This is a genomic window from Salipiger mangrovisoli, from assembly GCF_015223355.1.
Lineage (GTDB): Bacteria > Pseudomonadota > Alphaproteobacteria > Rhodobacterales > Rhodobacteraceae > Salipiger > Salipiger mangrovisoli.
In genome coordinates, this window is sequence record NZ_JADFFK010000014.1 from 1 (window position 1) to 115,343 (window position 115,343).

A 115,343-nucleotide genomic window follows, 5' to 3' on the forward strand; every position below is an offset into this window, starting at 1 on the left:
GCCCGCCGTGGCATCCTGATCAGACCCGGACCTCTCCGAAGGTCGACGCTCCTACACCACGCGCGGGGGCACTATCGACCCTCGGCGCCCACGGCCCTCAGGGGCGATCGGCCTGATCATGTGTTGCTACCCTGCCGCCGCGCAAGGCGGCCGTTTGTCATGTTTGCGGCATTCAGATGAAGGCCAACATCGGCGGGGTGGACGCAGGAGACATGGTTTGGATCACGCGATAGACTTCCCGGGAGGTGGAGACTCGCGGAAATGACCGTCAAACGCATCGTATCGAATATCGCAGCCTCTTCACTCGAGGAGGTCAGCACGTTCTATTCGGAATTGTTCGGGCTGCGGGCTGTGATGGATCACGGCTGGATCGTGACCATGGCGTCAGACGAACTTTCCTTGACGCAACTCAGCATCGCCACGGCAGGTGGCTCGGGAACCGCGGTTCCAGATCTCTCGATCGAAGTTGAGGACGTAGATGCCGTCTATCGGCGTGCCAAGGCCCTTGGTCATACAATCGAATACGAACTGACTGATGAGCCATGGGGCGTCCGTCGCTTTTATCTGTTCGATCCCACCGGAAAGCTCCTCAACGTCTTGTCTCACCTCGGCTGAGCGACGCCCAGATGGGCTCGGCGCCGACTTAGGGCGGAGCAGAGAGCAGTTGCTCATGGAGGACCCAAGCGTTCGGCACTGAGGGAGCATTTGGGACGTTCGCCGTTTCGCCATCCGTTGCGGCGCACCTTGCCTCAACCGATCGTTCGCCGCGTCTGCAAAGCCGAGGCCGTCAGCTCAATGGGGCACAGGATAGGTCTTGGAAAGGCGCCGAGCATGCTTTCAGGGTCCAATGGGACGTCGTGCTGCGGTAGCCTTGCCGCTCTGCGAAGCGGCCGTCGGGTTTGGGCCGCTCGGGTAATGCCCTCAGTCGGCAAGGGGGCCGACGCGGGATGTTCGCGCATGGTCGCAACCATCGCGCAGCTGTTCGCCTTCCTGTCACCCTACCGCCGGGCATGCGCGCTCTTTCTGGCGGCCCGTGCGCCGGGTCTCCGCCCTTTAGCGACAGCCTACGAGGTTCTTTTGCCGATGAGAGCGAGCACCGCGCCCTGCGGGTCGCGGGCGTTGAGGATGAACTCGCCGCCCGGGATGACCTGAGGACCCATCAGCATCTCGCCGCCATTCGCCACGATGTATGCAGCTGCCTTGTCGATGTCGGCGACGCGGAAATAGAACAGCCACTGCGACGGCATGTCGCCGGAGGACATCATCGCGCCGAGGAACGAGGCGTGGGGCGGGTTGCGGAGCATGTCGTAGGAGCCGGCCGGGCCCATGTCCATACTGTCGGCCTTCTCCCAGCCGAAGCAGTCCGCGTAGACCTCGAGCGCCGCGCCGGGGTCCGTGGTGCGCAGCTCGTTCCAGGCGCAATGGCCCTCGCGCGGGGCATCCTGCGCGAAGGCCTGGCTTGCCTCGTCCGAGGCACCGTGCATGAGGTAGATCGGCGCGCCCTGCGGGTCGTGCAGCAGCGCCATGCGTCCGACCCCCTCCATGGTCACCGGCTCCATGATCACGCGGCCGCCGTGCCGAACCATGTCCCGCGTCGATGCATCGACGTCGTCGACCCCGATATAGCCGGCCCACATGGTCTGCGCCCCGGCCTCGCAGGCCTCGGCGGGCAGTCCGAACAGCCCGCCGGCCTGCGGCCCGACCCTGGAGAAGATACGGTAATCCATCCCGCCGCCGGACCCCGCGGGCTCGAAGGACCAGCCGAGCAGCCCTGCGTAGAAGGCCTGCGACGCGTCCGGCTCGCGGCTCATCAGCTCGTACCAGATGAAATCGCCATGATGGTTGGGCATCTTTGCGTTCCTTTCGGTCAAGGTGGGTCGTGCGGTGGCACGGGCAGGGCCGGATGGCCCGCCCTGCGCCCCGGCGGTCAGTCCGCCTCGGACATGGCGGCCGGGCCCTCAGCCGCGGCTTCGGCGCTCATCCACATCGGCTCCCAGATGTGCCCGTCGGGGTCGGCGAAGCTGCGCCCGTACATAAAGCCGTGATCCTGCTTCGGCGTGGGGTCGAGCGTGCCGCCCGCCTCGCCCGCGGCCTCGGTGATGGCATCGACCGCCGCGGCACTGTCGCGGCTGATGCAGAGCAGCACCTGCGCCTCGGTCCGGGCATCGACGCGCCGCCTGTCGGTGAAGGTTGCCCAGAACTCGTGGGTGAGCAGCATCACGTGGATCGTCTCGGACAGGGTCATCGCCGCGGCCTTGTCGTTGGTGAATCGCGGTTCGTTGCGGAACCCGATCGCCTCGTAAAACCGCTTGGCGCGGTCAAGGTCGGCAACCGGCAGGTTGATGAAGATCATCTGTGACATCTGGCTTCCTCCTGAGCTGAGTCTGATGTGGACAGGCTAGGGGTGATGAGTTACAAATAGCAACCATGAAGTTACAAAAAGAAACTGATGAGCGGAAAAGCCCCCACGGTCGCTGGTACGCCGATGCCTGCGGCACCGCCTTCGGGCTCGAGATCCTGGGCGAACGCTGGGCGCTGCTCATCGTGCGCGAGCTCATGTTCGGGCCGCGCCGCTTCTCGGACCTGCGCGCAAGCCTGCCGGGGATCAGCGCCAAGGTGCTGACCGAGCGGCTCGCGGGGCTCGAGGCCAGCGGCGTGCTGCGGCGCGAGACGGCCCCCGAGCCCGCGCCAGCGCAACTCTACGGGTTGACGCGCTGGGGGTACGCGGCCGAGCCGATCCTCCAGGAACTCGGCCGCTGGGCCGCCGCCTCGCCGCTGCATGATCCGACCCTTCCGCTGTCACCGGTTTCCTTCATGCTCTCGCTGCGCACCATGTTCGACGCCGGGGCCGCAGGGGGACTTGCGGCAACCGCGGTGTTCGCGATCGGCTCCGCGCGCTTCACCGCGCGGCTCGGGGATGGGGTGCTGCCCGTCGCGCGCGGCGAGACCGAGGATCCGGACCTGCGCTTCGAAGCGGGCAGCGGAGCCGCGCTGGCCGCCGTGTTCTACGGCGGCGCGCCGCCCGATGCGGTAGGCGTCGTGATCCACGGCGACCCCAAGCTGGCAGCGCGTTTCGTCGGCCTGTTCACGCTGCCGGAGCCGATCCCGGACTAGGCGCCGGGACGGGCCGTCTCTGGCTAGTTGCCAAGGGCTAGCCGTGGTCGTGGATCACGCTTTCAAGCGCCAGCCTCCGGCGCCAGCCACGGGCCTCGAGCTCCGGCTTCAAGTAGAGCTCATCGACGTAGCCCGCGCAGAGATAGGCAACGATTTCAACGTGGTCCGGGATGCCAAGCAGCCTGCGCAGGTCATCAGGCCGAAAGATCGAGACCCAGCCGATCCCGACACCTTCCGCGCGGGCGGCCAGCCAGAGGTTCTGAACCGCGCAGACCGTCGAATAGAGATCCATGTTGCTGTCGTGGGTCCGGCCGAGAACGACCTTCCCGCCCCGGTTGCGGTCGCAGGTCACGCAGATGTTCAGCGGAGCGGTCAGGATCCCCTCGAGTTTCAGGGACCTGTAGAGCGCCTTTCGATCTTCCTCGAACATTTCCGCGGCCTCGGCATTGGCGCTGAGAAAGGCCGCATGGACGGCGGCGCGGCGGCCCGGATCGCGGATCAGGTGGAAATCCCACGGTTGCATGAACCCGACGGAGGGCGCCGCATGCGCGGCCGCGAGAATGCGCCGGAGGGCGGCGGGATCGATCGGGTCGGGCCGGAACTCGTTCCGGACATCCCGGCGGGCGTTGATGATATCGTAGAGTGCCTGACGTTCGCCTGCGTCGAAGCGGCGGGCAGGCTGCGGAACCGCGGCCTTGGCAGAAGTGTAGGGGGTCATCTCGAGCCTCGCATCGTTCAAGGCGCCGCGGGCTCCACCCCGGGGCGCAATGACGCCAGGCCGGTCTTCTGGCTCCGGATCACCTCGTGCTGGCGCCTTCCCGGGACCTGCCCAGTGGCCTGTGCCAAACGATCACCGATACAGCGGCGGGCCCGCGCCGGATTTGCACCGGCTTCCCGATTCTCCCCCGGAGGGGCACCTGACGATGCCCTTATCCCGCGACCGGTGCCAACACGCAAACGGGCATTCGATCGCGACGCCCGCCGGAAGTCCGTCGAAGGGCCGGACGGCGGCCCCGCACCTGCAATCGCCTCGCGGCCGTCGTGTCAGTCGAGCATCACCGCGTAGCCCGCGATCACCGCCAGAAACGAGGCCAGCAGGTACCCGGCGACGATCACGGTCGTGGTCGGATACTGCGGAGTGAGTGGCGCTGCCGGGGCGGAAAGGCTGCCGGCCAGAACACCGGTGCCGGCGTCGTCGTCTTGGGGATCAATGGCCATATCGGGGTCTGCTGAAGCAAGGAAGGTAGACTTTCCGAACAACCGGCGTCCGAGGACGGTTCCGCGCGGGAGCGGTTCTATCCGCGTGACTGCGGGTCAACCCCAGCGGCAGCCGGTGAGGGGCGATTTTCCGATGTACGCGGGACCTGAACCAGCCTGACGCGGTTCAGCCAGAGGACATCCCCATGTCCACCCGCCCAGCGAGATTTCGGAAGGCGTTCGAGCAGCCCATGACGGCAGCGCACCAGGTCCTTCGAGAGAGAGCACCCATGCCAGGTACCGTGTTGCGAGATTTAACGCATGGTGGCTGAACCACCTCAATGAGGCTGGCTCACGACCGGATGGTGGCGGCGGGGTTGCCCGGAGATGTGACATATGTTGGCGCGCCGCATTCGGGGCAGAAGGCGCGACGCTTTTCATTGCCGAAGTCGCCGACCGCGGACCATATCCAAGGTGTGCCCTCCACCGTCACCGGGTCTGGGTCCGCAAAAACCCCGTAGGAACAGCGCCGGTGCCGGACCGTGTCTGGCACTGCTTGCACTGACAATGCAGTTCGGCCACCGGATCGCCTTTCGTTTCGTAGCGGACAGCGCCGCCGGTGCATCCTCCTGCATGGTTCGGAGTCATGGGCTCTCCGGTTTCGTTTGGCGCGTGTGTTTCAAAGGTCGAGGCCTTGGCCGGTCTCAAGGAAGGACTTCATGCTCGACAGGACGAGGGGCCAGCCCTTGCCGATGCCCTTTTCCATGCCACTGCCGGGCTGCAGTTGGTCGTGGGTGACGGTGAGCTTGACCATCCCGCCGTCGGCCTCTTCAATTTCAAAGGTTACACGGCTTTCCTCGTCGGGATCGCCGTCCTTGGAGGCGGCTGACCAAGTGATAACCAACCGGTGCGGCGGGGCGGTCTCGACAACCTTGCCGACGATCTCGACAGGGCGGTCCTCGTTCGTGCGGATGTGTTCCCACCTTGCGCCCGGCGTCCATTCCGACACGTTTTCGTGGCCCCAATAGCGGCGGGCGATATCGGGAGTCGTGATCGCCTCGTAGATCTTGTCCGGCGTGGTGCGGATATAGGTCACGTAGACGAAGCTTGCTGACTTATCGGTCATGTCTGTTCCTCTCGGGTTTTCGAGTTCTTGCTTCAGGTCGTACAGGAGCGTGAGCCGATCCTGTTCGAACTTCCGGACCCACCGCTCGTAGACGTCGTGCAAAGGAACCGGGTTGATGAAGTGGAGCTTCTCGCGTCCGCGCCGGACCGTGCTGATCAGGTTCGCCTCCTCGAGCAGTCCCAGATGTTGGGCCACCGATTGACGCGCCATGTCCAAGTCTTCGCAAAGCTCGCCCAAGGATTGGCCGTTCTTCCCATAGAGGCGGTCGAGCAACCTCCGACGGCTCGGGTCACCAAGCGCCTTGAACACCTTGTCGTCTTCCACTGGCCTCTCCATCACACTCACCTCATCATGCAGGTAAATGCCTGCATGTCAAGTACAGGTATTTACCTGCATGACGGAACCAGGTGGTCCAAGTGTTTTGGGTCGCCGCGCTTCGACGCGAGCTGGACTCCTTCAGTGCACAATGGGCTGTGCACTTGTGGGAGCTGCCAGGCGAGCTGACGCGCGAGTTTGTGTTGGCGGGCGTCGAGGGCCCGCCAGGTTCGTTTCATACGGGCTGCGGCGAGAGTGCGGTCTCAGCAGATCTCTTGGGCGAACTTTTCGGCGTGATCTTGGCAATGCGCATGCCGAGACGCGCGAGCAGCGCGGCGTCTTCGCTCGCGGACGGATTTCCGGTAGTCAGCAACTGCTCCCCCACGAAGATCGAGTTTGCGCCCGCCAAGAGGCACAGCGCCTGCAATTCGTCGCTCATCCCGGTGCGCCCGGCCGAGAGCCGCACAACTGAGCGGGGCATGAGTATCCGTGCAAGCGCCACCGCGCGGACCAAGGCGAAGGGATCGACCTTCTTGGCGCGCTCTTGGACCGGCACGCCGTCGACGGCATTCCATAGGTTCACCGGCACGCTCTGGGGGTGTTCGGGCAGAGTGGCAAGCGTAACCAGCATGGCGATCCGATCCTCTTCGGCCTCGCCCATCCCGAGGATCCCACCGCAGCAGACCCGGATCCCGCCCTTGCGGACACGGGCGAGAGTCTCCAGTCGGTCCTCCATCGTCCTGGTCGTGGCGATCTGCGAGTAATAGGCGGGAGAGGTGTCGATGTTGTGGTTGTAGAAATCGAGTCCGGCTTCCTTCAACCGCGTTACCTGCTCCGGGCTCAGCATACCCAGCGTCATGCAGGTCTCGAGGCCGAGCTCGGCCACTCCCTGAACCATCTCGCAAAGATGATCCATGTCGCGGTCCTTGGGGCCGCGCCATGCTGCCCCCATGCAGAAGCGCTGCGCCCCGGCCTCCTTGGCCCGCTTCGCGGCGGCAAGGACCGCCTCTGTGCCCATCAGTTTGCTTGCCTTCACGCCTGTGTCGTAGTGCGCCGACTGCGAGCAATAGCCGCAATCCTCCGGGCAGCCGCCGGTCTTGATCGACAGCAGGCTGGCGGTCTCGATCTCGGTGGGGTCGAAATGGGCACGGTGCGCGGCCTGCGCCTGAGCGATGATCTCGGGGAAAGGGAGGGCATGGATCGCACGCGCCTCTTCCATCGTCCAGTCCGTGCGGATCATGCGAAGCGCCCTTTCAGGCGGTCCGCCGCTGAGACGAGTGTCGCGGCCAGCGCGACTTTCAGCAAATCAGCAAGAACAAATGGCGTGAGGCCGGTTCCGAGAAGCTTCGGGGCCGAGACAAAGAGTGCGAGCCAGGCGAGGCCGACCGCATAGACCAGGGCAAGGCCCGCGATCATCGCCGAGGCCATGCCGAGCCAGCCACGGCCCTGTGCAAGTGTACCGATGAGCGGCGTCGCGAGCAGGTATCCGGCGAGGTAGCCGCCGGTTGGGCCCGCCATGTAGGCGAGACCGATGCCGCGTTCCGGTGTGCCCGAAAAGACCGGCAGCCCGAGCGCGCCCGCGCCGAGATAGGTCATCATGGCAGCAAGGCCGAGCCGCGGCCCCAGTCCCGCCGCGACGAGGAAGATCGCCAGCGTATGCAGGGTCATCGGAACCGGCCAGAAGGGGATCTGGACCTTGGCCCCGATCGTGATCAGCGCGGCACCGGCAAGGGCAAGCACGAGGCTGCGCCATAGCGGCAGGCCATGCGCGTGCGTGGGTGTCAGGGGTGTCATCGAAAGGCTCTCCTCGGGTGGTTGGATGATGAACATCAAACTCGAGCAGAGAGCGGTTTCGAAACAACTCAGATTATAGATAATTATCCCAAAATATCGTAGGTATCTGTGAGAGTTGCATTTTTTCTTGCCGGCTTGCGCTTGCCGATCCAGCCGACGTGCCGTGCCAGGACGGTGCAGGCCAAGTCGACCTGCCCCTTCCGCAACGCCTCGAGGATGGCCCGATGGTCATGATCGGTGCGCGCCTCCCAGTCCCGTCGCCAGGCGGCGAAGAGGAAGCGTGCGCTGGCAGCATGTAGATCATCGATGCTGCGCAGAAGACGGGGCATCTGACAGGGCGACAGGATGAGCCTGTGGAAATGCCGGTTCGCGGCCTCCCAGTCTCGGACATTGCAGGCGCGGTCGCCCTGCCGTGTGACCGCATCAGCCTCGGCCAGGATCGCGCGGGTCATTTTGGGCGCGGCATTGCGCAGCGCCAACACTTCGAGACTGGCCCGCATCTCCGCGACCTCTCTCAGCTCGGCAACATCGAAATCTGTTACGCGGTATCCCCGGCGCAGTTCGCTCTCAGCAAGTCCCTGCGCCTCCAGCGAACGGAAGGCCTCTCGGACGGGCACATGGCTGGCCTGAAATTCGACGGCGATATGGTCCTGCCGAAGCCGGGCGCCGGGCGGAATGGCCCCGGAGATGATCCGATCCGCGAGCACCCGCGCAATGCGCGCGGACTGGGTTTCTTTGCGTGTCATGCCAGACCCATAGCGCGGCGGCGAACGCTGTGCCATGCGCTGCATGGCGCAGCCCCGCTGCCGTGCCGCGACGCTCCCGGCCCTCGGCTGCCCTTGGCCAGCTCGCCTGTCGCTACGGGGCACTTTCCCGAGCCGGACATGCATGGAGGCGCGCAACGGAGTCAGAAGGTCCAAGGTCGGAAGAGCGCAGTAAGCGAGCTCTAGCTGCGGTCTCGGCTGATCTCCGGCCAACTTGCCCAGCCCCCGTTGGTATCTTGAAAATCTTGGCAGAATCCTCCTGACCGGTGAGGGGACTGCGGTTTTCGTGCGCTGCTGATTGGCGAAAGAAGCGCAACCTGAAGTGCGTCTTGAGTGCATCTGCAAGTTGCGGGATCCCGGAGTCAGCTATCGCGGAGGCATGGCGCGACACGCGAATGTCAGGGCGTCCTGTGCTGCGCCGGACAGGGTTTCCCGGCGGTAGACTGCGGAGACCTCGAGAGGGGGCGCCGACCCAAATCATGGGGAACTGCCCCAGTGGAGCCAGCTTCAGGTCGGGGTGTGCCGTGTCGGTCGAGAGGAAGGCAAGATCGAGCTGACCCGTCGCCAGATTCTTGAGCAAAGTCGCGCTCTGTGGGCGAGATGCTCGGCCTTCTCGACGAGCTGGGCGTGGCCTATAATACGATGCTGATGTTCGCGACCGGCAACGGCGCCTACTCCGTCGCATGGCCGGATGGTGGCAGCCACCCGTTCCGAGGCGAGAAGGGCGTGGGGGGCTACAAGGGTGCCTTCAAGGTTCCGGTCATGGTCAAGTGGCCCGGGGTCATCCCGGCAGGCATCACCACCGGCGAGTTCATGACCATGGAGGACTGGATCCCGATGATCATGACGCAGCTGGGTCAACCCGATCTGAAGGAGCAGCTGCTGACCAGCTAAACCGCCGGGGAAAGGAGCTTCGAGAAAATTCATCTCGACGGCTATGACCAGACCGCACTGATCAAGGGTGAAGGTCCGACCCAGCGGAAGGAATTCTTCCGCTTCACCGAAGCGACGCTGAACGGTGCCCGCTATGGGGGCTACAAGCTCCTGTTCAAAAAGCAGGACCGCTGGTTCAATGGCGTGCGCGAGGACTTTGTCCTTCCGCAGCTGATCAACCTCAAGCTCGATCCTTTCGAGCGCTTCACGGAATCCCGTGGCTAAAAGACATGGCTCGAGGATCGCTCCTGGATGTTTGCCCCCGCTGCGCAGATCGTGGGAGGCCTCGAGCAATCGCTGCAGGAATACCCGCTACGGATGGTGAGCTTCGACATCAACGTCGACAATATGCTCAAGGCTATTGCTCCCGCACCGCACTGATCGTCGCATGTGCCAATGATGCCCTCGGTCAGCCTTGGCCGTGGGTATCTTGTTGTTCGGCTGGACGGAGCCTACTCGCGACCGAAGCAACCGTCGGCTCTGTCCGCACCACTGCCAGCCAATGCTCTCGGAGCGAAAGTCCGCCTTGCCGCATGGGCAACTCGAGGCCAAGGGCAGTTTAGGGCTGCCTTCAGCCATCCCTTCAATGTGGGAACCGCGCCTACCTCTGAGGTCACGAGCAACGACGACAAGCCGCGAAAGCGCCCTACCTTCTGTGCGCACGGTCACAGACCAGCATCAGGAGGAAGAACCATGGCACAACCCAAGATCGCAGTGATCTTCTACTCGACCTACGGCACCAACCATCAAGTCGCTCTTACGGCCGCTGATGCCGCCAAGGACGCTGGAGCGGATGTTAAGCTTCTTCGTGTCGCTGAGACGGCGCCAGACTCTGTCGTGAACGGGCAGGAGGCGTGGAAAGAGCAAGCTCGGAAAATGGCGGACATTCCCGTCGTCACCCCTGACGACATGGTCTGGGCTGATGGCTACTTCATCAGTGCCCCGACGCGTTATGGCCAGTCTGCCTCTCAACTTCGCGCCTTCATCGATACGCTCGGTGGCGTCTGGTCCGAGGGAAAACTCGCAGGCAAGACGATCACAGCAACCACCAGCGCCCAGAACCCACATGGTGGTCAGGAGGCCACCACCTTGGGTCTCTACACTTCCGCGATGCACTGGGGCGCCATCATCGTGCCGCCGGGCTACACCAGCGATGCCATCTACGCATCGGGAGGAAATCCCTACGGCTACTCTGCGCAAGCCGGTCAGTTTGATGACGCCGGCAAGGCATCGGTCGCCCATCAGGCCCGGCGTTTGGTTGAAGTGACCTCAAAGCTCGTTGCTTGAAGGACGATCCCACACGCCGGCAGCGGAAGAACCGGCGTGTGGGATTTCGGGCTATTCGGTCCTCGGCCTCAGTAAGACCAAGTCGGCGAGACCGCCGTTCTTGAAAGTTTCCCGAGCGACATCCTCCGATTACCGAAGTTTTTGCGGTCTTCGGCGTAGCAATCTAGGGCGGATGCGATCCTGTGCTCTCCGCCCAAGGGCGCTGCGACCTCATCGATCACAGCGGCCAACTGCCCCGGATAAAACGCGCGTTTCTAGTATCATGGACCTTCGGCACCAATTGCGGTGATCGCCTCTGGGGGGCGTATGCAACTCAATGGCGCGAGGGCGAGCCGATCTCGGGAAATTGCCGGGGCGCTGCTCATGTGCTCTGGCGCTCGGCCTGTGGCAGCCTCGAATCCGGCCGGGCCGCGTTCCGAGCTTTCGCTTCCGGACTGGTCAATCGACGTGACTGGCCTAGGTACAAGGAAAACTCGCGATGGAAAGTCGCGCCAGATCACAGGGGGGAGAGCGTTGACACGCAGGTTGGTCAACCTCGGGAGCGGTTTCTGGAATATCCGCTGCACCATGAAAGTAGCCGGGCTCGTCAACATCGGGACGCAGGTCTCAATCGTTCGGCTGCGGAGCGGGCGTTTCGTATTCCTCGACAGCTACACGCTCAATGGCGAAATCCGCGAGCTCGTCATGCGGCTCACTCAGGACGGCAGTCTGGTGGAGGCGGTTCTCAACCTTCATCCGTTCCACACGCTGCACTGCGCCGCCATGGTGCGGGATTTTCCGGCTGCGAAGTTCTATGGCTCCGAGCGACACCATCGTGTCTGTACCTCGGTGCCTTGGGAAACCGAGCGCGTGGAAAGCGTTGCGGTTGCAGAGAGGTATTCTCGAGACCTTCAATTTTCCCTGCCGGCGGGCATCCAGTATTTCTCTGAAAATGAGAAGGTACACGCGGGTTCGCTTCTGGCATTTCATCCGGCCAGTGGATCGCTCCACATTGACGACACTCTGAATGTTCTTCCTGTGCCAGCGGCTCTGCGCGGGTACGTGCCGCGGCTCGTCCTGCATCCCACGCTAGAGGCGGCGATGAATGCCGAGGACGGCGCGGGTGAGAAGTTCTGCCAATGGCTCGAGAATATCGGGTCGCGATGGAGCGGCACGAAGTCTGTGTGCGCGGCCCACAATGGTGTGGCGCGCTTTGCGGAGGGCGGTTTTGAGCAGGTTATGCGCGGCCTTGCAGCGCGGGCTCGGAAAAGACGGCTGCCTAGCTTGGGTCAAGGTCCGCGCTGCAGAGCTTGCCAAAGTCCCATGACGCGCAATTCCGTGGCGGACTCTGGGATGAGGAACGTGCCGTCGGCGTTCGCCTCGACTTTGCGCCCATTGCCGAGCACATAGCGTTGGCGGGTTCCGTCAGATTGCCTGAACACGGTGACGGCGCGGCCGATCACGTCTTCGCACTCCATGATCTGAATGTTGGTCCATTCGGCTGACATGTCTTCCTCCAGCGCAGTGATGTCGCCGCTCGATGTCCAGCCTGTTGCAGTGCTCTGTTTTCTCTCAACGTCGGCGATAGGGCCCGGTCTCGGCAAGGGGAGATTTCAACTTCAGGCAGATTGCGCTGGCTTTCGCTCTAGTTTTGCAAGGTGTGATCATTGCCGGGTGTGTAGGAAAACCGCACTCCGCTGCTGCAATTCGGAGGGGTGTGGCGCTTGGCACGTGATTGTCACGGTCAAGCGGTCGCGCCGGCGGAGCAACCACCCGGCGTGCCCCTGTGGTTTCAGAGTGCGTAAGGCTTCTCGGACGATCACCTATGGTTAGCCCAAATTTCGGCGGCGATATGGTCCTGTCGGATGCGCGTGTCGGGCGGGCTCGCACCCGAGGTGATCCGGTCCGAGAGCACCCGCGCGATGCAGGCGGAGTGAGTTTCTGTGCGGGACATGCCAGATCAACGGCCCGGCGGTTGCTGGCGTGCCGCACGGAATGCCGACCCTTCGATTTTGGCGGGCTGGTAGTGCTTCGTCTGGCCCGGCTGCGGAGCATCGTCCAAGACAGTTGTTCTGTCTCTGCCGGAATAAAGGACGCGCGCCGACCGGCGCGCGTCCCGATCAGAAGCGTGAAAGGGGGCTCACCCCTCGGGGCAGGCCGAGCCGGTCTCGATCCACGCTTTTGTCAGCTGTCCGAAGATTTCCTGCGTGCCGGGGGCGGGCTCGCGGCCCTTGCCCGGCTCCCAGCCCCAGCCCACCAGCCCGTCCGTCGCATTGTGCTCGTGCAGCGCGTCCATGTCCTTGCCGCCATTGCGCGCGGGGTCCTTGAGCTGAGCGCAGATCTCGGACGCGCTCTTGCCCACCCAGCCCATCTCGATCGGGGCAAGCTGCCAGGGCGAGTGTCCGGGGATCGACCCCTCGCCGGTGCTGAAGGCGAAGTTCTCTTCGCCGTGGCAGGTGTTGCAGCGCATCCCCGGGGCGCCGAAATCGGCGTCGCCGCGCACCACCGGCGGCACGTGCGGATGCATGTCCATGCCCTGTCGGGGCGTGTCCCCCACCGGATGGCAGTTCAGGCAGCGGGGGTGTTCGATGACCGCCATCATCTCGGAGAACAGCGCCACCGAGCGTTCGGTCTGGTCCTCGATCCCGTCGAATTCGTCGACGGTCCGCAGCCCATTGACGGTCTCGGCGAGGGTCGGCAGGGCGAAGAAGGCGGGCGCGGCGCAGAGCAGCGCCGCCGTCAGGATCGTCTTGCGCATGGCTCAGGCCTCCATGGTCTTGAGGAAGGGCAGTTCGGTGACCGATTTGCCGGTCAGCGCCCGCCAGGCATTGGAGACGGCGGGACCGATGGGAGGCACTCCGGGCTCGCCGACACCCGTGGGATCAGCATCAGAGGCGATGATCTCGACCGTCACCTCGGGCATCTCGTGGATGCGCAGCATGCGGTAGTTGTCGAAGTTCGACTGCAGTACCGCACCGCCGTCCGCCAGCGTGATCTCGTCGAAGAGCACGCTGCCGAGGCCATAGCCGATGCCGCCCTCCATCTGCGCGCGGATCACGTTGGGGTTCACCGCGACACCGCAATCCACCGCGCACCAGACCCGGTGAACCCTCGGGTATCCACCCGCGTCCGAGACCTCGGCGATCTGCGCCACGTAGGTCTCGAAGCTTTCGTGCACAGCAACGCCATAGGCCTTGTCGCCCTTGACCTTGGTGCCGTCCCAGCCGGCCATCTCGGCGACCTTCTCGAGCACGCCGCGGTCGCGCGCCGCATCCTCGCGGATGAGATCGAGCCGCCCCTGCACCGGATCCTTGCCCTGCGCCTCGAGCACCATGTCGAGGAACACCTCGGTCGCATAGCCGGTGTGGGTGTGGCCCACCGAACGCCACCAGAGCACCGAAACGGGGCTTTCCTGCTGCGCCCAGCCGACGCGAACATTGCCGAGGTCATAGGGCATCTTGGTCGAGCCCTCGTAGGAGGTCGGGTCCATCCCATCCTGCATCATCTGCGCCATCGGCCCGCCGGCCATGATCGACTGGTTGACCACCACGTCTTCCCAGCCGGTCAGCTTGCCGTCGCCGTCGAGACCGGCGCGCATCTTATGGACGGTGAGCGGGCGGTAGTAGCCGCCGTGCAGATCGTCCTCGCGGGTCCAGACCAGCTTGAAGCTGCCCGGCCCCCCGGCGGCCTTGGCCACCTCGGCCAGTTCGCCCGCAAAATGCGCGGTGTCCTGCGCGCGACGGCCGAAGCTGCCGCCCGCCAGCATCACGTTGAGCTGCGCGCTCTCGGGCGAGAGGCCAAGCGTCTGCACGATGGTCGGCTTGTCGAGCGCGGGGAACTGCGAGCCCATCCAGACCTCGGCACCTTCCTCGCGGACCTCGATGACCCCATCGAGCGGCTCCATCGGCGCGTGGGCGAGATAGGGAAAGCGGAATTCGGCCTCGATGACCTGCGCCGCCCCATCGATGCCCGCCGCCCCGTCGCCGAGCATCTCGGCGTCCTTGCCGCCCTCGGATGCGGCCTTCGAGAAGGCCTCGAAGATCGCGGCGGAACTGCGCGTCTCGGCAGCGCTGTCGTCCCACTCGACGCTCAGCGCCTCGCGGCCCCTCAGCGCGGCATGTGTCGAGGTGGCATAGACCGCGACCCCCTGCGGGATCTGCCGGACCGCCTGCACGCCGGGCACCTCGAGCGCTGCGCTGTCGTCGTAGGACGCGACGGTCGCTCCGAACTTCGGCGGGTGCGCCACGACCACGGTCACCATGCCCTCGCGGTAGACATCCATCGTGAAGATCGCCGTTCCCGTGGACTTCGCCCTGGTGTCGAGCTTGGGCAAGTCGGTGCCGATCAGGACAAACTGGTCGGCCGATTTCACCGGCGGATCCTCCGGTGGGGTCAGCCCTGCTGCCTTCTCGGCCAGCGCGCCGAAGCCCGAGCTCTTGCCCGAGCCGTGGCTTATCTGCCCCTTGGAAATGGTGATTTCACTTTCGGGCACGCCCCAGTCCTCGGCGGCGGCGGCGACCAGCATGGCGCGGGCGGCGGCGCCGGCCTTGCGCATCTGCATGTAGGAATTGGCCATGGCGGTCGACCCGCCGGTGCCCTGCATGCCGAAGGCGAGGTTCTTGTAGAGCTCGTCGTTGGCCGGGGCGTTCTCGGCGCGCATCTGGCTCCAGTCGGCGTCCATCTCCTCGGCGACGAGCGTGGCAAGGCCGGTGAACGGGCCCTGACCGAACTCGATGTGCTTGATGATCACCGTCACGGTGTCGTCGGGGGCCACGCGGACGAAGGCATTGGGGGCGAAGCTCGCCTCGTCGGTCGCCCCGGACTGGAAGGCTGCGGCGGCCCCGGACTGGGCACGGGCCGCGAGGGGCAGGGTCATGCTGATCACCAGACCCGCGGAGGAGGCCAGGAAATTGCGGCGGGAAAGCACCTGTGTCATCGCATCAGCCCTCCAGCTTGTCTGCGGCGTCGTGGATCGCCTTGCGGATCCGGACGTAGGTGGCGCAGCGGCAGATGTTGCCGGCCATGGCGTTGTCGATGTCCTCGTCGCTGGGCTTGGGGATTTCCATCAGCAAAGCGGTGGCGCTCATCACCTGTCCCGACTGGCACCAGCCGCACTGCGGCACGTCGAGCCCTTCCCAGGCAGCCTGAACCGCCTCGGCCTCGGGGCCGTCGATGCCCTCGATCGTGGTGACGGAACTGCCGTCGACCATCGAGACCGGGGTGACGCAGGATCGCCGGGTCATGCCGTTCAGCATGACCGTGCAGGCGCCGCATTGCGCGATGCCGCAGCCGAACTTGGTGCCCGTCATCTGCAGCTCGTCGCGCAGCACCCAGAGGAGCGGCGTCTCCTCGGGCACGTCTACGGACACGTCTTTTCCGTTGAGTTCGAACGAAACCATGGCTTCCCTCCCTGGCTGCGCATGCGTAGCTTGGCGCTTGGTTTGTGCAACCGAGGTAGCGCTCTCGGCCGCAAAGTCCACGCCGGAACGTTGGCATTTTAACGTTGCATGTTTCCCGGGGCAGGGGTTCACTTGAACGCCACCGCCGAGAGTCCTGTGCCCGCGGTGTCCAAGGCGCCGCCGACCAGTTCGCCGAGATCCACCGCGCGCCGCATTGTCATGGAGCGCTGCGCCGCGAGCGCCATGGGCTATGTGCCATCTTTCAATGACATCTCGGGCTAGTCCCGCTGTTGTGCCCAATAATTGTCCAGAGAGCCAGGTCTTGAAACCGCGCGGAAAGCCATCCCGGTAACGCATTGGCGCCTATGCGATTATGGAGCAAGAAAGGGGCGCAGCAGGAATTAATTTGCGAAAATGCGTATCTTTCTGAAACGCAAGAGAAAGGGGTGATCATTCAAAACGAACTCTATCCGCATAGTCGGTGCGCGCGCTCCCATTGCCATCGCTGTGGTGGGACCAATGGGCGGCATCGTCTGCGAGCGGCGCCGGGCATCGATTGGTTGCGTCCTTCGACGTGAGAGCAGTTCGTTTGTCTGGTTGGTCGCTGGCTGCGCCTTCTGTTCTCATAAATCGCAGAAGATGTCCGACCTTAGCTGGCGGGCAAGCAAATGGAGCACTTGCCCGTCGCCTCGAGCATCCACAAACACTGGGCAATATCGAATGTCGGCGGCAGACCCAGAAAATCCGCATCCCGCTGGAAAACAACCATCCCCCGCGCACTCTAGGCAGCTGTCAACGCCTTGGCCGATCAATGTAGACATTGCCGGGTCGATGACAGTTTCAGCAATGGCACCCCGGCCGATGGCGTCTTAGGTCGTCCCGAAGCCATCTTCGCCCTGAACTCTGCGCCGTGGTTTTTTCGCTGACCAGCAACGTTGTCCGCTCTCGTCATCTTTTGCGGCAAGCCTAGGCGGATGCCCGGTTTAACGAAGGTATCTCAATTTTAGCATGCCGAGCATTGTTCGAGTGTTTGTCCCGTAGGGTCAAACGGCTCCAACCATCGCGCGTTGCGGTTTCTGAAAGGGTGGCGAGAGCGTCGCGCTCGGCAGAGGTTTGGCCGCTGCTCGTCGTGACGAGCAGCGCTTCTGCAAGTTCGTCCACGGCGCCCGGCCGAACCAACGTGACCCCGGGGCCAGCGTGGTCGCGCAATCCATCGACGCTCGTGGCGACCAGAGGGCGTCCTGCAACACGCGCTTCGAGCGCGGCGATGCCATAGGCTTCCCAGCGGGACGGCATCGCCACAATGTCGACCTCGGACATGGCGCGTGACGGATCCGCGACATGGCCATGGAATTGGATACGCGCGTCTCCGGCCGCCAGAGATTTCAACATGGCAAGATCGGCGCCCGCGCCATGGAGGCGCAGGACCCTGTCATTCCCAGGGATTCTGCGAAACGCCAAGATCAGCGTGTCGAAGCCCTTCTGGCGGTCGAGGCGTCCGAATGCACCGATCACTCGCGGCTGCGCGCGGGGTGCGGGCAGAGAGGCAAAGTCCGAGAGATCGACAGCGGGGCGTATGATCTCGAGCCGGTCCCATGGCACGAGGGCACGTGTGCGAAGCCATTCGCCCTGCGCGGCACTGACCGCCACCACTGTATCGAAAAGAGCGTAGGCGCTTCGCAGAAGCGTGAAGAACCGCGTCCGGCTGGGCACATTCAACGCGGTGAAGCCAGCGGTGTAGCTGTGTTCGACATGGATCAGTCGCGCCGCGGTGTTGCGGGCGCGCAGCGCAATGAGGCTGGGCAAAGCTCGCCAGTTGACCGAAAGGTGCGAGACGATGACCTCGCAATCCAGCGACAGCCGACCGACCTCGCCGCGGCTGACCGGGCGCAGGATATGTTCCGCCGCTTTGGCGAGCGTAGCGTCGGCTCGAAGGAAATCGAGATACCGCATGACGCCGCCGGGCGTGGTGTCGTCCACAAGGTGTACCACGCGCGTCAGATCTCTGGATGCGCACAGGGCAGGGTCTTTGAGAAAGGTCATTGTTCTGGCTCCTTAGAATGTTTCGCGGTGGTGCCGACTGCCGAAGGTGTCAGGCCGACGCGGGCCGCGTGGCCACTCGGTGCAGGGCACGCCCCAGGGGGCGATCGACCAAAGTCGCCGCGGCGAGGGTGACACCCGAGCGGATCGGTTCCTCGATCAATGGCCAGGGCGAACTTGCAAAGGCACGGCGGAGCAGCCTGCGCGCCTCAACACCGCGACCATCGCTGACCGCACGCCGCGCGAGGTAGCGCAGCTGGTAGGCCCGTGCTGTAGGCGCATAGCGGTCAAAGAACTGCGGATCGAGCGGTGTCAGCTTCTCGACCATCCGCTCCCAGGCGGCAAACTGGCGGTCGGTCGCGGCGCTCAGACCGCCCGAGGTGATCCGGTAGCGTGTCAGAAGGCCGCGGATGCCCTCGATTTCCCAGTCGGTGCTCAGCGCCAGGCGGAGCCAACATTCGATGTCTTCGGACTGCCGGAAGGTTTCGTCGAAGACCCAGTCGCGTTCGCGCTCACAGGACGGGCGCCAGGCGATGGACTCGAGCGCGGCACGGCGCAGGACGGGCACCGAGCCGTTGCCCACCGGATTGCGCTTGAAGATGTGCGCTGCGCCGATCCCCGTGAGCCGAGGTTTCTGGGCACGTCGCATGAGCGCACCGTTTTCGTCCATCAGCTGCGAGCCACTGAACGAGAGGCCGACCAGCGGGTTCGCATCAAGATGCGCGATATGCGCTGCGAGCTTGCCGGGAGCCCACTGGTCGTCGGCGTCGCAGAAGCCGATGTATCCGGCGCGGGCGGCCGCGATGCCGCTGTTGCGCGCGCCGGCGAGGCCGCGGTTTGCCTGACGCACGACGCGCAGGCGCGGGTCCTGACGCGCGATCGCCTGGGCGATCTGCGGCGTGTCGTCGGTCGAGCCGTCGTCCACCACGATGATCTCGAGGTCCTGATAGGTCTGAAGGCGCAGGCTGGTGAGCGTGTGCTCCAGCGTGGCCGCGGCATTGAACGCCGGCACGACAACCGAGGCGGTGGGGGCGGAAGTCCGGGGCAGAACGTGGGTCATCGGTGCGGCTCCTTCGATATGGTCAGCGGGAGAACAGGGCGCGGCGCATCGGCGCGGGCAGGGCGGGTGCGATCAGGGCTCCGGCGAGCGTGCCCCAGCCGCGATGGATCGGTCTCAGGAAACGCACCGGGGCAAGCGCGAGCCCCCGCAGCGCGAGATCCAGCGCGGTTGTGCCTCCGAGACCGACGCGCAGCGCGCGGCGCGCCAGATAGCGCAGGTACACCGCTTCGGCATCTGCGTCGGCATGGAAGCCGAAGCGCGCTGCGCTCTCCAGCGCCATGGCACGGCCCGCGTGCATCGCCTCGAGGTCGGCCGAGAGGCCGGAGGTCGAAACGCGGTAGTGCACCAGCGTCTGATCCACGGGATGGATGCGCGCTCCCAGACCGACGAGGCGGATCAGCCAGTCAAGGTCCTCGTTGTGCACCATGTCGCGGCGCAGCCCTCCGCTGCGGGCAAAGACCGGTGCGCGAAGCGCGATGTTGGACATGGTGCAGACCGGGTTCTCGCCCAGCAGCGCCGGGATGCTCAGCGGGCCGGCGGGCACGCTCGAGACCGAGCGCGCATCCTCGGCACGGCGCTCGAAGAAGGAGACCCGCCCGAACGCACCGTCGCAGGCCGGGTCGGCAAAGGCTGTCTCCAGCGCGGCAAGCTTGTTCGGCGCCCACAGGTCGTCGGCGTCGCAGAAGGCCAGGATTTCCCCGGTTGCTTGCGCGGCGCCGTGGTTGCGGGCATCCGACGGGCCCTTGCCCGGGTTCTCCAGCACGCGGATGCGGGGGTCGGTTGCGGCGGCGGTGCGCAGCAGGGCGTATGTGGCATCTGTCGAGCCGTCGTCGACACAGAGCGCCTCCCAGTCGGTTACCGTCTGTGCGCTCAGGCTGGCGAGCGTGTCGGCGATGGTCGCGGCGGCCTGGTAGCACGGCACGATGATCGAGAAGCGGGGCATGGGTCAGCTCCTTTGGGGGCGCGGGCCGAAGCCGGCGGCGAGGGCGGGAAGAGAGGCTGCGCCCATGGTGACGCAGGCGGTGGCGAGATAGCCCCAGGCCAGTGCGGTGAGGCCGAAGGGGGAGATCAAGACGGTGTTCAGAAGCATTGCGCCGGTGAGCAGCATGGTCGCGCGAAGCTCTTCGCCGGTGCGCCCCTCTGCGCGCAGCCAGCCGGCGGCGCCCGACCAAAGGCTCATCGGGATGGCCGCGAGACACAGGATGCTCACGACCTCGGAGATGCCCTCCCAGCCGGAGCCGAAGAGCAGCGGCACGTAGACCGGGGCGAGCGCGGCTTGCAGCGCCACGGCGGGGGCGACCACGGCAAGGCTCAGCAGGAGGCCTTGTCGCAGCGCCTCGGTCCGGTCCGGGGCGCGGCAGAGATGCGGAAAGATCACCAGCGAGATCGCCACCGAAAAGGACGCGGCAAGCCCGAGCCCTGCGTTGAAGGCGAGGAAGTAGAGACCGAGCATCTCGGGTCCCATCAGCAGCCCGATGAGCAGCTTGTCGGCCTGCAGGCGCAGAGCCTTGACGATCTCGATTCCCAGGACCGTGGCGCCGAAGCGGCTGAAATCAGACAGCGGCGTGCCCAGGGTGCCTCGCGCCGGTGTCCAGGGCCGAAGGCGGCGCATGCAGACAAGCCAGATTGGGGCCGCAAAAACGCGGGGCAGCACCAGCGCCAGCGCGCCGGGCCAGAGCAACGCGAGGAGCGCGGCCATGATGTTCGCGCCCACGACCTGGCCGCCGGCGATGGCGGCGGTCTGTCGCATCTTGCCCTCGCGCATCGCCAGCGCCGCCTGCACCAGCCCGGCGGGCATGAAGAGGTACTCTAGCGCCAGCAGCGCGACCAGGCCGCCGATGAGAGCGCTGCCGCCGAAGGCAACGAGCAGAACCGCGACCAGCACCTGCAGTCCGAAGAGCCCGGCGCACCAGAGCGTGAAGATCCGGCGCGCAGTGACGCAAGTGGCCTCGAGCCGGTGGTCGGGGGCGGCGATGATGCGCTGGCCGACGCCATTCTCGGTCAGCGCCTTCAGGATGTCCGCCGCCGCGAGCGCGGCCGCGGCGAGGCCGATGGCTTCGGCCTCCATGCTTCGGGACACGGCTATGACGACCAGCAGGCGAGACGCCTTCGCCGCCACTTCCGAGGCGCCGTATGCCAGCAGGTTCCGCACAAGCGGAACTTCGGTCAGCGCGAGGAGGATGGAGGGCAAGGGCATCGGTGGAACCTCTGGTTTTTGGTTCCCCGACCTTGCCGCATGCCCTGCCGTCACGTCGCCTGCGCGGGCGGACAGTTGCACGCTGCCCACGGACATAGAGCAATCCGAAGGGATATTGCGTCAACCCTGGCGGGAACGTGGATCCCTCCGATCAGATTGCCTAACACTGGATCAGGGCCTGACCGGTCCCCAGTTCAGACGGAGAGTTCGCGTGTTCCAGCCCAGTCTCAAGGCAGCCTCTATTTTCGCGCTGATGGCGGCCACGGGCTGTGCCAGCTACGACCGGCCTGACAATCTTGCCCCCGTGGAAAGGGGGCTCGACTACCAGGCACAGTGGCGTGAACCCGAGGTCAGCCGCGGCAACGCCCAGTTCCTGCGCTCGGCGATGATCAACGCTCAGGCCTGCCGGGCCCCGCTCGGGGGCGGCGACGGCAAGGGCAGCGGGCTCGCCGCGGCCTCGCTGCGCGGCGAGCGGCTCACGCGGGGCGATCTTCTCGACATCCGGGTCGAGCAGGATGAGACCTTCAACGGCTCCTACGAGGTGTCGCGCGACGGAACCATCCGCCTGCCGTTCCTCGATGTGATCCCGGCACAGGGCCGCACCGTCGACGAGATCGAGGACCGACTCGCCGCAGCGCTGCGCGCCGAGGAATTCTATGACGACAGGCCGCGCATCTCGGTGCGGGTTCTCGATCTTGCGCCCGTCAGCGTCGGGGTCTCTGGCGCGGTGTTCGAGCCGCACCAGGTCGAGATCGGAGCCCTCGGGGCAGATCAGCGCGACGGCGTGCGGATCAACGCCATGGGCGCGTCGACCGAGGCGCGCAACCTGTCCGCGGCGCTGCGGGCGGCGGGTGGCGTGCGCCCCGATGCCGACATCTCGGCGGTGGAATTGCGCCGGGCCGGGCAGCTCTACAAGCTCGACATGCGCGGCGTCTTCGAGGGCGAGAACGTGGTGGACGTCATGCTGGTCGGCGGTGACGAGATCCGCGTGCCGAGCCGCCAGTGCTTCCAGGAGGACCTGATGCGGCCGTCGCCGATCAGCCCGCCGGGCGTATCGCTCTTCTTGTCGAACCTGACGCAGCCGGCAAGCGGCAATGCCGAATCCGCCGTCGGGCGCGAGGTCCGCGAGGTGCCCTGGGGCACGCGCTATCTTCAGGCCGTGGTCGACACCAACTGCGTCGGCGGCCCGCGGGCGACGAGCGCGGACCGCTCGGCGGTCTTGTTCAGCCGCAACCCGGTGACGGGCGTCTCGGCGGTGATCGAGCGCAACATCGAGGACCTTCTGCGGCGGGCGGACCGCGATGATTACGATCCCTACCTGCTGCCCGGCGACTCCATCGCCTGCTACGACAGCACGGTCACGAACATCACCGAAGTGGCGCGGCTGCTGGGCATCATCGGCGTCGTGTCCTTCCTGCGCTGACGCTCTACGAAAGGGCGGACAAGGCGAGGCCCGGCGCGGGGGGACTGCGCCGGGCCTCTCTTCGCACCGGTGTCCGTCGGGACCCGGCGGGGCAAGATCCTTGCGGATCAGTAGGCCCCGCGGCCGGACAGCACAGTGCGGAAGGTCAAGAAGATGATCATCAGGTCAAGCAGGGTCGAGCGGCTTGCGCCGTAGGCCAGATCCATGTCGATCATCTTGTCGAAGGAAATGTCTGCCCGGCCGGAGACCTGCCAGAGCCCGGTTATGCCGGGCTTCACCCGGAGCCGTCCGAGCGCCTGCGCGGGGTAGGCGGCGACCTCCTGCGGAAGGGCGGGGCGGGGGCCGACGAGGGACATCTCGCCACGCAGGACGTTGAAGATCTGCGGCAACTCGTCGAGCGAGCTGCGTCGCAGGAAGCGCCCGATGCGGGTCACACGGGGGTCGTTCCGGGACTTGAAGCAGATGCCTGCACGGTCCGATTGCGCCAGAAGCGCGGCGCGGCGCTCCTCGGCATCGGTGTACATGGAGCGGAACTTCAGCACCGGAAAGGGCGTGCCGTCCTTGCCGACGCGGGTCTGCCGGTAGAATGCGGGGCCGGGGCTGTCGAGGCGGATCGCCAGTATGACCAGCAACAGCAGCGGCGAGAGAGCCACTGCCGCAAGTCCTGCGAGCGTCAGGTCGAGCAGGCGCTTGCGCAGGCCGATCGGGTCGACCGAGCGCAGCGCGTGCAGCGCGGCGCGCGCCATGAAGGTGGCGTTGCCGACGAGGTAACGGCGGGCCATGCGGCGGGGCTCGATCGCCAGTCGCCAGACCCATTCGCAGCGCGCCTTGCGGACCGCGTGCGGGGCGCGCCGGACGTTTCCGGCAAGGAAGTCGAACAGAGCGCCAACGCCGAGCCGCACACGCGGCGCCAGCCGCTCCGCGTTCCGGGCAAGCCAGACATCCTGAAGCGGCACGCCCATGGCGACGATGAGTATGTCGGCGCCGGACGCGTTGATGGCGTCGATCGCGGCCGCCTCGTCGGCGGCGCCTGCGTAGCCGTCTCTCGTGCCCACCACCCGCAGGCCGGGCATGTCGCGGCAGAGCCGATCCGCCGCACGGTCGGCCGTGCCAGGGGTGCCTCCGAAGAGGAAAACCGAAAGCCCGCGCTGGCGTGCCTCGCGCAGCAGCGCCGGAACGAAATCGGTGCCGTTGAGGTTCGCCGCAAGCCGCTGGCCTGTCATCCGTGCCGCCAGCTCGACGCCGATGCCATCCGGCAGGATCATGTCCGCGCGGCGCAGGGCGTCGGCATAGGAGGGATCGCGCGCCATGACGTTCGCGCAATGTGCGTTGAGAAAGGCGACGGTCCTGCGTCCCGGAGCCAGAACGCTTTCGATCGTTGCCCGTGCGGTTGCATCGACGAGCGGCAGGCCAATCACCTCGCGCCTTGGCAGGTCTGCATCAGACCTTTGGATATGCTGCGTATTCTGCCCGCTGAATTCGGTATCGGCCGCGTGCTTCATGTGATCCTCCCTGGGTTCGTGTGAATTTAACCCATAGGTTCACTACTCAGCGGCGCGCTTCAACGGAGCGTCAGGAGAACCGATCGAGCCTGACAGGTGGGCGTCCGGCTGCGGGTATGGAAAATCTGTCCCACCGGATAGGTCGCCTGTTCTGGCGGATTGGCAGACTCGGTTTTTCACAACTTTGGCGAGCTTGCGCGCTATCTTGTTGCGCGAGGGGAAACCACCGCCGAGGTTAGGAGAACATCATGCGCCTGTTGATTGCCGACGATCATGACCTTCTGAGAGATACGCTCGTCATGTTTTTCGAAAGCGCGAGCGACATTTCCGTCGTCACTGCCGCGAGCTTCGGCGAGGCGGAACGAATGATCGAAAAGGACGGCCCGTTCGATCTGGTGGTGCTGGATTTCAACATGCCCCAGATGGGCGGCCTGTCCGGGCTGGAGCGTCTGCTCGCCCGCCCGGAGCAGCCTCGGGTGGCGCTGATCTCAGGCGAGGCCCGCCGCGAGGTCGCGGAGAAGGCGCTGGCCATGGGTGCCTGCGGGTTCATCCCGAAGACGGTGACCGCGCGGAGGCTGGTGAATGCGGTGCGGTTCATGGCGATGGGCGAAGTCTACGCGCCCATCGATTTCATGAGCGGGCCCGAAACGCGCGAGATCCATCCGGTGGCCCAACAGCTGTCACGCCGCGAGAAGCAGGTCGCCAAGGGGCTGACCGAGGGCAAGTCGAACAAGGAGATTGCCCGCGACCTTGACCTACAAGAACCAACCATCAAGTTGCACGTGAAGACGCTCTATCGCAAGATCGGCGCGTCGAACCGCACGCAGGCCGCGCTGATTGCGCGCGAGGTCGGTCTCGCCTGAGCGCGATCCCTTCGGATAGCGCGGCGATGCTATCAGCCAGCCTGCATCGCCCTCACGCCGCCTCGCTATCCGGCGGCGCAGGGGACCCCGGGGGCGACGCCGGGATAGACTGTCGGACGAAGGAGAGCTTTCATGTCCGACATCACTGCCCGCGGTCCTTCTGTCCGCCGATACGCTCCGATACCCGGTCTGCTGCGTACGCCCCCGCGCGAGCTTTCGCTGGGAAGGATATTTGGCGGCGGGCGGCCGAGCGACCTTGTCCGCCTACCGCGCTACCTGATCCTCGTGTCACTGGGCGCAGTTGCGATCTGGGCGCCAATCACCACGTACCTCAGGAAGGCGCCGCTCAGCTTCAGCTCCGAGATGTCGTTGATCCTGCCCGGCTCCGGCGCGGCGGCCTCGCTCAACCTCGCCGATATCGGGCAGGCCTCGTCTTTCGCCAACTCTGCCTTCTCCTCGAACGCGATCAGCCCGACCGAGACCTACAAGCGCCTGCTAGGCGCCGACCGCATTGTCGATGCCGCCGCCACCGCGCTGGGAGAAGAGCTTCGGGACATCGGGCGGCCCAAGGTCCAACTCGTGGACCAGACCGGGCTCATTCGGGTGCAGATGAAAGGTCCCACACCCGAAGCCGCCCGTGACCGCACAGAGGCGCTGCGCCAAGCCTTCTTCACCGAGGTTGACGCGCTGCGCCATGACGAGCTGTCGGTGCGCGAAGCCGGGGCGCTGTCCGCCATCGAGGACTATCGCGGCTCGGTCGCCGACACGCGCGAGACCATCGCCGCGCTCCAAAGGGAAACCGGCCTGGTCTCGTCGGCCCAGTACGACCGGCTCGTCGCCGCGGCGGACGAACTGCGCGCGGAACTGGCTGGGCTCGCCTCTGAACTTGCACAGAAAACCGAGGCAGTTGCCGCGCTGTCGCGCAGCCTGGGCATCTCGCCGGGACAGGCTGCTGTCAGCATCAAGCTCTACGCCGATGCCGACTACACGGCTTTGCTAGAGGAAATTGCGCTGCACACCGCGGCATTGGCCCAGGCGGGCTCGCGCTATGGAGCGCGCCACCCCGAGGTCACCGCGGCGCGCGCGGCGCTCGAGGCAGCACGTTCCATGGCCCGCGCGCGCGCCATGGCCCTGACCGGCCTCTCGGCCGATGCGGTGGCGGGGCTCGACCTCGCCCAGCCCGGTGTGCGGGCCGATCTGCTTGCGGAGCTCGTCCGCGAAGAAGCCGCACGCCGAGGTCTGAGCTCCGAGCACGACTCGGTGGCACGCCGCCTCGACGCTGAAACCGCACGTCTGGACGAACTGGCTCCCTTCGCGGCGCGGCTCGAGGACATGCAGCGCGACTTTTCGGTTGCGGAAGCGGTCTTCGCTTCGGCCATCGCGCGCAGCCAGTCCAGCAAGGCTGACATCTACGCCTCCTACCCGCTGGTGCAGCTCTTGGAGAACCCCTCGTTGCCGGACCGGCCGACCTCGCCCAACCGCAAGCTGGCGCTCGCGGCCGGGGGTGCGGCAACCATGATGCTTGTCTTCGGCCTGCTTCTCGCCTGGATCCGCCGTCCGCTGATCGGGCGCATCCTCGCCCGCCCCATGGGCGCGCCATGACCGGGCGCGGCCGACCCGATGCCATGACCCCACCCGAGGCGCTGGCATGGCGCGCGATGGTGATGACTTGGGTGTTTTACGGGATGGGCGCGCTCTATGTGGTCGGCCCGATGCTTGGCTGGACCTTCGCGGGCATGGCGGTGTTGGCACTCTACCTGGGACCGGCAATCCGCGCCGATCTGCGCGCGACCGGTCCGGTCCCCGCCGTGGTCTGGCTCTGGTTCGCCGGCATGCTGGTCATGCTGATCGCGCTTTGGGGCGGGCATCTGGGCTGGGGGCTGGGCGCCAAGCAGACCATCAAGTCCTCGATCGGCTGGGCGAAGGGCTGGGCGCTGGTCGCGCTCTTCATCTTTGCGGGTGCCGTTCTCCCGATCCGCCGCGAAGTCCTGATCCGCGGTCAGTGTGCCATCGGCTTCTGGACCCTGGTGCTCGCGCCGTTGCTTCTGGCCGCGCCTTACCTAGGCTTGCCGGAGCGCATCTTCACCTCGCCGCTGAAAGCTATCGGGGGTCCGGGCCCCGAGTATTTCTCAGTCTATTTCTTCACCTACGATCCCGCCACCTGGACTCCGCGCTGGCAGTTCTATCTGCCCTGGTCGCCCTTCGCAGCATTGCTCGGCGTGGTCATGGTGCTCTTCGCGCTCGAGGAAAGGCACCGTGGCTGGATGGCGGCGGGGATCGGGGCCGGGCTGCTGATGATCCTTGCCTCGAAATCGCGGATGGGCCTCGTCGGATTGGTGGCCTGTACGATCGGCCCCCGCATGCTGCCCCTGGTGCTGCGCAGTTCTGCCTGGCTGGCACTCGCTGGCGTCACTGCATCTCTTGCGGTGCTGGGCACATGGCTCCTCGCGAGCGCCGAGGCCGGTGTCGCGGCGTTCAAGGGTGCTCGCGCCGACAGCACGCGGGTGCGCGAGACCCTGCAGCGCATCGCCTTCGAGCGGTGGCGGGAAGAGGCGCCATGGTTTGGCCACGGGACCGTGCAGCCAGGTCCGCACCTCGTCGAATACATGCCCATTGGAAGCCATCACACCTGGTACGGCTTGCTCTTCGTGAAGGGGCTGGTCGGGTGCGGAGCGCTGTTCGTGCCGCTCGTGGCGCATCTCGTTGTGGTGCTGGTCGATGCCGCCCGCCATCCGCGCGGACGGCTGCCGCTCGGCATCCTGATGACGCTCGTGCTGCTGTCCTTCGGCGAGAACCTCGAGATCGAAGCCTACATGTTCTGGCCCGCGCTCTTGCTCCTTGGGGTGCATCTTCGCGAAGTCGCGGAAGAAAAGAGTCGCCAGAGCAGCCCTGTCGCGCAAACCCAGAGCGGGGATCATCTGGTGAATCCGTCCTGACAGGTGAGCGACATGAGCGAACGGATATGACCGGGAGCTGACGGAGCCACAATGGACCGTGGGGATGGTCGCAAGCCTCCTGCGCTTGGCCGGCCTGCACCGGCCCGTTCCGGACCACTCGACGCTGTGCCGCAGACAAGAGACGCTCAAGGTGCAGGTCCCCGGTCGCCGTGCCGACGGACACTCGTGGCCCCCCCCACGCCCTTTTCGCCTCGGAACGGGTGGTTGCCACCATCCGGCCATGCGACGGAGTAGGCGCCGTTGTCGGTCGCGAACATCACCATCGTATTGTCGGCCACGCCCAGCTCGCCGATCAGGCCGAGCAGCTCGCCCACGATGTCGTCCATCTCCATCATGCCGTCGGCATAGAGGCCGTATCCGCTCTTGCCCGCGTATTTCTCGGAAAGGTGGGTGCTCAGGTGCATCCGCGTCCTATTGTGCCAGAGGAAAAACGGCTCGTCCGCCTGTATCGCGTCGGTGATGAAGCGCTTCGATTCTTCGAGGATTTCCCGTCGAGGTTTTTTGCCGTTCAGCGCCGAAGCCGCCGAGGTCCTCGATCCGCTGTGAGCCGTCTTCCCCGGCCGAGGAATGAATGATCCCACGCTGCTGGGCGTCGCCGAGAATGGGGGGGTCCTTGGGGTAGTCGTGGTGTTCCGTGTCTTCCCCGGCGTTCAGGTGATAGAGAATTCCGAAGAACTCATCGAAACCGTGCGCCGTCGGCAAATGTGCGTCGTGACCTGCCCCCTGCCGGTCCCTCATTCATAACGAGAGTCTGCAGGTTTGATTTGGGTATTCGGCTTCCTGAGCAAGGAGTGGGGCTGCGAGCAAGATGACGGACGCGACCGAGATCAACCCAATCGTTGAAAAATCTTCGGCTGATAAGCTTGAAGTTGAATTGTCGTAACCTTTCCACACGTCCTGCAAAATGCAACACCCTTTCAAACAATGGGAATTTCGCTGCAAGACTGCGCCTGCGCGTGGTGTCGGGTTCGCCTGAAATGCAATGACGAAGAGGCTGCTCGCGTCGTGACTTGCCCAGCCCCCTGGCTGCACCAACGCAATCTCTGGTGCAATTTGCGAGCAATCTAATTTGGCGAAGCGAGCTCTAGTGCTTAAAGCTGCGCGCCCGAAGGACCTTTCCCCGCGGAACCGCAAATGTCGCAAAAGGGCTCGGACCGGTCATGCGGCGCCGCGGCGTCGGGCCACCAGTGTGCCGACACACCAGGTTTCAACTGGGGAGGCACGAACGCCCGAGTTACGAGCCGGGCTCTGCCTAGCCTCCCCAAGAAATCAATTCATAGAAGGCGCGAGAACGCCGCATTCAGGTTGGCATCGTGAGCCTTGGCGGATGCGGCGCCGGGCACCATGTCGAACCCATGCGGCGCACCTGCGTAGATGTGCAGTTCGCAGGGCACACGTTCACGGACCATGCGCAGGACATATGCGGTATCTTCTTCAAGAAAGAGATCCAGATCACCGACGGCCACGAAGGCTGCAGGAAGACCAGCCGTCGAAGGAACATGGGAAGGCGAGAACTGGCCGATGCGACCGTCGTCCAATTGGTAGTCGCCACGCAGCGCGTCCCAGCCAAATCGCGTGTTGGCTCGGGTCCAGACAAATTCTCCAGTGGTCAGGTTATTGACCGGTGCGGCCGTCGTTCCCGTGCGGTAGTCGAGCATCGGGTAAATGAGGAACTGCGCCCTCACAGGCACGTCACCGCGGTCACGGGCGAGGATCGCCAATGCAGCAGCCAGGCCCCCGCCGGCAGACTGGCCCATCACCGAAATGCGTAACGGGTCGATGCCGAGCGAGGCCGCATTATCATGGAGGTAGCTCAAAACGGCGTAGCAATCCTCCACCGGGCCGGGGAATGGAGCTTCCGGGGCCAGGCGGTATTCTGCATTGGCCACAAGCGCGCCGGTCCGCTGCGCGAAGTCATGGCACAGCGCGTCGAAGCTTTGCGCCTGGTTGAGTATCATGCCGCCGCCGTGAATGAAGAGAATGCAGGGCACCGGGCCCTCCGGGGTCAATTCGGGCCGAAACAGTCGAAAGCTCGCGGGGCTGCCGGGCACATCCACGATCTCGGCCTTGTCCGGCATGGCTCTCGCGGCACCATTGGCATCCACCGCCGCGCGCAGTTGCGGCAGTGTTTCGGCAGTGATGTCGAACGGGCTGACATCGGCCAGCAAGCGCAAATCCGGACTGACCAGATCATAGGTGGATTGAACGACGTCCACTGCAGGGCCCGCAGGGCTGAACTCTGCATAGGCGCGAGGAGGGACTGCCGCTCCGAGCGCCGCGACCGCAGAGCCTGCCAGAAAGCTGCGTCTCGTGGTCATGGCGAGCCTCCCTTCGTGGTGGTCCCTCGACAATCGAGGCCGCCCTGCGGCTATACGGTGAGCCCGCGAATTCATTCGGGCATTGATTCAGATCAATCCGCGCGACGGGCAAAGATCGAAGGGAATTCCGGGTGTGACGGCGGCCATGCCCGGCAGCGGATGGTCTTCGAGTTCCATCCGTGGAGGGTTCGGTGGAGTCGGTCAGCGCATGGTGCACGACCCGCAGCTTTCGGGTTGCGAGCCAAGGGGAACAAAGTCGATACCCGCGCTTACCGCCGGTCGAACGACCTCTGGCATCGGCGAGCGCCGCAACAGCTTCGTGAGCGTCCGCTTTTGCGAACCTTTCCGCGGAATTTCGCAGTTGCAGGAGAGCTGTCGCTGCGCATAGCACGAATGTCGTGGAAGGGCTGGACCCGGTCATGCTCCGCGCCTGGTCCGACCGACGGCTGTGCAGGGAGCGCCAATAGGCGACCCAAGCTGCCCTATTCCCCCGTGCTCCTCCTCGAGCGGACTCAGGCGCCGGATCTCAGCCACCCCATGCAGGCGGTGAGTTTCTTCCAACGATATAACCTCGCTTCTGCCGCGCCCACCTTCCTGTTTTTCTCACCAATCGCCGTGCCGACTTTCGCCTGCCTGAGCGGAAACGCGATCTGCTCGTCGGTGCATTTGTCCTTCGGCATCCGAGCGCTCCCCTGCCGCCAGGGTCATGCTTGAAATTTCGCACTCACTTGTATCAGGTCTCGGGGGCAGGACCCCGGCTGCATCGTTCCCGGACGGTACCCCGGCTTGCGTGATTGCGTGCATTGTGGGATCGAGAAGAGAGAAGTTGATCCAGTGGACAATTGCAGCGTCCCCTGCCTTCCTTTCTTGGAATGAGGTTCATCGCGGCATGCAAGTCGCCGAACATCGCATCCATCAGGTGTTCCGGGTGAGCGTGATCCTCAAGGGATTGCACGCTCTGATAGAGATTGCTGGCGGGCTCGTGTTCTACTTCGTTTCCGCACCTGCGATACTCGGCTGGGTCAATCTGCTGACGCGGGAGGAACTGACAGAAGATCCGCGGGACTTTATCGCAACGCACCTCTTGAACGCCACGCAGAACCTTAACGGTGCTACGGAGTCCTTCTACGCCTTCTACCTGATCAGCCACGGCCTGATCAAAGTCGTCCTGGTGGCCGGACTGTTGCGCGAGAAGCTGATTGCCTATCCCCTGTCGCTGATCGCTCTTGGCGCATTTATTGTCTATCAACTCTACCGCTACAGCTACACGCACGCGTTCGGGCTGATCCTGCTGACGGCGTTCGACCTCATCGTGATCTTTCTCGTCTGGCATGAGTGGCGCCTGCTGAGAAAACACATACCAGTCGGTTGACGATGGGGTCGGCTCAAGCCGCGGTCGCTGTGATGCACCAGCCCCATGGCCTTTGTCGGCCTTCAGTCATGGACCGCCTGCTCCAGTGCATCCAAGACGAAACCTGTCTGCCGTGACGTGCTGGCGCGCCAGCCGACGATCTTGCGTGCATAGGCATCGATGACGAAAGCGACATGGACGAACCCCTTCCAGGTCGCGCCTTAGGTGAAATCGTCGTCCATTGGCTCGGACCAATGGCGCCTGCATGGACGACCCCACAGCATGTTGGGCGCCGGAACCCGGTTCTCCCGCTCGAGCGACTTCATCCTCTCGGCCATGTCGCTGGGAATGCCTGCGCGGCGGCCACTGTCGACCTCTGCCTTCTTGACCCAGTCGTTCAGCGTGTCCGCGAAACAGCCGATCCTCGCCGCGATAGACGTGACCTCCCGCCATCGAGAACCGAGCGGACCCGCGCCATCGAGAACCACCCGCCCGGCACGCTCGCCCTCGTCTGGGGAAAACTTGTTCGGGGTCTTGCTCATGATGCTCCAACCTACTCAAGAGTTGGAGCCTCCGGCAAACGCGGGGCGGATCAGCAAGGCTTTGAGAAGATATCATGGACGGGTTGAATGATAGCGGGGCCGTACCGGACGCCCCGCAAATCATCGATAGCACCGTCATCCGCGCCCATCATCAGGCGGCGGGTGCTGAAGGGGGCTCCGCGACAGAGAATTTGCCGCTCAAGGGGTAGCTTCACGGCCAAGATCCACCTGCTTGCCAGCGCCGCAGGGTTGCCTGTGAGGAGCGACATCACTGCGAGGCAAACCTACGACACTCCCGGTGTCGGTCCGGTCATGGCCGGTAACCCGCCCGCACCAAGTGTCATGCTGCCTGACCGTGGCCATGATGCTGGCAGCATTCGTGAAACCATGGACAAGCGCGGTGTCCTTCCCGTCATCCCAAGGCGTACGTCACGCAAGAAGCGTGTCGCCGTCGAACGGCCATTGCATTGTCTGCGGAACCTCGTGGAACGCTGCGTCAACAAGTTGAAGAACGCACGCCGCGTCGCCACCCGCCACGACAAGACAAGACAAGACAAGACAAGACAAGACAAGACAGCAGAAGGCTTCCTCGACTTTGTCTACATCGCCTTGATCCGACTTTGGGTGCGTCCTTTTTCAACATGACTTAAGAACGCAGGATCATATCAGCTGCTTTCTCGGCGATCATCACGGTCGGGGAGGCCGTGTTGCCGGACACGATCCGCGGCATGATCGAGGCATCGACCACCCGCAGGCCATTCACACCCCTGACGCGCAGCGAGGGGTCGACCACCGCCGCCGCGTCGCTGCCCATCCGGCAGGTGCCGACCGGGTGGAAGATGGTTGTCGCGATATTGCCCGCCGCCTCTAGCAGGTCGGGATCGCTCACGACGGCCGGACCAGGCAGAATCTCCTGCGGTGCATAGGGGGCCAGGGCACGAGCCGTCATGATCTTCCGCGCCTGACGGATGGATGCCAACGCGATGCGCCGGTCCGCTTCAGCACTGAGATAGTTGAGGCGAATGTCCGGCTGCCGATCAGTTTCGGCGCTGGTGATATGGCTCGAGCCGACGCTCTCGGGTCGCAGGTTGCAGACCGAGACGGTGATGGCCGGGAAGTCGTGCAGCGGGTCGCCCAGCTTGTCGGTGGAGAGAGGTTGGACGTGATATTCGAGGTCGGGCATGTCGAGCGAGTGGTCGGAGCGGGTGAACATGCCGAACTGGCTTGGCGCCATGGACATCGGCCCGCTGCGCCTGAGCGCGTATTCGGCAGCGATGCGCAGCTTGCCGCGCAGAGAATTCGCCACCTCGTTCAGCGTCACCGTGTTGCTGACGCGGAAGACGGTGCGGATCTGCAAATGGTCCTGCAGGTTCGCGCCGACCCCTGGCTGCGCATGGCGCACCTCGATCCCGTGATCCCCCAGGAGACCCGGATCGCCTATGCCCGAAAGCTCCAACAGCTTGGGTGAATTGATCGCCCCCGCCGCCAAGAGGACTTCGGCCTTCGCGCATGCTTCATGCACGCGCCCCTTGTGGCGGAAACGGACGCCGGTCACCTGCCGTCCCTCGATCACCACCTGCTGCGTTTCCGCATGGGTCATCACGCGAAGGTTCGGACGGCTCATCGCGGGCCGAAGGAACCCCTTGGCGGTGTTCCAGCGCACGCCATTGCGCTGGTTCACCTCGAAGAAGCCCGAGCCTTCGTTGCTGCCATCGTTGAAGTCGGCGCGGGGCTCGATGCCGAATTCCTTCGCGCCTTCCTGCACGGCGCGCAGGATTTCCCACTCCAGCTTCTGCCGCGACACCTTCCATTCCCCGCCCGCCCCGTGCAGGGGGCTCGCCCCGGCGTGGTGGTCCTGGGACTTGATGAAATAGGGCAGCACGTCATCCCATGCCCAGCCAGGATTGCCGAGCTGACGCCAGCGATCGTAGTCGGCGGCGTGGCCGCGCATGTAGATCATGCCGTTGACCGAACTGCATCCGCCCAGAAGCTTGCCGCGCGGGTAGGCGAGGCGGCGACCGTTGAGCCCGGGCTCGGCGGCGGTGGTCATCATCCAGTCGGTGCGTGGATTGCCGATGCAATAGAGATACCCGACGGGAATGTGCACCCAGTGATAATTGTCCGACCCGCCCGCCTCGAGCAGGAGCACACGGCACTTCGGGTTCGCGCTCAGCCGGTTGGCAAGAACACAGCCCGCGGTTCCTGCCCCGACGATGATGTAGTCGTATTCGCCTTCGAGAGGCTGTGGCCTTGTCATGATGTCAGCCTCCACTCCCTCGGCCGCGGGCCCAGAACGGACGCATGGCATCGCGCAGGTCGAGGTAGCGGCGGTAGCGGGCATCGTAATGCGCCGCCATGGCGGGGTCCGGCTCGTAGCTTGCACTGACCCGGGTCATGGCCGCGATGCCGCTTTCGTAGGTCTCGAAAAGCCCCGCCCCGAGGCCCGCCCCGATCGCGGCACCAAGCGCACCGGTCTCTTGAGCTTCGGCGACGCGCACCGGGACCTGGATGCCGTCCGCGAACATCTGCGGCCAGACCGGGCTGCGCGAGCCGCCACCGGAAAGCGCCGCGTGATCAAAACACACGCCTGCGCTTTTCAGGGTCTCGATGTGACGCCGATGCTCGAACATGACACCCTCCATCAGCGCGCGCAGCAGATGCCCTTCCGTGTGCCATCCGGCGATCCCGTAGAAGCCGGCGCGGAACTCCGCGCCCTCGCCCGATCCGTAGAGGAAGGGGTGAAACAGCGGATCATCCTCGGCCGGCACCACCTCGGCGACCTTGGCATTGCAGTGGCCGAACGGATCGGGGTGATGCCCGCCCCGTTCAACGAATTCCCGCACGTACCATTCGAGGTTGGCGGCGGAGGTGGCGCTGGAGTCGATGTTCACGAAGCGCTTGGGGCCGAAGCCGGCAGCCATGAAGACGCTGTCGTTCACCACCGGGGCCGAAGAGAACACCTGATTGATGCTCCAGGTCCCGATAATGATCGAGGCCTCGCCGGGGGCGACCACCCCGGACCCCATGGCGCTGGAGACAACGTCGAAGAACCCGCCGACGACGGGTGTGCCCTCGGCTAGGCCCGTCCGCTCGGCAGCCTCGGCGCTCACGCGGCCCGCGATCGCGCTGGGATCGACGAGGCGCGGCAGCAGCCGCCGCGCGTCCGAGAGTCCGTAGAGGTCCAGAAGCGTGTCGTCATAGGTGCAGTCCGGCATCCGCAGCAGCCCGCAGCCCGACATGTCCGAGCTGTCGCTGGTCAGCTCGCCCGTCAGCCGGAAGTTGATGAAGTCCTTGCACAAGAGCAGCGTTCCGGCCTTGGCGTAAAGTTCGGGCAGGTTCTGCTTGACCCAGGCCAGGAGAGTGGGGGTCTGCGCGGACCATGGTTTCTGCAGGCAGATCGCATGCAGGGCATCGCCCGACGCGTCGCCGAGCTGCGCCGCCACGCGCTGCCCACGGGTGTCCAGAGACTGGATCCCGATGAGCGGCGCGCCCGAGCCGTCCAGAAGATAGAGCCCGTTGCCATGGCCCGCGCAGCCGATTGCCGCGATCTGCGACGGATCTATGCCAGCGCTCTCGATGCAGGTGCGGATCGCCACACAGGCATTCGCCCAGAGTTCATTGAGGTCGCGTTCGACATGGCCAGGCTGCGGCGTCGAGGACCGCCCGTCCAGCGCATGCATCGCGATCTGCCGGCCCTCTAGGTCGAAGAGCACGGCCTTGATCACGGTGTTGCCGGCGTCGAGTCCCAGCAGATATGTCCTGTTGTCAGCCACGGTTGTAAATGTCCCACGCTTCTTCGCCGCCCGCACCCTGATGAATCATCGCCATCAGCGCCGCGACCACGGCCTTCGGATTGTCATGCTGGTAGATGTTGCGGCCATAGACCATGCCCTTGGCGCCCTGCGCCATGAGCGCGGCGGATTTCTCCAGCACCTGGCGCAGGTCCTCCCTGCCGCCGCCGCGCACGAGCACCGGCACCCGCGCGGCCTCGACCACCCGGTGGAAATCCTCGGGACTTGCAGTCGGGTCCGCCTTGATGATGTCGGCCCCCATTTCCGAGGCAAGCCGGACAAGCGTCACGATCTTTTCCGCATCGCCATCCACCTGGTAGCCGCCGCGTATGTCATTGGGGAGCATCACCAATGGTTCGATCATCAGCGGCATGCCGTACTTGTGGCAGGCGGCGCGCACGCGCGAGATATTCTCCACGCATTGGCGGAACAGCTCGGGCTCATCGGGCAGCATGAACAGATTGACCACCACGGCTGCGGCATCCATCTCCAACGCACCGATGATCGGCTCGTCGGCATTCTGCAGCATCGACCACATCACCCTGTGCCGCTGGTCGTTGTACGGGTTGCCCATGTCGATCCGCATGACCAGCGCAGGCTTGTCCTTCTCCGGACGGCTCTGCAGCAGATCCGCCTGGCCATAGGCGCATTGGATCGCGTCGGGCCGCGCGCGGATCAGCGTGTCCATCACCGCGGCCATGTCCTCGAGGCCGACCATGAAACTCGGCTCGTTGCACACGCCGTGATCTATCGCCACGTCGAGGCACCCGCCATTCGTGAACAATCGATTCATGCGGGCCTTGCTGCTAACGCGCATTCGGTTCTCCTTTGTGTTGATCTTTGGTCCAGCACCTGCGGGGAGACCCCGTGGTAGCGATGAAGCTCTTCCCCGAGCGCCGCGATCTCTGCGGCGCGTTGCTGTGCCGACCAGTCGAGCGCCCGGCCCATCGCGTCGGCGATGCCGTTGATCAGCTCGGTGCTGATCTGTCCGGTGATCGCCAGATCGCTCCGCCGAAGCACGACGTCCGACAGGTGCAGGGCACGTTCGTGCGCGGTCATCCAGGCAATCTCGGCGGCCGTCAGGGTACACCCGCTTGTCAGCGGCCGGTCGTCGGCACGGCCGGCGCAGAACGCCAGGACATCCTGTGCGCGGGTTCCGTAGGTCTCGGCCATGCGCGCGGCGCGCTCTTCCGAAACACCGAAGTCTCGTCTCAGCTCCAGCCGGAGCGCGGCGCTGCCTGGAAAATTCCGCCCGCCACCGATCGGCAGCTTCGCGGTGTGCGCCACGCGCGCGCGCACAAGCTCGGCCAGCACGGCGTCGGTGGTTTGCTCGGCAAAGGCCCGGAAGGTCGTCCACTTGCCGCCGACCATGCAGATTTGCGGCACCGCGCCGTCGATCCGGTGAGTGAAATGCCCGCGCGAGATGCGCCCGGTGAAGGCTTGGTTGCTTTGGGGCAGGGGACGAATGCCGCTGTAGCTGAAGACGATGTCCTGCTCCGCGAGCGGGAGATCGGGAAAGACCCGCCCCACGGCCTCCAGGATATACCGGCGCTCGAGCTCGGTGCAGGCGGTTCGGGTCGGCGTCTCGACGCGGATGTCGGTGGAGCCGGCAAGCACCTTGCCCAGGTAGGGAAACATGATGCAGACCCGTCCGTCAGAGTTCTCGAAGAAGATCATGTGGCCGCCGAGCGCCGCATGCAGCGCGGGATTGTCGACGATGAGATGCGATCCCTTCGTCCCCGACACCATCGGCGTGCCGTTCTGCGCAGCGTCGCCGAGATCGCGCCGCACCTCGTCGAGCCATGCCCCGGCGGCATTGACCACCAACCGCGCGGCGATGGGAAGGGTGTCCCCGTTTTCGCGATCGGTGAGCGTGAATTGGTCGCCGTCGCGGGTGATCACGGCATAGTTCAGGGCATGTGACTCCGGTGCCATCCGCGCGGTGTCGAGCACGAGCTCCAGGCCAAGTCGCTCGGGATAGGAAATCCAGGCGTCGTGATAGGAGGCCGAACACCGCACCTCGGGTGACAGGGCCGGCCATTTTTCATGCGTGGTCCTGCCATTGCGGAACTGGTGCGGGGGCAGGGCGCGTCGCCTGCGGGTGACCAGATCATAGAGCGTCAGCCCGATCTTCACCGGAAGCGCGCCGCGCCGCGCGGGCTTTCCGGACTGACCAAGGAACCCCGCCGCCGCATTGAGCATTCCGGAAAAGACCGAGCTGATGGGGATCGTGGTGGGCAGCGGGCGCACAAGATGGGGCGCGTTGCGCAGCAGGGCGTCGCGCTCGGCGAGCGACTCCTTCACCAGCCCGAATTCGCCGTTCTCGAGATAACGCAGGCCGCCGTGGATCATCCGCGAAGGCGCAGCGCTGCACCCCGAGCAGAAGTCGTTCCGCTCCACCAGCAATACCCGCAGGCCCTGCAGCGCGAGTTCGCGATAGACACCAAGCCCATTGATCCCGCCGCCGACGACCAACACGTCGAAGCGGGCGTTCTCGCGGATCTTGTCGAAGCTGTCGTGTCGTTCCAAAGGCAATCCTCCTCCGTTCGCCGGAGAAGCTCTCCGGCGCTGGATGGTTCGGCGGGTTTCGGGCGGTCAGCCGTCGAGGTCGATGAGGTGGCGCGCCGCGGCGGTGGAAATCGCCGTAAGCTCCTCCGGCTGCAGGCGAATGCGGCCCGCGGCCGCATTCTCGCGGGCCTGTTCCGCGGTGCGCGCGCCGCAAAGCGAGAAGGTGATGCCGGGCTGTTGCACGGTCCAAGCGATCACAGCTTGCGCCAGGGTCGCGCCATGCACCTCGGCGATGGGCGCGATCTTCTCCATGAAATCCGCGATCTTGCGCCGGTTGCCCTGCGAGAACCGCGGATTGTCCCGGCGCTGGTCGTCTCCGGAAAAGACCCGGTCCGGCCCGACCTTGCCACTGAGCAGCCCGAGCGCGAGCGACGAGTAGCTCAGCACCGAGACCCCGTTCTCGCGGCAGAGCGGCAGCAGCGATTGCTCGAGATCGCGCTTGAGCATGCTGTACTCTTCCTGCACCGCGTCGAGCTGGCCCGCGGCGAGATAGGCCGTGACGTCCGCCGGGGTGGTGTTGCTGGCACCGATGGAGCGGATCTTGCCCTGCGCCTTCAGGGACTCGAGCGCTTCCATCGTCTCGTCGATCGGAGTGGTCGGATCCTGCCAATGGGTGATGTAATGGTCGATGCGGTCGGTCCTGAGCCGCTTCAGGCTCTGTTCCACTTCGTGAATGATCGCGTCCTTGCCAAGGTAGCGATGCACCGGCTGGCCGTCGTAGTCGAAGAAGTGATTGCCCTTCGTCGTGTGCCACACCAGCCCGCATTTGGTCGCCAGCACCACCTTGTCGCGCCGGCCGACAAGGGCCTTGCCGACAATCTCCTCGGCCAGACCCTGGCCATAGGCGGGCGCCGTGTCGATCAGGGTCACACCCTCGTCGACAGAGGCCTGGATGGCTGCGATCGAGGCGGCCTCTTCGGTGCCGCCCCACATCCAGCCGCCGATCGCCCATGTCCCGAGCCCGATCACCGAAGCCTCGATCCCCGATCTTCCGATTTGGCGCGTCAGCATCTCATGCGGCATGTTCAGACCCTTTCATCTGCGCGAGGACCGCGGCAGCAGTCTCCTCGTCAACTACAAGTGAATTCAGAAGCTTACCGTTCAGCACCGCCTGGATCGGGCGCGCCTTCTGCACGCCGGAAGCGACGCCGATCACGGTGCGGCAGGTCGCCGTGTCATGCGGATGCAGGGCCACGAGGCGCTGGTTGCGCTCGTAGTCCGCCACCTGCCCGTTGATGCCGATCAGATGCGCCATGAACTCGGCGGCGATCCCCATGCCCACGAGCATCTTGCGATCAGCCTCGGGCACCGGATTGAGGTCGTAGTAGCTCGATCCGCGCGGCTCGACCGAGCCGATGCCGGTGAGCGCGACATTGGCGGTGCGCGCAAGGTCGAAGACCTGCTTGATCGGCGCCATGCCGGTCAGCATGTCCCGCTGCGCCCGGTTCTCGGCAAAGAGCGGCGCGTGGATCAGGATCGGCTTGCCGCCGAGCCGTTCGGCCATGCGCGTCACGAGATGGTTCACATCCGTGTAGAACTTGCCCTGCACCCCGCCGGTGAGCGGCACGACGGTGACGTTGAGCGGCTGCTCGGGCGACAGGTTCTCGACGACCGCGCTGACCGCCTTGCCGCCCGTGATCGCGATGACATCGCCGTCGCGCAGGGTCTCGAGCAGGAGGTTGGCTGCGGCGCGGCCAACCTGGTGAAGCGTGGTGTCGGCGTTGCCCGAGACCGTGGGGGTCACCCGTGCCGCGTCGAGCGCGGTCGACGCCACCAAATTCTGTTCGATGTCCGCAAGGCGCTGGAACGGGCTCTTGATGTCTATCTGCACCATGCCGAGCCTGCGGCCCTGCGCGATCAGCCGGTTCACCTTCGAAGTCGACAGGTTGAGCTTCGCGGCGATCTCGGACTGCTTCAGCCCCTCCACGAAGTGCAGCACGAGCACGGTGTGAATCTGGCGGATCAGTTCGAAGTCGGGAGAGGGTTCGGTCATGCCTTGCCCCCCGCGTCGCGCTTCTTGTTCAGGTAGTGGTCGATGGAAACAGCTGTGAGCAGGATCGACCCGCGGATGATGTCCTGCCAGTAGACCGAGACGTCGAGCAGCGCGAGAGAGCTCGACACCACCGAGAGCAGCGCCGCGCCGAGGATCGCGCCGAAGATCGTACCGGAGCCCCCGTTGAGGCTGGCCCCGCCGATCACCGCGGCGGCGATCACGTTGAGTTCCATGCCCAGGCCGAAAGTGGGTTGGGCCGAGCCGAAGCGGGCCATGTAGATGATCCCGGCGATGCCGCAAAGCGTCGAGCAGAGCGTCGTGGTGAGGAAGATCACCCGCTTGGTCCGGATCCCGGAATAGGCCGCGGCCTTCTCGTTGCTGCCGGTGTAGAACACCTTGCGGAACGCGGTGCTGCGCCGGAGCATGAAGTCGAAGCACAGGACCACCACCAGGAAGACGATGATCACCAGTGGCACCGGCCCGATCGAGCCCTGACCGATGAATTTGAACTCCGGCGGCAGCGAGAACAGTCCCAGCGGACGACCGCCGGTGAAGAGAAGGCAGGCCCCGCGCGCGATCACCATCACCGCCAGCGAGACGATGAAATGGTGCAGCCCGATCCGGGTCACGAAGAAGCCCATGAAGGCCCCGATCCCGGTGCAGGCGGCGATGGCCACCAGCGAGGCCAGCCAGGGGTCGACTCCCGCAAGGAAGAGCGATCCGGCGATGACCATCGCAAGCGCGGTGACCGACCCGACCGAGAGGTCGATGCCGCCCGAGATCAGCAGGATCGTCATGCCGACCACCACGATGCCTTCGACCGCAAAGGCCATGACCATCGCGCGCATGTTCACCCAAGTCAGGAAGTAGGGCGATGCGAAGGACATGGCGACGAAGAGCGCCAGGATGATCAGGATCAGCCCGGTTTCGCGCATCCTGAGAAACTTCTTCACCGGGTTGGCTCCCTGCTTGGCGGCTGCGGTCAGTTCGATTGAGTTTTCCACGATCGGTCTTCCTCAGGCATTCAGTGTCGGTTGCGGGGCGGTCTCGAGGCCCGAGGCCAGGCGCATGATGTTTTCTTCGGTCATCGCGTCACCGGCTACTTCGCCAGCGATGCAACCCTCGCGCACCACCAGCACGCGGTCGCAGAGCCCGATCAGCTCGGGCAGCTCGGAGGAGATCACCACGGTTCCGACGCCCTCGCAGGCAAGTTCCCGCAGGATCCGGTGAATCTCGGACTTGGCACCGACATCCACGCCGCGGGTCGGCTCATCGAGGAAGATCAGCCGGGGATTGACCGAGAGCATCTTCGCGATCGCCACCTTCTGCTGGTTGCCTCCCGACAGGGAAGAGACCGGGTCCGAGAGCCGCCCGAACTTGAGGTTGAGTTTCGCTCCCAGACTTCGGGCCAATTCCATTTCCCTTTCGGTCTCGATCAATCCCGACGGGGTGGAGACACGCCCAAGATCCAATGCCGAGACATTCTCCGCGATGGAGCGTTCCAGGAACAGGCCATCGCCCTTTCGGTCTTCGGACAGATAGACGAGGCCAGCCGCGATGCTGTCGCCGTAGTGGCGCAGTTTCAGCGGCTCGCCGTCTAGCAGAACGGTGCCCGAGACGTCGCCTTCAAGGCGGCAGATGCCCTTGACGATTTCGCTCCGCCCCGAGCCGATCAGACCCGCGATGCCGAGGATTTCTCCGCTGCGCAGCGCGAAGGACACGTCCTTGAACCGTGTTTTCTCGGTCAAATCCCTGACCTCGAAGATCACCTCGTCAGTTCGCGTCTCTGCCGCCTGCTTGGGCGGATAAAGCGTGCCGATCTCCCTGCCGACCATCGCGTTGACGACGCCCGAGGGTGTGATCTCGGAAATCTCTGCGGTGGTGATGTACTGACCGTCCCGAAACACGGAGACGCGGTCGCAATTGTCGAAGATCTCGACCATCCGGTGCGAGATGTAGATGATCGAGATGCCCTGCGCAGACAGTCTGCGCATGATCCCGAAAAGGGTCTGCGCCTCGCGTTCTGTCAGCGCGGCGGTCGGCTCGTCGAGGATCAGGACCTTGCAGTCGAGCGTCAGCGCCTTGGCGATCTCGACCAGTTGCTGGTGCGAGATCGGCAGGTCCCGAACGATCGCGCCCGGATCGATATCGCACAGCTGCCCCAGCACGGCGCGGGCTTTCTGCTTGAGCGCGCCCACATCCATGAGAAGGCGGCGGCTCCGGTTGGTGACCGCCATGAACATGTTCTCGGCCACCGAAATATCGGGACAGAGCGCGATTTCCTGATGCACCAGCCCAATCCCCAGCTGCTGCGCGGCGCTTGGTGATGAGATGCGGACCGGCTCACCCTCCCAGAGGATCTCGCCGCCGTCGGGCTGGAGGATTCCGTCGATGATGTTCATCAGCGTGGATTTCCCCGCGCCGTTCTCTCCGGCGAGTGCATGGACCTCGCCGCGGCGCAGCTCGAAATTGACGCCCCTCAGCGCGCGCACCGGGCCGAAGGACTTGCTGACATTGGAGATTTTAAGGATCACGTCGTCGTGCATCAGAGGGCCTCGGATAGGGGCGGTGAGGCGGGCCCGAACGGCCCGCCGCATGGGTCATGCCGGGTCGCGGCCCTGCATGTAGGTGTTCAGATCGAAGCTGTCGGCATTTTCCTTCGTGATCACGGCAAATCCGTTGTCGATGAAGGGGATCTGCACCGGGTTGTAACCCGAGGTCCGGTAGTCGTTGAACGGATCGAAGACTTCGGAATGCGCCGCCATGAAGGTGGCCATGAACCCCATGAAGCCCTGCATGCCCTGGTTGGGGTTCAGCGCCATGTGGATATTGCCGGCCTTGATGTGCTCGAGCGTGGCCGGAGTGATATCCGCATGCATGACCAGCACGTCCGACTTGGCCTCGAGGATCGCCGCAACGGCGCCCTCCGCGGACCCCGCCTCGGGGATCCAGATCGCGCCCAGCTCGGGATTGGCCTGCAGGATCGACGCGGTCGCACGATAGGCGGCTGTGCTGTCCTGATTGGTGGCCTGACGACCGACAAGTTCCATGCCCGGATAGTGCTGCTGCATGTAGTCGATCAGGGCAGTCACGCGGAGGTCATGGTTGGACTGACCCGGATTCTCCAGAACCGCGTATTGGCCCGTCTCGCCGATCTGCTTGACGATCTCCTCGGCGGCGAATTTCGCCTCGGCCAGGTTGTCGGAGGTGATATAGGCGCTGCGGTTGGATTTCGGGGAATCCGCCGCAAAGGTCACCACCTGCGTGCCATCCGAGATGGCGCGGTTGATCGGCTCGATGAACGGATCCGATTGCATCGGATGCACCAGGATGCCCGAGGGCTGCTTCACCATGTCCTGCTCGAAAGAAGCGATCTGCTTGGTGATGTCGTAGTCGGGTGTGCCAGAGAATACCGTTTCGCAGCCGAAGGCGTCGGCCGCCTGCTTGAAGCCCTGGTAGACCGGCACCCAATAGGGGTGGCCGGACACCATGACGTTCATGATATAGGTCTCGCCCGGAGCGCAGTGCAGACCCTCCTGAGCCGTCGCCGGGCTTGCGGTTGCAAGCGATAGCGCAGTGAGTGCCGGGGCCAGAGCCACGGCAATAGCGGATTGTCTCATGTTGTCCTCCCAAATGACCCTGGCAGACGCCAGGGGTTTCGGTGCGTGAGCACTTGCCTCCCCGCAAGTAATTTCACGACCCGCAATTTCTTGCGCAAGGTGACGATAGTCAGGGCTCTCGGCGTCGGTCAACGCTCCGTGAAATTTTTCTTCTTTGCTGCAATTTATTTCACGAAGAGTCAGAGTGGGGCGGTAGGTAGCCGGTACCTCCACCAATTTTCAGATCATGAAAGCGGAGCTCTGCCAGATACAGTCCCTTTGAAGCGATCCGGACCGCTGGTGCACCGATCTCGGCCCAATTGTTGTTGGACCTCCCTGAATGAAGGGAATGCTCGTGCCTGGTCAGCTGTCGTTCGCCCAGCCCTGCGCGCCAATGGAAGGCACCAACCTGGCAGCGTCCGAGCCCAAAATTGAAGAAACACCGTCACTCGTGACAGGCGGGGCAAGCGGCGGCGTTGTCGAAGGCAGCGCCTATTCCCTCGCCGTTCTCGCGCTTGCCGTGTGAGCGCGAAGCAGTGTCGCGATCTTCTCGGTGAAGATGACCATTGCCGGGAAGATCCCGCCTCGCGCCCTAGGCTGGGTAAGAAACTCTTGCGCTCACTAAAGCCGTTTCTTTGCGGTAGTCGAGTGGGGTGAGCGCCTTGCGTCGGTAGGCTGCTCACCCTTGGCGACCTGAGGCCAGCTCACCGGCCTGTCCTCATTCCAGCAGGTTGTTCGGGAGCCACATGGCCAGCTCCGGGAAGGTCATCACCAAGCCTAGCGCGAAAATCTGGAGCAGTACAAAGGGCACCACGCCACGATAGATGTCCCGCATGGCAAGCAGACCGCCCGATGCGCCCTTGAGGTAGAAGAGCGCGAAGCCGAAGGGGGGCGTGAGGAAGGAGGTCTGTAGATTGATGGTGACCATGATCGCCACCCAATAGATCATCTCTTCCTGCGGAAGGTGTCCACCAAGATCGAGCGTTTTCACGATCGGAGCGAAGATCGGCAGCATGATCAGCGTGATCTCGATCCAGTCGAAGAAGAAGCCCATCGCGAAGATCATCACCATCATCGAAATCAGCAGGCCCCAGTTCCCCATCGGCAGGGCGTGCGCCAGTTCGAGGATGAATTCCTCGCCGCCGACCTTCCGGAAGACGTAGGAAAACGACGTCGCGCCAACGAAGATGAAGAAAAGCATCGCCAGCGACAGGACGGAGCTGCTCAATGCGCTGTTCAACACGGGCATCGTCAGGCGTCCGCGCAGCAGGCCAAGCAGCAGGGCGGCGGCAACCCCGATCCCGGAGGCCTCGGTCGGCGTGGCGATCCCCCCGAGAATGGTTCCGAGCACCGACAGGATCAGGACCAGCGGCGCCAGCACCGAGACCATCGTCTCGCGGAAGAGGCCCGGGCTTTCCGCGGCCGGTGGCTCGGCGGGTTGCCTTGGCGCCAGAGAGGGTTGCAGCGTTGTCCGCACGACGATGTAGAGGATGTAGAGCGCCGAAAGCATCAGCCCCGGGACGAGCGCCGCGACGAAGAGCCTTGCGAGGGAAATCGACAGCAGGTTGCCCATGAAGACGAGCATGATCGACGGCGGGATCAGGATGCCAAGCGTCCCTGCCGAGGCGATGGTGCCCGCCGCGAGGCCCTTGTCGTATCCGCGCTGGATCATGGTCGGCAGCGCCATGGAGGTCAGCATCACGATCGAGGCGCCGATGATGCCCGTGGCCGCCGCGAGGATCGTTCCCATCAGCGTCACCGCCAACGCAAGCCCACCGGGCACGCGGCGCAGCAGGCGCTGGAGCGTGATCAGCAGGTCCTCGGCGACCCGCGTCTTCTCGAGCAGGACCCCCATCAGGATGAACATTGGTGCCGCGATCAAGACGGCGTTTTCCATCGTGCCCGAGTAGACCCGGCTGGGGATCAGCGAGAGGTGGACGAGGCGCATCTCTCCGAGGGCAATGGCGAGGAGCCCGAAAATCAGGCTGACGCCCATCAGGACGACGGCCACCGGCGCACCGGAAAACATGCCCAGCACGAGCACAACAAACATACCCAGAGGTAGGATTTCAGCGAGGAAGTCAGTCATAGCGTTTCGAGCCAGGGTGTCTTGATCAGGTCGGGGCGACGCAGGGCGACGATGCAGCGCAGCGCGACGGTAACCGAGCCGAGAATTGTCAGCGCCGCGCCGATCGGAATCGCGGCCTTGATGATCCAGCGGTTGGGAAGTCCCATGCCGCCGGGGCTGCCTTCGCCGCGAATGTAAGCGCGATGCGCGAAATCGGTTCCGAACCAGATCAGGAAGAGCATGAAGGGGATGAGCAGGAAGACGATGCAGGCGAGTTCGATTTTCAACCGTGTTGCCGAGGTCATCTTCGACGCGAACAGGTCGATCTGGACGTGGGCATTGCAAATGTAGGCCCAGCCGAAGCAGAGGACGGCGATGGCGCCATGGATGTGCCACTCCAGTTCCTGGAGCTTGAACGAGCCGGTATCGAAGAAGCGCCGCCCGAAGACGTCATAAAGAATGACGACTATCAGCAGCAGCAGCAGCCAGCCGCATCCACGTGCCACGATCCGGCACGGGACGGACAGCAGATCTGCCAGTCTCAAGAGAGTTAGCATAGCGGGATCCGTTCTGCCGCGCAGCGCACCCCTTGCTCTCCAAAGGGCCGCCGCACCGCATTGTGTGGTGTATGGGGAGGACGAAGCGTCAGCGGATGTAGGCGCGATCGGACCAGAGCTTGAAGTTCTGGCGGAACTCCGAGAGGCTTTCCCAGGCGCGCGCGAAGTCCTTGTCCGCGGCGACCTGCTCCTTGACCACCTCGCCCCAGGCTGCTTGGAAGGAGTCCATCATCTCGTCATTCCAGGTGTGGAATTCGACGCCCTGATCTGCCAGGTCCTCGAGCGCCGCGACCTGGATCGCCTCACCCTCGGCGAGCATGTAGGTCACATTGGCCGCGCAGGCATTCTGGATAGCCGCGCGCTGCTGCTCGTCCAAGTCATCCCAGACGTGTTGGTTGACGATGAAGGTCAGCAGCGAATTCTGCTGATGCCAGCCGGGGAAGTAATAGTGCTTCGCGTATTCCGCCATCCCGAGCGCATTGTCGATGGCGGGGAAGGCCATCTCCGCGGCGTCGATCGTGCCGAGGCGAAGACCGGTCATGGTGTCCGAGGGCGGCAGCGACTGCGCCTGCACGCCGAGCTTGCTCATCACCTGCGCGACCAGACCGAACGCCCGCATCTTCAGGCCGGCAAGATCCTCAGGCGACTCGATCGGCTTGGCGAACCAGCCGGACGCCTCGGGGGCGAGGACACCGCAGAGTTCCGTGTGGATCTCGTAGGGCGCGGTGATCTCGGTCCAGATCTCCTGGCCGCCGCCGTGGTACCACCAGGCGCTGTACTCACGCACATCCGGCCCGAAGGGAACGGCGGTGAAGATGGTCGCGGCGGGGATGATCGCCTCGGCAAATCCCGGCGTGTACCACCCCGCGTCGACCGCGCCGGTGGAGATTGCGTCCCACATCTCGCCGCCGCTGACGATCGCATTGGGTTCGTGGAAGGTAAGCTCAAGGCTGCCGCCGGTGAGCGTCTCCACCTGGTCCACCAGGCGCAGCGCGGCGGTGCCGATGACCGGCAGCGACGACGGGTAGACGCTCTGCATGTCGAGCGTCTCTGCTTGGGCGCCGGGGGCCATGAGGGTGCCGACCGCGGCTGCCATGGCAACAAGAAGTCTGTCTGTCATCTGTCTTCCTCCCTAGATCGTTCGCGATCTCCTCTAGAGCGAACGTCCATAATATGGATATTGAACTCCAAAAAACGTAAGCCAAACCTGATGCGCTCGTAAACAGGAAATCTGGAGAAAAGCATTCGTTCTTCATTTCTCTCTTGAAATAGGAGCTTTCGGCGGCCATCATTCAGCAATATGGGAGGTCCACAATATGGATACAGAAAATAGCGCGGTCGGAGATTCGGGTGGCGCACAGAGCGTGGACAGGGCCCTCGGGCTTCTGTCGCTTGTCGCCTCCGGCGGGGGCGCGCAGGTCTCGATGACCGAGCTGGTTGCCGCAACCGGGCTGAGTCGCCCCACCGTGCGCCGCCTGATGCTGGCGTTGATGCGCGCGGGTCTCGTCGAGCAGGAAGCCGGCAGCGGCTACGCGCTCGGGCCCGAGGCGCAGGTGCTTGGGGTCATGGCCGCCCGGCGCTTCGATCTGGTGGGGGCGGCGCAGGACAGCCTGATCGCCCTGTCGCGCGAGAGCGAGGACAGCAGCTTCGTGTCGCTGCGGCGCGGGTCCTACTCGGTCTGCCTGCATCGCGAGGAGGGGGCCTTTCCGATCCGCAACCTCATCCTGCAGGCGGGCGACCGGCATCCGCTCGGACTCGGCGCGGGCTCGATGGCGATACTCGCCAGCCTGCCGGAGGCCGAGGCGGCCGAGATACTGGCCGACACCCGTCCGGAGGTGGAGCGGAGCTACCCGAACTTCACGCAGGCATGGCTGGGCGAGGAACTCGCCCGCGCGCGGGCGCGTGGATGGTCGCTGAACCCCGGCGTGCGCATGGCCAGTTCCTGGGCGATCGGCGTGGCGGTCTTCGATCCCGCCGGTGTCGTGGTCGGCTCGCTGTCGATCGCGGCGCTCGATTCCCGCATGGGCGAAGACCGGCAACCCGAGATCGTTGCGATGCTGAAGCGCGAATCCGCCGCGGTGACCCGCAGGCTCGCGGCCCAGCGGAAGACCTGATCGTCCGGGCGGCGGCGCCGCTGCGACACAGACCAGAGATCAATGGAGGAGAACTATGGCAAACGATGCCCGTATCGTGGGCTGGGCCCATGGCAAATTCGGCCAGTCAGAAGCGGCTGACCTGCAAACGCTCATCGCAGAGGTCGCCCCCGGGGCGCTGGCACATGCCGGACTCGCCGAAGCCGATGTCGATGGTGTCTTCCTCGGCGTCTACAATAACGGCTTTCTCGCGCAGTCCTTCGAGGCCGGCCTCGTGGGCATGGCCATGCCGGGCCTCGCGCTGACACCCTCCGCGCGCTTCGAGAGCGCCTGCGCGACCGGCTCTGCGGCGCTGTATGCGGCGCTTGATTTCGTGAACGCGGGGCGGGGCCGTGTGGCGCTGGTCATCGGCGCCGAGAAGATGACCACGGTCGCGCCGCAGGAGGCCGCCGCGCTGATGATCAAGGGCAGCTACATGCCCGAGGAAGGTCATTTCACACCGGGGTTCGCCGGGGTGTTCGGCCATATCGCCGAGACATACTTCCAGCGCTACGGAGACCGCTCCGAAGAGCTCGCGATGATCGCCGCCAAGAACCACGCCAACGGCATGCACAACCCCTACGCGCATTTCCGCAAGGATCTGGGCGTCGCCTTTTGCAATGACGTCAGCGACAAGAACCCGATCGTGGCCGGTCCGCTGCGCCGCACCGACTGCTCCCCCATCTCGGACGGTGCCGCGGCGCTGGTGATTGCCGATGCGGCGACGGCGAACAAGCTCAATCGCGCGATCGCCTTCCGCGCGCACAGCCAGGCGCAGGACGTCATGGCGCTGTCGGGTCGGGACATGACCGAGTTCGCCGGGGCCGCCCGCGCATGGGCGTCGTCTCTGGCACAGGCGGGCATGACGCTCGACGACCTCGACCTCGTGGAAACCCATGACTGTTTTACCATCGCCGAGTTGATCGAATACGAGGCGATGGGGCTCGCCGAGCGCGGACGCGGCGGCGACGTGATCCGCGAGGGCCTCACCCAGCGCGGCGGCCGCCTTCCGGTGAACCTGTCGGGCGGGCTGAAGTCACGGGGTCATCCGCTGGGCGCGACCGGCGTCTCGATGCACGTCATGGCCGCGATGCAACTCGCCGGCGAGGCCGGGGACATGCAGTTGCCCGGTGCCACGGTGGCCGGTGTCTTCAACATGGGCGGGGCCGCCGTGACCAACTATTCCTCGATCCTGGAGCGCGTGAAGTGAACGACATGACCATGGACTGGCCCACCAGCACGCGCGTGCCCAACATGGCGCACTTCCTGACCCGGAATGCCCAGCAGATGTCCGATGAGATTGCCATCGTCTTCGAGGGCGGGACGTGGTCCTGGCGCGCGTTCGACGCAAGGGTGAGCGCGCTGGCACACGCCATGGTGCGGGACTTCGGCATTGTCAAGGGCGACCGGGTGCTGGTGCAATCCGCGAACAACAACCAGATGATGGAAATCATGATGGCGGTGTTCCGGATCGGCGCGGTCTGGACGCCCGCCAACTTCCGGCAAAGCCCCGATGAGGTGGCCTTCCAGTGCTCGAAGTCCGGCGCCCGGCTGATGATCGCCGAGGCAGGTTTCGGCGACCACATCGCCGCCTGCCGTGAGATGATCGACGGCGTCATCACGATCGGCGAAAGCCCGGCCGGGCAGAGTTACGAGGCGCTGATCGACACCTACATGGGTCAGCACGTGCCCAACGCAGAGGTGTCGCGCGACGATCCGGCCTGGCTCTTCTTCACCTCGGGCTCGACCGGCCGGCCCAAGGCGGTGGTGCTGACCCAGGGCCAGCTGACCTTCACCACGCTCAACCACCTCAATGACCTGATGCCCGGCACCGGGAGGGGGGACGCCAGCCTCGTGGTCGCGCCGATCAGCCACGGCGCGGGCATGCACCAGATGACCCAGATCGCCGCCGGGGCAAAGAGCGTGATCCTCCCGCGCGGCCGGTTCGATCCGGCGGTGGCGTGGGAGCTCATCGAGACCTGGCGCGTGTCGAACATGTTCACCGTGCCGACCATCGTGAAGATGCTGGTCGAGCATCCCGACGTGCACCTCCGCGACCATGCGAGCCTGCGCTACGTGGTCTATGCCGGTGCACCGATGTATCGCGAGGATCAGAAGCGCGCGCTCAAGACCCTCGGCAACGTCCTGGTGCAATACTACGGCCTCGGCGAGGTCACCGGGGCCATCACGGTGCTGCGTCCCGACGATCACCACGAGGCCGACGAGGCGGATGCCCGTCCCGGCACCTGCGGGGTCGAACGCACCGGCATCGAGATCACCATCCAGAACGATGCGGGAGACATCCTCGGGCCGGAGCAGACCGGCGAGATCTGCGTCGTCGGGCCCGCCGTCTTCGCCGGCTATTTCAACGACCCGGAGGCCAACCGCAAAGCCTTCCTCAAGGGTTGGTTCCGCACGGGGGACCTCGGGCATCTGGACGCGCAGCGGTATCTCTACATCACCGGGCGGGCGTCTGACATGTACATCTCCGGCGGCTCGAACGTCTATCCGCGGGAAGTCGAGGAGGTGTTGCTGACCTTCCCCGGCGTGGACGAGGTCGCGATCATCGGCGTGCCGGATGAGACCTGGGGCGAGGTCGGGCTTTGTACCTGCGTGGCGCAACCGGGGTTCAGGCTGACGGATGCCGATCTGAACGGGCACCTCGAAGGGCGTGTCTCGCGCTACAAGATCCCGCAATACTACGTCTTCCTCGATGAGATGCCGAAGACCGCCTACGGGAAGGTCACCAAGAAGCTGATCCGGGACGAATTGCAGGCCCGCAGTCTGTTGCCCGGTGCCGCCCATGGAAAGGGCTGAGCCATGACGACACGCACAGCCATCCCCGGCAGCGACAGCCGAACTCGCCTGCGCCATCCGGGACCTGAGGCAGCGGACCGCAGCACGGCGCGCGCCTGTGACGCGGTTCCGGCGCAGTTCTTGCTGACGTCGGATCTCGATCTGCTCGCGGCGCTCACCTCTGAGATGGATCGCCTCGCCGCCGACCACGCGGCCGAGACGGCGGTCATCGACCTGAGCGGACTGCGGCTGCAGGAGGTGGTCTACGTCATTCCGGCCGGGGCACGCGATGAACGCCATGCCGCTTGGTACAGCGACACATATGTTTCCCCGCCGGCGGTCCTGGAGTGCGCCACGGTGACCGTCGGCCGCCGCGACGGGCAGTGGTTCGCGCATTGCCACGCGCTCTGGACCGAGCCGGACGGGACCCCGCGGATGGGGCATCTTCTCTGCGATAAATGCCTGGTCGCGGAGAATGCTTCGGCGACCGGACATGTGTTGCGCGGCGCGCTGCTGGAAGTCGCGACCGACCCCGAGACCAATTTTCCGTTGTTCCACGCGCGCGACGGCGCCGAGTTGACTTGCGCGACCACGGCGGCGCTGGTGACGGTGCGTCCGCATGAGGACCTCTGCACCGCGCTCGAGGCGGTGGCAGGCGAGCTGGGTGCCCGCGATGCCAGGCTGATCGGACTGGGCAGCCTGATCGGCGCGGACTTCTCGGACGCACCTGCGATGCCGTCGCCGATCTCGGAGGTGCTGCTGGCGCCGGGGGCGCAGATCGCGGAGGGGCGCTGTCCTGCGCTGCCTGTGATCTGCGTGGACCCCGAGCAGGACGTCTGGCGCGGGAGCCTGGTCCATGGCGGTGGACCCGTCTGCGTGACCTTCGAATTGCTCATGCTCTTCGACCGCTGGACGGACGACGAAGGTGGAGACCACGGAAAGTGACCATGAACATCAATTTTGAAGGCCGCGTCGCGCTCGTTTTCGGCGCAGGATCGGCCGGTGAAGGCTGGAGCAACGGCAAGGCCGCGGCCGTCGCCTATGCAAGGGCCGGAGCCCAGGTGGCTTGCGTCGACCTGCGGCGCGCCGCTGCCGAGGAAACCGCTCAGATCATCGAGGCGGAAGGCGGCCGGGCGATCGCGCTCGAGGGCGACGTCACGGACGACGCCCAGGTTGCCGCAGCGGTTGCCGCGACCCTCCGGGCGTTCGGGGCAATCGACATCCTGCACAACAATGCAGGGCTGGCGCAGTTCGGCGGCACCACGGATCTGGACCTCGACGCCTGGGACAAGGCCATGGACGTAAACGTTAAGAGCGTCTTCCTCGCCTGCCGTCATGTCATTCCGCACATGGTGTCGCGCGGGCAGGGGGTGATCACCAATATCTCCTCGCTCGCGGGGATACGCATCTCGGAGTACGATATGTCCAGCTACTTCGCCTCCAAGGCGGCGGTGAACCACCTGACCCGCGCCATCGCGCTGCGTCATGCGGCGGAAGGGCTGCGCTGCAACGCGATCCTTCCCGGCCTGATCAACACCCCGCTGATCCATGCCAACAAGGAGATGCAGGGCCACCACGGGTCGATCGACAAGCAGATCGCGGAGCGTGACGCAATGAGCCCCACGGGCAAGATGGGGGACGCTTGGGACATCGCAAATGCCTCGGTCTTCCTCGCATCGGACGGCGCCAAGTACATAAACGGGGTGCTTCTGCCCGTCGACGGCGGTCTATCGTGCCGGGTTCGTTGACAGCCAGTGCATGTCGCTTCGGGGCGCTGCCCAAACGGGCCGGGGAGAAGAGGGTATGATCGGCCATACCGTGTCGATCACGGGAGCCGCCTCTGGGATCGGCTTCGCGGTGCCTGCCGACGTATCATGGTCGCCTCGCGGGCGCGGTCAACTCCGCCGGCCTCGGGGCGGACTGCGCCGCGCTCGCAACCGACAGCGCGCTGATCCCGCATTGGCAGCTTCGAAATCAAGGTGTCGAGCGGATCAAGAATGGCCGGACCCCCAAGCAGATCGTCAACCAGTTGATCGTCTCGGCGAAGAAAGGCATGGCGCATGAAACCGGTCGTGACCGAACTCGGGGTGAAGCGGCTCTGCGACCAGCGCGACAACACGCCTCGCAAACGGCCCGGCTGGAGAACAGCGGGCGAGGTTCCCCGCGAAACGATGATGGAGAAAATCGGTCGGCGTCCCTACCGGCGCAGGAAAATAGGGGGGCGCTTCAAGAAACGCGCACAGAGCGTGCGTTTACAAATCTTGCGCGCCGGTTTCAGTCGCGCGGCAGCGCCGTGGCGGACAACAAGCTCTTGCGGGATATTCTGCGCGGCGGCACAAATCGCACAAGAACGTAGATACAATCGGTTGCTTTCGGAACGGCTTTTGCGTGTCCCGCTGCGCCGCTATCATGAGCAAACACCGTTGGTATTGGCGCGGCGATAAAACAGAAGCTTCGAAAATGAAGAAAAATGATCAGCGCCGGAAAGCGGGTCGCGAAGCGGCCTCCTCGGCTTCCAAGGTTGAAGCCCGCGCAGACCGGACGACCCACATGCGGATCGTGACAGTGGCCATTGGTAGCTCGGCAGGGGGCCTCACCGCGCTGAGCGATCTGTTCGATGCCCTGCCGCCTGATCTGGGGGTGGCCTTCGTGATCATTTCGCATCTCGATCCGACCCAGCCCAGTGAACTCTCCACGATCCTGTCGCACCACACGGACATGGAAGTGGTGGCGGTGTCCGGACGCCACCAACTCGTGAGGAACCGAGTCTACGTCATTCCTCCGGATCGAGAGATCGTGGCGACGGATGACACCGTCGAAAGCCGGCCTTTCGGGGCACCGCGCGGGCAACGCGCGCCGATCGACGCATTTTTCCGCTCGCTGGCGGACCAGCACCGCGACGGGTTTGCCCTGATCCTGTCTGGCGGCGGCGCCGATGGCGCAATGGGCGTGAGGGCGATCAAGGAAGCCGGCGGGGTCGTGATGGTCCAGGACCCGAAGGAGGCGCAGCACGACTCGATGCCCAAGGCCGCGATAGCCACCGGGTGTGCGGATGTCGTGCTTCCGGTGGCGGGGCTTGCCCGGAAACTTGCAGAGTTGATCGAGTCGAGGAATAGGCTTGGTCCGCGCGAAATGGCGGATACCGAAGAGGAAACGCTCCGCCGTATCCTCGTGCTGCTCCGGGCCCGCACTGGGCAAGATTTCCTCGACTACAAGCCTGCGACGATCCTGCGGCGGATCTCGCGCAGAATGGAGATCAATCGGATCGAAGACGCCAAGGCCTATCTGGAGTTCCTCGAGGCGACGCCGCAGGAAGCTCAGGCGCTGCTTGGAGACTTCCTGATCTCGGTGACCATGTTCTTCCGCGACGACGCCGCGTTCCGGCTCCTGTCGGAGCGCGTCCTTCGGGACTTGACGCAGCGGCCTCCGGAAGCGGGTCCGATCCGTATCTGGGTGGCCGGTTGCGCCACCGGCGAGGAGGCATATTCGCTGGCCATCTTGCTCCTCGAGCAGGTGCAGGAATCCGGCGTGCGACCCGAAATCCAGATTTTCGCGACTGATCTGGATTCCGCGGCCATCGTCACGGCACGCGAGGGCGTGTATCCAACCACAATCGAAGCCGATGTCTCTTCGGAGCGTCTTCAGCGCTTCTTTTCCCGCGAAGGCAACACCTACCGGATCCGCAAGGCCGTCCGGGACTTGGTGATCTTCGCCGAGCACAATATGCTGAAGGACCCGCCGTTTTCCCGCATCGACCTCGTGAGTTGCCGGAACATGCTGATCTATCTGAAGCGCGTGGCGCAGCGGCGTGTGATGGCGACGCTGCACTTTGCTCTGAAGCCCGAAGGCTACCTCTTCCTCGGCTCGGCAGAAACCATCGAAAGCGAGCCGGAACTCTTCCGGGTCGTCGACCAGAAGGCACGCCTTTATCAGGCAGTCTCGCGTGCGGCCGAGCAGATCCCGCTTCCTCAGGCGGCACCGCAGCATTTTGTCGGATTTCCGAGGCGTGACGCTGGGACTTCCAATTCGAACGCTGGGCAAGGCGAAGCCGCGCAACACCGGCAGGTCCTTGAAACTCTGGCGCCGCCGAGTCTTGTGGTGGATGCCGACTATCGCATTCTGCACCTCTCTGACACGGCAGGAAGATACCTGCACCATCCGGGCGGGATACCCACCACCAGCCTGATGCAGACAATCCTTCCCGAGTTGCGCCTGGACCTGCGCCGGGCGCTGCATCAGGCTTTCGAGAACAATACGCCGAGCATCAGTCTGCCGATTGCCGTGCCCTTCGAAAACGGGTCTCACCGCGTCGTGCTGAACGTTCGACCGGTACAGCGAGATCACAAGGTCAGCGAGGCGCTTGTCATCTTCAACGAAGGCGCCTCGCTCACCCCGCTCGAGGGTGCGGTTCATCTCGCGAGCACGGATGAACCGACGGACCAGATTATGACCCGGCTCTACGAGGAGCTGGAGGTCGCACAGGAACAACTGCGGTCGAGCAGGGCTGACTACGAGGCGACCAACGAGGAACTGCTCGCCGCAAACGAGGAACTTCAGTCGATCAACGAGGAGTATCGCTCGACGTCGGAAGAACTGGAGACGTCGCGCGAAGAGCTTGTTTCGATGAACGAAGAGCTGCGCGCGCTCAACAAGGAACTGGGGGCGAAGGTCGAGACCCTGTCCGAGACCAACTCTGATCTCAAGAACCTTATTGCCGCCACCGAGGGTGGCACGCTCTTTCTCGACGCGCAGTTGCGGATCAGGCTTCTTACCCCCGAGGTGGGTCGCTACCTGAATATCACGGCTTCCGACACCGGACGGTACATCACCGACTTCACCCACAAACTCGACTACGCAAGCCTGGCCGAGGACGCGCGCTCCGTGCTCGGCGACCTCGAGCTGATCGAGCGGGAAGTTTCGAAGGGCACGGAAGAGCGGGTTCTCATCCGGTTGCGCCCTTATCGGACGCTCGATGACAAGATCGAGGGCGTGGTTGTCTCCTTCATCGACGTGAGCCGCCTGCGCCGTGCCGAACTTGCCCTGCGGCGGGCAGACGAGAAATTCCGGGCGCTGGTAAATGCCACGTCCTATGCGGTCTATCGTATGAGCCCGGACTGGTCCGAAATGCGTGAGGTCGACGGCAACGGTGTTATCCGGGACATGGATGAACCGAGCAACACGTGGCTCGCAGAATACATCGAGCCGACCGACCAGCCATTGCTCAAGGCCAGCATCGACAAGGCCGTGAACAAGAAGGAGGTGTTCGAATTCGAACACCGGGTCAGAAAGCCAGATGGCAGCTTCGGCTGGACCCATTCCAGGGCCGTTCCCATCCTAAATGAGACCGGGGAGATCATCGAGTGGTTCGGAGCGGCAAGCGATATCACCGAATGGCACGATGCCGCCGAGGAATTGGCGCACGCGCGGCGGCTTGATACCATCGGACGACTGGCCGGTGCCGTTGCGCATGACTTCAACAATGTTCTGACGGTCATCCTCGCGAATATCGAATTGGCCGACCTGCGTGTTGCGGACGAGGCGACGAAGGCACTTCTGCAGAACGCAGTGAGCGCGGCAGAACTCGGTGCAGGGTTCAATCGCCGGCTCCTTTCGTTGAACGGAAAGTCCGCGTTGGAGCCACGGGTGATCCATGTCGATGGTCAGATCGAGCAAGCCTGCAACCTGCTTGACCGCGCCTTGGGGGAGCAAATCGCGCTGAAGGTGGTATTGGAGCCAGACCTCTGGCCGATCCTTTCCGATCCCGCCGACGTCAGCAATTTGCTCTTCAATCTCGTGCTGAACGCCCGTGACGCGATGCCAAAGGGCGGAACGATCACCGTCAGGGCACACAACGCAACGCTGGAGGCCGAACGGGCCAAAGAGATCGGAGACATCTCACCCGGAGACTACGTCTGTGTCTCGGTCAGTGACAATGGACACGGGATGGCAAAGGACGTCCTGTCCCAAGCGCGTTCTCCGTTTTTCTCGACCAAGTCGGATGGGTTGGGAACGGGGCTTGGTCTTTTCAGCGTTCAGGCCTTTGCGCGTCAACTCGGTGGGTTCCTGAGCATCCAGAGCCAGCCCGAGCTGGGGACCACGGTCCGGGTCTTTCTGCCCCGCGCCACCGATGTCGATCAGCCGCTTCCGCAAAATGCCGAAAATCGCGTCGCGCAACGGGGCGAGGGCGAGATAATCCTCGTGGTCGAAGACGATGAGGCTCTGCGCCTGGCCACCAAAGAAAGTTTGGCTTCGCTCGGCTACCGGACGCTTTTGGCGGCCAACGCTGCCGAAGCGATCGCCTGCCTGCAGGCATCGGAAGACATTGCGGCGGTGTTCAGTGACGTCGTCATGCCGGGAGATCTGAACGGCTTCGACCTGGGCCGATGGGTGCGGAAGGAGCGACCAGCTGTGCCGGTCGTTCTGACATCTGGGTATCTGTCCGAGGCAGAAGGTGACGCCGCATCGCAAACGGACATCACGCCTGCAATCTTGCCTAAACCCTACACCCGCGCAGAGCTCGCTGCCGCGATCCATGCGGCCTTGCGGCAGGCCTGACCCGTCGAAGGGAAATCAGAGATACGTGCCGGGCGCTGACAGGTCGTCAAACCAAACACTGGGTCTGGTTCGGCGCGCTTTCAGCCGAGGTCGCGGCATCCGGATTGGGCGGCTCGCCGCGGACTCACAGTCTCGAGCAAATCGCTGGCTCCCGCTGTCTTCACGGCGCTCGTCGAACCCAGGATCCGCTTGGCCGGTGCAGTGACGGCGGTTTGTCGCCAGAACAGCCCGCCTGATTGACGACGGTCAATGGTCCTGTCTCGAAGGCCTGAGAGGCTCCGATAATCGGTGCGTGACGGCACATTGGCGGAAGCCATTCTCGCATTTCAGAAGGCGAGTTTGGGGATGAATTCGCGAAGCGCCAAAACGCATCGGTGGGAGCTGTCACGAGGCTCGCAGGAGAATTGAGGTGATCTCATTCCCTGCCGCCCTCGGAGCAGCTTTTGCTCTGCCAAGGTTCGGCATCGTTCGTGGCAGGGCATTGCGAAGGTCAGCGTGCAGGGCCGCCACACAAGCGCATGCGCTTCGGCACTGGAGGGAGTCGCGCTGACCGACGCACCACCTTCGGCCCGATCGGGAATGGTTTGTAACTTCGGGCCTCAAGCCTGACCTCGCTATTGGCAAGGTCATCTCTGCCCACCTGTGCACGCACCCGCGTTGATCATTCCCCAAGTCGTCGAAGAGAGCTTTGCGGGCATCGAAATCTGGCCCGCAGGAACGATACGGATCGTCCTGGTGTCGACGGCAATGTCGCTTTGTCCGCCCACGGCTCCTTGGCCCGTCCAAGCGGTCTTCCAGACCGCGAGAAATGAGTCTGAAGTCCGCACCCGCCCGTGGCTCTCCATCGCGTGTCGACATCTTCAGATCGCGACCCTTGATCGCAGGAGTCTTTCCGCCGGTCGCCCTGCCGCAGGTAGCGACAACCTGCTCGCGCGCAGGGCGCGGCATTCCGAGATTGATGCGCGTCAATGTCTGCTCGGCAGAAACGGCGAATGTCCAAAGACGCCTTTGATCTGGAGAAGATTGAAGGCGCCTACACTCGCGCTTCCTTACTCCCTGAGCATCAGCGGCTGGAAGGGCGTGAAAAGGATGAAGGATCAGTAGAATGAAAGTCCAGACGGTGCTGACCTATTTCGACGGCTCCAATCACGGGCGGGAGCAGCTGCAGGCTGCGATCGACGCTGCGCTCTGGTTCGATGCGCAACTAACCGTGGTGTCCGTGGTCTATGTACCCAACAGTGGTCCGGGTTCCTTCGGTCCACTTGATCCTGATCCGGCGGCCAAGAGCGCCAGGGTGACCGCAAGCATTCTCGCGAGGCGTGTATCCAAATGGCTCGAGGAAGCAGGGGTCCGGGGCGACGCCTTTCCCTTTGCCGCTTCAAAGGCCACATTCGCGCGGGAGTTTTCCAGCCTTGCGCGATACGTGGATGTCGTCGTCGAACTTCACGCAACCGCGGACCTGCGCGCGTCGCTGTCATCGCTGACCGGGCAAGAGATTTCTGCCCAGTCCGCGATCCCCATGTCCGGTCTGTCCGGCGTTTCGGCTAATACGATTGCCCGCGTTGGCGTCGAATGATTAAGGCTTTGGCCTTGTCGGCAGCGAGGTCACCTGAACATTCCGGTCTTCCTGAAATACAGGAAGACCGCGCTGCCTAAGGCAATTATAACAAGACACACCACAAGAAAGCCCCAAGAACTTTGGGCCCCGGGGATACCTCCGACGTTGATGCCCAAGAGGCCCGTCAAAAGGCTTAGCGGCAGGAAGATGGCGGCCACTACGGTGAGGAGCAGCATTCGGCGGTTCAGGCTTTCCGCTCGCTGGTCGAGCAACTGCTCGTGAACAAGCTGCGCGCGATCCCGAATGGCATCGAGTTCCTCACCCAATCTGACAACACGGTCTGCCGCCTCGCGTAGATGTGCGCGATCGCGTTCTCCGAGCCATGAGAGCTCCTCGATTTCGAGGGCGAGCAGAGCATCCTTTTGCGGTACCAGATAACGCCTGAGCAGAATTGCAGCTCGACGGACGCTGGCGAGCTCGGCTCGGGCTTCTCCGTCATCCTCGCCGAGAAGCCGCTCTTCCAGACTGTCGATGCGCTCGGTGAGCTCCGCCACCTCCGGCTCCGCGCGGTCCGCCAATCGTAGCGCCAGCTTGGCGACAAAGTCACCGGGCGAGCGAGGGCCGTGCCCACGCAACATTGCGCTTACCATCCCCTCGAGCGCGTCAAGCGCACGCACCGACACACCGACAATGCGGTGGGCTTCGACCCAAAGCCGTATGGAAATCATATCTCCTGGCTCTGCCGCAGGGTGCGGGTTCACGCCCCTCAGGTTGAGCAGCACCCCGTCTTCGTGGACAGTGCACCGGGGACGGGTTTCCTCGGCGGTCAGCGCATCTGTAACGAATTCGTCCAGACCGATGGCCGCGAGATGGCCAGCCGCATCCGGGTGGCCGCGCATCAGATGTTGCCAGGCAAAGGCGGGAGAGCCGTGTGCCGCGCGAAATCCCGCGAAACTGTCGGCATCGACCATGCGCGCGCCGCCATTGCCATCGAAAACCATGGTCACCGCGCCTTTGGGAAACTCCACATTGTCGCGGGGTGTCTTCCCTTGTTCCAACGACATGCGATGTCCTTCGCCGTAAATATCGCCACGGGCTTCCTGTTGCCGGGCAGACAGGTCAGCGCCGGTCCGGAACAGAGAAGCGTGCACCCGAGAGTAACCCCTGAGATGCCGGCGACATTGACCATCGGCAATGTGCGAAGACCTGTACCGACCTGGGGGCAGTCGCGCTTTGCCAGAAAGGTCGAAACTGGCCGGACGCAGCGCAATAGGGCGCTTTGATCGAGCTTCGATATTGCGGGTGGTCAATGCCAGAGGATCGGTATTCCGGGATACTGAGGCCGCTTGCGACGCTGATGTCCACAAGCCAAATCCGGAGGACAAGCGATGATTGACACTGACCTCAGACAGGACGTCGTGGATGCCCTGGAATTTGATCCCAGCCTCGACGCCGCCAACATCGGAGTCGCTGTGGAAGACGGCACAGTAACCCTGACAGGCCACGTCCGTACGCTCATGGAAAAACGCACCGCCGAGCGCATCGTCAAACGGGTAAAAGGCGTGCGCGCCATTGCGGAGGAAATAGAAGTCCGCCCCATCGGGGCTCACCTCACCGCCGACGACGAGATCGCGCAACGCGCCGTCAACTTGCTGAGATGGAGCAGCTCGGTGCCGAAGGACACCATCATGATCAAGGTGGAGAGCGGTGTGGTGACTCTCACGGGCAAGGTTCACTGGCAACACGAGAAGAACGCGGCAGAAAGGGCCATTCAGGTGATGAGCGGGGTAAAGTCCGTCTCGAACCTCATCGAGATTGTCCCTGCGGTCAGCGCTTCGGATGTGCGGCAGAGGATAGAGAGCGCGCTGAGGCGTGACGCCGAACTCGAGGCAAAGCGCATAAAAGTTCACGTCTCCGATCGCCAGGTCACGCTCGAAGGCAAGGTCAGGAACTTTGCCGAACGTGATGCTGCGCGGCGTGCAGCCTGGGCGGTGCCCGGCGTCACCTCTGTCGTGGATCACATGGGGATCCTAACGTGATCCTGATCCGCTTCGGTTGCTGCCTGAGAACTGCAAGTGCCGGGTGCACAGTCGTTTCTTGCCTCCGAGCGAAGTCCCCCGTTGTGAACGCGCCCGGTGGCCCAGCACGGCATCCGCGGACCGGCCGCCACGTACCGGTCCGTCACCATCCTCGGCCAAGGAAGTTGACGGGGCAACATAGCAAAGCCGAGATACAGAGGGCTCAGATCTTCGGTGCCAGGTCTCCGTCCGTCAGGAATTTCGACCGCGAGACTTGATCCCGCTTGCGCGTTGTTTTGGCGCAGTCGCACCGAGTGCTACCTCGCGGCTCCGGACCAAGGCCTTTCGGGAACGTGCTTCGGTCCGGGATCAGCCTGAAAGACCGCCGACAAGATGCTGGTTCGATGCAGGTCCGGCGTGTCCATCTCGTAGGCGTGCTCGGCTTGGCTGGCGACGGTCCAGAGCCCGACCTCACCGGACCCGAGACCCTTCGGGACCTCGGGACCCCGCGATGGCGTCGGCGAGGCGGGTCGGATCGTACGGTGGCGACGACCATCCTGAAGCTCTTGCCATCGTCCCACATGCGGTGCAGCACGACAGCCATGCGCCGAGCCAGGGCCACCATCGCGCGATTGCGTCTGCGGCGTTTGGCAACATGAAATGCTCAGGCCGGAAGTGCAGTGCCGCGCCCACGGTTCAGCATGACCGTCGCGGCCTGGCAGAGGGCTCTGCGCAGGGTCAGTCGCCAGCCTTCGTTATGCCGCCCGAGACATCGCGCTCGCCGCACTGGTTGAGCGGTAGGCGAGTGCCACGCCTGCACCCACTCCGGGCAGGACCATCAGACGCAGGCAAACCGCGCAGACCTGCTTGGCGGAAGCGGACTTGCTCTTGACCGGGCGGAACCAGCCGACGTGCAGGAGCCGCGCGATCCCTTCGGCATCGCGGCGATCAGTCTTGCTCGGCATCCCTTTCAAGGCGCGCGTCACCTGTCTGCTTTCCATCAGGACGGCAGGCAAACCGGCATCGGTCATCGCCCGGTGCAGCCATTGCGACAACGGTCCTGCTTCGAGCCCGACCGCCTCGGTCGTTCCTTCCGGTTCGCGAAGCACCGCGATCAGCGCCTTGGTTCGCTGGCCACATTCACCTCCCTGACGATCTTGCCATGCTCGGTGAGCATGCAGACCGCCGTCTTCGCGAGCGACACATCCAGCCATGCAAACTGCTTCAAGGGCGCTCCTTTGACCGGCGTCAATGCGGTCTTGTTCTCCAATGAAAAGCTAGGAAGCGAACCAGAGCCAAGGGAGGTGTTCCATGCGCGCTACTGGGCATTCGGCCGTCGACACGGCACCGCAGGTGGTTGCGGAATGGCTCAACCTCCTTTGCGAAGATCTCGAGTGGACAGAAGAGGGCCGCGCCTACCTCCTGTTGACCGAGACTTTGCATGCGCTCCGGGACTATCTCGGCGTGGATGAGGCGGCGGATCTCGGGGCGCAGCTGCCGCTGATCATCCGCGGCATTTACTACACCAACTGGGACCCTTCAAAGACGCCGGTCCATCCACGCAGCAAGGCGGACTTCCTTGACCGAGTTGCCCGCGCCTTCAGCAGGGACCCTCTGGAGGATCCGGAACGCGCAGTGACAGCGGTCTTCGACCTGCTGCGCAGAAAAGTCTCGATGGGTGAAATCGCCCATGTTGGGAATGCCATGCGCGGCCCGCTACGAAAACTCTGGGATTAGACCGGTGCCCGGGTGCTGGGGCCATTGGCCCGCCTGCGCTTCTGCCTCGGGCACGCTTCTCTCCGATCGGGGCGCGCGGCACATTCATTCCGGCAGGGATAGGATGCGGGACTGCCATCACCGAAAGGAACCCGTGGGGGCAGACGGTTGTCGGCAATCAATGCTCAATCCGGAGCGTGATGATAGTCTGGCGCAAACATCGGTCCGTTCGGTCGGGCTCATGTTGCAACGGGAACCTGGACGGCGTGCGACATCGGCCAGGACCCCCGCAGCTTGCACATTCACGCGGACGATCGCACCGGGCACCTCCGGTTTCTCTGCTCACAAGGGCCAATCACGGAAGGTCACAGCGCAGACACCGCCCGTCGCGGGCCGCAGGAGGGGCCCCCCAAGGGGCCTCTGCAACTTGACACGAATTCTGTCGGGAAAGGAGCACGACAATGCCTGATAACGCTCGAACAAGAGACCCGGAAACCCGCGAGGGGGACGAGGCGGTCGAACTGCGCGAATTGCGTGAGGCGGCCCACCTGCTCGGTGCACGCCTGCGGGAATTCGGCGCGGCTCGCATGGGCGAGGCCGAGATGAGGGTCGGAATGACGGCCGACGACTTGCTCGTCGAAGGGCGGCGCATGTTGCGCGAAATCGAGACCCGGATGTCGGATACCGAGAAACGGGTCGAACGCAGCCTGCGCGCGCACCCCGGCAGCTGGATCGGAGGATTGCTGGGCGTGATCGGTTTCGGCTTGGTGCTGGGACTGCTCCTTCACCGCCGCGAATGACCCTCATATGATCGCCCTGCGCGAGAGGATTGCCTCGTCCGTGGCCTCTGGGCTGCGAGACGTGGTCGTTCTGGCGGTGCTGTGCGTCCTGCTGTTGAGCGCTTGGACATGCCTGGTTCTGGGCCTCTTGGGTGCGCTGCGACCAGCTCTTGGTCCGAGCGGGGCATTCTTCGCCCTGTCGGTGGCCATGCTGCTCCTTGGGAGTGCGGTCGCATTGATTGCCAAGGCACTGCGCCGTCGCCCTCCGCCTCCGGTCCCCCTGCCAGAAGGTGTGTTGCCGCTTGCCACGCTGGCGTTGCCACATCTGGCCAGCAGGGCGGGGCTGAGGCTTGGAATGGTGCTCCTCGCGGGAGGGCTCGTCGCGGCAGCCGTGATGCTGCAGCCGTCGCGTCCGGACCGTGGGAGAAACAAGCTATTTCGATAGGAGCACGGGCATGGGGGCAAATTCCAGAAGGTCCCGGGTGACAGCGCCGATCACGAAATCATAAAGCTGAGAATGGCCGAAGGCGCCCGTGACGAGCATTTCGGCGCCAAATTCCTGCGCCGCTGCGATCAGCATCTCGGCGCGTTGCTCCAGCGGTGCACTGCGCTCGGTCACCGTCACACGGAAGCCGAGGCGATCAAGAGACGTTGCGAAATCCGCCTTGGAGTCGATGCCGGGTACCACGCGCCCCGCGCGCGACACCACGGTGACAAGTTCAATCTCCGCCCCGTCCGCGGCGAGCGACAGCGCATCATGCGCCGCCCGTGTCGCCTCGCGGGTGTCACTCCAGCCGATGGTCAGCCGCGCGACCGGTCCGGCCAGCGCCGCCTCGGGTGTCAGGACCAGCACCGGACGCCCAAGATTGCGCGTGACCCGTTCCATCAGGTTTCGATCATCGGGCGAGCGGCTGAGTGCACCGTTGGTGCCGGCCAGCACTAGATCGGCCCCACGCGCTCCCGCAAATATGAAATCCTCGGCCCCGTAGAGCGTGGTTTGCGCCCGGTACTCGGCGAGGACGCCGGAGGATCTGTTCTCCTTTTCAAAGGCGGCCCGAATCTTTTCTGAATCTTGCTCCTCCCATTCCTGCATACTTGCGTAAATCATCGGTTCGGCACCGATGCCATCCGCGAATATCATCGGATTGTAGGGGTGCAGAACTGTCACGTGGGCGTCATAGGAAGTTGCGAGTTGAAAGGCTTGAGGCAAGCTCCACTTAGCTTCATCCTGGTCGAAAACGATGAGGCAAATTGTTTTTATGGCCATAATCATGCTCCCATGATGATATCAGATGACTGATACAATTAATTTCAGGGAAAGCGCGATCATCTTGATCCAGAATTTCCGGTGATCGAATGCGCCTATCGCATCGTCAGCACCGAAAGACCGACAGTCCCGGAGCAAGTTTGCGCTGCCCCGTCTTCAGCGTCATTGACTGTCGTCATTGCGGTCGGGGGCAGGCGGCGCTGTCTGCTCTCTCGTGGTTCTGACTTGACCGGTGAAAACGTATCCAATCCCGCGCACCGATCTGATCAGCATTTCTGGCCCAGAGACCTTCGACTCGATCTTGCGCCTGAGCCGGGCCACGTGGCCGTCGAGCGTTCGATCTTCAGGAGACCAATCCCGCCCTCTGAGGGCTTGCGAAAGCTCATCGCGCGTCAGGATTCGGCCCGGATGCTGCAAGAAGAGGGCGAGGAGTCTTTGTTCAAACCAAGTGAGGTCGACAAGGCTGCCGTCAAGATGTGTCAGAACTCCTCGCTGCGCGTCAAACTGCGAATGGTCGAAAACGATGTTCGACTGCGTGGATATTTCGCGCTGGTAGATGTCCAATGTTTTCCTGACACGGAGAATAACCTCCTTAATATGGAATGGTTTTGTGATATAGTCATCCGCGCCATACTCAAGGCCAATAACCCTGTCCTCGGGAGTCGCCTTTCCTGAAATCATCAGTATGGGAATATTCCACGTCTTTCGCAATTCCTTGGCCAGCTCGAGGCCATCTTCATTGCCAAGAACTATGTCGAGAGTGATGAGATCAATGCTGCGAGAATTGAGGGTTTCGAACATGCACTGCCGATCGTGGCACTCGCAGACATTCCAGCCTTGGGTCTCGAAGGCCGCTCGCATTGCATCACGAACGCCTCGCTCGTCATCAACAATAAGAATTGTGACTAATCCCATGTGCGCTCCCTCTTTGATCGAGAAAATATCAAAGCTTTGGGTCTATGGGCAACATGCTCTGCGTACGGAATAAAATATTCAACCCTAGGAGGATTTTTGATCGACCAGAGCAACCATTGAGAATTTCGCTGAAGTGACCACAAAATATGCAGAATTTAAAAATTTTGCTCCTCCCCAAACAGACGAAAACCGTGGCGGTCTTTGTACTGGACGATCAGGCATTTAATCCGAGGTTTGAAAGGTGCGACCCATTCTTTGAAATGGATCGAAGGCCGACGTTCCAAGTTCGTGGCCGGTTGGCGGGGGCTGTCGAGCTCCGGCATGCGACCAATCCAACTCATCGATTTCCGAAGTGAATTTCACTCCCCGATACGAGCATTCGCCCGCGTCGACCACGTCGCTAGTCGAGCTTCAAGGTATCGCGAAGGGCATCCGCCAGATGCGCCGGAGGCGTGCTCAGCAGGTTCCGGACGATCTCGCGGCGCAGGCAGGCTTCCAACGACTTGGGCACCATCTCGCGCCAGAGGCCAACCATGTGCGGGCTCCCGACCAGGACGAGCCCGTCGAAGGCTCCAGCCTGCCGATTGTGTTCGAGATGCTCGAACACTTGACGGAGGAACCCGCGGCTGTCCTCAAGCCGCGCATCCGTGGAGGGCGCAACCGCCGAGCGGCGCCCGGTCCTTGCCGAAGCGAAGCTGCGGGTCGGCCGATCCCGCCAGATGTCCTCCGCGCTGCGTTCGGGCCCGTGAACTACGCTTTCCGCATGAACGGGATGCGAGGAATCGAGAAGATCGTGCATGATCCGGGCTTCGTGCCCATTCAGAACGACGTACCAGAGCTTTGGTTGTTTCATCTGATGCTCCCTCATTGGTGATGGGCCGAAACCGCCCGCGCCAGTTCACCAGCGAGTTGCAGGCTGGTTGCGTGAGCGATGTCGCCGAGGCTGAGCATCCCGACCAGGCGCTTCTTTTCGTCGAGAACGGGCAACCTGCGGATCTGCTTCTGCTCCATCAGATGGATTGCATCCTCAACGGATTCCTCGGTTCTGCAAAAGACAATGCCCGGCGACATGACCTCAATGGCTAGCGTTGTTTCAGGATCGAGCTTCTTTGCCACCACCCGCAGCGCAAGATCACGATCTGTGATCATTCCGACAAGACGACCGTCGCGACCGACTGGGAGCGCTCCGAGATTGTCCTTTGCCATCTGAGAGGCGATCTCCGAGACGGGCGTGTCCGCGCTGACCCATTCCGCCGAGATACGCATGGCTTCACTGACTTTCATGTTCGCTTCCTCCATTGCGGTCAGGCAATCTTCAGGAGCTCCGGCCGGCGCGCATTGATCGGCGTCGTCGAACCCTGCTTGTTGTCGGTCGCAGAAAGACCCGCACAGCCGCGAGCGCCTGACCTTTTGAGCGCAGAAAGCATTGGCTTTGCTCGATTAAGAAAAGAACTTCCGCATTCTGCTCGCTGAAAAACCGGCGCTTCGCTGGACATGGTTCCGGATCTGGATGTTCCACTGCGGAATGTGTCCGAGGGTTGCGGCATCCATGCTCTGAACCCGTCCGGACATCGGCAGGGGATCACCGCGGAATTCGCAGAGGTGCTTTAGACCGGGCACCGGTCGCAGCTGCTTCAGGCGAATGTGCTTTACTGCAAGAGGGATGCAGCAAGGACCTTGTGCAGCTTCGCTCATCGTCGCTTCAACCTGCCCGACGCGGCCTGACTCCGGGCGATCGCACCGGCTTGGCTGCACATACGATTGGATCGTGCTTTTCTCCCGAAATACGGGGGATCTGTCGTGCTTGGCCACGACGAAGCCTGCGCCGTCTACTGTGAACGAACAGAGCCCCTGTCACGAGGCATCCCGCACCTCTTGCGGCGGCGCAATGCGCAGCGCGCGAAGCGCATTCAGGATGACCGCCACGTCAATCACCTCCTGCAGCAGCGCGCCCTCGACCGGCTCGAGGTATCCAAGCGCCGCGGCGATCATGCCGATCACCGACAGCCCGATGCCCGCCACGACACTCTGCAGCGCGATCATCCGCGCCTCGCGCGCGACGGTGAGGCCTGCAACCAACGGATCGATCCTGTCCACCAAAAGGACCACATCGGCCGCCTCTGCCGAGGCAGCGGCGCCTCGGGCGCCCATGGCGATGCCGATATCCGCGGCGGCGAGGGCAGGGGCATCGTTGACGCCGTCGCCGACCATCATGGTGGGGCCGCCCTCGCGTTCGGCCAGAACCAGCGCGACCTTTTCGTCGGGGCTGAGCTCCGCCCGAACCGCGTCGATCCCGAGCCCCGCGGTCACGCGCGCGGCCACCTCCGGGCGGTCCCCCGTTGCAAGCACGATCCGGGCGATCCCTTCCCGGCGCAACCCCTGCAGCGTGGCGCAGACCCCGTCCCGCAGCGGGTCGGCCATCACCAGGTGGCCCGCCGGGGACCCATCCACCGCCACGATCACCGCCCCGGCACCCGGCGCCTCCGGACGGGTGCCGGGCGCCGTCAGTGCGGCATGGACGTAGCTGAAACCCCCGACGCGGACCCGGCGCCCCTCGACGATGCCTTCTGCGCCTTCGCCCGGCGACTCGTGCACCTCCGCCGGGGTCGCAAGCGCCAGCGCCCGGGCCTTGGCGGCGGCGACGATGGCCTGGGCGACGGGATGCTTGGAGACCTGGTCGAGCGAGGCCGCCAGTCGCAGCAGCGCGTCCTCGGTCAGCGCTCCGGCGCTCTCGATCCCGGTGATCCGCGGCCGCCCGTCGGTGAGCGTGCCGGTCTTGTCGAGCACGAGCGTATGCATGCGGGCCATCGCCTCGAGCGCTTTTGCGCCCTTGACGAGCACTCCGAAGTGCGCCGCCCGTGACAAGCCCGCCACCAGCGCCACCGGCACCGCGAGGATGAGCGGGCAGGGGGTGGCGATCACCAGCACGGCCACCGCGCGCACCGGGTCCGACGTGGCCCACCAGGCCACGACGGCGATAGTGACCGCCACCAACATGAACCCTAGCGACCAACGGTCCGCCAGCCGCGCCATCGGGGCCTTCGAGCGTTGCGCCGCCTCGACCAATCGTACGATGCCTGCATAGGTGCTTTCCTCGGCGCGGCGCGTGGCAATGATGTCAAAGGGCTCGCCCGCGTTGGTCGCCCCGCTCAGGGCCTCGCCGCCTACGGCCATGCGCTGCGGCAGCGACTCTCCCGTCAGCGCCGAGGTGTCGAGAAAGGCACCCTCGGACTGGATGGTGCCGTCGACGGGCACCACGTCGCCCTGAGGAATGAGCAGCCGGTCGCCGGGGGCAACCGCGTCGAGCGGCACGCGGTCGATCTGGCCGTCACGATGGCGCAGCGCGAAGCGCGGCACGCGCGAGAGCAGGTCGTGCATCTCCCGCCGCGCCCGGCCCTCGGCGAGGACCTCGAGCATGGTGCCGCCGGAATACATCAGTGCGACGATGCAGGCGGCGAGGCTTTCGCCGAAGAGCAGCGCCGAGGACATGGAAAGCGCGGCCAGCACGTCGAGCCCGACCTCGCCGCGGCGGACACTCCCGACGATCTCGAGCAGCAGCGCGCCAAGGGCGGGCAGGGTGCCGGCAATCCAGGCGCTGCGCGCCAGCGCGGGCTGGCCGAAGAGGTGCAGCAAGACCCCCGCCACGAGGCCCGCCAGCGCCAGCCCGAGCGTCGCGGTCTTCACACGGTCGATACCGAAGATTCCGGATTTTTCCAGCATGGCGTCCCGAGGCTGCGTGCGTCTCGACGCCGAAGAAAGCATGGGAGGGCGGCGTTTGACAGCAGACTTTGGCGCCATGGGTCCGCCTGCGGCACGATGTCCTCGGCGCGCGGCTCGGTGTCGCCGGAGCCGCGCATCTCCGTCCGGAGCCGCGCGCATTGATGCACGTCAACCGGCGCTCCGGCAAAAGCGGGTAGACCTAGGGTGTCGAGGAGAGGACGGCTTCGGGAGGAGGCCATGTCTCAGGGCGAAAAACTCGAAGTCCGGTCGGGTCCGGCGCAGGATGCAAATGCGCCCTGGTCCGAGGTGCCCGGGCTGATCGATGCACCGGGTGGCAGTGTGAACATCGCCTACGAGGCGGTGGATCGCCACGTCCGTCATGGGCACGGCGCGGACACCGCCCTGCTCTGGTTCGGAGCAGAGGGTGCGCGACGCGCGCTCTCCTTTGCCGAACTTGCGGAGCAGACGGCGCGGTTCGCGAACGTCCTGCGCGCGCATGGGCTGGACCGCGGCGACAGCGTCTACGCCTTGATGGGCCGGGTGCCGGAGCTCTACGTCACCGCGCTCGGCACGCTGAAGGCGGGGCTGGTGTTCACGCCACTGTTTTCAGCCTTCGGTCCCGAGCCGATCCGCACACGCATGGAGATCGGTGGCGCAACGGTGCTGGTGACGACCTTGGCGCTCTACCGGCGCAAGATCGCGCCCTGGCGGGACCAGATGGCCTCGCTGCGGCTGGTGTTGATCCTCGGCGACGAGGCGCCCGATGGCTGTGTTGCGCTCGGCCCCGCACTGGCGGCGGCGATGCCCGCGTTCGAGCCGGTTCCGACGGGGCCCGAAGACCCGGCGCTGATCCACTTCACCTCGGGCACCACGGGCCGCCCCAAGGGCGCGGTCCACGTTCACGGCGCGGTGCTCTACCACGCCTTCTCTGGGTGCGTTGCGCTCGATCTGAAGCCCGGCACGATCTACTGGTGCACGGCGGATCCCGGCTGGGTCACCGGCACCTCCTACGGCATCATCGCACCCTTGGTGAACCGGGCGATGATGATCGTCGACGAGGCAGAGTTCGACCTGCAGCGCTGGTATGAAACCGTGCAGCGCGAGAAGGTCGAGGTCTGGTACACCGCCCCCACCGCGATCCGCATGATGATGCGCTCCGGCCAGCAGGTGGCGGCACCCTACGACTTTTCTTCGCTGCGCTTTCTGGCCAGCGTCGGTGAGCCGCTGAACCCCGAGGCGGTGATCTGGTCCGAGGCTGTCTTCGGTCAGCCCTTCCACGACAACTGGTGGCAGACCGAGACCGGCGGCATCATGATCGCCAACCGGCCGGGGATGACGGTGCGGCCCGGCTCCATGGGCACGCCGTTGCCGGGCATCGCGGCGGGCATCGTGCAGCGCGACGGTGACAGGCTGCACGAGCTCGGCGACGGCGAGGTCGGCGAGCTGGCGCTGCGTCCCGGCTGGCCGTCGATGATGCGCGCCTACCTCGGCGAGCAGGCGCGCTATGACAAGTGCTTCGCGGACGGCTGGTACCTCAGCGGCGATCTCGCGATGCGCGATGCCGACGGGTATTTCTGGTTCGTCGGCCGTGCCGACGACCTGATCAAGAGCTCCGGGCATCTGATCGGGCCCTTCGAGGTGGAAAGCGCACTGATCGAACACCCCGCCGTCGCCGAGGCCGGCGTTATCGGCGTTCCCGACGAGACGGCGGGCGAGGTGGTGAAGGCCTATGTGACGCTCAACCCCGGCTACTCGGCTTCGGAGGACCTGGAACGCGCGCTGCGCGGGCATGCCCGGCCGCGGCTCGGGCCGGCGGTGGCCCCGCGCGAGGTGATCTTCCGTACGACCCTGCCCAAGACGCGCTCGGGGAAGATCATGCGCCGGCTGCTCAAGGCGCGCGAGCTGGGCCTGCCCGAGGGCGATATTTCCACGCTGGAGACGGACGAGTCATGAGCCCCTCGGACACCAGCGCGACAAAACCCAGGCTCGACCGGGCGCATGTGCTCTCGCTGCTGCGGCAGATGATCCGGATCCGCAGGTTCGAGGACACCTGCGCCGAGCTCTACACGCAGGAGAAGATACGCGGGTTCCTGCATCTCTATGATGGCGAGGAGGCCGTTGCCGCCGGTGTCATCCCGGCGCTGGAGCCGCGCGACCGGATCGTGGCGACCTACCGCGAGCATGGTCACGCGCTGGTGCGCGGCGTGCCGATGACCGCCGTCATGGCCGAGATGTACGGCAAGGCCGAGGGCTGCTCGGGTGGGCGGGGCGGCTCGATGCATCTCTTCGACGCGGCGCGGAAATTCTACGGCGGCAATGCCATCGTCGGCGGCGGGCTGCCGCTCGCCACCGGGCTGGCGCTGGCCGACCGGATGCAGGACAGCGGTTGCGTCACCGCCTGCTTCTTCGGCGAAGGCGCGGTGGCCGAGGGCGAGTTCCACGAGGCGATGAACCTCGCGGCGCTGTGGCGGCTGCCGGTGCTCTTCGTCTGCGAGAACAACGGCTACGCCATGGGCTCCGCGCTGGCCCGGACCGAGGCGCTGACCGACATTTCGCGCAAGCCGGCGTGTTACGGCATCGAGGCGCGGCAGGTCGACGGCATGGATGTGGTCGCGGTCGAGGTCGCGGCACGCAGCGCCATTGCGAAGGTCCGCGAGACCGGCGCCCCGCAGTTTCTCGAATGCCTGACCTACCGCTTCCGGGCGCATTCCATGTTCGACCCCCAGCTTTACCGCGACAAGGCGGAGGTGGAGCGCTGGCGCCAGCAGGGTCCGATCGTGAAGTTTCGCGGCTGGCTGCTGGAGAACGGGCTGATTCACGAGGCGGAGGTGGCCGAGATCGAGCAGCAGGTCGATGCCGAGATCGCGGATGCCGTGGCCTATGCCGAGGCGGGACACTGGGAGCCGGTCGAGAGTCTGACCGCCCATGTGCTGGGTCCGCCCGCCGCGCCGCCGCCCGCCCCCGCGCCATCCGGAGAACTGGTCGAGACCACCTACCGAGAGGCGCTCCGGCTCGCTCTGCGCGACGCTCTTGAGCGAGACGAACGGGTCTTCCTGATGGGCGAGGATGTGGGGGCCTACGGCGGCTGCTATGCCGTTTCCAAGGGGCTGCTGGAGGAGTTCGGCGAGGACCGCATCCGCGACACCCCTTTGAGCGAGAGCGGCTTCACCGGCGCGGGGATCGGAGCCGCCGCCGCTGGCATGCGGCCCATCGTCGAGCTGATGACGGTGAACTTCTCGCTGCTGGCGCTCGACCAGATCCTCAACTCGGCGGCCACGCTGCGCCACATGTCGGGCGGGCAGTTCGGCGTGCCGTTGGTGATCCGCATGGCCACCGGCGCGGGCAAGCAACTGGCGGCGCAGCATTCGCACAGCCTCGAGGGTTGGTACGCGCATATCCCGGGGCTGAAGGTGCTCGCACCGGCAACGCTGGAGGACGCGCGCGGGATGCTCTGGACCGCTTTGCAGGATCCGGACCCGGTGCTGATCTTCGAGAACGTCATGCTCTACAACCGCAGCGGCAAGATCGACAGCGCCGCGGGCGCGGTGGAGATCGCCTCGGCCGCCATCCGCCGCGCCGGGACGGATCTCAGCCTGATCACCTACGGTGGCTCGCTGTTCAAGGTGCTGGAGGCCGCCGAGGCGCTGGCGGGGGAGGGGATCTCCGCCGAGGTCATCGACCTGCGCAGCCTGCGGCCGCTCGATGAGGCGACGATCATCGCCTCGGTTGCCAGGACCCGCCGGGCGCTGGTGGTCGACGAGGGCTGGCGCAGCGGCGGGCTGGCGGCGGAAGTCTCGGCGCGGATCATGGAGCAGGCGTTCTGGACGCTCGACGCGCCGGTCCGCCGCGTCTGCTCGGCAGAGGTGCCGATCCCCTATGCCCGTCACCTTGAGCAGGCGGCGATCCCGCAGGTGTCTGCGATCGTCGCGGCAGTCCGCGCGCTGCTGGGGGGTGGCTGATGGCGGGGGGCGGCTGATGGGTCTCTTCACCATGCCGTCACTCGGCTCCGACATGGAGGCCGGCACATTGGCCGAATGGCTGGTGAAGCCGGGCGACAACGTGTCCCGCGGCGACGTCGTGGCGGTGGTCGAAACCCAGAAGGGCGCGATCGAGATCGAGTGCTTCGAGGCGGGCATCGTCGAAGAGCTGCGCGCCGAGATCGGAACAGAGGTGCCGGTCGGCGCGCCGCTCGCGCTGATCCTCGCGCCGGGCGAAGAGCCTCCCGCCGCAAGCGCCCCCGAGCCGCCGCAGCCACACCGCCCGGTTGCGCAGCCCGTGTCCTCCCCGCCGCCGCAGGGATCGGGCAGCCCTGCGGCTTCGCCGGCGGCGCGGGTGCGGGCCCGCGAGCTTGGCATCGAACTCTCTGGGCTGACCGGCAGCGGACCGGGGGGGTGCAATCCTTCTCGCGGATGTCGCCCCGCCCGCTCCGATCGCCCCGCCCGGCCCTGTCGCGGCGAAACCGGGACCGCGGGTCGCCGCCCAGACCGAGATGCGCCGGGCAATCGCCGCGGCGATGACCCGTGCCAAACGCGAGATTCCGCATTTCTACCTCTCGTCCACCATGGACGTGCAGCCCGCGCGGGACTGGCTCGATGCCCGCAACGCGGGGCGGCCACCGGACGGGCGGCTTCTGCTCGGAGCGCTCTTTGTCCGCGCGGTGGTGCTTGCCGCTCAGGCGGTTCCGGTGATGAACGGTCACTATCGCGACGATGCCTTTCTCCCGGCCTCCGGGGTGAACGTCGGCGTGGCGGTCGCGCTGCGCGGTGGCGGGCTGGTTGCCCCGGCGCTGATCGGCGCGGACAGGATGGACCTTGCCGGCACGATGGCCGGGATGCGGGACCTCGTGATGCGCGCCCGCGCCGGGCGGCTGCGCGGCTCGGAGATGAGCGAGGGCACGATCACCGTCTCGAGCCTCGGCGAGACCGGGGCGGAGGCGATGGCCGGGGTCATCTTTCCACCGCAAGTGGCGCTGGTCGGTATCGGTGCGCCGCAGCTCCGGCCCTGGGTGGTGGCCGGAGCGATCGTTCCGCGCCAGGTCGTGACGGTGACCGTCTCGGCCGATCACCGGGTCAGCGACGGTCGGCTGGCGGCGCGCTTTCTTGCCGCCTTCGCACAGCAGATCGCAACGCCGGAGGACCTATGACAGAGACAGACATGCGCCGCACCTTCATCGACGCGCTGGTCGGCGTGGCGCCCGACATCGACCCGGAAAGCCTGGGCGAGGGCGATCACATCCAGCGCGATCTCGGGCTCGACTCGATGGACGTGCTGAACCTGGTGGCGGCGCTGCACGACCGGCTCGGGATCGACATCCCCGAGGCCGACTACCCGCAGATCGCCACGCTGGCCCTGGCGGTTCCCTACCTGCAGGCGGCAGGCGCCTCGGGGCAGGGATGATCTCAGCGTCGGGAGAGGGGGGAGGCGTGGGCGGATGATCACGGTTCGGGTGAACGGACGGCGCGTCACGGTCGAGGAGGGCGCGACCCTGCTCGACGCGGCGCGGGCGGCGGGGGTGCACATCCCGACGCTGTGTCATCACCCCGGCCTGCCCGCCCATGCCGCCTGCCGCATGTGCCTTGTCGAGGTCTCGGGCGCGCACGACCCGCAACCGGCCTGCCGCACCCAAGCCAGGGACGGCACCCGGATCGAAACCGACACCGACGCCCTGCAGGCCTTTCGGCGGGCGGACGCGCAATGGCTGCTCGCGCGCCATCCGAACGATTGCATGCGCTGCGAACTCGATGGCGCCTGCCAGCTCCAGACCCTCGTGCGGGAAAACCAGTGGGAGGATCTCTGGCCGAAGCTTCCCGCCGGTCCGGTTGGCACGGCCGATGTGCTTTTGGATGACCATACGTCGCCGAGCATCTGGCGAGACCTGTCGAAATGCATCGAATGCGGGCTCTGTGCGGATGTCTGCGGCGAGTCCGTGCAGGAGCAGTTCATCATCGGCTTTGCCGGTCGGGGGTTCGACCGCCGGCCCGTCACCGTCTTCGACGCGCCCCTTGGAGAGACGAAGTGCATCTCCTGCGGCCAGTGCACGCTTGTCTGCCCGGTCGCTGCGCTGATCGAGACCCCGCACTGGCACGAGGTGCTGCAGACGCTCGACGCGCATCGCCGCGTCTCCGTGGTGCAGGTCGCCCCGGCGACGCGGGTCGCCATCAGCGAGGAGTTCGGCCTGACGCCGGGCACAGTGAGCACCGGACGCCTGATCAACGCGTTGCGGCAGCTCGGGTTCGACTACGTCTTCGACACCAACTTCGCCGCCGACCTGACGATCATGGAGGAAGGCTCCGAGCTTCTGTCGCGACTGGAGGCCGGGACGGGGCTGCCGCTGTTCACCTCCTGCTGCCCCGGCTGGGTCAATTGGGTCGAGCTCAACCGTCCCGATCTCCTGCCCCATCTGAGCACGACCAAATCGCCGCAGCAGATGCACGGCGTGATTGCCAAGCGCAGCGGCTTCGTGCGGTCCCTCGGTGCCGATTTCGCCGCGGGTCGGGCGGAACCTTATGTCGTCAGCGTGATGCCCTGCACCGCCAAGAAGGACGAGGCCCGCCGCCCCGGCCAGTCGGGCGACGTGGACCACGTGCTCACGACACGGGAACTGGCCCGGATGATCCGCTCGCGGGGTATTCCCTTCGCCGCGCTCCCCGACGACGGGCAGTTCGACAGCCCGCTGGGAGAGAGCACCGGCGCGGCGCAGACCTTCGGCGCCTCCGGGGGCGTCATGGAAGCCATGGTGCGCACCGTCGCGCATCTCAAGGGCGCGGACCATGACCTTCCCTTGGAGTGGGAGGCGCTGCGCGGGGTCGGGCGGGGCATCAAGACCGCGACCATACCCGGTGTCGGCACGGTCGCGGTGTGCAACGGCATCGCCACGGCTCAACGCATGCTCGAGGGAGAGGGCTGGCGGCGCGATTACGTCGCCGTCGAGGTCATGGCCTGCGTCGGGGGCTGCCTCGGCGGCGGCGGTGAGCCAAAGTCGATGGACCCGCAAATACTCCGCAAACGCGCTGCGGCCATCTATGCCATCGATGCGAACGCACCGCGCCGCAGGTCCTACGAGAACGGGGATGTCCAGGCGCTCTATGCATCGGAGCTTCAGTCACCGAATTCCCCGGCGGCGCATCTTTTGCTTCACACCCACTATGCCGCGCGACACTCGCGACGAGCGCTTCTGATGCGGTTCCTTGACTGTGTCGACCGCCGGGACGGGGCGGCGGCCGCGCAGCTTTTCCACCCGGAAGCGGTCTGGTCGACCGCCTCGGCCTACGGCGAGATCAAAGGCGCGGACCAGATCGGGTCGTTCATCAGCCGCACGTTGCCGCCAAGAAGATATGGCTCGGAGTTTGTACGGCATCGGATGGAGACCGCCGCAAGCGTCGACGATCTCACGGTTCTCGCCCCGGACGGCAGCCGCAGCAGGTTCCATTTGGACCTTCAGACCATCGAGCGCGACGGGGGTCCGAGAACGGTCATCTTAAGGCTCGCACGCGCAACCCTCTGAGGCCTGCAAACCAGGGGCGGGGTTCGATACCGCAGTCGCGAGCGATCGATTTTCTTTCAAAAGCATGCGTGGACGAGGCGAGGCACCCCGTGCTGGCAGCGCCGCTGCATCGCACCGTGTCATAGCGCGAAGACCGGGAATGCGCGCACGCAAACAGGCGCTTGTGACACATCGGTCCGCTTCGCTTCAGGGTCTTTCGGCGACGATGATGACCGTCAAGATGGCGGCGCAGGTTCCATGCGAGACTCCCCTGCCAGTCCCTCTGCGGCGCGTTTCTCGATATGCGGGCCCGTCCGGGACGTCAGCTTCGGTCGGGAGGATCCTGCGATGGTTCAGCAGAGGGAGCGTTTCGTCGATCGCGCAGACGCCGGGCGCAAGCTCGGCGCCCGTCTTGCGTCGATGGCATTGCAGCAGCCGATTGTCTACGCCTTGCCGCGCGGCGGTGTGCCTGTCGCGCTGGAGGTCGCGCGGGCGTTGAAGGCGCCGCTCGATCTGATCTTCGTGCGCAAGATCGGTGCGCCGGGCGCACCCGAGGTCGCGCTGGGAGCCATCGTCGACGGCGTGGCGCCGCAGATGGTGATCAACGAAGAGGTCATGCGCAGCTCGGGCAATGATGCCGACTACCTGGAAAAGGCGCGGGCGCGGGAACTCGTGGAACTCGAGCGGCGCCGCGCGCGCTACCTCGGCGGCCGGCCACAGATTTCGGCGGCGGACCGGACGGCGGTGATCGTCGACGACGGGCTGGCCACCGGCGCCACCATGAAGGCGGCGATCATCGGCCTGCGCCGCCAAGGCGCGCGCAACATCTGCGTTGCGGTGCCCGTGGCACCAGCCGCGGTGGCGCAGGAGTTTTCCGTGCTGGCCGACACGGTCGTTTGCCTGAACCCCGCGCAGCGCTTTTTCGGCGTCGGCGGTTTTTATGATGATTTCCACCAGCTCAGCGACGAAGAGACCGTCGGCCTTCTGCGTCAGGCATGGGCAGAGGACGCGCAGCCGCATCGCGCGCCATCGCGCCGCAGCGTCGCGGTGCCGCCGCTGGCTCTCGCCGGTGAGCTGGTGGTGCCCGCGGATCCGCGCGGGCTGATCATCTTCGCCCATGGCAGCGGCTCAAGCCGGCTCAGCCCGCGCAACCGTGCCGTGGCCGATGTGCTGAACGAGCGGGGCTTTGCCACGCTGCTCTTTGACCTGCTGACCCCTCAGGAGGCGCAGGACCGGCGCAACGTCTTTGACATTCCGCTTCTGGCCGAACGGATCGTAGAAACGGTGGGCTACGTGGCGGGCGAGCCCGATGTCGCCGATCTTCCGATCGGTCTCTTCGGGGCGAGCACGGGGGCAGGGGCTGCGCTCGTCGCCACGGCGGAACTTGGCGGACACGTCGGCGCGGTCGTCTCGCGCGGGGGCAGGCCCGACCTTGCCGGAGCGCATTTGGCGCAGGTGACTGCGCCGACGCTGCTGATCGTCGGAGGCCATGACGAACACGTTCTGACCCTGAACCGGCAGGCGCTCTTCGCCCTCGAAAGCGAGAAAATGCTGAAGGTCGTGCCCGGCGCGAGCCATCTTTTCGAGGAGCCGGGTGCGCTTGAGATGGCGACCGAACTCGCCTGCAACTGGTTCGAGCACTACCTGCAGGTCCTTCCCGACACGGTGCGGGCAGAGCCCGAACGGCATCTTCAGGGGCCTGCCGAGATCGTCACCGCCCTGCGCAGCGCCGTGATCCCCTTGCCCAGGCCCGAGCAGCCGTCCTTCGGTGCCGCCTTCGATGACTACGGCAGCGCACGGATTGTCCTGCTGGGAGAGGCTTCGCATGGAACCTCGGAATTCTACCGGGCGCGCGCGGCGATCACCATGCGCCTCGTCGAGCGGCACGGTTTTACCCTTGTGGCCGCCGAGGCCGATTGGCCCGATGCGGCGATGATCGACCGCTACATCCGCAGCAGGCCCGGCGCTTCGCCGCGGCGGCTGCCGTTCTCGCGCTTTCCGACGTGGATGTGGCGCAATCGCGAGTTCGACGATTTCGTCGCCAGCCTGCGCGACCACAATGCCAAGGTGGAACCTGACGAACAGGTGCGATTCCACGGGCTCGACCTTTACAGCATGACAGCCTCGATCGCTGCGGTGCTGGAGTATCTCGACCGGGTCGATCCGGCGGCGGCGCGGGAGGCCCGGCAGCGCTATGGCTGTATCGACCCTTGGTCGCAGGAGCTGGCCGCCTATGGCCGTGCCTCGCTCAGTCGCGGCTATGCTCTCTGCGAGGCGCCGGTGATGCGCACACTGCTCGATCTGCTGCAGAGCGAGCTGCTCTACGCCGCCCGCGATGGGGACGAGTTTTTCGACGCGGTGCAGAACGCGCGGCTCGTCGCCAATGCAGAGCGCTACTACCGGGTGATGTACTACGGCTCGCATGAATCCTGGAACCTGCGCGACGGCCATATGTTCGAGACGCTCAAGCATGTGCTGGACCGCGGCGGCCCCGACGCCAAGGCCGTCGTCTGGGCGCATAATTCCCACATCGGCGATGCGCGCTTCACCGACATGGGCAGCGCGCGAGGCGAATTGAACATCGGGCAGCTTTGTCGCGAGGAGTTCGGCAGACAAGCGGTGCTCATCGGCTTCGGGACCCATAGCGGGACGGTGGCCGCCGCTTCGGAATGGGATGCACCGATGGAAGTGAAGACCGTGCGCCCCTCGCGGCCCGACAGCTACGAGGCGCTCTGCCATGGCGTCGGGGAAAAGCGGTTCCTGCTCGACATGGGGCAGGACATGGACCCGGCGCTGCGCCGCGCGCTCCGCGACCCCCGGCTCGAGCGCTATATCGGCGTCATCTATCGCCCCGAAACCGAGCGCTGGAGCCATTACTCCCACGCCACGCTGCCTGACCAATATGACGCTTTGGTCTGGTTTGACGAGACCCGCGCCGTCACCCCCGTGCCGACGCGCGTGGTCGCGGGGGAGGATGAGACCTACCCCTTCGGGCTCTGAACCGGGCGGCAGGTTGCCCGATCACCGAAGGGCCCGGAAGGCCACGTGGATTTAGGCGATTTTGAACAGATCATTGGAGGGAAGGGTCATGGCGACGCAACTCAAGGTGGTATCGGTCGATCTGGTTTCCACAGACAGCGACGGGGTGCAGGGCGATAAGGCAAGCAGCCAAGGGCATCTGAGCGCGGACGGCACATGGCTCGTCTTCCAGAGCTCGTCGAAGCTGGTGCCCGAAGACGTCAACACATATGGCGACGTCTACCTCAAGAACCTGACGACCGGTGTCGTGGAACGGCTCACCGTCGATCCCAGCGTCGCCGCCACGGAAGAAGGCGGCTGGAACCCGGCGATTTCCGCCGATGGCACACGGGTCGCTTTCGGCGTCACATACCTCTACCCGCCGGGCAGTACGTTCTTCGCGGAAGAGGCGGTGGCCTTCAAGGACCTCCTGACCGGAGAGGACATGCTCGTTTCGTCAGATGCTCAGGGCATGGTCGCGCAGGGTACCGGTTTTGGCGCGCAGCTTTCGCCGGACGGAACGCAGGTCGCCTTTCTCAGCGACGCAAAAAATCTTGTGCCGGGCGTCGACTTCACGGGATACGGGGTCTTTCTCAAGGATATCGCCAGCGGCGCGGTGTCCCTGATCTCGAGCAGTGCCGAGGGAGAGGGGGCCAATGGCTCCAGCGCTGACTCTTCCTTCTCTCCCGATGGAGCGACCGTCGCCTTCTTTAGTCGCGGTGACAATCTTATCGAAGACGATGGCAACGGCGTGGGAGATGTCTTCATCAAGGACTTCGCCACCGGCACGGTGACGCGCGTTTCAGTGGCTTCGGACGGCACAGAGGGCAACGGCGAAAGCTCCGGCGGTGCCTTCTCGGCAGATGGCACGAAGCTCCTCTTCGCAAGCCGGGCGACCAATCTCGTGGCGCATGATGGTAACGGCTCGCAGGACCTTTTCATCAAGGACCTGATCACCGGCGCGGTCGAGATGGTCACCACCGACAATTCCGGCAACCAATGGATCGGTGACAGCTACGGCGGCGTGTTCTCGCCCGATGGCACGAAGATCGCCTTTTTCAACGACACCACCAGCCTCTCGGTGCGCGACAGCAACGGCGAATGGGATATCTTCGTCAAGGACCTGATCACCGGGACGGTGACGGCGGTCTCGACGAATGTCGCGGGCGAGATCGGAGACGGCATCAGCTTCTGGCATGAGTTTCTGCCGGACGGCTCGGGGATCGTCTTTACCAGCGCCGCTTCCAACCTCGTGGCGGACGACACGAATGGCGGCTGGGACGTGTTCATCTCCACCTTCGAGGAACAGGAGCTTGGCGAGATCGTGCAATGGTCCGAAGCCGAAGGCGGCAATGGGCACTGGTACCAATATGTCGAAGGGCCGCTGACACGGGCCGAGGCGAAAGCCGAGGCGGAGAGCCGCAGCCATCTCGGTCTGCCCGGCTATCTCGCCACGATCACTTCGGCCGAGGAGAATGACTTCATCCTCGCGATGACCCCGCCGAACGTCTGGGCCGGTGGCACCGACGAACGCGCCGAGGGCGTCTGGGAATGGGCGACCGGACCCGAAGCCGGGGACGTCTTCTGGACACGCTCTTCCGGGGCTTTGGGCTATGCCGACTGGGGCGGATACGAGCCGAACAACGCGTGGTCCGAGCCGCCGGGCGAGGACTACCTGACGGCACACTCTCTCTACGCCACCGGCACATGGGCCGACAGCGGCGTCCCGCCGAACCCGAACCAGGCATTCGGCTATGTCGTCGAGTACAGCGATCTCACACGTCCGCCCGCCCAGATCGGCCTTGGGCGCACGGAGGCAGAGGCTATCGACATCGACAGCGGCTTCAGGGTGCAGCGCAATCCCTGGGCCTCGGAGGACGCTTTCCTGCAGGTCGCGGGCCGCGGTGAGGCGGTGGCGTCGGGCGGTTTCTCGGGCGCGGCCGGTGTCTACACCATCATCGTCGGATATTTCGACGAGGCGGACGGGGCGAGCAGCCTGCGCTTTGAGGTGAATGGCGAGACGCTCGACGCATGGGTCTGGGATGCCGATCCCGCGGGGAATACCGTCACCGGGGCCGCCGCGTCAAAGCGGGTGATCCCCTTTGTCACGCTCGAAACGGGCGACATGCTGACACTGGCGGGCACAGCGGATGGCGGAGAGCCGCTGCGCACCGACTACATCGACATCCGGCCTGCGCCCGCCGCCACCGCGCCTTTCAACGTCGAGGCCGAAACGCTGGAGATCACCAAGGATTTTCAGATCTTCACGAACCCACATGCCTCCGGCGACGCATATCTGCAGGCCGGCGGCGGGCCCGATCAGCGCGCGCTCTACGATTTCGACGGCGCGGCGGGACTCTACGATCTGACCATCGGCTATTTCGACGAAAGCGACGGTGTCAGTCGGATGAGCGTGTGGCTCAACGGCGCGGAGGTGGACAGCTGGCTGTGGGATGGCGATTTCGGCGATGCCATCGTCACCCCGGCCGGCGCGGCGCAGCATACGCTATTTGCCCTCGATCTCGCCCCCGGTGACAGGATCGAACTGATCGGGCGGCCCGATGGCGGCGAGCCGCTGCGGACGGACTACCTGCATTTCGACCCGCTGAGGCTCGCCCTCGGCGCGGAGGCGTTCCTGTTCACCTGAGACCGGCCGGTTCTAGTGCCCGGTACCTGCCCGCTGGCCTGAGCGCGAACGTATCATTTCGCAGAGGGTGGGGCAGAGGGTCTCGTGCCAGAGCCGACCGTGGAACAGGCCAAAATGGCCGCAGCCGGGCAGGATGATCGTGTGATGTTGCTCGGATGGCAGACCTGGGCAGAGAGCATGGGCGGCGCTTGTCTGGCCCGGCGCCGCGATCTCGTCCTCGGCACCTTCCACCGTGATGAGCAGCGTGTGCCGCAGCGCCGCGGGCTCGACGGGCCGCCCGCAGAACGTGAGCGTGCCCTGGGCGATATCCCGCGACAGGAAGACGTGACCGATATTCTCGGTGAAGAGACGGGCATCAAGATCCATCACCGCGCAATAGAGGTCGCGGAAAGGAAACCGCAGCGGATCAGCACCGTCATCCTCGCGCATCTTGCGGACCAGTTCGGTTTCGATGTCGGCCTCAAGCGATCTCTTGAGATATTGTGTCAGTGCCTCGAGCTGTGTCTCGGCCGCATAGACCCAACGTCGCTGGCCCTCGTGCCCTGCCTGTAGCCGTGACAGTGGGACGATGCGATACCACGAAGGGGGCTTGTTGCGGATGAGAGTCACCAGCGGCGTCGGGTTGGCCAGCGGATCGACCGGTGCGGCGAGCAACACGAGCCCGGCGGGCTCAGATCCGGGGAGGCGGGCGGCGAGGTCGGCGGTGGCGGCAAGGGCCGGAACGCCGCCCTGACAGAGCGCGAGGACATTCGCGCCCGGACCAATCTGCAGGATGGCCTGGGCGATTGCGCCAATGTTGGCATCGAAGCCGAAACGGCCGCATGCGACATCCACGTGGCGAACGTTCGCCCAGTCCAGCACCGCGACGCGCATGCCGTGCGCCAGCAAGCCAAGTACGACGTCGCGCAGAAGCACCGGCAGATGACCCGAGAGCGGCGGCACAACCAGCACCCTTGGCGCAGGGGTGGTCAGACCCGCAGGCTCGAACAGCCGCAGGGCGTAGAACGGAGTAAGGCGCAGGGTCCTTTCTGTGACGGGCACCGGCCCCGTGCCGCAAGTCACCTGACAAATCCCGAAAGAGGTGTATCGCGGCTGGTTCGCGCCGGGCTGTAGGTCGCCTTGCCTTTGGTCACCGCTGCAGGACATAGCGTCCGGGCGCCGGGCAAAGGGACGCTAGTTCCGTGCCGGGCACACCCATCTGAGGTGGCGCAGCCTCTACTTGGGTTCCCTGCGCGCGGAGCCAGCCCACCCAATGCGGCCACCACGACCCCTCCTGCTTGAGATGGCGGGCATTCCAGTCGTCGGGCCCGACGTAGCGCGCTCCGGCGGGCCGGGAACCTAGGCGGAAGCCGCGTCCGGGCTGGCTCGGCGGGCTTAGGATGCCGCCATTGTGGCCGCCACAGACCAACGCGAAGGTCAGCGCGGAATCGGTAAAGAGCGCGGTCTTGTAGACCGAGCGCCACGGCGCAATGTGGTCCTTTTCGGTGGCGAGCACGAAGAGCGGCGCCGAGATGTCCTTCAGCGCGATCACCCGGCCCTCGACGGCAAAGCGCCCGGCGGTCAGCCGGTTTCCCAAAAACAACCCACGCAGGTATTCGGAATGCATTCGGTAGGGCATCCGCGTTGCGTCCTTGCTCCAGGCACCGATGTCGAAGTCCTGGTCTTCCTCGCCCATCAGGTAGCGTCGGACCAATCGCGACCAAATCAGGTCCCGGTCGCGCAGCACCCGGAAGGTGCCCGCCATCTGGCGCTGATCGAGATAGCCCTGCGCCCACATCAGGTCCTCGAGATAGGCGATCTGCGCCTCATCGACGAAGAGCATCAACTCGCCTGCCTCTGAAAAATCGGTCTGTGCGGCGAGCAGGGTGATCGATGCGAGCCGGTCGTCGCCCTCACGCGCCATCGTGGCAGCCGCAATGGCAAGGATCGTGCCACCGAGACAGTAGCCGCAGGCATGGACGCGAGCGCCGGGGCAGACCCGCGAGATGGCGTCGAGCGCCACGAGTACCCCGTCGCGGCGGTATTCGTCGAGCGACAGATCGCGGTCTTCGGCGCCCGGGTTGAGCCAAGAGATGCAGAATACGGTGAACCCCTGCGCCACGAGATAGCGGATCAGTGAGTTTTCGGGGCTCAGGTCCAGAATGTAGTATTTCATGATCCATGCGGGAACGATCAGGATAGGCTCGGCCCGTACGGTGCTGCACGTCGGCGCATATTGGATCAGCTCGAAGAGATGGTTGCGATAGATCACGCTGCCCGGCGTGCAGGCGACCTCCTGTCCCGGCACGAAGGTTTCGGATTGCTCTGCGTGCAGGATGCCATCGCGCAGCCAGTCTTCTGCCATCAGCGCCGCTCCGTTCAGCAGGCAGCGCCCGCCACTGCGGGTCACGCGGTCGATCACATCGGGATTGAACAACGCGACGTTCGAGGGGGACAGCGCGTCAAGCGCCTGCCGCGCCATGAAGGAAACCCGCGCACTGTCGCGCGGGTTCATGCCGCGCTGCGGGCTTGTGGCCGCCTCCCACCAATCCTCTGCGGCTAGAAAGCTCTGGATCAGGACGCGAGAAAGCGGGGTATTCCAACCGGTGCCATCGAAGCGGTGATCGTCGGCGGAGGGGGAGAAACCGTGCTTCGCGTCCCAGAGCCCGGCAAGCGCCTGAAACTGGTTCTGCCAGAAGCGTTCGGCAAGGTCTGTCTGCCGCCCCGGTGCCTTGAGCAGGGCTGTCGCCCATGCCTGCCACGCAGAGGCGGCGGCATAGGGCGAGACGCCCATGGTCAGCCGGGCGCGTGTCGATGCCATTGCCCGGTCGAGACTGTCGTGAAAGCCGTCGTGCGCACGGGGTCGAGGCAAATCGGCCGGAACGCAGGCGGGCAGCGTGGCGGGCAGCGCTTCCCGGGGCGGTTGCAAGAGGACGGGCGCAGAAGTGTCAGTCATAGGAGGTACTCTCGTGCTGGGAGCGGCAAGAGGTGCAGCGGCTGGCCGGACGCCGGCTCGAAAGGCCTTTGAACCGGCGCTGCCGATCACGGCTCTCGGCAAACCTCGCGCATGCGTCTGAAGGCCATATCGCCCAGTTGCAGCCGTTCGGCGCAGGACCGCTCGTTCAGCCGGTCGTCGCCGAGGCAGGGGCGCATCGCCTCCATGATCTCTTCGACCTCGTCCATCACCTCCTGACAGCTTCCGTCCCGAAGTTTTTCGCGCAGGAGGTCTTTGTCGGCGGTCGTCCAGTCTCTGTCGCGTAGCTGGTGCTGATCGCGATCTTGATCTCTGTCTTGATCGCCGCTTTCGTCCCTGTCGCGATCACGATCCTTGTCGCGGTCGTGCGCCTGCACAAATATCAGGACAGCATCTTCGCCGCTCTGCGCCGCCGCAGGGGGCGTGCCGTCGGCGATTGCGCAGACCAATACAAGCGAGGCAACGGCGCCGATCTTCGCCATACGCTTTCTGTTGGACGCAGGCATCCTGCCACTCTCCTCTTTTGGATCAGTCCCGAGGAAGGCTGCCAAAAGGGCGTCAGGCGGTCATTGTCCGCAGTCAATGCGGCTCAGGCGGGAGGCCGGGGGCAAGGGTCATTGGTTCCATCGCTTCCAGTGCCGCTCTCAGGTGGTCTGTTCTGAACCCCGGATGAGGTCTTGCGAAGGTGCACAGGTGTCATCGATGTTCTGCCGCGTCGAAAGGCTGACGCCACCCCAGTTGCGCGCCATCCGTTCCGACGCGAAACTCGCGGAGGTGTCTTCAACGTACCCGTCGAGGCACCGGGCGATGAGCCGCAGTTTCGCCAGATCCGTCACCTCGAGCAAGTCGGGGGTCAGAAGCAGAATTGCTTTCTTATCATGCAGCAGCCGCAGCGAGCGACAGAGCGTCTCGACAGTCATGTCGAGCAGCGAGGCGAGGTCACGCCGGCTCAGGCAGATGTGCAGGGTATTCTCGTCGCCCCTATGCGTGAAGGAGAGTTCTTCGAGAATCCAGAACGCCGCGCGTTGCAGAGTGTGGCGCCCGCGCATGTGGGTCACCCAAAGCTGCATCTGCTCGAACTGGGAGTACATCGCCGTCATGTAGGACTGGACGTGCTGCGGGCTTTCCTGAAGAAAACCGTCCCAGGCGCGATGCGGCATCCAGCAGACCCGCACCTCGCTCACCGTGGTCCAAGAAAACTGGCTCTTTGCGTTTTCCGGAAGGCAGATCAATTGACCGCTGCGCAAGACCTGCAGCACATGTTCGTCGCCATCGACGGTGACAGTGCTGAGCTTGACGGTTCCGTTGGCGATGATCCCGACCTTGCCGAAACTCTCGCCCTGCGTGACGATCTCTGTATCCTTCGAATATATCGAAAGTGTGCTCTTTTCGGAAATCTCGCTCCGGGACCGTGGGTCGAGACAGCTGCAAAATCCCGAGGCCCGTACCGCGCAATGAAGGCAGCGGGTGCCATCCGAATGGGCTTCTGTTTTGGTGGTCTGCATGGCTCTCCCCACTCGCAAACGCATTGCAGAAGATGATGATTCCCCAAAACCGGGTGTAAAATCATCTGGAGAATTATGTAGATTTGTTCGCGTCCTGAAGTTTGGCTGCGCCGAGGCCCCTGGCGTGTGCCCGTTGTGTGCGAAAACGCTGGAGCTCCGGGCCGGGATCCCGACCGAAGCCCGCAATCGCCTTCAGACGGGTTTGACTGCGATCTTGCGTTCCGAGGCCAGGGCCTCGGCCGATTTCGGCAGGGTCACCGTCAAAACGCCCTTGGCGAACTCTGCGCTGATCTTGTCCCGGTCCACGTCGTCCGGCAGGCGGATACTGCGCTGGAAGCTGCCCCAATGGCGTTCCCGCAGATGGTAGGTTTCGTCCTCCTTTTCTTCCTCGACGGATTTCTCTCCGCTGATTGTCAGGGAACCATTGCTGATCTTGACCGCGACTTGATCGGACGTCAGCCCGGGCAGTTCGGCGGTCATCGCATAACCCTTCTCGGTCTCGGAGAGATCGACGGCAGGGCTCAACACGACGTCCCGAGCAAGGGCCCCTGAACGGCCGAGCCCCTTGTCGAACCACTGTGAGGGTTCGAAAGCATCGAAAAGACGCTCCATTTCCTCGCGCAGATTGCCGAAGGCGGACCAGGGCGCGGGCGGTGAGTTGGGCTTGGGAGCACGTGGCTGCGTGGACTCTCGGGACACGGGGATGTCGGATTTCTTTGACATGGTCGTCTCCAAAATATCGCTGAAACGCCGCCGACCGAACCAAGGAACAGAAGGACCGGCCGGCGACTTTGTTCGTGGCCACGGCTGTGAGCCGAAGAGACCTCACGGAAGGCCGCTCCGCGAACACTCTCAATTCTCGGATCTCGTTGCCCCGTTTGCATTGACGGCTATCAACCAACCCATGTTGGACGAGACACCCAGACCTTGAGCCGCTCACGCAACCGAGTTCGCTTTGTCGTGTTCAGGGTCGAGCGCTTCGGCGAGCACGTCGTCCACGGTGTCGAGCCAGACGAAAGTCAACTGGCGGCGCGCCATCTCGGGAATGTCCTCGAAGTCGGGGCGGTTACGCGCGGGCAGAAGGACACGGGTGATCCCCGCGCTCGCCGCCGCGACGACCTTTTCACGGATCCCGCCTACTGGCAGCACCAGCCCTCGCAACGAGATTTCCCCTGTCATCGCCGTATCGCTGCGCAGCTTCCGATCCAACAAGAGTGACACCAACGCCGCGAAAATCGCGGTGCCCGCGCTCGGCCCGTCCTTCGGGGTCGCTCCAGCCGGAACATGGACGTGAATGTCGGAGGTCTCGAACAGCTCCGGCGGAATCCCGAGATCGGTGGCGCGCGCCTTGACCAGCGTCACCGCCGCCTGCGCGCTCTCCCGCATCACCTCGCCAAGCTGCCCGGTGAGGATGAGGCGCCCCTTGCCCGGCACCCGGCTCGCTTCGATGAACAGGATGTCTCCGCCCACCTGTGTCCAGGCGAGGCCGGTTGCGACTCCGGGCAGGCTGGTGCGCATGGCCACCTCGTTCTCGAAGCGAGGTGTGCCGAGGATGCTCACAAGGCTGCTTGCGGCTATCGTCTGCGGCCTTGCCTCGCCGCCTGCAAAGATCACCGCCGCGTGGCGCAGCAGCGCGCCGATCTGCCGTTCGAGCCCTCTGACGCCCGCTTCGCGAGTATAGGCGCGGATGACGCACTGTAACGCTGCGTCCTCGATCTGGACCTGCTCGGCCGTGAGCCCCGTGGCAGCAAGCTGGGCCGGCACGAGGTAGCGTTTGGCAATCTGCAGCTTTTCCTCTTCAAGGTATCCAGGCAGGGCGATGATCTCCATCCGGTCGTGCAGTGGTGCCGGAATAGTTTCAAGCGTGTTGGCAGTGCACAGAAAGACCACGTGCGACAGGTCGAAATCCATGCCGAGGTAATTGTCGTGGAAGGCTGAATTCTGCGCCGGGTCCAGAACCTCCAGCAGCGCCGCCGACGGGTCTCCGCCCAAACCACGGCCCAGCTTGTCGATCTCGTCGAGCATCAGGACACAGTTGCGCGCCCCGGCGCGGCGGATCTGCTGGATCACCATGCCGGGCATCGCCCCGACGTAAGTACGGCGATGGCCACGGATCTCGGCCTCGTCGTGTACCCCGCCGAGACTGAGGCGGGCAAAAGGTCGGTGCAGCGCCCGCGCGATGCTCTGTCCCAGCGAGGTTTTGCCCACCCCCGGCGGACCGACGAAGCACAGGATCGGTGCCTTGCCCGAGGGCGCGAGGCGGCGCACCGCCAGATACTCGATGATGCGTGCCTTGATCTTCTCGAGCCCATAGTGATCGGAATCCAGTATCTGCCGGGCCTCCGCCAGATCGATGCGAGCCTCTTCGGGAAGCCGCCACGGCAGGCCGATGATCGAGTCCAGCCAACTGCGCAGCGTCGCAGCTTCAGCGCTGCCCTGCGCCATGCCCTCGTAGCGTCCTAGCTCGGCGAGCGCCTGTCTCTCGGCCTCTTCGGACATGCCCGCCGCCATGATGGCGCGGGACAGCTCGGCGAGGTCTTCGCCACCGTTCCTACCGGTCTCGCCAAGCTCGCGGCGGATCGCGGCCAGCTGCTCGCGCAGGATCACCTCGCGATGACGTCCTTCGAGTTCCTCTCGGGCCTGTTCGCTGATCTCGCGGGTGATCCGCAGCACTTCTACGCGGCGGCTCAACTTCTGGGTCATGGCTTCGATGCGGGCGGCGATGTCGACCGTTTCGAGGAGGTCCTGCCGCTCCTCGACCGACATGTCGGTGTAGCCCGCGGCGAGGTCGGCCAGATAACCTGGATCGTCGATCTCGGCGACGCTTTCGGCCAGTCCCTCGGGCGCTTCCGGCAGCATATGCAACAGCCCGACCGCGAGATTTCGCAGATGCAAGAACCGCGCTTCGGTTTCGGGACGGGTGTCCGGAACCTCATCGACGGGCTCGATCCGGCCAAGCAGGAAAGGGGCCTCCGGAACCAGTTCGCGCAGGTGGAAGCGCCCGGTGCCCTGGCAAATCAAGTGATTTCCTGCATCGGAGCCCGTGACGTAGCGCAGGATCTCGGCGCGGCAGCCCATGCCATGCAGCCCCGCGGCGTCCGGCATGTCGTCTTCGGGGTTGCGCTGCAGGATGATGCCGACCGGCAAATCATCCCGCACCGCACGCTCGATCCCGGCAAGCGTCGAGCGCCGCCGCACGGCGAGCGGGAAGACGGTGCCGGGGAAAGCCACGAAATTGCGGACGGGCAGGAGGATCAGCGCGTCCTGCGGTATCTCGAAACCCTCCGGCGGCTTGGCGGCTTTCTCGCTCATTGCGATCCCTCCGGAAGCTTGGTGAGCCGAAGGATCAGGCAGCCCGGCGCGGTTTCGCGCGATATCTTGTAGGGCACGTCGGGGATTAGCACCCGGCGCTCGAACTTTCCCCATGGCAGTTCGAGGCGGAGGATGGAGGCGTGACGCAGCTCAGCGGGACGTGGCCTGAGACCGCGCAGGATCAGCGTCCCGCCGGTGACCTCGACCTCCACAGAGGCAGGATCGACCCCTGGCAGCACCACATAGGCGAGCAATTCCGTGGCGGTCTCGATGAGATCCAGCGGCGGCTCCCAAGTCATTGGCTGGCTGATCCCGAAGCCAAGCCTGCGCAGTTCGTCGAGCCGACCCAAACGATGCAAAGCATCCGCGAGCATTCGGTTCTGTATGGATTTCGAGATCATCTGAGGGGCTCCGGACCGCTGCCCCCTTGTCTGCGCCCTTTGGCAGCCCCCCGCATTGTCGTTGCGCAATTGCCTTCAACGCAGCAGGCGCATCGCGAGATGCGCGCCACGTTACCTGTCTGTGGGCAGCGGCGCGATCGCCGTACGCAGGTCACGATCAACGGCAATGGCGACGGCGAGAATACCAGCGCCACCACCCTGGGTGATCAGCGCGAGACGCGGTCCGTGGCTGCGTTGCCTCCCGGCAAAGACCTGAGCGGCTGCATGAAGGTCCCCGAGGCTGTTGACCCGTTGCGGGCCCGTTTGCTCTATCGCGGCCCCTAACACCGCTTGGCTGCCCATCTGAGCGGCAGTATTGCTGTGCGCCGCCTTTCGTCCGCTCTCATGCTGGCCCGCCTTCGGCACCACCACAGGTTTCTGCGCAGTGATCCTGTTTTGCGCGGCGAGGAAGCCCGGCGGGCGGCGGCCCGTCTCCGTGTAGAGCAAGACCGTCTCGGCCCTTCGGTCATCTGCGAGGTGCCGCAGCACATCGCTGAAGCCCAGATCGAGCATATTTCCCATCGACACCATGGCCGAAAGCCCGAAAACAGGGTCGCCGCGTGCCGGGTGCCCGCTTTGGCGCAATCGTATGGGATATCGGGCACGGTGGGGGCTGGAGTGGCGATGACCGCAAGGCCGACCGGAGTCGCGGCGCGGAAACCCGCGACGGAAGTGAGGGGCGAACAAGGAGCCACGGCTCGCGCGCGCATTACCGGCCCGCGTCCGCACCGCAAAAACGCCGCGGGCAAAGTCACTTACTTCGACAGCAATCAGGAAATCGCGGTCCTGAAATCATGAGTTGGTCGGTGACCGGGGTCCGAGTTGCCGAGAGCGTGCGCCTGTGATTGGCGGGCGGTTCACGCCATTGCCCAAGGCCTGTCGTAGAACTTCGTCATCCTGCTGCGGCGCATTGCATCTTCTACCCACGGTCGCAGCTGACCTGCCGCAATCGGCAAGCCCGGGGGCAGCAATCCTTCGCTGCATTCATCGGATCACCGCGCTCTTGTTCGACCTATTGCCATCCGGAAGCAGCCCGCCCCAGGGGCCGTCAAAGCGGAACATTGATGAGCGTCAATTGCCGAAATGAACCAAGCTAAACGACTGATCTATCGCATATCTTCGCAACATACCCGACCGCTTGGCACCGCGTGCACCTTGGTAGTTGACCGGCGTCAATGATGCATTCGATGCCATGGTGAGAGGCTTCCGAAGATCGATTTTCGGGAGGATCTCCATATGCGTGATTTCATCAATGATCCCATCCTCGCCTCCGTCTCCGCAGAACTGATAGCGGCGGTCGGGCGCGGCTCCGGCTCGGGCAATGGCGGGGGCAACGGGAACGGCAATGGAGACGGCGGTCACGGCGGCGGCGGGCAGGGCAATGGGAGCGGCAAGCCCCAGGGAGCGGGGACCATGAAGGGCGACCTTTACGGCGACCAATATGTGCTGCTCCGCGACCTCGACCCGAGCGACGGTGGCGGCAATGGCGAAGCTGTGCTCGACACCTTCAACACAGAGGCGCAGCCGGTGCTGGTGGGCGTCGACCCGGCAAATCCGGACGACCCGTTCCCGATCTACTTCGAGGAGGACGCCGAGGGCGATTACGAGCTTCCGGCTCTGATGCTGCCGTTCGTGCAGGAAGTGGAACTCGACCGCGCCAACGTCGCGCGCGCGCCTGCCTCGGTCATGGCCCATGCGCTGGAGGAGGCGCTCGGCAAGGTCGAGACCGCTGACGAGATCACCACCGACACCGCGGGCCGGATCATGTACAGCACCGATGGTGGTGCAACCTTTGCGACAATCGACTCGCCGCTCGAGAACCTCGCGCTTTACCAGCACCTTATGACGACGTCAGGCGGCTCTGCGGGGGCCTGGCCCGATGTGACCGACACGTGGGAGCAACCCTTCCTCGATCTCCTGGGCGGCAACATGACCGATCCCGATTGGGATCCGTCGGCGCTGCTTGGCGCCGCATGGAGCAAGGAAGGCAAGATCACGCTCGACGCGCTGCTCTACGAGAACACCACGCTGGGCGTGAATGTGGCCGACAGCGCAACCGGGGAGGTCGACTATTTCGACTTCAGCGATCCCGCGGGCGAGCTTTACGACTATGACCGTCAAGCCACCTACGAGAACGTGTGGCTGCGCTGGATCGTGATCGAGGGAGACGATCCTAAGTTCGCCTACGGCAATGTGTATGACGCGGTCTTTGATGAGCAGCCGTGGCAGGACGAGATGCTGGTGATCGTCCCTGGCGCTACGCCCGAGGAGGATACCTTCGACGCGGTCCCTGCTCTGCTTTCGGGGGTCAACGACTTCGCGCAGGCTGCCGACGACACACGGGCGGTGATCGAGTTCATCCATGCAAGGTCGGCTGAGGAGATCGACTTCGCCGATATTCCAGTCGAGGACGCTGCCTTGGTTCTCTGAGGCCCCGCGCATTTGGGCATCTCCGGCAGAGCAGGGGATGCCCGTGTCCGGCTCGATTGGGCGCTGGACGGCAACTATGACTCTTGGAGTGAGGCATGACCGGCATTTCTCAACACGCGGTATCTGCGCCGGGGCGAGCGGCGGTGCGCGACATCGTGGCGCTCGGAGAGGAGTCTCACGCGGACGAACCCCTCGCCGTTCTGGGCACCAACGGACCCGACGACATTCAGACCGGCGGCGGGCCTCAGTATATTCTCGGGCTCAATGGGGCGGATGTGATCCACGCCGGGGGCGGCCCGGATGAGGTCGAGGGCGGCAATGGATCGGACGCGCTCTATGGGCAGGGTGGCCCTGACACGCTGCGCGGCGGCAAAGGTGAGGATACCCTGGAAGGCGGCCCCTCTCCTGACCTGCTCGAAGGCGGGAATGGTGACGATGTTCTGGCGGGTGGTATTGCCGCGGACACGCTGATTGGCGGGCACGGCGAAGACACCTTCGTGTTCCGCGCCGCCAACGAGGCTCCGGCCCGCGGCAGCGACGAAGACGAAGCACACGAGGGGGACGGTGGCGGAGACGATCACGCTGGCGGTGGCCAGGAGACGATTGCCGACTTCAAGCCTGGCACCGATCTTGTGGATGTCAGCGCGATCGGCAGCATCGTCGCCTTTGCGGCAGGACCAGCCACCTACTGCGTCTGGGCCGAACAACAGGGTGCGGACACGATGCTCTACGTTGACACCGACGGTGTCCTTGCCGGAGACCAGCCCGCCGAGATGAGCATCCTGCTGCTGAACGTTGATGCAACCATGCTCTCGGAGGGTGATTTCCTATTTTGAGCAATCACTTGTCGGATGTCTTGATGCGAGGCAAGGACGCAAATCCGACGTCGTGGCGTATTGCGCATCTGAGCTGCGCAAGGATTGCATGAAGGACTCGCTGACCGCGCTTCGCGAGCCTGATCGATGGTCTAGGGTGGTCACACCGTGGCCTTTTCTGGGAGGCAAATCCATGCCTGAAGAAGGAGATCTGCCGAGAAACTCATCCGGCGCAACCGATCGTAGGAGCGGCTTTTTGCTTCTCGCGGCGGTCTCGTCCGCGTCCCCGCAATCGCACCGCGCTTACCTCGTCGCCACATTGTTCCCGCGTTGCCGCACCACGAACGGCGCGCAAAGCAGAGAGCGCCGCCTGCGGCTCGCCGACCCGCCAGGGCCCACGCCGGTCGCACCGCCGTCCGTGCCCGAAGAAACGCCAGCGCTTCCGCAAGAGGCCCCGGAGCGCCCAAGGGAGGCACCGCCCGCAGCGCCCAGCGAAACCCCAGAGATGCCGTTGGAATTTCCGGCCGATCTGCCGCCGGAGTTCTGACCTATGCTGGCGTCGGTCCCGCAGCACGGCTGCCCCGCAGTGTCCACGATTGACCGGCGACAATGCATGTCGCCCCAGCATCCGGCATCATTGTGATGTCGGATCGTCGCGCCGCCCCACTCGAAGGTTTGCAGGGAGGCGTCCCGCAACGTGAGTGGAGCCTTCGAGGAAGCGTTGAGGCGACGATCCGACGCATCCGCCATCGAGGACGGCCACCTCTTTCCGTTGACGGCCGCCACCAGGCGTCTTGGCCTGAACATCGTGGAGTTCCCACAGGCATTGATCCGCGTCATTCCGCGCAAGGGCTCATGATGGCATTCTGACCGGGCGGGTCGCCAGCTTGCCTGCGCGCGCGATAGGGAAGGGGTCGACATGACACATGTCGTCGTTCTCGGCGCCGGTTTCGCAGGTGCCCTCATGGCCCACGAACTCCGGGAGCGTCTGGGTCCGGATCACCAGATCGGTGTCGTCAGCACGGGGTCCAGCTACAGCGTCCTGCCCTCAAACCCTTGGGTCGCCTTGGGCTGGCGCAACCCGTCGGACATCGAAGTGGACCTTGCAGGGCCGCGGGAGCGGCGCGATATCCGGCTCTATCCGGAGGGTGCCGCGCGTATGCATCTTGCGGAAAGCATCATGGGGTTTTTCGGCGGCGCGTGCGGGGCCTGTGAGTTCACCTTCATCGTCGACACCGCGCCTCGGCGGGCGAAAGCGCGTGACCGGGTGCCGATGACCTTCGTGACCTCCGAGCCCTGTATCGGCCATCTCGGGCTCGACGGGGTGAGTGATACCAGGGGTCTGCTCGAAGGCGAGATGCGCAACCACCCCATGAAATGGATCACCCATGCGCGCGTCGTCGCGCAGCCGCAGATCCCGCCGCGCGGTGTGGACTGGGCCTCTTCAGGCAAATGGGTGCATTCCGCCAAGATCGTCTTCTAGATGTACGTTTTGCACGAGATCCGCGTTGGAAAGTCCCAGCCGTTCTATGAGCAACTGATGATGAAGGCGCTTGGGATCGACAAGGTGAAGGACACCCATATCGAGGGGCCTGCGCCGCAGGGGCCGCGGCATTTTCGCCGCATGAAGCTCAGGAGGAATGGCAATGAAGCTCTCGTTTCATGGTGCGGCGCGGCAGGTCACCGGATCGTGCCATCTCGTCTCGGTTGCCGGAAAGCGCATCCTCATCGATTGCGGCATGTTTCAGGGCGCACACGAGTTGCACGACGAGAACGCCGCCGATTTCGGCTTCGATCCGGCCAAGATCGACATGCTTCTGCTGACCCACGCGCATCTCGATCATTGCGGGCGCATTCCGCTGCTGGTGAAACGCGGGTTTTCCGGGCCGATCATCGCCACTGGCGCAACCCGCGATCTGGCCCGGCTGGTGATGATGGACTCGGCCCATCTCCATGAAGAGGAGGCGCGCCGCTACCGGCGCCACGGCCAGCGCATCGACGCGCTCTACGACCGCCTCGATGCGCTGGACGCGGTGGCGCTCTTTGGCCGCGCCGCGCAGTACGGCAAGCCGCTCGATCTTTTTCCGGGGATCACCGTGACCTTTCTCGAAGCGGGGCACATCCTCGGCTCGGCCTCTATTCTCCTGGAATTGTCAGAAGGGGAGCGCCATCGGCGCCTGCTGTTCTCCGGCGACATCGGCCCCGGCGGACGGCCGCTTCTGAATGATCCCGCGCCGCCGACCGGAGTGGACGCCGTGGTGATGGAGACAACCTATGGCGACCGCGATCACCGGTCGCTGGACGAGTCGATCGACGAGTTCTACGAGGCGATCCGAGACGCCCGAACCCGCGGTGGCAACGTGGTAATTCCGACCTTCGCACTCGAGCGGGCGCAGGAGTTGCTCTGGTACCTGCGCGCGGGTTTCGAAGAGGGGCGGATCGAGCCCGGGCTGTCCCTTTATCTCGACTCTCCGATGGCGATATCCGCGACCCGGATCTTCGGGCGCCACCCCGAGGCCATGGGCCCGGCACCAGCGCGGATGGTCCACAGTGGCCGAGATCCCTTCTGGCTGCCCGGCCTTGAATTCACCCAGGAGGCGCGCGACTCGATGGCGCTCAACACGGTCCGGTCGGGTGCGCTGATCATGGCGGGGTCGGGCATGTGCACTGGCGGGCGGGTTCGCCACCACCTGCGCCACAATCTCGGCAATGCCGGGGCCAGCATCATCTTCGTCGGTTTCGCCGCCGAGGGCACGCTGGCCCGCATCATTATCGACGGCGCGAAGGCGGTGAAGCTCTTTGGCGACGAGGTCCCGGTGCGGGCCCGGATTCACACGATCAACGGCTTCTCCGCCCATGCCGGGCGCGCACAGCTTAAAGCCTGGCACGCCAAGCTGGGGTCGCCGCATCAGACGTTCCTTGTCCATGGCGAGGCCAAGACGATGGAGAGCCTTGCCGGCGACCTCCAAGGATTGGTGCACCGACCGAGGATGGCGTCGGAATATGAGATTTAGGTGGTTCCGCCTCTCGCGGAGATCAGACGCAAGGCACCTTCGTCACCGATCTCAGTGCCGAGGAGCTTATGGAGCGTTTCGAGGTGGTGGCCGAGATCGAGGCGCTCTGCGCGTCGCTCGCCTGCCGCCGCAGTGCCCGACAACAGCATCGCAGGGATCGGGCGCGCCATGCAGGGCTGCGAGGTAGCGGCGGGCGGCTCGATCTCGATGCTTATTGCAGCGAAAACATCGAGTTCCACCGCGCAATCCACGCTGCCTTGGGGCAACGCGTTCCTCGCCATCGAGGCAGCGCGGCCGCCATGACCGATCATTTCGAAACCGCAATCTCCGTCCTCATCCGGGCGGGGGCGACGTGATGCGAAGAAAGATCGTGGAAACCGGGCAAGTGCGGAAGGGGCTAGACCGACGTGCCTTCGGTCACCAAGGTTCCGTCGGCGCGATTTCACTTCGTTCAACCTGGGATCGGACAGGTGCACTTTCGCGCATACGGTAAGCAGCAAAGACGCGCCGATCGGTGGGTAGCCAGTCATTGTAATTACATAATGTGCATTATCCGTGCGCTGGTATGTGACCGGTGTGCGCTCGCATCAAGTGCGACTCCCCCTTAGAGAACGGATAGTTTTCTAGCGCAGAGTGTCCGCCATGGGAGCGGTCTACACCCAACTGAGCGTCAAGGGACGTGTCCGGGCCGAACGCTCGAAGTTGGCAAAGGTCCCTGTCCGGAAGATGGCGTGCGTGCTGCGGCGCTCGAAAGCCGCCAAGACGGGGCTCGAGCTGAAGCAACTCTGCAACCAGGCGAACAACACGCCTCGGAAGTGCCCCGGCTGGAGGGGCACGGCCGAGGTCTTCCGCGAAAAGATGATGCAGGAAACCGGCCGACACCCTTACCGTCGCAGGGAATAGCAATCGCGCTCCAGGCAGCGCGCGCATTACCAGATCAGACGCTGATCCCCGCCGAGTTTGGAATTCGACAGATTGTCGATGTCGGCGATCCGCTTCTCGAGTGCCGGATCGTCTTGGTAGCGGAGATAGGCGACGGCCCAAGCCATTTCGAAGTTCTCCGGCGTCTCGTCGATCTTCTGCTCGCGGCCGGTCCTTGCTTCGATCCGTTCCGGATTGTCAAAACCGTCCAGCGTGTAATCGACCGCCCTTTTGATCGCGCCATCGCAGGCGTCAAAGATCTCGGGATCATCCTCTGCAAGCAGGGCCGCGGTGACCGCCAGCGCCTGAACGGCGTGCATCTGGTAGTGCAGCGCAAGATCGCCACGCTCCATTTCCAGGGGCAATGCGCCGTCCTCCTCTACCATGCAGGCGGTATATTCAACGGTCTCGCGTCCCCACTCGACGAGTTCCTCGTCTCCCGTCGTGAGGCCGATCCGGGTCACGCCCATCGCCGCCCATTGCCGCAAATTGTTCCGCGACGCGCGCGGGGGTGCCTCCTCATCGAAATAGGCCATGGTCGCCTTCGCACGGTCCTCGAGCCAGCCTTCGATGACCGTCTGCTGCTCCTCACTCGGCTCCGCCACCGCCAGCGCATTGCTGTAGGCAAAGGCAATCCCGCCAAAGCGGCTCGGAGCCGAGATGTTCGCGTTCATCGTGGTCAATTCCGACAAGGCGTCGGCTTCGGCCCAGGGTGCGAGGCGTTCGTAGAGGCATTCCGCCGCCGCAACGCCGCGATCCCCCGATCGGGTCAGAGCGCGATTGCTTTCGCGCGTCAGGTCCGAAATGAAATCATCGACCGGTGCGAGCGCCGCGTTCACGGCAGCATTGGCGTCCTCGTCGAAATCCGACCGGGTTTCGCTGTCTTCGGTGTATCGGCTGCCGTAACTCAGCGACACGACGGGGTCGACCGGCTCCATGCAATCGGAGTCATCGCCAGCGTCTGCGGTCGCCTCCTCCTCCGTCTCCGATACCGACGCGTCGGTATCGGACAGTTGAACCGGATCGATCCCGGGGGCCTTTTCGTCCTCCTGCGCGAATGAGGGGCTCATTGGCAGGAGTGCAGCCAGAACCGCCAGTGTTGTGAGTGAAGTTGCCTTCATTGTGTAGCGACCTCCGCGATCTGCATCGAGTTCATCAGTGAAACGGCGTCCTCGTTACCTAGGGCGGCCGCCTTCTGAAGCCAGTCGCGCGCCGCCTCGGGATCGGCATCGGCTCCGATGCCGAAAGCGAGGCTACGGGCAAGCTCGACCATCGCGGCGGCGCTGCCGGCGTCCGCGGCGCGGCGCAGCCATTCGCCGCTTTCGCTGATATCTGCCTGATTGCTCGCCGAAGCACGCAGCTGGCGCGCATGGTGCAGCATGGCTTCCGAGGAGCCGGCTTTTGCAGCCGCGAGCCACAGAGCGCCGGTATCGACCCGCGTCTCGACGTCCTGCCGAATGTCGGCCTGCGCATTCGCGAGTTTGTCGAGCACCGAAGGCAGCTGATCAGGGGCAGAACGTTCCGTCAGAGCCACGTAGTATTCCGCGGCCTTTGCAGGATCGTAGTCCGGCGTTTCGGGCTGTTCGACCTCGGTCATCAGGCGGAACACGGCGGGACGGTCGCCTTTTTCGTACCCGGCCAGCCAAAGGTTGCGGGCATCCCCGGCGGCATCGTCACCAAGCATGTCGGCATGCGCCATGATGAGATCCCCGAGGTTCGTGTGCGACCACGCGCTTTCGGTTTTGACCAGCTCTTTCGAGATCCGCACCCATTGCGCGAACTGATCCGGCGAGCCGTGTTCCGCGAGCACTTCGGCCATCTGCAGGCCTTCGCTGAAGGTGCAGGTGGTTGCCGCGCGCGCATGACGGATCAGGCTGGCCTTCTGGTCGTCCGAGAGGCCCTCCGAGTAGCGCAGAGCAAGAAGGCTTGCTTCGAAATCGCCGCGTGCGTCGATCACCGGGGCGAAGGTTCTCGCGATCGTTGCGGGGTCCGGGTAAGTCCCGGGATCAATCGTCGTCAGCAAGGTCATTGCGCGGCCATATCCTTGGTCGGCCAGTTGCAGTGCGATCGCTTCGGCGTCCTTGCTCTGCGGGAACCGGTCCACGAAGCGCAGCGCCAGATTGTCCCCGAGCGCATCGACCCACCCTTTGCCATCCGTGGGCGAGACGGCTTCGGCACGGGCGGCGATCAAGGACCAGTAGGATTGCTCTTCGGCAGATATCGCCTCGTTTGACGCCAAGGCGATCAGGTCGCTGGCGGCGGCATCCACCGGCAGAACGGCCTGCGCATGGTCGAGGACCGTGCTCATCATGTGGAACGGCAAGGTGGGGGCAACGCCGTCCTTGACCTGGGCGAGCGTTTCCCCGAGCGACGGGTCCGGCGCTTCGGTTTCGGCCCCGGCCAGCGACTGCCAATAGCCGACCCGATCGACAAGCGGCGCATCGGGTGCCTTGCACAGGTTTGCCTGAACCAGGTCGTTTACGGGACCCGATCGACCAATCTGTTCGACGGAGAAGATCAGGTCGTCGATGCCCGCATAGAAGGACTCGGCGTCCCCGAGGCCGATGTTGAGCAAGGCCCGTTGCCGGATCGCTTCCGGATCACCGAGGGCGACACCCTTTGCATAATAGTCCATGGCGGTCTGTTCACCGGCCCAGCGGCCTTCGCGTGCCAGAACGCGGTCCGCGGCTTTGGGATAGGCCCAGCCCGGCGCATTGTCGCTTTCGAGAAGCGCGGAGAGTGCCTTGTCATAGTCCTCGGTGCGCGCCGGATTGCCCTCGCGCAGCCTGTCGAGAAACAGCGTCAGGCGGCCCATGCCGGCACGATCGCCCGACGCGGCTGCGCGCTGGTAAAGCTCCTCGGCCTGCCCCAGATCGCGCTCCAGCAACGCGCCATCTTCATACAGGCGGCCAAGTTGAATGAGCACGCTCGGATCACCGCCCGTCGCGGCAATGCCAAGGTAGTGCAGCATCACCGCGTTGTCCTTCGAGATCTCTTCCGAACGCAGGTGCATGTCCGCAACGCTCCACGCGGCGTCGGGGCTGCCGAGGTCCGCGGCAAAGCGGAACCACCGTTCGGACAGCTCGTTGTCCGTCTGCACGATGTCGCCGTTCCGGTAGGCGCGCGCGATGTTCACGACACGATCGCAAATGGTCTCGTCCAACCGACCGACCTGCGAGGCAAAGCCCATCATGACCGTCATCTTCGGCTCGACGTTCCAGTTCGGCACATCGATGCCGCGCTGCTGGAAGCTGGCGATGCTCAGCAGGCTGTTGGCATCTCCCCCACGGGCGGCCGCAACAATCAGCTGCAGACCACGGTCCCGGTCGGGCGCAACACCCTTGCCCTGCATCAGCCATTCGCCGAGACGGCGTTGGTTCTGCGGCTGTTCGGCAGCCGTCGAGGCAAGAGCCTTATCGATCAGCCCCTCGGCGCGCACGTCCGCCGCCTGGCCCGCCTCGAGCCGCATCTCGATGGTTTCCATCAACTGCTTGTCGCCGTCGTAGGTCGCGTCGATCGTCGGCAGCAGCGCGACGACCTTTTCACCCACCGGCAGCCATTTCACGGGGTCGATCGCCATGAGACGGCGCATGTCGCGGCGGACAAGCGTCGAGTCCATGCCGGAAAGGGATTGACCATCCCAACCGTCCCAACGGGTCGTGATCACGCTGTCGGGCGCCCGGATTTCACAGACTGGCTGCGCGTCGATCTGCGGCGGCTCGAAATCGACCTTCACCGGCCCCGCGGCCATCGCCGGGGCGGCGACAGCCAGGAATGTGCCAGCCAGCAAGGCAGACCGCGCGCTCTGCAGAAGCGGCCTGATGCGCATCGGAGTAACGTTCATCATTCGCTCTATCCCTGGCTCAATTGACCTGCGACGCTTTCAGCGCCACAAGCTCGTAGTTTCCATTGGTCCCGCTGAACACCAGGGTGGTGCCTTCGCGGCGTGCCAGCGCCACGGAGGACACAGCCGCCAGCGTCTCGTCCCCGGTGCGCGCCTCGAAATCGAGAGACAGCGGCGCCTTGAGGGCAACCCAGTCGCCGCTCCCTTCGCCGACCCCTTCCAGCGCAACGCGCTTGGCGGCGGGGACGTAAAGGTCGACGGCCGGCTTGTCAGAGATGTTGTAGAACGTCAGGTCTGCCTGGGCGGGGCTGTGACCCAGCGGATCGGTCACCAGAACGCCCTTGCCGTCTGCGGTGACCAACCAGCTGTTCCAGCTGCCCTTGGCAATGTCGGCGGTGCCGACGACGCCGGCGGCAGAGACATCGACCGTGCCGGGCTCCTCGATGGTCACGTAGGGAGAAACACCCTCCCCCAGGTCAGAGAAATTCTCGCCCGCGATGATGGCCGACGCATCCCGCACGGCGATGACGCGCAGGTAGCCCGCGTCGGGATTTGCGGCATCGTCATACAGCTGGGAGTCCTGAGCCGCAGCGGCCTGACCGAAGACGATCATGGCAATCGCGGAAACAACAGTGCGGATTTTGGTCGAGGTGAAGTCGCTCATCTTCATTCTCCAAAGTTGGGGCAGAGGCTCAGGCTTGCGCCGTTGGGGATGGGTCGGTCGAAAGCAACCTTGATGCTCTCGATCGGCAGATCGACGTAGGGCCCGAGCCCTAGCCAGAAGTTTCCGGTCGCCCGCAGGCGGTCATCACGGTTCGAGAAGTAGCGGCGCGACACGCCATCCGTGGTCACGAGGGTGAATTCCGCGTTCCGCGGCCCCTCGGACCCGAAGCGGGCCAGGATCGCATCATCGGTGTCGAAGGTCGCGCCACCGAGCTCCGCTTCGAGCGTTTCCGAGGTGGCGGTGACATTGAGGGGATCGGAACAGGCCGCAGAGGCAGCCGCCGTCAGCTCTTCGATCGGGCCCGTGCCGAACTGCAGCAGATCGGTGTAGATCGGGTTTTCCCAGACGATGAAGCGGGGCCGCTGTTCCAGATAGTCCTGCGAGGTCAGATAGGAGATCAACGCCCCGTACTGGCCACCACCGGTCACGGCATAGTTCAGCACCTCGAGACCCGAGTACTGGGAGATCCAGCCTGCGAAGTTGTTGGTCGGGTTGTCCGAGAAGGACGTCCCGAGCAGAACGACCTGGCTCTGCTCTTCGGCATCCGCGAAGATGTCCAGCGGGCCGGTGTCGTCCTGCGCGGGGGTCGTGTCCGCGTTGGTCTCAAAGCCCAAGGTTTCCACTTCAGGCAAAGGATCGCGGCATTGGCGCTGCATCGCGCGGCGCATGTTGGAAAAGCCTTCGAGCTCGCCGACCTGACGCGTCTGATAGCTGCTCGGGGTAAGATCACCGTAGCCCGGGTGTTCGACGATCTGATCGGCCACGGCCCGCGCCGCACGCCGCGCGCCTTCGGAGGTCCAGTGGTAGTCGGACCGGAAGAACAACGGTGTGTTTTCCGTCCCGTACTTGGCGACCTCCGCCGGATCGAATGTATCCAGCATCCGCGTCAGGATGTCGGCCGTGACGACACCGCTCGCACGCAGGTTCTCGATCGACACCGCATATTCGGCACGGGCCTTGTCGACGTCGTACCCGGTGGTGACAAACTTCGACGGAAGATCTTCGGGCATGGCCTGCCCTTTCGTCGGCACCGGCGCGAAGATCAGGGTCGTGCCCTGCTCCTCCAAGGCGCGGGCGATGCGGGCGACCGCCTCGGCTGCGCGGTGGTTGATGATCTGCCCCATCGTGAGATCGGTCGCGACGCGGTAGAACACGCCATCCTTGCCCTCTTCGGCACGCACCAGGCTGGATTGTTCCAGGCCGGCGCAGCCAAAGCTGGACTCTTGCGCCGCGGCCGCCGAAGCGGTGCCGCATAGCCCGAGCGCGACCATGGCGAAAACGGTCAAGTTGGAACGGTGAGTGAGGGTCATTCGATTTCCCCTGCCTGATCAGATTGCATTTCGCGCAGCAGGTTTTGTCCGAGCGCAACCATTCCCAGATCGTTCACCGAACCGGCAAGGTTGATGGCTTCCTTGGTGCCTTCGATGTCGCGCGCCGCGATTTTCTGGCGGACGATCAGCTCGATGGCATCATTCTGCCCGTCGGCTGCCGCCATGCGGGCATAGCGCTCGCTCTTCTCGGCATCGGTCGTTCCGAAGACGTCGCCGTCCTGCCAGGCGCGGGCGAGCCGTGCCGCCGCTTTGGCTTCGCCGTTGCGGGCGGCAAACTCGAGCGCATTTCCAATGCTGCGCAAGCGGGCCGGCTGGTTCTCGAACGCACCGGACTCGAGCCCGGCATCGAGCGCATCGACGAGCCTGGGCGTTGCGAAGAGGCGCCCGCTGATCACGGCGGTGGCGTAGTAATGCGCGATGTCGGACGCCAGCTCGGGACGGTCCATGGCCTCGAGCTTCTGACCGATGGCCCATGCCGCCAGCCCGTCGCCCGCATCCGCGAGGTTCCGAAGCCGACCATAGCTGACATGCCGGTCATCAAGCATGTCGCGGCGGGTCTGCCGCAACCGGGCGCTTGGCAGCTCCCGTGTCGCATTGATGCCGAATGGCGATGAAATGCTCTCCCCGCTGGCCGGGCTGACCATGAGGCCGAAGCCCAAACCAACGAGGAGAAGCACCACACCCGACCTTGAGCGAAGACCGTTCGGATTATTCCGAAAAGTAGACCGGGTGTGTTCGGGAAAGGAGGACCATGTCGCGACGGTCCGATGGTTCAGGATTGTCTCAGTCGACATGGGTTTCTCCTTTGTTGTTCAGATCGAGCGAGGCCAGTTGGCCGGTCTGGCCCGCGGCGTCGGTCGAGGCAGCCTGCAGGGTCTCTGCGGTCTGCAGGCTCGTCGGCGCGTCCGCTTCGATGCGCGCCAACTCGTCGGTCAGCATGCCACCCGCGAGGATCGCCTGATCCTTCTGGGCCTCTTCCGGCTCCCAGATGCTGGGGTCGGACAGGTAGCGGACGGGAATTTCCCAGATGACTCGCTGCGGAGGCGTATCGCGGAACGCAGGGTCGGCGAGCATCTTGAGGAAGGGCTTCACGGGGCCGCGCCCCTCTTCGGCATAATTCACGATGTCGCTCTGCATCGCGATCTTGAGGCTTTCCTGGAACGACCAGTCCGGGTTTGCCGAATAGGACGTCCCGACCAGCACAGTTGGCAGGGCAGCGGCTGCGAAGAGATCGTCACCGGAGCCGAAGATATCCGCTCCATTATCCGCTGCGGCGGCCTCGGCCTTGAACAGGCGCGCCGACTCTTCCTCGAGACCGATTGCGGTGGCGTAATCCTCGGTGGTGATGAACTTGGTCAGATCACCATGGAACGCGACCGTCTCGGTTTCGACAGGCTCGAACACGGTGTCGCCGCTCGGAAGGTCGGCAGCGATCGCCCGCGCCACCGCTGCTGCGCCGTCGCGTGTCCAGTGCGTGTCGGACGCGTAGAAGACCTGCGAAACCTCGGCTTCGGTCATCAGCGCGGTCCGGCTGTCGACCGTGTCGATGCCCATCTCACGCAGCGAGGCCAGCACCTCGTCGTACCGGGCTTCCAGGTCGTTGGCCATCGACGGATTGCGGGTTTCGTCGCGGTAGATGTCGGCCTTGCCTGCAAGCGGAACGATCGTGAGAGCGACGCCCATCTCGTTCAGTGTCTCTTCCAGGATTGCGATGCGGGCGAGGCTCGCCGAGAGCGGCTCCGACATCGAGCGGGCTTCTTCGGCGGTGAACAGCCAGCCGTCGCGGCCGGGCACCACACCTTCCTTGCCTTCCCCCAGCGCCAGCCAGCGCCCGGCGCCGACGATCCCGGAGGCAAAGTCCCGGTGCGGCAGCGCATCGCTCCACGTCGAGTCGATGGTGGCGGTTGCCTCTCCGTCGAACCAGGATCTGGCGGTCCAATGCGCCTGCTCAATCCGCGCACCGACGTTCGGCAGCGCTTCCGAGGCACTCCACGCCGAGTAGGCGACGAGAGCTGCGGGTATGGCCATGCGTGCTATCGTTACGATCATAGGTCTCGCCTCAGAACTGGAAGTAGAGGAAGGGGGTGGAAGAGGCTTCGGCGATGCGGAGAACGCAGGCGACCAGCAAGACTGCGATCACGAAGCTGGACAGAACCGCACCCAGGGTATTGGTCGAAGCGACGCTGGCCGCGCCTCCCGATCCGGCCACCTCGGGGGTGCTGCCGCCCATCGTGCCACCCGGCGCGCTGGCCCATACGGACCGCACCCAGAGGTTCAGCCTCGGCTCGAAGGCGGCGATCAGCAGCGCGATGCACAGGAAGATCAGCTGTTCGGTCCGGATTTGCACCGCGATGTCGAAGGGCATCACCATGCCGTGCAGTCCAACCATCCCCGCGAGCATATCCAGGGCCTGTCCCATGTCCGCCGCCCGGAAGAACACCCAGCCGATCAGCACCACCAGCAGGGTTCGCGCCAGGGACAGCGGGCCGTCTCCGCGCGGCACGAAGCGGGCGCGCTCCAGGGCCAGCCAGGTTCCGTGCCAGACACCCCAGACCAGGAAGGTCCAGTTTGCGCCGTGCCACATGCCACCCAGCACCATCACGATCCACAGGTTGAAGTAGGTCCGTGCAGTGCCGTGACGGTTGCCGCCGAGCGGGATGTAGAGGTAGTCGCGCAGCCAGACCGACAGCGAGATGTGCCAACGGCGCCAGAACTCGGTGATCGACCGCGAGATGTAGGGCGTCGCGAAGTTCTCGGTGAAGCGAAAGCCCATCATCATGCCGAGGCCGATCGCCATGTCGGAGTAGCCCGAGAAGTCGAAGTAAAGCTGCAGCATGTAGGCCACGGCGCCGAGCCAGGCGAGCGGGGAAGCCGGGTCAGGATTGTTGAAGGCCAGGTCCGCCAGCGGTGCCACGGCATCGGCCAGCAGGACCTTCTTGGACAGGCCGATCACGAAACGCGCCATGCCGTCGGTGAACATCTCGGACGTATGGCGGCGGTCGCGAAACTGGTCGGCGAGATCCTTGAAGCGCAGGATGGGCCCGGCGATCAGCTGCGGGAACAGCGCGATGAAGGCCGCGAAGTCGATCAGGCCGGTGTCCGCCGGCGCGTCCTTGCGCCAGACATCGACGAGGTAGGAAATCGACTGGAAGACGTAGAAGCTGACGCCGATCGGCAGGATGATCTGCCAGTGAAAGCCGATCTGATCCGGCGTCGTACCGAAGGCCCCGGTCAGGCTGTCCATGAAGAAGCCGAGATACTTGAAGATCCCCAGCACACCCAGGTTGCCGACGAGACCCAGCACCAGCCACGGCTTTGCCCGCCCCTCGTCCCGGCGCTTGTCGACCATGCGCCCGCAGATCCAGGTGAAGACCGTGGTCGCGATGAGCAGGAACAGGAAGTCGATCCGCCACCAGCCATAGAAGGCGTAGCTGCCCAGAAGGATTGTAAGGTTACGACCTTTGGACGGGGTCAGGTAATAGGCCACCAGGAAGAGCGGCAGAAAGAGGAAGAGGAAGGTTTCGGAAGCGAAGACCATTGTCAGATCCCTTCACACGCGGTGGATGCGGCCTGCCGTGTGCCGTTGGAGAAGTTGAAAGATTGATTTTCCTTGCGCGCCGCCAGCCATGCGGTCTGGTTCAGGCCAAGCTCCCCCCCCAGAAGACGGGGCATCTGGTTCGGCAGGCGGTTGCCTTCCAGCGTGAGGTCGGACAGCCCCGCGCCACGCACGCCTTCGCGATTGCGCCCGATCAGGTTGCCCGCGAGGGCCAGCTTGCTTCCCGGCAATTGGTCCGACATCGCGACGCCCGCAGCGCCGTTGAACAGCGCAACGTTCCCACGTGCTTTGATATCGCCGGTCCGGCTCAGCTCGATGCCATTGCCGCCGGATGACAGGACGAGGTTCGAGAGCAGCTCGCTGCAGGTTGTCCCGCGCAGTTCGATCCCGGTTCCTGCGGCGCTGGCCACGACGTTTCCGTCGATTGTCAGCGCGCGGCTGAAACCGTCGATCAGAATGCCTTTGCCCTTGGCCGAGGAGATTGTGTTGCTTTCGATGCGCGCACCCGAGAGGTTGCGCAGGTGCATCGCCGCGTAGAGGCCGGGCGTCGTCATGCGGTTGCCGGAGACAAGCGCGCGCGGGCTGCCTTCGACCTTCAGGCCGCCAGCGTAGTTCCCTGCAAAATCGTTGCCGCTCACAACGGTGTCCTGAACACCGGTGACCGCGACAAGATGGACGTCGTCGAACCGGCTGTTGAGAATGCGGGAAGCCTGCTCCGGCTGGTACAGCAGACCAGCGGAAATCGAGAGCCCGGACATGCTGTCGGCCTGTCCGGCATCCCGGTCCGCAACGGCGCCGAGACCAACGAAGCGGGCGTGGTTCGACCGGAAGACCCCCTGCCCCGCCACCGCGACAAACGGTGCGAACTGCGAGACGCGAGGGTTGTGCGATGTGGTCGACGCGATCGTTGCGCCATCGACCGACATTTCACCAAACGCGAGCAGGTATGCGCCGTCTTCACGCGACAGATAGAGAGTCTCGCCTTCGCTGAGCCGCAGGCTCGCACCCGGCCAGATGACCAGCGGCCGCGTCAGGATAACGCCCCCTTCCGCACGCATGATCCCCGGTGTCCGAGCCTCAATCAGGCCGTCGATCGTCGCGGCACCCTTTTCGAGGTAGGTCGCGTCATCACCGTCCGAAGCGGACTCGATTGCGCCGGTCGCGACCGGACCCGACAGCGACGTGAAGCGGGTCAGGGCCAGGGCCGCTGAACCCGTCGAAAGCTCCGGCACCCCCGACACGGTCGGGAATGCCCCGCTTTGCGACGGCGCGTGCTCTGTCGTATCACCGCCGTCCCCTTCGAGGCCGAGCTCCGCCCACAGGAGGCGTGCAGCTTCCCGAAGGCTGTCTGCGTCGGAAGACTGAGCCAGAGCCGCCAAATCGCCCGAGGGAACACCCGAGAGCACGAGGCCCGTGAGACGATCGCTCGACAGAGCGCCAAGCGACGCAGCCGCCGGTTTGCGAGCCTCCATGTGAAGGCTCGATTTGGGCGTGGTCACGATCGGCCCCAATCGCTCGGCGGCCAGGGCAGCTGTGCCGCCGAAGACCACCGCGGTTCCGATCATCAAGCCCATGAGAACCCCACATGTGCCTTGACGGGCGCGGGCCGAGCCGATCACGGACGGCGGCATGGGGGACAAACGCTGCTGCATCACTTCTACCTCTCTGGCGATCAGGCCGCGCCGAGCGTTCCGTTGGCAGCGTTGCTGGCCGCCATGTCGTCAAGCTTCGCCTCGATCTGGCCAAGTTCCTCGATCTCAGCCTCGGTTTTCGCGAGGTCGACAACCTGCTCGCCAAGCGCTTTCAGCTCGGGAACGGTGACGTGCAGCAGGACGAAGGGCTCTTCGCCGTCGTTGACCAGCGGCATCGAGTAGTCCGGATCGATGACGACGGAGACACCGGCTTTCAGGCGCTTGATGCCAGTGGGCAGCTCGCACTCGGCATTCCCCGAAACGGCTGTCAGGACCGAGATCCCGTGGCCGGTTCCGTTGACCATAAGCCTGCCGCCCTTCTCGACACTCAGCATGTCCATTTCGCAGCTGCCGGAGTCGCGCAGGCGCTCGATCTGGCCCCACGGCATGTCGCGGCGGCGGTGGCTGGCAACCTCGACCCGCTTGCGTTCCTTGAGCTGCTCGACGATCTTCTTGACGTCCTGGCTATGGTTGCGGCTTGCCAGGAGCAGCGCGTCCGCCGTGTCGACAACGATCACATCATCAAGGCCGATCACGGCGACCAGGCGGTCCTCGGAGCGGATCAGCGAATTGGACGTCTCGTGGGTGATGACATCGCCCTGGGTGACATTGCCGTTGCCGGCCTTCTCGGAAATCGAGTGAACGGAGTTCCACGCACCCACGTCATCCCACTTGATCCCCGGCAGCGGTGCCAGCGAAATGCGGTCGGAGCGTTCAAAGATCAGGCGTTCCGTCGGTTCATTCGACGACCGGACAAAGGCCAGCTCCTCGAGGATCGACGCACCAAGCTCATCGAAATGCGCCTTGGCCACCGCTTCGGAGACGGCCGCAAGCGTGCCCTGATCGTAGCGGGCAAATTCGCTGACCAGAAGATCGGCGCGCAGCATGGAGATGCCCGAAGCCCAGTAGGACCCGCCTGCATCCAGCAGCGCGGTTGCGTCTTCCAGAGGCGGCTTCTCGATGAACTTCGAGACGTGGTGCAGCCCGGCGTAGTTTCCGAAGGCACCGCCATCGGTGATGTAGCCGTAGCCCGTTTCCGGATAGCTGGGCTCGACACCGAAGGTGATGATGCGGCCGTTGTCGGCAGCATCTGCCATCGACATGATGATGCGGTTGATGTCGCCGGTGATGATGTGATCGGACGGCAGAACCAGCAGCAGGGCATCCGGATCGTTGCGCAGGGCGAAGAGCGCTGCGGCCAGTACCGCCGGGCCCGTGTTCCGGCCGATCGGCTCGCCGACGATGGTCGCGTCCATGCCGATGCTGCGCATCTGGCGGGCCACGATGGCTGTCTGCTTGGCGTTCGTGACGACGATCGGATTACCGAACCCATCAACGTGATGGCGCAGCATGGTCTCCTGGAAGAATGTGTTGGAGCCGGCTCCGCTGACGGACTGGAATTGCTTGGGCTGATCGACACGCGACATCGGCCAAAGGCGCGAGCCCATGCCCCCGCAAAGGATCGTCGGAATGATACGATGGGTCATTTGTTACTCCACGCTTGCAAATTTGGTTGCGATTGCGCCACGGATCCCGTCGAGACCATTGGCGAAGGGGTAGTCGCGTTCGATCGTCAGGCGGGCCAGTTGTCCGGCGCGACCGGCGTCGATGCTGGCTTCGGGAACAAGATCGATGAACAGGGGGCGGCCCGAGGTATCTGCTGCCGCCGACGACAGAGAGGCCTCGTCCGCATGGGTCGTGATCGACGTGCCATCGGCGAAGCGGGCCTCGATGCCGCGCGCCTCGGCCAGTGAGTACAGCTGCTCCGGCTCCACCCGCACTTTGAGGATCAGCGGGGCATCGGCCTGGGAAATCTTCAGCACGGGCTGGCCGGCCTGAACCGTCGCGCCCAGTTCCGGACCCGCCGAGATGGCCGTGCAGTCGTCGCAGGGCATCGCCACCGACAGCGTCTCGCCGGAGGTTGCGCGGATCGAGAAGGCGACCTCCCCCATCGACGCTTCGGTATCGAGATAGTCGATCTGGCCGGCATCGATCGCCGTCAGGGCGCGACCCGCCGTTTCAACCCGTGCCGGGGCAACGACGTGGTCGACGAAGAAGCGGTCATGGACCAGCCATGCAGCGCCACCGATCAGGGCAATCGTCGCGGTTGCGACCAGAAGGCCGTTGCCTATGGTCCGGAGCGCGCCGCCGCCGCCATTGGTCGCCTGCTTGCCACCTTTCGACGGCTTGTTCGGCTGAAGAGCGACACCCAGGACGCGCCCCATCGAGACCACGTCTCCTGCGATGTAGGAATTCAGCACATGCCGGAGCTGCGGCAGATGCGGGCCGGTCGGATCGATGAAGGTGACCTCGATCTCGCCGTTTCCGGGATTGATGTCGGTGATGCGCCCCTCGACCGCGATGGCCAGTTGGAAGGCCTCGAAGGGGAACGAAAGACGCAGCAGGCGGTCATGCCCGACGAGGTTCGGATCGGCCAGGCCGGTCAGCTTGACGCCGGCCAGAGAAACGCCCGCCCCTTGGTACTGCCGACCGTCGATCTCTGCCGCGAAGGGAAGCTCCATCATCGGATGATCGCTGGGTAGACTTGTCGCCGGCACATGGTGCAGGCGGCCGCTGCCCCCGTCGATCTGGCTGGTATCTGCGTGTGTAATGGACATGGTGGGTTCTCCCTTTGCGGGCTACGGCAATTTGAGGACTTGCGGGTCTGGGAAGGGTTCAGCGCAGGACGCCGGAGAGGAACAGGGTGGCCAGGGCGAGCCAGCCCAGTGCCAGAGAGTGAACGAAGGTCGAGGAGTAGGCCCGGACGCGCTGTCCGAGTGGAGGACGGGCCGCCTTGCTGGCGCTCCCCCCTGGCTGACGGGTCCATTTCTGGCGGTCGAGCCGGAAGAGGATGTAGCTCTTGACGGTTGCTCCGAAGACCTGGCTGAACCAGAGCAGGAACGGGTAGGTGATCGGAAACCCGGGTTCGCGGACCAAAGAGAGGATCCAGCAGAACACGTAGCGGGTGAACAGGACCCACGCGACATAGGCTGGCAGGACCATCACATCGACGAAGAGCGTCCCCCAGATCACGGACAGGGGGCCCGCGATGGTCGTCCAGATACCCAGGCGCTGATCCAGAAGCGCCCATTTGGTGTAGTATCCGATGGTCGAGGTGCTCAGGGCCAGGGCCCGGCCGTTGGTCCGCAGCATGTTGCCGAACCAGCGCACCATCAGCGTTATCGCGCTGTCCATGAAGCCGGGCTTGGGCTGGCTTTCCATCGAAACCGAAGCGACATCCGGCAGGTAGCGCATCAGGTACCCGTTGGCGAGCAACCAGAACCAGGTGGATTTGTCGTCACCGGTCAAGAACTTAACGGTGCCGAGGCGCCAATGTTCGATACTGTCCGATTGCACCTGGGCAATGAAGCCCGGGTCGGTCAGGAGATCGGCGCGGAATACCGACATGCGTCCGGTCAAAGTCAGCACCCGCCCCGACAGGCCCTGCGAAGACATCATCATCTGCCGTTGCGAGAAGCGGAGATTGTACCAATCGCGGAACAGGCCGGGTTCGGGAGTTTCCGCGATCTCGTCGGTCGTCAGGGCACCCACGCGCGGATCGGTGAAGAACGGGGCCGAGGTCTCGACGATATCGACCGGGACACAGGTGTCGCCATCGGCCACCACCACGATGTCATGCCGGGTCGGGCTCATCCGCGAGATAAGTCGATAGGAGCGCGCAAGGGCATCACGCTTGCCGGTCCCCGGTATCCGGTCGAGGTGAAGCTGAACCCGCGACAGGTCCACGTCCCGGGGCATCAGGTCCCAGATCTTCCGGATCAGCGTCTCGTCGGCCAGATCGACGACCGAGACCACGATCGTTGCCCCGCCTCGAGACGCAGCCGCGGCACGAAAGATCGAGCGATAGACGCGCGTGGTAACATCCGGCTCGATCTTGAAGGACGTCACCAGGAAATAGGCATGCGCCGGTGCGGGCAGCGCGCCATAGGCTCTTTCCGCCCGCGCCCGGAGGCGCGGGAAGACGTAGTTGAGATAGATCGCTGCGCGCGTGAAATTCACCGCCGCCCAGCTGTAGCGCCAGATGCCGATCAGACCGACCACCACGAGGCCCTTGGAGACAGAACTGATATCGGCACCGAGCACAAACACGCTCAGCCAAACCAGAACCGCGAGGTAGATAATATGCGCAGCGATCCGGGCCATCTTACCAGCAGATCCCCTCGTAGGTGCCGTTGGACCGGGCCTTCGCCGAAATCCGGGTGAGATCGACCATCGGACGGGTTGCCATGGCCGTCTCCAGCGGAGCGACGGTTTCGGCATATTTGTTGCCGACAAGGATGATGTCGCTGTTGGCGATCAGGTCCTCGATGCTGCCGACCATCTTGTCCTTCAGGTCGAGGCCGTAGTCATTGCCACGGCCGGCTGCGGAGTGATTGTTCTGATAAGCCTCGTTGACGAACGGATCGTAGACCGCGATCTCCTTGCCATCTCCCAGAAGCTTCGATGCCAGAGTCGCCAGCGGGCTTTCGCGCAGGTCGTCGGTACCCGGCTTGAAGCTGATGCCCACCATGCCGACCTTCTTGGCACCGCTCTTCTCGATCATCTGCTCGGCGCGTTTGATCTGCGCCTCGTTGGCGATCAGAACCGCATCGAGGATCGGCGTATCAAGACCCTTCGCGTCGCCCAGGGCACGCAGGGCACGGACATCTTTCGGCAGGCAGGAACCGCCGAAAGCGAAGCCGGGACGCATGAAATACGGGCTCATCGCGGCTTTATTGTCGGAGCAGAGGATTTTCATCACCAACTGCCCGTCAATATCATTCGCCTTGGCGATGTTGCCGATTTCGTTTGCGTAGGACACTTTCACAGCGCGCCAGGAATTGGAGGTGTATTTCACCATTTCCGCGGTACGCAGATCGACCGAATTGATCGACCCTTTGATATCCTTGTTCAATGCGGTCAGGAATGCACCCGTCACCTTGTCCAAAGACCCGAAGACGATCAGTCCCGGTTCCTTGTGATCTTCGATTGCGGTCGACTCACGCAGGAATTCCGGGTAGTAACCGACGCCGAAATCTACGCCAGCCTTCATTCCAGATGCTGCCTCGAGGGTCGGAATACAGGTGCCTTCCATGGAGCCCGGCACGATGGTCGAGCGCATGATGACCGAATACCAGGTATCCTGAGCCTTGATCGCTTCGCCGAGCTGGGTGCAGGCGGCTGCCACGTAGTCCAGACCGACCGAACCGTCGGGAGCCGAAGGGGTTCCGACACATACGAAACATGCTTCAGTTTTCGTAACAGCCTCGGCGATTGACGTTGTCGCGATGAGTTTTCCGGCGGCCACGACCTCTGCGATCAGTTCCGGGAGGCCCTCTTCAACGATCGGCGACATGCCGGCATTGATGGCGTCGACCTTCCCCGGGTCGACATCTACGGCGACGACATTGTGGCCGTCGCGTGCCAGACAGGCGGCCGAAACTGCCCCGACATACCCAATTCCGA

The 115,343-nt window shown here is 64.6% G+C and carries 96 protein-coding genes, 5 pseudogenes and 1 riboswitch (1 of these 102 running past the window's edge); of the genes and pseudogenes, 37 read left to right on the forward strand and 64 right to left on the reverse strand.

Translation table 11 applies throughout. The features are described from left to right. Nucleotides 1-261 precede the first annotated feature (261 nt). On the forward strand, nt 262-615 hold the full coding sequence (locus IQ782_RS17850; protein ID WP_194136033.1) for a VOC family protein: 354 nt from the start codon (nt 262-264) through the stop codon (nt 613-615). Nucleotides 616-1,064: 449 nt separating this feature from the next. On the opposite strand, the gene IQ782_RS17855 is transcribed toward IQ782_RS17850, so the two are convergent. Next, nucleotides 1,065-1,850, reverse strand: coding sequence for a VOC family protein (locus tag IQ782_RS17855; protein WP_194136034.1), 786 nt, complete (start codon nt 1,848-1,850; stop codon nt 1,065-1,067). Between the two features lie 77 nt (nt 1,851-1,927). Next, nucleotides 1,928-2,362 (reverse strand): VOC family protein, encoded by a 435-nt coding sequence (locus tag IQ782_RS17860; protein ID WP_194136035.1) that lies wholly within the window; start codon nt 2,360-2,362, stop codon nt 1,928-1,930. A 65-nt stretch (nt 2,363-2,427) separates the two neighbouring features. On the opposite strand from IQ782_RS17860, the gene IQ782_RS17865 reads away from it, so the two are divergent. Then, a complete protein-coding gene (locus tag IQ782_RS17865; RefSeq protein WP_194136036.1) occupies nt 2,428-3,114 on the forward strand; it encodes a winged helix-turn-helix transcriptional regulator in 687 nt (228 codons plus the stop codon). Nucleotides 3,115-3,151: 37 nt separating this feature from the next. Here the strand turns inward: IQ782_RS17865 and bluB are convergent, their stop codons facing one another. The 7 genes from bluB to IQ782_RS17895 all read right to left on the reverse strand — a co-directional run bounded on the left by bluB (nt 3,152) and on the right by IQ782_RS17895 (nt 8,292). Beyond that, nucleotides 3,152-3,832, reverse strand: coding sequence for a 5,6-dimethylbenzimidazole synthase (gene bluB, locus IQ782_RS17870; protein WP_194136037.1), 681 nt, complete (start codon nt 3,830-3,832; stop codon nt 3,152-3,154). Between the two features lie 41 nt (nt 3,833-3,873). Further along, a riboswitch (cobalamin riboswitch) is annotated at nt 3,874-4,050 on the reverse strand. A gap of 108 nt (nt 4,051-4,158) precedes the next feature. Next, on the reverse strand, nt 4,159-4,332 hold the full coding sequence (locus IQ782_RS17875) for a hypothetical protein (protein WP_194136038.1): 174 nt from the start codon (nt 4,330-4,332) through the stop codon (nt 4,159-4,161). 468 nt (nt 4,333-4,800) lie between these two features. Continuing rightward, nucleotides 4,801-4,959 carry a GFA family protein gene (locus IQ782_RS30510; RefSeq protein ID WP_476707524.1) on the reverse strand — a complete coding sequence of 53 codons (159 nt, stop codon included), beginning with the start codon at nt 4,957-4,959 and terminating at the stop codon, nt 4,801-4,803. Between the two features lie 31 nt (nt 4,960-4,990). Continuing rightward, complete coding sequence (locus IQ782_RS17880; protein WP_338092606.1) at nt 4,991-5,761, reverse strand: ArsR/SmtB family transcription factor; 771 nt, start codon at nt 5,759-5,761, stop codon at nt 4,991-4,993. A 226-nt stretch (nt 5,762-5,987) separates the two neighbouring features. Further along, nucleotides 5,988-6,992: a biotin synthase BioB gene (gene bioB, locus IQ782_RS17885; RefSeq protein ID WP_194136040.1), complete on the reverse strand. Its 1,005-nt coding sequence runs from the start codon at nt 6,990-6,992 to the stop codon at nt 5,988-5,990. Continuing rightward, nucleotides 6,989-7,546: a biotin transporter BioY gene (locus IQ782_RS17890; protein WP_194136041.1), complete on the reverse strand. Its 558-nt coding sequence runs from the start codon at nt 7,544-7,546 to the stop codon at nt 6,989-6,991. The genes bioB and IQ782_RS17890 overlap by 4 nt, the downstream gene beginning before the upstream one ends. 83 nt (nt 7,547-7,629) lie before the next feature. Next, nucleotides 7,630-8,292: a GntR family transcriptional regulator gene (locus IQ782_RS17895; protein WP_194136042.1), complete on the reverse strand. Its 663-nt coding sequence runs from the start codon at nt 8,290-8,292 to the stop codon at nt 7,630-7,632. Nucleotides 8,293-8,910: 618 nt separating this feature from the next. Here IQ782_RS17895 and IQ782_RS17900 point away from each other — a divergent pair. From IQ782_RS17900 to IQ782_RS17905, 3 genes are all read left to right on the forward strand, one after another. Continuing rightward, nucleotides 8,911-9,204, forward strand: coding sequence for a sulfatase-like hydrolase/transferase (locus IQ782_RS17900; protein WP_194136043.1), 294 nt, complete (start codon nt 8,911-8,913; stop codon nt 9,202-9,204). 291 nt (nt 9,205-9,495) lie between these two features. Further along, nucleotides 9,496-9,624 carry a hypothetical protein gene (locus IQ782_RS30205; RefSeq protein ID WP_277347868.1) on the forward strand — a complete coding sequence of 43 codons (129 nt, stop codon included), beginning with the start codon at nt 9,496-9,498 and terminating at the stop codon, nt 9,622-9,624. A 312-nt stretch (nt 9,625-9,936) separates the two neighbouring features. After that, entirely contained in the window at nt 9,937-10,530 is a 594-nt protein-coding gene (locus tag IQ782_RS17905) for an NAD(P)H-dependent oxidoreductase (protein WP_194136044.1), read from the forward strand. 606 nt (nt 10,531-11,136) lie between these two features. Here the strand turns inward: IQ782_RS17905 and IQ782_RS17910 are convergent. From IQ782_RS17910 to IQ782_RS17950, 9 genes are all read right to left on the reverse strand, one after another. After that, nucleotides 11,137-11,475: a hypothetical protein gene (locus IQ782_RS17910; RefSeq protein WP_194136045.1), complete on the reverse strand. Its 339-nt coding sequence runs from the start codon at nt 11,473-11,475 to the stop codon at nt 11,137-11,139. A gap of 323 nt (nt 11,476-11,798) precedes the next feature. After that, nucleotides 11,799-12,017 (reverse strand): MHC class I heavy chain, encoded by a 219-nt coding sequence (locus IQ782_RS17915; RefSeq protein WP_194136046.1) that lies wholly within the window; start codon nt 12,015-12,017, stop codon nt 11,799-11,801. Nucleotides 12,018-12,649: 632 nt separating this feature from the next. Further along, nucleotides 12,650-13,267, reverse strand: a complete 618-nt coding sequence (locus IQ782_RS17920) for an Isoquinoline 1-oxidoreductase subunit (protein ID WP_194136047.1) — start codon at nt 13,265-13,267, stop codon at nt 12,650-12,652. 3 nt (nt 13,268-13,270) lie between these two features. Continuing rightward, nucleotides 13,271-15,445, reverse strand: coding sequence for a xanthine dehydrogenase family protein molybdopterin-binding subunit (locus IQ782_RS17925; protein WP_194136048.1), 2,175 nt, complete (start codon nt 15,443-15,445; stop codon nt 13,271-13,273). A gap of 4 nt (nt 15,446-15,449) precedes the next feature. Further along, nucleotides 15,450-15,908, reverse strand: coding sequence for a (2Fe-2S)-binding protein (locus tag IQ782_RS17930; RefSeq protein ID WP_194136049.1), 459 nt, complete (start codon nt 15,906-15,908; stop codon nt 15,450-15,452). A gap of 966 nt (nt 15,909-16,874) precedes the next feature. Beyond that, nucleotides 16,875-17,951 carry a glycosyltransferase family 4 protein gene (locus IQ782_RS17935; RefSeq protein ID WP_194136050.1) on the reverse strand — a complete coding sequence of 359 codons (1,077 nt, stop codon included), beginning with the start codon at nt 17,949-17,951 and terminating at the stop codon, nt 16,875-16,877. A gap of 49 nt (nt 17,952-18,000) precedes the next feature. Continuing rightward, a complete protein-coding gene (locus tag IQ782_RS17940; RefSeq protein WP_194136051.1) occupies nt 18,001-19,008 on the reverse strand; it encodes a glycosyltransferase family 2 protein in 1,008 nt (335 codons plus the stop codon). A 22-nt stretch (nt 19,009-19,030) separates the two neighbouring features. Beyond that, nucleotides 19,031-19,951 carry a glycosyltransferase family 2 protein gene (locus tag IQ782_RS17945; protein ID WP_194136052.1) on the reverse strand — a complete coding sequence of 307 codons (921 nt, stop codon included), beginning with the start codon at nt 19,949-19,951 and terminating at the stop codon, nt 19,031-19,033. A gap of 3 nt (nt 19,952-19,954) precedes the next feature. Continuing rightward, the gene (locus tag IQ782_RS17950; protein ID WP_194136053.1) at nt 19,955-21,205 is read right to left on the reverse strand and encodes an oligosaccharide flippase family protein; all 1,251 of its coding nucleotides are present in this window, start codon (nt 21,203-21,205) and stop codon (nt 19,955-19,957) included. Nucleotides 21,206-21,458: 253 nt separating this feature from the next. Here IQ782_RS17950 and IQ782_RS17955 point away from each other — a divergent pair, with 253 nt between their 5' ends. Further along, nucleotides 21,459-22,628: a polysaccharide biosynthesis/export family protein gene (locus IQ782_RS17955; protein ID WP_194136155.1), complete on the forward strand. Its 1,170-nt coding sequence runs from the start codon at nt 21,459-21,461 to the stop codon at nt 22,626-22,628. A 107-nt stretch (nt 22,629-22,735) separates the two neighbouring features. Here the strand turns inward: IQ782_RS17955 and IQ782_RS17960 are convergent, their stop codons facing one another. Beyond that, on the reverse strand, nt 22,736-24,130 hold the full coding sequence (locus IQ782_RS17960) for a WecB/TagA/CpsF family glycosyltransferase (protein WP_194136054.1): 1,395 nt from the start codon (nt 24,128-24,130) through the stop codon (nt 22,736-22,738). Nucleotides 24,131-24,378: 248 nt separating this feature from the next. Here IQ782_RS17960 and IQ782_RS17965 point away from each other — a divergent pair, with 248 nt between their 5' ends. From IQ782_RS17965 to IQ782_RS17980, 4 genes and pseudogenes are all read left to right on the forward strand, one after another. Further along, a complete protein-coding gene (locus IQ782_RS17965) occupies nt 24,379-24,993 on the forward strand; it encodes a response regulator transcription factor (protein WP_194136055.1) in 615 nt (204 codons plus the stop codon). Between the two features lie 132 nt (nt 24,994-25,125). Continuing rightward, entirely contained in the window at nt 25,126-26,595 is a 1,470-nt protein-coding gene (locus IQ782_RS17970; protein WP_240989378.1) for a GumC domain-containing protein, read from the forward strand. Continuing rightward, nucleotides 26,592-27,929, forward strand: a complete 1,338-nt coding sequence (locus tag IQ782_RS17975) for an O-antigen ligase domain-containing protein (RefSeq protein ID WP_420832677.1) — start codon at nt 26,592-26,594, stop codon at nt 27,927-27,929. The genes IQ782_RS17970 and IQ782_RS17975 overlap by 4 nt, the downstream gene beginning before the upstream one ends. 55 nt (nt 27,930-27,984) lie before the next feature. Then, nucleotides 27,985-28,110, forward strand: a pseudogene (locus tag IQ782_RS17980) (transposase); the annotation flags it as partial. Here the strand turns inward: IQ782_RS17980 and IQ782_RS29825 are convergent. The 4 genes from IQ782_RS29825 to IQ782_RS17995 form a co-directional block, all read right to left on the reverse strand. Further along, a complete protein-coding gene (locus tag IQ782_RS29825; protein ID WP_240989390.1) occupies nt 28,076-28,462 on the reverse strand; it encodes a sulfatase-like hydrolase/transferase in 387 nt (128 codons plus the stop codon). The pseudogene IQ782_RS17980 and the gene IQ782_RS29825 sit on opposite strands and share 35 nt — an antisense overlap. Further along, complete coding sequence (locus IQ782_RS29830; protein ID WP_240989400.1) at nt 28,362-28,652, reverse strand: hypothetical protein; 291 nt, start codon at nt 28,650-28,652, stop codon at nt 28,362-28,364. Before IQ782_RS29830 ends, IQ782_RS29825 begins: the two co-directional genes overlap by 101 nt. 572 nt (nt 28,653-29,224) lie before the next feature. Then, the gene (locus tag IQ782_RS17990) at nt 29,225-30,268 is read right to left on the reverse strand and encodes an alpha/beta hydrolase (RefSeq protein WP_194136056.1); all 1,044 of its coding nucleotides are present in this window, start codon (nt 30,266-30,268) and stop codon (nt 29,225-29,227) included. A 512-nt stretch (nt 30,269-30,780) separates the two neighbouring features. Then, entirely contained in the window at nt 30,781-30,948 is a 168-nt protein-coding gene (locus IQ782_RS17995; RefSeq protein ID WP_194136057.1) for a hypothetical protein, read from the reverse strand. Between the two features lie 146 nt (nt 30,949-31,094). Between IQ782_RS17995 and IQ782_RS18000 the strand changes: the two genes are divergently transcribed. Then, nucleotides 31,095-31,640 carry a DUF2127 domain-containing protein gene (locus IQ782_RS18000; protein WP_240989379.1) on the forward strand — a complete coding sequence of 182 codons (546 nt, stop codon included), beginning with the start codon at nt 31,095-31,097 and terminating at the stop codon, nt 31,638-31,640. Nucleotides 31,641-31,705: 65 nt separating this feature from the next. Here the strand turns inward: IQ782_RS18000 and IQ782_RS30405 are convergent. Further along, nucleotides 31,706-31,837, reverse strand: a pseudogene (locus IQ782_RS30405) (IS3 family transposase); the annotation flags it as partial. A 3-nt stretch (nt 31,838-31,840) separates the two neighbouring features. Beyond that, nucleotides 31,841-32,161: a hypothetical protein gene (locus IQ782_RS18005; protein WP_194136058.1), complete on the reverse strand. Its 321-nt coding sequence runs from the start codon at nt 32,159-32,161 to the stop codon at nt 31,841-31,843. A 65-nt stretch (nt 32,162-32,226) separates the two neighbouring features. Between IQ782_RS18005 and IQ782_RS18010 the strand changes: the two are divergent. Next, nucleotides 32,227-32,806: pseudogene (locus IQ782_RS18010) on the forward strand (IS5 family transposase); the annotation flags it as partial. Nucleotide 32,807: 1 nt separating this feature from the next. Here the strand turns inward: IQ782_RS18010 and IQ782_RS18015 are convergent. The 9 genes from IQ782_RS18015 to IQ782_RS18055 all read right to left on the reverse strand — a co-directional run bounded on the left by IQ782_RS18015 (nt 32,808) and on the right by IQ782_RS18055 (nt 44,133). Next, nucleotides 32,808-34,418 carry a GMC family oxidoreductase gene (locus tag IQ782_RS18015; RefSeq protein WP_194136060.1) on the reverse strand — a complete coding sequence of 537 codons (1,611 nt, stop codon included), beginning with the start codon at nt 34,416-34,418 and terminating at the stop codon, nt 32,808-32,810. A gap of 4 nt (nt 34,419-34,422) precedes the next feature. Next, nucleotides 34,423-35,934 carry an FGGY family carbohydrate kinase gene (locus IQ782_RS18020; protein WP_194136061.1) on the reverse strand — a complete coding sequence of 504 codons (1,512 nt, stop codon included), beginning with the start codon at nt 35,932-35,934 and terminating at the stop codon, nt 34,423-34,425. Further along, nucleotides 35,927-36,745 (reverse strand): class I fructose-bisphosphate aldolase, encoded by an 819-nt coding sequence (locus IQ782_RS18025; RefSeq protein ID WP_240989380.1) that lies wholly within the window; start codon nt 36,743-36,745, stop codon nt 35,927-35,929. The genes IQ782_RS18020 and IQ782_RS18025 overlap by 8 nt, the downstream gene beginning before the upstream one ends. Continuing rightward, nucleotides 36,742-38,481, reverse strand: a complete 1,740-nt coding sequence (locus tag IQ782_RS18030) for a glycerol-3-phosphate dehydrogenase/oxidase (RefSeq protein WP_240989381.1) — start codon at nt 38,479-38,481, stop codon at nt 36,742-36,744. The genes IQ782_RS18025 and IQ782_RS18030 overlap by 4 nt, the downstream gene beginning before the upstream one ends. A 66-nt stretch (nt 38,482-38,547) precedes the next feature. Beyond that, the gene (locus IQ782_RS18035) at nt 38,548-39,543 is read right to left on the reverse strand and encodes an aldo/keto reductase (RefSeq protein ID WP_194136064.1); all 996 of its coding nucleotides are present in this window, start codon (nt 39,541-39,543) and stop codon (nt 38,548-38,550) included. After that, nucleotides 39,533-40,513, reverse strand: coding sequence for a sugar-binding transcriptional regulator (locus tag IQ782_RS18040; RefSeq protein ID WP_194136065.1), 981 nt, complete (start codon nt 40,511-40,513; stop codon nt 39,533-39,535). The genes IQ782_RS18035 and IQ782_RS18040 overlap by 11 nt, the downstream gene beginning before the upstream one ends. Then, the gene (locus IQ782_RS18045; RefSeq protein WP_338092607.1) at nt 40,510-41,517 is read right to left on the reverse strand and encodes an ABC transporter permease; all 1,008 of its coding nucleotides are present in this window, start codon (nt 41,515-41,517) and stop codon (nt 40,510-40,512) included. The genes IQ782_RS18040 and IQ782_RS18045 overlap by 4 nt, the downstream gene beginning before the upstream one ends. 12 nt (nt 41,518-41,529) lie before the next feature. Then, the gene (locus tag IQ782_RS18050) at nt 41,530-43,059 is read right to left on the reverse strand and encodes a sugar ABC transporter ATP-binding protein (protein ID WP_194136066.1); all 1,530 of its coding nucleotides are present in this window, start codon (nt 43,057-43,059) and stop codon (nt 41,530-41,532) included. Between the two features lie 54 nt (nt 43,060-43,113). Then, the gene (locus tag IQ782_RS18055) at nt 43,114-44,133 is read right to left on the reverse strand and encodes a substrate-binding domain-containing protein (RefSeq protein WP_194136067.1); all 1,020 of its coding nucleotides are present in this window, start codon (nt 44,131-44,133) and stop codon (nt 43,114-43,116) included. A 319-nt stretch (nt 44,134-44,452) separates the two neighbouring features. On the opposite strand from IQ782_RS18055, the gene IQ782_RS18060 reads away from it, so the two are divergent. After that, on the forward strand, nt 44,453-44,638 hold the full coding sequence (locus IQ782_RS18060; protein ID WP_194136068.1) for a hypothetical protein: 186 nt from the start codon (nt 44,453-44,455) through the stop codon (nt 44,636-44,638). A 192-nt stretch (nt 44,639-44,830) separates the two neighbouring features. Here the strand turns inward: IQ782_RS18060 and IQ782_RS18065 are convergent, their stop codons facing one another. From IQ782_RS18065 to IQ782_RS18075, 3 genes are all read right to left on the reverse strand, one after another. Then, the gene (locus tag IQ782_RS18065) at nt 44,831-46,165 is read right to left on the reverse strand and encodes a TRAP transporter large permease (protein WP_240989382.1); all 1,335 of its coding nucleotides are present in this window, start codon (nt 46,163-46,165) and stop codon (nt 44,831-44,833) included. Between the two features lie 32 nt (nt 46,166-46,197). Further along, nucleotides 46,198-46,686, reverse strand: coding sequence for a TRAP transporter small permease subunit (locus IQ782_RS18070; RefSeq protein WP_194136070.1), 489 nt, complete (start codon nt 46,684-46,686; stop codon nt 46,198-46,200). Between the two features lie 139 nt (nt 46,687-46,825). After that, the gene (locus IQ782_RS18075) at nt 46,826-47,857 is read right to left on the reverse strand and encodes a TRAP transporter substrate-binding protein (RefSeq protein WP_240989384.1); all 1,032 of its coding nucleotides are present in this window, start codon (nt 47,855-47,857) and stop codon (nt 46,826-46,828) included. Nucleotides 47,858-48,053: 196 nt separating this feature from the next. Here IQ782_RS18075 and IQ782_RS18080 point away from each other — a divergent pair, with 196 nt between their 5' ends. From IQ782_RS18080 to IQ782_RS18115, 8 genes are all read left to right on the forward strand, one after another. Then, nucleotides 48,054-48,851, forward strand: coding sequence for an IclR family transcriptional regulator (locus IQ782_RS18080; protein ID WP_194136071.1), 798 nt, complete (start codon nt 48,054-48,056; stop codon nt 48,849-48,851). Nucleotides 48,852-48,906: 55 nt separating this feature from the next. After that, nucleotides 48,907-50,079, forward strand: a complete 1,173-nt coding sequence (locus tag IQ782_RS18085) for an acetyl-CoA acetyltransferase (protein ID WP_194136072.1) — start codon at nt 48,907-48,909, stop codon at nt 50,077-50,079. A 5-nt stretch (nt 50,080-50,084) separates the two neighbouring features. After that, nucleotides 50,085-51,686 carry an acyl-CoA synthetase gene (locus IQ782_RS18090; RefSeq protein WP_194136161.1) on the forward strand — a complete coding sequence of 534 codons (1,602 nt, stop codon included), beginning with the start codon at nt 50,085-50,087 and terminating at the stop codon, nt 51,684-51,686. 3 nt (nt 51,687-51,689) lie between these two features. Further along, nucleotides 51,690-52,610, forward strand: coding sequence for a PPC domain-containing DNA-binding protein (locus tag IQ782_RS18095; protein ID WP_194136073.1), 921 nt, complete (start codon nt 51,690-51,692; stop codon nt 52,608-52,610). A gap of 2 nt (nt 52,611-52,612) precedes the next feature. Next, nucleotides 52,613-53,413, forward strand: coding sequence for an SDR family NAD(P)-dependent oxidoreductase (locus tag IQ782_RS18100; RefSeq protein ID WP_194136074.1), 801 nt, complete (start codon nt 52,613-52,615; stop codon nt 53,411-53,413). Between the two features lie 312 nt (nt 53,414-53,725). Beyond that, nucleotides 53,726-54,109, forward strand: coding sequence for a hypothetical protein (locus IQ782_RS18105; protein ID WP_194136075.1), 384 nt, complete (start codon nt 53,726-53,728; stop codon nt 54,107-54,109). A 16-nt stretch (nt 54,110-54,125) separates the two neighbouring features. Further along, on the forward strand, nt 54,126-58,220 hold the full coding sequence (locus IQ782_RS18110) for a CheR family methyltransferase (RefSeq protein ID WP_194136076.1): 4,095 nt from the start codon (nt 54,126-54,128) through the stop codon (nt 58,218-58,220). A 1,105-nt stretch (nt 58,221-59,325) separates the two neighbouring features. Then, on the forward strand, nt 59,326-59,796 hold the full coding sequence (locus tag IQ782_RS18115; protein WP_194136077.1) for an adenine nucleotide alpha hydrolase family protein: 471 nt from the start codon (nt 59,326-59,328) through the stop codon (nt 59,794-59,796). 29 nt (nt 59,797-59,825) lie between these two features. Here the strand turns inward: IQ782_RS18115 and IQ782_RS18120 are convergent, their stop codons facing one another. Then, a complete protein-coding gene (locus IQ782_RS18120) occupies nt 59,826-60,842 on the reverse strand; it encodes a zinc transporter ZntB (protein ID WP_194136078.1) in 1,017 nt (338 codons plus the stop codon). 324 nt (nt 60,843-61,166) lie between these two features. Here IQ782_RS18120 and IQ782_RS18125 point away from each other — a divergent pair, with 324 nt between their 5' ends. Continuing rightward, nucleotides 61,167-61,817 carry a BON domain-containing protein gene (locus IQ782_RS18125; protein WP_194136079.1) on the forward strand — a complete coding sequence of 217 codons (651 nt, stop codon included), beginning with the start codon at nt 61,167-61,169 and terminating at the stop codon, nt 61,815-61,817. A gap of 535 nt (nt 61,818-62,352) precedes the next feature. Here IQ782_RS18125 and IQ782_RS18130 read toward each other — a convergent pair. Beyond that, a pseudogene (locus IQ782_RS18130) lies at nt 62,353-63,024 on the reverse strand (IS110 family transposase); the annotation flags it as partial. A gap of 83 nt (nt 63,025-63,107) precedes the next feature. Between IQ782_RS18130 and IQ782_RS18135 the strand changes: the two are divergent. Continuing rightward, nucleotides 63,108-63,533 carry a DUF2267 domain-containing protein gene (locus IQ782_RS18135; RefSeq protein ID WP_194136080.1) on the forward strand — a complete coding sequence of 142 codons (426 nt, stop codon included), beginning with the start codon at nt 63,108-63,110 and terminating at the stop codon, nt 63,531-63,533. A 440-nt stretch (nt 63,534-63,973) separates the two neighbouring features. Continuing rightward, entirely contained in the window at nt 63,974-64,312 is a 339-nt protein-coding gene (locus IQ782_RS18140) for a hypothetical protein (RefSeq protein ID WP_194136081.1), read from the forward strand. 412 nt (nt 64,313-64,724) lie between these two features. Here the strand turns inward: IQ782_RS18140 and IQ782_RS18145 are convergent, their stop codons facing one another. The 5 genes from IQ782_RS18145 to IQ782_RS18165 form a co-directional block, all read right to left on the reverse strand. Beyond that, entirely contained in the window at nt 64,725-65,558 is an 834-nt protein-coding gene (locus IQ782_RS18145) for a universal stress protein (protein ID WP_194136082.1), read from the reverse strand. Between the two features lie 162 nt (nt 65,559-65,720). Next, nucleotides 65,721-66,473: a response regulator transcription factor gene (locus tag IQ782_RS18150; RefSeq protein WP_194136083.1), complete on the reverse strand. Its 753-nt coding sequence runs from the start codon at nt 66,471-66,473 to the stop codon at nt 65,721-65,723. Between the two features lie 400 nt (nt 66,474-66,873). After that, entirely contained in the window at nt 66,874-67,341 is a 468-nt protein-coding gene (locus tag IQ782_RS18155; protein WP_338092608.1) for a host attachment protein, read from the reverse strand. Beyond that, on the reverse strand, nt 67,338-67,757 hold the full coding sequence (locus IQ782_RS18160; RefSeq protein WP_194136085.1) for a CBS domain-containing protein: 420 nt from the start codon (nt 67,755-67,757) through the stop codon (nt 67,338-67,340). Before IQ782_RS18160 ends, IQ782_RS18155 begins: the two co-directional genes overlap by 4 nt. A 570-nt stretch (nt 67,758-68,327) precedes the next feature. Beyond that, nucleotides 68,328-70,193 (reverse strand): heavy metal translocating P-type ATPase, encoded by a 1,866-nt coding sequence (locus tag IQ782_RS18165; RefSeq protein WP_194136086.1) that lies wholly within the window; start codon nt 70,191-70,193, stop codon nt 68,328-68,330. A gap of 237 nt (nt 70,194-70,430) precedes the next feature. Here IQ782_RS18165 and acsA point away from each other — a divergent pair, with 237 nt between their 5' ends. The 8 genes and pseudogenes from acsA (at nt 70,431) to IQ782_RS18200 (ending at nt 83,341) form a co-directional block, all read left to right on the forward strand. Beyond that, complete coding sequence (gene acsA / locus IQ782_RS18170; RefSeq protein WP_194136087.1) at nt 70,431-72,146, forward strand: acetate--CoA ligase; 1,716 nt, start codon at nt 70,431-70,433, stop codon at nt 72,144-72,146. Then, a complete protein-coding gene (pdhA, locus tag IQ782_RS18175; protein ID WP_194136088.1) occupies nt 72,143-74,152 on the forward strand; it encodes a pyruvate dehydrogenase (acetyl-transferring) E1 component subunit alpha in 2,010 nt (669 codons plus the stop codon). Before acsA ends, pdhA begins: the two co-directional genes overlap by 4 nt. A 52-nt stretch (nt 74,153-74,204) precedes the next feature. Next, nucleotides 74,205-74,549: pseudogene (locus IQ782_RS29835) on the forward strand (biotin/lipoyl-containing protein); the annotation flags it as partial. Between the two features lie 133 nt (nt 74,550-74,682). Continuing rightward, on the forward strand, nt 74,683-75,336 hold the full coding sequence (locus IQ782_RS29840; RefSeq protein WP_240989385.1) for a 2-oxo acid dehydrogenase subunit E2: 654 nt from the start codon (nt 74,683-74,685) through the stop codon (nt 75,334-75,336). Further along, nucleotides 75,333-75,590 (forward strand): acyl carrier protein, encoded by a 258-nt coding sequence (locus IQ782_RS18185; RefSeq protein ID WP_194136089.1) that lies wholly within the window; start codon nt 75,333-75,335, stop codon nt 75,588-75,590. The genes IQ782_RS29840 and IQ782_RS18185 overlap by 4 nt, the downstream gene beginning before the upstream one ends. Nucleotides 75,591-75,624: 34 nt before the next feature. Continuing rightward, on the forward strand, nt 75,625-77,697 hold the full coding sequence (locus IQ782_RS18190; protein ID WP_194136090.1) for a [FeFe] hydrogenase, group A: 2,073 nt from the start codon (nt 75,625-75,627) through the stop codon (nt 77,695-77,697). 327 nt (nt 77,698-78,024) lie between these two features. Next, nucleotides 78,025-80,676: an alpha/beta family hydrolase gene (locus tag IQ782_RS18195; RefSeq protein ID WP_194136091.1), complete on the forward strand. Its 2,652-nt coding sequence runs from the start codon at nt 78,025-78,027 to the stop codon at nt 80,674-80,676. An 88-nt stretch (nt 80,677-80,764) separates the two neighbouring features. Beyond that, nucleotides 80,765-83,341 (forward strand): PD40 domain-containing protein, encoded by a 2,577-nt coding sequence (locus IQ782_RS18200; protein ID WP_194136092.1) that lies wholly within the window; start codon nt 80,765-80,767, stop codon nt 83,339-83,341. 12 nt (nt 83,342-83,353) lie between these two features. Here the strand turns inward: IQ782_RS18200 and IQ782_RS18205 are convergent, their stop codons facing one another. The 8 genes from IQ782_RS18205 to IQ782_RS18240 all read right to left on the reverse strand — a co-directional run bounded on the left by IQ782_RS18205 (nt 83,354) and on the right by IQ782_RS18240 (nt 92,280). Next, on the reverse strand, nt 83,354-84,283 hold the full coding sequence (locus IQ782_RS18205) for a polyhydroxyalkanoate depolymerase (RefSeq protein WP_194136093.1): 930 nt from the start codon (nt 84,281-84,283) through the stop codon (nt 83,354-83,356). Between the two features lie 187 nt (nt 84,284-84,470). Next, on the reverse strand, nt 84,471-86,276 hold the full coding sequence (locus IQ782_RS18210; RefSeq protein WP_194136162.1) for a PHA/PHB synthase family protein: 1,806 nt from the start codon (nt 86,274-86,276) through the stop codon (nt 84,471-84,473). Between the two features lie 86 nt (nt 86,277-86,362). Further along, on the reverse strand, nt 86,363-86,776 hold the full coding sequence (locus IQ782_RS18215) for a hypothetical protein (protein WP_194136094.1): 414 nt from the start codon (nt 86,774-86,776) through the stop codon (nt 86,363-86,365). Between the two features lie 162 nt (nt 86,777-86,938). Further along, complete coding sequence (locus tag IQ782_RS18220; protein ID WP_194136095.1) at nt 86,939-87,799, reverse strand: Crp/Fnr family transcriptional regulator; 861 nt, start codon at nt 87,797-87,799, stop codon at nt 86,939-86,941. Nucleotides 87,800-87,991: 192 nt separating this feature from the next. Further along, entirely contained in the window at nt 87,992-88,522 is a 531-nt protein-coding gene (locus IQ782_RS18225) for an Hsp20/alpha crystallin family protein (RefSeq protein WP_194136096.1), read from the reverse strand. 213 nt (nt 88,523-88,735) lie between these two features. After that, on the reverse strand, nt 88,736-91,111 hold the full coding sequence (lon, locus tag IQ782_RS18230) for an endopeptidase La (protein WP_194136097.1): 2,376 nt from the start codon (nt 91,109-91,111) through the stop codon (nt 88,736-88,738). Continuing rightward, entirely contained in the window at nt 91,108-91,512 is a 405-nt protein-coding gene (locus IQ782_RS18235) for an Hsp20/alpha crystallin family protein (protein ID WP_240989387.1), read from the reverse strand. Before IQ782_RS18235 ends, lon begins: the two co-directional genes overlap by 4 nt. 111 nt (nt 91,513-91,623) lie before the next feature. Continuing rightward, a complete protein-coding gene (locus IQ782_RS18240; protein WP_338092609.1) occupies nt 91,624-92,280 on the reverse strand; it encodes a hypothetical protein in 657 nt (218 codons plus the stop codon). Between the two features lie 507 nt (nt 92,281-92,787). Here IQ782_RS18240 and IQ782_RS18245 point away from each other — a divergent pair. From IQ782_RS18245 to IQ782_RS18265, 5 genes are all read left to right on the forward strand, one after another. Next, complete coding sequence (locus IQ782_RS18245; protein ID WP_194136099.1) at nt 92,788-93,981, forward strand: hypothetical protein; 1,194 nt, start codon at nt 92,788-92,790, stop codon at nt 93,979-93,981. Between the two features lie 95 nt (nt 93,982-94,076). Continuing rightward, on the forward strand, nt 94,077-94,817 hold the full coding sequence (locus tag IQ782_RS18250) for a calcium-binding protein (RefSeq protein WP_194136100.1): 741 nt from the start codon (nt 94,077-94,079) through the stop codon (nt 94,815-94,817). Nucleotides 94,818-95,715: 898 nt separating this feature from the next. Further along, nucleotides 95,716-96,279, forward strand: a complete 564-nt coding sequence (locus IQ782_RS18255; RefSeq protein WP_240989388.1) for an NAD(P)/FAD-dependent oxidoreductase — start codon at nt 95,716-95,718, stop codon at nt 96,277-96,279. A gap of 163 nt (nt 96,280-96,442) precedes the next feature. Further along, nucleotides 96,443-97,810 (forward strand): MBL fold metallo-hydrolase RNA specificity domain-containing protein, encoded by a 1,368-nt coding sequence (locus IQ782_RS18260; protein WP_194136101.1) that lies wholly within the window; start codon nt 96,443-96,445, stop codon nt 97,808-97,810. A 68-nt stretch (nt 97,811-97,878) separates the two neighbouring features. Continuing rightward, nucleotides 97,879-98,166, forward strand: coding sequence for an FCD domain-containing protein (locus IQ782_RS18265; RefSeq protein ID WP_194136102.1), 288 nt, complete (start codon nt 97,879-97,881; stop codon nt 98,164-98,166). A 573-nt stretch (nt 98,167-98,739) separates the two neighbouring features. Here the strand turns inward: IQ782_RS18265 and IQ782_RS18270 are convergent. The 12 genes from IQ782_RS18270 to IQ782_RS18325 form a co-directional block, all read right to left on the reverse strand. After that, a complete protein-coding gene (locus IQ782_RS18270) occupies nt 98,740-99,852 on the reverse strand; it encodes an alginate lyase family protein (protein WP_194136103.1) in 1,113 nt (370 codons plus the stop codon). Continuing rightward, nucleotides 99,849-102,578, reverse strand: coding sequence for a tetratricopeptide repeat protein (locus IQ782_RS18275; RefSeq protein WP_194136104.1), 2,730 nt, complete (start codon nt 102,576-102,578; stop codon nt 99,849-99,851). Before IQ782_RS18275 ends, IQ782_RS18270 begins: the two co-directional genes overlap by 4 nt. A 16-nt stretch (nt 102,579-102,594) precedes the next feature. Continuing rightward, entirely contained in the window at nt 102,595-103,239 is a 645-nt protein-coding gene (locus tag IQ782_RS18280) for an alginate O-acetyltransferase AlgF (protein WP_194136105.1), read from the reverse strand. Between the two features lie 2 nt (nt 103,240-103,241). Then, nucleotides 103,242-104,570, reverse strand: coding sequence for an alginate O-acetyltransferase AlgX-related protein (locus IQ782_RS18285; RefSeq protein ID WP_194136106.1), 1,329 nt, complete (start codon nt 104,568-104,570; stop codon nt 103,242-103,244). Nucleotides 104,571-104,605: 35 nt separating this feature from the next. Next, nucleotides 104,606-105,424: a hypothetical protein gene (locus IQ782_RS18290; RefSeq protein ID WP_194136107.1), complete on the reverse strand. Its 819-nt coding sequence runs from the start codon at nt 105,422-105,424 to the stop codon at nt 104,606-104,608. Further along, nucleotides 105,414-106,658, reverse strand: a complete 1,245-nt coding sequence (locus IQ782_RS18295) for an alginate O-acetyltransferase AlgX-related protein (RefSeq protein ID WP_194136108.1) — start codon at nt 106,656-106,658, stop codon at nt 105,414-105,416. The genes IQ782_RS18290 and IQ782_RS18295 overlap by 11 nt, the downstream gene beginning before the upstream one ends. A gap of 31 nt (nt 106,659-106,689) precedes the next feature. Next, nucleotides 106,690-108,168: an MBOAT family O-acyltransferase gene (locus IQ782_RS18300; RefSeq protein WP_194136109.1), complete on the reverse strand. Its 1,479-nt coding sequence runs from the start codon at nt 108,166-108,168 to the stop codon at nt 106,690-106,692. Nucleotides 108,169-108,170: 2 nt separating this feature from the next. Next, nucleotides 108,171-109,760 (reverse strand): right-handed parallel beta-helix repeat-containing protein, encoded by a 1,590-nt coding sequence (locus IQ782_RS18305; protein WP_194136110.1) that lies wholly within the window; start codon nt 109,758-109,760, stop codon nt 108,171-108,173. 98 nt (nt 109,761-109,858) lie between these two features. Continuing rightward, nucleotides 109,859-111,364 (reverse strand): mannose-1-phosphate guanylyltransferase/mannose-6-phosphate isomerase, encoded by a 1,506-nt coding sequence (locus tag IQ782_RS18310; protein WP_194136111.1) that lies wholly within the window; start codon nt 111,362-111,364, stop codon nt 109,859-109,861. A 3-nt stretch (nt 111,365-111,367) separates the two neighbouring features. Continuing rightward, on the reverse strand, nt 111,368-112,495 hold the full coding sequence (locus IQ782_RS18315; RefSeq protein ID WP_194136112.1) for a hypothetical protein: 1,128 nt from the start codon (nt 112,493-112,495) through the stop codon (nt 111,368-111,370). A gap of 58 nt (nt 112,496-112,553) precedes the next feature. Continuing rightward, nucleotides 112,554-114,041: a glycosyltransferase gene (locus IQ782_RS18320; RefSeq protein WP_240989389.1), complete on the reverse strand. Its 1,488-nt coding sequence runs from the start codon at nt 114,039-114,041 to the stop codon at nt 112,554-112,556. Nucleotide 114,042: 1 nt separating this feature from the next. Continuing rightward, nucleotides 114,043-115,343, reverse strand: partial view of a nucleotide sugar dehydrogenase gene (locus tag IQ782_RS18325; protein ID WP_194136113.1) — the 3' portion only. The gene runs 19 nt beyond the window's last position; 1,301 of the gene's 1,320 nt are visible here — the last part of the coding sequence; its start codon lies off the right edge, out of view; it ends in the stop codon at nt 114,043-114,045.

Coding starts and splice junctions, on each gene's coding strand:
- IQ782_RS18105 (WP_194136075.1), top strand. CDS start 53,726: ATGAAACCGGTCGTGACCGAACTCGGGGTGAAGCGGCTCTGCGACCAG.
- IQ782_RS18165 (WP_194136086.1), bottom strand. CDS start 70,193: ATGCTGGAAAAATCCGGAATCTTCGGTATCGACCGTGTGAAGACCGCG.
- IQ782_RS17970 (WP_240989378.1), top strand. CDS start 25,126: ATGTCCGACATCACTGCCCGCGGTCCTTCTGTCCGCCGATACGCTCCG.
- IQ782_RS17860 (WP_194136035.1), bottom strand. CDS start 2,362: ATGTCACAGATGATCTTCATCAACCTGCCGGTTGCCGACCTTGACCGC.
- IQ782_RS18065 (WP_240989382.1), bottom strand. CDS start 46,165: ATGTTTGTTGTGCTCGTGCTGGGCATGTTTTCCGGTGCGCCGGTGGCC.
- IQ782_RS18225 (WP_194136096.1), bottom strand. CDS start 88,522: ATGTCAAAGAAATCCGACATCCCCGTGTCCCGAGAGTCCACGCAGCCA.
- IQ782_RS18265 (WP_194136102.1), top strand. CDS start 97,879: ATGGAGCGTTTCGAGGTGGTGGCCGAGATCGAGGCGCTCTGCGCGTCG.
- IQ782_RS18095 (WP_194136073.1), top strand. CDS start 51,690: ATGACGACACGCACAGCCATCCCCGGCAGCGACAGCCGAACTCGCCTG.
- IQ782_RS17925 (WP_194136048.1), bottom strand. CDS start 15,445: ATGACACAGGTGCTTTCCCGCCGCAATTTCCTGGCCTCCTCCGCGGGT.
- IQ782_RS18210 (WP_194136162.1), bottom strand. CDS start 86,276: ATGACTGACACTTCTGCGCCCGTCCTCTTGCAACCGCCCCGGGAAGCG.
- IQ782_RS18015 (WP_194136060.1), bottom strand. CDS start 34,418: ATGACAAGGCCACAGCCTCTCGAAGGCGAATACGACTACATCATCGTC.
- IQ782_RS17955 (WP_194136155.1), top strand. CDS start 21,459: ATGGCGGCCACGGGCTGTGCCAGCTACGACCGGCCTGACAATCTTGCC.
- IQ782_RS18195 (WP_194136091.1), top strand. CDS start 78,025: ATGGTTCAGCAGAGGGAGCGTTTCGTCGATCGCGCAGACGCCGGGCGC.
- IQ782_RS18125 (WP_194136079.1), top strand. CDS start 61,167: ATGATTGACACTGACCTCAGACAGGACGTCGTGGATGCCCTGGAATTT.
- IQ782_RS17895 (WP_194136042.1), bottom strand. CDS start 8,292: ATGACACGCAAAGAAACCCAGTCCGCGCGCATTGCGCGGGTGCTCGCG.
- IQ782_RS18310 (WP_194136111.1), bottom strand. CDS start 111,364: ATGACCCATCGTATCATTCCGACGATCCTTTGCGGGGGCATGGGCTCG.
- IQ782_RS18025 (WP_240989380.1), bottom strand. CDS start 36,745: ATGAATCGATTGTTCACGAATGGCGGGTGCCTCGACGTGGCGATAGAT.
- IQ782_RS18295 (WP_194136108.1), bottom strand. CDS start 106,658: ATGGCCATACCCGCAGCTCTCGTCGCCTACTCGGCGTGGAGTGCCTCG.
- IQ782_RS18300 (WP_194136109.1), bottom strand. CDS start 108,168: ATGGTCTTCGCTTCCGAAACCTTCCTCTTCCTCTTTCTGCCGCTCTTC.
- IQ782_RS18115 (WP_194136077.1), top strand. CDS start 59,326: ATGAAAGTCCAGACGGTGCTGACCTATTTCGACGGCTCCAATCACGGG.
- IQ782_RS17905 (WP_194136044.1), top strand. CDS start 9,937: ATGGCACAACCCAAGATCGCAGTGATCTTCTACTCGACCTACGGCACC.
- IQ782_RS18100 (WP_194136074.1), top strand. CDS start 52,613: ATGAACATCAATTTTGAAGGCCGCGTCGCGCTCGTTTTCGGCGCAGGA.
- IQ782_RS30510 (WP_476707524.1), bottom strand. CDS start 4,959: ATGACTCCGAACCATGCAGGAGGATGCACCGGCGGCGCTGTCCGCTAC.
- IQ782_RS18290 (WP_194136107.1), bottom strand. CDS start 105,424: ATGTCGACTGAGACAATCCTGAACCATCGGACCGTCGCGACATGGTCC.
- IQ782_RS17915 (WP_194136046.1), bottom strand. CDS start 12,017: ATGTCAGCCGAATGGACCAACATTCAGATCATGGAGTGCGAAGACGTG.
- IQ782_RS17945 (WP_194136052.1), bottom strand. CDS start 19,951: ATGCCCCGCTTCTCGATCATCGTGCCGTGCTACCAGGCCGCCGCGACC.
- IQ782_RS18135 (WP_194136080.1), top strand. CDS start 63,108: ATGCGCGCTACTGGGCATTCGGCCGTCGACACGGCACCGCAGGTGGTT.
- IQ782_RS17975 (WP_420832677.1), top strand. CDS start 26,592: ATGACCGGGCGCGGCCGACCCGATGCCATGACCCCACCCGAGGCGCTG.
- IQ782_RS18215 (WP_194136094.1), bottom strand. CDS start 86,776: ATGGCGAAGATCGGCGCCGTTGCCTCGCTTGTATTGGTCTGCGCAATC.
- IQ782_RS18060 (WP_194136068.1), top strand. CDS start 44,453: ATGAAGGGAATGCTCGTGCCTGGTCAGCTGTCGTTCGCCCAGCCCTGC.
- IQ782_RS18305 (WP_194136110.1), bottom strand. CDS start 109,760: ATGGGCTTGATGATCGGAACCGCGGTGGTCTTCGGCGGCACAGCTGCC.
- IQ782_RS18280 (WP_194136105.1), bottom strand. CDS start 103,239: ATGAGCGACTTCACCTCGACCAAAATCCGCACTGTTGTTTCCGCGATT.
- IQ782_RS18040 (WP_194136065.1), bottom strand. CDS start 40,513: ATGACCGAACCCTCTCCCGACTTCGAACTGATCCGCCAGATTCACACC.
- IQ782_RS18190 (WP_194136090.1), top strand. CDS start 75,625: ATGATCACGGTTCGGGTGAACGGACGGCGCGTCACGGTCGAGGAGGGC.
- IQ782_RS18255 (WP_240989388.1), top strand. CDS start 95,716: ATGACACATGTCGTCGTTCTCGGCGCCGGTTTCGCAGGTGCCCTCATG.
- IQ782_RS18200 (WP_194136092.1), top strand. CDS start 80,765: ATGGCGACGCAACTCAAGGTGGTATCGGTCGATCTGGTTTCCACAGAC.
- IQ782_RS17965 (WP_194136055.1), top strand. CDS start 24,379: ATGCGCCTGTTGATTGCCGACGATCATGACCTTCTGAGAGATACGCTC.
- IQ782_RS18315 (WP_194136112.1), bottom strand. CDS start 112,495: ATGTCCATTACACACGCAGATACCAGCCAGATCGACGGGGGCAGCGGC.
- IQ782_RS17995 (WP_194136057.1), bottom strand. CDS start 30,948: ATGCCGAAGGACAAATGCACCGACGAGCAGATCGCGTTTCCGCTCAGG.
- pdhA (WP_194136088.1), top strand. CDS start 72,143: ATGAGCCCCTCGGACACCAGCGCGACAAAACCCAGGCTCGACCGGGCG.
- bluB (WP_194136037.1), bottom strand. CDS start 3,832: ATGACCCCCTACACTTCTGCCAAGGCCGCGGTTCCGCAGCCTGCCCGC.
- IQ782_RS18140 (WP_194136081.1), top strand. CDS start 63,974: ATGCCTGATAACGCTCGAACAAGAGACCCGGAAACCCGCGAGGGGGAC.
- IQ782_RS18035 (WP_194136064.1), bottom strand. CDS start 39,543: ATGCCGCATGAGATGCTGACGCGCCAAATCGGAAGATCGGGGATCGAG.
- IQ782_RS18270 (WP_194136103.1), bottom strand. CDS start 99,852: ATGAAGGCAACTTCACTCACAACACTGGCGGTTCTGGCTGCACTCCTG.
- IQ782_RS18160 (WP_194136085.1), bottom strand. CDS start 67,757: ATGAAAGTCAGTGAAGCCATGCGTATCTCGGCGGAATGGGTCAGCGCG.
- IQ782_RS18050 (WP_194136066.1), bottom strand. CDS start 43,059: ATGCACGACGACGTGATCCTTAAAATCTCCAATGTCAGCAAGTCCTTC.
- IQ782_RS18220 (WP_194136095.1), bottom strand. CDS start 87,799: ATGCAGACCACCAAAACAGAAGCCCATTCGGATGGCACCCGCTGCCTT.
- IQ782_RS17990 (WP_194136056.1), bottom strand. CDS start 30,268: ATGACCACGAGACGCAGCTTTCTGGCAGGCTCTGCGGTCGCGGCGCTC.
- IQ782_RS18110 (WP_194136076.1), top strand. CDS start 54,126: ATGAAGAAAAATGATCAGCGCCGGAAAGCGGGTCGCGAAGCGGCCTCC.
- IQ782_RS18075 (WP_240989384.1), bottom strand. CDS start 47,857: ATGACAGACAGACTTCTTGTTGCCATGGCAGCCGCGGTCGGCACCCTC.
- IQ782_RS17935 (WP_194136050.1), bottom strand. CDS start 17,951: ATGACCTTTCTCAAAGACCCTGCCCTGTGCGCATCCAGAGATCTGACG.
- IQ782_RS17855 (WP_194136034.1), bottom strand. CDS start 1,850: ATGCCCAACCATCATGGCGATTTCATCTGGTACGAGCTGATGAGCCGC.
- bioB (WP_194136040.1), bottom strand. CDS start 6,992: ATGATCCGCACGGACTGGACGATGGAAGAGGCGCGTGCGATCCATGCC.
- IQ782_RS18320 (WP_240989389.1), bottom strand. CDS start 114,041: ATGGCCCGGATCGCTGCGCATATTATCTACCTCGCGGTTCTGGTTTGG.
- IQ782_RS18145 (WP_194136082.1), bottom strand. CDS start 65,558: ATGGCCATAAAAACAATTTGCCTCATCGTTTTCGACCAGGATGAAGCT.
- lon (WP_194136097.1), bottom strand. CDS start 91,111: ATGAGCGAGAAAGCCGCCAAGCCGCCGGAGGGTTTCGAGATACCGCAG.
- IQ782_RS17865 (WP_194136036.1), top strand. CDS start 2,428: ATGAAGTTACAAAAAGAAACTGATGAGCGGAAAAGCCCCCACGGTCGC.
- IQ782_RS17920 (WP_194136047.1), bottom strand. CDS start 13,267: ATGCGCAAGACGATCCTGACGGCGGCGCTGCTCTGCGCCGCGCCCGCC.
- IQ782_RS18155 (WP_338092608.1), bottom strand. CDS start 67,341: ATGAGGGAGCATCAGATGAAACAACCAAAGCTCTGGTACGTCGTTCTG.
- IQ782_RS18250 (WP_194136100.1), top strand. CDS start 94,077: ATGACCGGCATTTCTCAACACGCGGTATCTGCGCCGGGGCGAGCGGCG.
- IQ782_RS18150 (WP_194136083.1), bottom strand. CDS start 66,473: ATGGGATTAGTCACAATTCTTATTGTTGATGACGAGCGAGGCGTTCGT.
- IQ782_RS30205 (WP_277347868.1), top strand. CDS start 9,496: ATGTTTGCCCCCGCTGCGCAGATCGTGGGAGGCCTCGAGCAATCGCTG.
- IQ782_RS17900 (WP_194136043.1), top strand. CDS start 8,911: ATGCTCGGCCTTCTCGACGAGCTGGGCGTGGCCTATAATACGATGCTG.
- IQ782_RS17940 (WP_194136051.1), bottom strand. CDS start 19,008: ATGACCCACGTTCTGCCCCGGACTTCCGCCCCCACCGCCTCGGTTGTC.
- IQ782_RS17875 (WP_194136038.1), bottom strand. CDS start 4,332: ATGGCCATTGATCCCCAAGACGACGACGCCGGCACCGGTGTTCTGGCC.
- IQ782_RS17960 (WP_194136054.1), bottom strand. CDS start 24,130: ATGAAGCACGCGGCCGATACCGAATTCAGCGGGCAGAATACGCAGCAT.
- IQ782_RS29840 (WP_240989385.1), top strand. CDS start 74,683: ATGCGCCGGGCAATCGCCGCGGCGATGACCCGTGCCAAACGCGAGATT.
- IQ782_RS18260 (WP_194136101.1), top strand. CDS start 96,443: ATGAAGCTCTCGTTTCATGGTGCGGCGCGGCAGGTCACCGGATCGTGC.
- IQ782_RS17930 (WP_194136049.1), bottom strand. CDS start 15,908: ATGGTTTCGTTCGAACTCAACGGAAAAGACGTGTCCGTAGACGTGCCC.
- IQ782_RS18055 (WP_194136067.1), bottom strand. CDS start 44,133: ATGAGACAATCCGCTATTGCCGTGGCTCTGGCCCCGGCACTCACTGCG.
- IQ782_RS17890 (WP_194136041.1), bottom strand. CDS start 7,546: ATGACACCCCTGACACCCACGCACGCGCATGGCCTGCCGCTATGGCGC.
- IQ782_RS17850 (WP_194136033.1), top strand. CDS start 262: ATGACCGTCAAACGCATCGTATCGAATATCGCAGCCTCTTCACTCGAG.
- IQ782_RS18245 (WP_194136099.1), top strand. CDS start 92,788: ATGCGTGATTTCATCAATGATCCCATCCTCGCCTCCGTCTCCGCAGAA.
- IQ782_RS17950 (WP_194136053.1), bottom strand. CDS start 21,205: ATGCCCTTGCCCTCCATCCTCCTCGCGCTGACCGAAGTTCCGCTTGTG.
- IQ782_RS18235 (WP_240989387.1), bottom strand. CDS start 91,512: ATGATCTCGAAATCCATACAGAACCGAATGCTCGCGGATGCTTTGCAT.
- acsA (WP_194136087.1), top strand. CDS start 70,431: ATGTCTCAGGGCGAAAAACTCGAAGTCCGGTCGGGTCCGGCGCAGGAT.
- IQ782_RS18085 (WP_194136072.1), top strand. CDS start 48,907: ATGGCAAACGATGCCCGTATCGTGGGCTGGGCCCATGGCAAATTCGGC.
- IQ782_RS18080 (WP_194136071.1), top strand. CDS start 48,054: ATGGATACAGAAAATAGCGCGGTCGGAGATTCGGGTGGCGCACAGAGC.
- IQ782_RS18120 (WP_194136078.1), bottom strand. CDS start 60,842: ATGTCGTTGGAACAAGGGAAGACACCCCGCGACAATGTGGAGTTTCCC.
- IQ782_RS18005 (WP_194136058.1), bottom strand. CDS start 32,161: ATGAGCAAGACCCCGAACAAGTTTTCCCCAGACGAGGGCGAGCGTGCC.
- IQ782_RS18090 (WP_194136161.1), top strand. CDS start 50,085: ATGACCATGGACTGGCCCACCAGCACGCGCGTGCCCAACATGGCGCAC.
- IQ782_RS18285 (WP_194136106.1), bottom strand. CDS start 104,570: ATGGTCGCGCTCGGGCTATGCGGCACCGCTTCGGCGGCCGCGGCGCAA.
- IQ782_RS18185 (WP_194136089.1), top strand. CDS start 75,333: ATGACAGAGACAGACATGCGCCGCACCTTCATCGACGCGCTGGTCGGC.
- IQ782_RS18275 (WP_194136104.1), bottom strand. CDS start 102,578: ATGATGAACGTTACTCCGATGCGCATCAGGCCGCTTCTGCAGAGCGCG.